This is a genomic window from Bacillus nitratireducens, from assembly GCF_036320425.1.
GTDB classification, from domain to species: domain Bacteria; phylum Bacillota; class Bacilli; order Bacillales; family Bacillaceae_G; genus Bacillus_A; species Bacillus_A nitratireducens.
On the sequence record NZ_JAUMJO010000005.1, the window covers coordinates 343356 to 458698 of the forward strand.

Sequence of the window (115343 nt, forward strand, 5' to 3'; positions counted from 1 at the left end):
TCCTGTTTGTCCTGTTTGTCCTGTTTGTCCTGTTTGTCCTGTTTGTCCTGTTTGTCCTGTTTGTCCTGTTTGTCCTGTTTGTCCTGTTTGTCCTGTTTGTCCTGTTTGTCCTGTTTGTCCTGTTTGTCCTGTTTATCCTGTTTGTCCTGTTTATCTTGTTTGTCCTGTTTGTCCTGTTTGTCCTGTTTATCCTGTTTGTCCTGTTTATCTTGTTTGTCCTGTTTGTCTTGCTTATCTGGTTTACCTGGTTTACCTGGTTTACCTGGTTTATCCTGTTTATCCTGTTTATCCTGTTTGTCCTGTTTGTCCTGTTTATCTTGTTTGTCCTGTTTATCTTGTTTGTCCTGTTTATCTTGTTTGTCCTGTTTATCTTGTTTGTCCTGTTTGTCCTGTTTATCTTGTTTGTCCTGTTTGTCCTGTTTATCTTGTTTGTCCTGTTTATCTTGTTTGTCCTGTTTATCTTGTTTGTCCTGTTTGTCCTGTTTATCTTGTTTGTCTTGTTTGTCTTGTTTGCCTTGTTTGTCTTGTTTGTCGTGCGTATCTTCAGTTTCCTGTTTGTCTAGTTTATACGCGTCTGAATTTAATTCAGAATCCTCTTCACGTTTATACCATTTATTTTGAAACTGTATTCTATAAATCTTCATTCTATTCTTTTTTCTATGCTTTGGCATTGGGATCCCCTTTCAAAATACTTTATTTTATTCTATTCTATGTAATTCAATAGAGTTTGACTGGACAATAGCTAGACGAGTGTCTTGAATAGGTATTTGTTTTTGATTTGAGTCGAAATATTATATTTTTCTCTATTATATTTTCACGTTTTTAAAAATTTTTAGTGTTTTTTTGCTTTAAACACAACTAGACAACTAAACACTAATCTATTTTCATACAGTTATGTGTTAAAAGCGTGTTGTTTTATAACACACTGTGTGTTTTTTGAGTGACACACTGATTGAAAGCGGTAACACACAAATGAATTGCTCGAAAAAACGCTGATTTTAGGCGTTTTAAAAAGTTGGCACGCTAATTGCATTAATAAATAGCGTAAAGAAAAATAAATAAACATAAACTTTTTATACTACACAAGGGGGATTTTCAAATGAATATTTTATTATGTTGCTCAGCAGGGATGTCTACAAGTTTACTAGTTACAAAAATGGAAGCGGCTGCAAAAGCTCGCGGTCTAGAAGGAAAGATTTGGGCTGTATCTGGGGATGCAGTAAAAAACAATATTGACCAAGCAGATGTATTATTACTAGGACCACAAGTTCGTTACATGCTTTCTTCAATGAAAACGCTTGCTGATGAGAAAAATGTTGGGATCGATGTTATTAACCCAATGCACTACGGCATGATGAATGGAGAAGCAGTTTTAGATCACGCATTAACACTTAAAAAATAATTAGGGGGGAAGCGAAATGCAAAAGTTTATTGCATTTATGGAGAAATATATTGTTCCTGTCGCTGGTAAAATCGGATCGCAACGTCACTTAGCTGCGATCCGTGATGGATTTATTGCAGTTATGCCACTTATTTTAGTTGGTGCACTGGCATCACTAATTAATGGTTTTCCATCTGAGGCTTTCCAAGAGTTCATGAAAGGTTTGTTTGGTGAAACGTGGAAACAAGTTGGCGGTGGAATGTGGACTGGTTCTTTTGCAATTTTAGCATTAATCATAGCATTTACAACAAGTTATAACTTAGCAAAATCTTACGGCGTTGATGGTTTGTCAGCAGGTATTATTTCATTTGGTGCGTTAATTATTCTTACGCCAACAACACCGAAAGAAGGCGGATTAAACTTAGCTTGGACAGGTGCACAAGGGTTATTCGTAGCAATTATCGTGGCACTCCTTGTTACTGAAGTATTCCGTTTCTTTGTACAAAGAAACATTACTTTAAAAATGCCTGATGGAGTACCACCAGCAGTTTTAAGATCTTTCGCAGCTATAGTTCCAGCATTTGTTATCTTAACAGTAGTTGCAGGTATTCAATTAGCAGTGAAATTAGCTGGTACAAGTGTTCATGAATTTATCTTTAATACGATTCAATCACCACTGCAAAGTTTAGCAGGGACATTACCAAGTGCAATTGTCATTGTACTCCTTGTCCATCTTCTTTGGTTCTTCGGTTTACATGGTCCAAATATCGTTGGTGGTATTATTGAGCCATTATACTTACCGGCATTAGAGAAAAATATGAAGTTATTCCAAGGTGGTACATCTGCATTTGATGTTCCAAACATTGTTACAAAACCATTCTTTGATACTTTCGTATATCTTGGTGGTTCTGGTGCAACATTAGCATTCTTAGTCGTCGTATTACTTGTAGCGAAAAGTGCACAATTACGCGGTGTATCTCGCTTATCAATTGGACCAGGTGCATTCAATATTAACGAACCGGTAATCTTTGGTACACCAATTATATTAAATCCGATTTTATTCTTACCGTTTATCCTAACACCAATTGTATTAGTAATTACTTCTTATACAGCTATATCTATTGGTTGGGTACCAAAAACAGTTGTGATGATTCCATGGGCAACACCACCAATTATTAGTGGTTATCTTGTAACAGGTGGACATCTTTCAGGTGCAATTCTACAGTTATTCAACTTTGTAATTGCGATGGCAATCTACTATCCATTCGTAGTATTATGCGACCGTTCTGTTGTTCGTACTGAAAAAGCAGCAGCACAAGGAAATAACAACTCTGTACCTATGTAACATAGTAATTGTTCTCACAGACAACATGATTTGTGAGAACAATTACCTTTATATCATGTTCAAAAAGATGAGACCCATCTATAAGGACATCAAACTATCATTCATAAAATAATAATGTAATAGAAATGTTCAAACTGAAGGGGTATTTAAATCGGTTGAACCATAATAGAGAGGGCGGTAATTATGATGACTACAGCAGAACAAATTCCATTCCAATTGATTTTAAATAGTGGTAACGCACGAAGCTTTGCAATGGAGGCACTGCAATTCGCTAAACAGGGGAAAATGGCGGAAGCAGATGAAGCGATGGTAAAGGCGAAAGAAGCGATTAATGAAGCGCATCATTTCCAAACAGAGCTCATACAATCAGAAGCAAGAGGAGAAAAAACAGAGATTAGTGTTCTTTTAATTCACGCACAAGATCATTTAATGAATTCTATTACAGTAAAAGAATTAGCAGCAGAATTTATCGACCTTTATAAAAAGCTTGAAGCGAAAGGGGAATAAAGCATGACTGGAATTAAAATTGCTACAATCGGCGGTGGATCTAGTTATACACCAGAGTTAATTGAAGGGTTTATTAAACGTTATGATGAGCTTCCTGTTCGTGAAATTTGGTTAGTAGATATTGAGGCAGGAAAAGAAAAGTTAGAAATCGTTGGTAACTTAGCGAAACGTATGGTAAAAAAATCAGGTTTACCAATTGATATTCATTTAACACTTGATCGTCGTGAGGCATTAAAAGGTGCTGACTTCGTAACAACACAGCTGCGCGTTGGTTTATTAGAAGCTCGTGCAAAAGATGAAGCAATTCCATTAAAATATGATGTAATCGGTCAGGAAACGAATGGTCCTGGTGGTTTATTTAAAGCACTGAGAACGATTCCTGTAATTTTAGATATTTGTAAGGACATGGAGGAACTTTGTCCAAATGCATGGCTTATTAACTTCGCAAATCCAGCAGGTATGGTAACTGAAGCTGTACTTCGCTATACAAATATTCAAAGAGTAGTTGGTTTATGTAACGTTCCAATCGGAATTCGTATGGGCCTTGCGAGATTACTTGAAGTAGATGCAAGTCGCGTACACGTTGATTTCGCAGGTCTAAACCACATGGTATACGGACTAGACGTATATTTAGATGGCGTAAGTGTAATGGATCGTGTGTTAGAGCTTGTAACAGATCCAGAAAAACAAATCACGATGGAAAATATCGCTGCGCTTAACTGGGAGCCAGACTTTATTCGCGGTCTTCGTGCAATTCCATGTCCATACCATCGTTACTACTACAAAACGCGTGAAATGTTAGAAGAAGAGAAAGAAGCTTCGATTGAAAAAGGTACACGTGCAGAAGTAGTGAAACAATTAGAAGATGATTTATTCGAGTTATATAAAGACCCGAATTTAGATATTAAGCCACCACAATTAGAAAAACGTGGCGGAGCTTATTATAGTGATGCAGCATGTAGCTTAATTACGTCTATTTACAATAATAAAGGTGATATCCAGCCTGTTAATACACGAAACAACGGAACAATTGCAAGCTTGCCACATGATTCAGCTGTTGAAGTGAACTGTATTATTACGAAAGAAGGTCCAAAACCAATTGCGGTTGGAGATCTTCCAGTACCGGTTCGCGGTTTAGTACAGCAAATTAAATCATTTGAGCGCACAACAATTGAAGCTGCTATTACAGGGGATTATCATAAAGCGCTGCTTGCTATGACAATTAATCCACTTGTACCATCTGATAAAGTTGCAAAACAAATTTTAGATGAAATGTTGGAAGCACATAAAGAACATCTTCCACAGTTCTTCAAAAAGGTAGAGAAATAAAAGCGGCGCTATTTAGCCCGCTTTTTTTATTTCGATAGGAGGTATTAGGATGATTAAGTTAATTGTAAATGCAGATGATTTCGGTCTTACAGAAGGTACAAATTATGGCATTATTGATGGACATATAAATGGGCTTGTAAATTCAACGACGATGATGATGAATATGCCAGGGACAGAGCATGCTGTAAGCTTAGCGAAAGAGTATAAAACGTTAGGGATAGGAGTGCATCTCGTATTAACAGCAGGAGGACCGCTGCTTACAGATGTACCATCACTTGTAAGTAGCGACGGAGCATTTCATAAACAAAGCGTCGTATGGGGAGGGAATATAAATCCAGAAGAGGTAGAAAGAGAATGGACGGCTCAAATTGAGAAGTTTTTATCTTACGGATTAATACCAACTCATTTAGATAGTCATCATCACGTTCATGGTTTACCGATTTTACATGATGTTCTTGAGCGATTAGCAAGTAAGTATAATGTTCCGATTCGTCGTTGTGAGGAAGATAGAGCTGTGCGCCCATTTTCAGATGTGTTTTACAGTGATTTTTACGCTGACGGTGTGACGGAAGATTATTTTGTGAAGTTAAAGGAAAGAGTGCGGGACGAGCAAACGGTAGAAATTATGGTGCATCCAGCTTATATTGACCCAGAGCTTGTGAAACGTTCTTCTTACGTGATGGATCGTGTGAAAGAATTGCGTATTTTAACAGAGAGCGAATTGCCTGAAGGAATAGAGCTTGTGAAGTTTTAATAGAAAAACGACGGCTACATAATGCCGTCGTTTTTTTAGGTTTACAAAATGGATAGAACATATCCACCAAAGGCTCCAAGTATAACGATAACCCAAGGTGGCGTTTTCCAAAAAGCGAGTAAGCAAAATAGAAGAGAAGCAAAAACGAAATCTACAGAATTCATAATTGTACTCGTCCAAATTGGATCATAAAAAGCTGCTAGTAAAATACCGACAACGGCTGCATTCACCCCAAGTAGTGCGCCTTGTATGTAGGATACTCTCCTTACACTGTCCCAAAATGGTAAGACGCCAATAACGAGCAGGAAGGCAGGAAGAAAGATCGCGATTGTTGCGAGTAGTGCCCCAAGTGTCCCGTTTAACACTGCTCCTATATAAGAAGCGAATGTAAATAGTGGGCCTGGTACTGCTTGTGTTAATCCGTATCCAGCTAGGAACTGTTCTTTTGTCATCATTCCGTTTTGTACGAACTCACCTTCAAGAAGGGGAAGTACGACGTGGCCGCCTCCAAATACAAGTGCACCAGAGCGATAGAAACTATCAAATAAAGCGATGTAATAAGAGAACGGTCTTAATATTGGTAGCAGTATTAATAGTCCGAAGAATAAGATGAGACAAGAAATTGCTACCATTTTTGAAATAGGGACGTTTATTTTTTGAGCTTGGTTAACGGGTTGGTCGCGATATAAAAACCAACCGATAAAGCCAGATACTATAATGAGAATGACCTGTGTCCAACTACTTGGCCATAATAGGGCGATTGCGGCAGTTACAATCGCGATTGTTGCACGGTTTCGGTCAGGTGTTAACTTTTGAGCCATTCCCCATATTGCATGAGCGACAATTGCAACCGCTACAAGTTTCAGTCCATGAATCCAGCCTGTACTTCCAAGTTCGAACTGATTAAGGAATGAAGCGAAGAAAACTAAAACGAGCACAGACGGTAGAGTGAATCCAATCCATGAAATAATGGATCCTAATAATCCCCCGCGTAATAACCCAATCCCCATCCCGACTTGACTGCTGGCTGGTCCAGGAAGGAATTGACATAGTGCTACTAAGTCTCCATAACTTCGTTCATCCATCCATTTTCGCTTTTGCACGTATTCATGATGGAAATACCCAAGATGGGCGACAGGGCCTCCAAACGAAGTGAGTCCTAATTTAAATGAGACGAGAAAAATCTCCATTAATAATTGTAAAGAGTAGTTGTTATTTTTCAAAATGGCCTCCAAGAATGTTTTTCTAAGTGCATTATACAAGAGGCAATAAGGGGAATGAAATGATTTCTATGTAAAGATTTTGTGAATCTTTTAGTTGTAATTAAAAATTGAAAAAGTCATAAATGATTATGTCTAAACCATAAAGTAGTAGAAGTAGTACTGGGAAATTTATATAAGGAGAATGCCCGTATGACAACACATTTCTTTGCTAGGTTAACAGGGAAGAGGGAAATACCTCCTGTAAATACAGAAGCTTATGGTGTAACAGAGTTTATTTTTAGTGAGGATTTAAAGAAGTTGCAATATCGGGTCATATTGAAAAATGTTGAAAAAGTTACATCATGTCAAATTCATTTAGGGAAAGCAGATCAAATTGGTCCAGTTGTTTTAAGTTTGTTTGGTCCGCTAAAGCAGGGTATTAGTGTAAATGAAGGAGTCGTTACTGGTATAGCAAATGTGGAGGATTTTGAAGGACCCTTACAGGGGAGAGCATTTGACAGCTTGCTTCAAGAAATTATTCAGGCGAATGTATATGTAAATGTTTATACGAGGTCCAATAAGAAGGGAGAAATAAGGGGGAGAATAAGGAAAGTAAAGAAGTAAACGAAAAGGCTGTCCCAAAAAATTGGAACAGCCTTTTTTATTATACTGGTTGCCGTTTTTGTGAAGTATTGTCGGTAAGTCGATATATTTAAAAAATCGCCGATATAAGTTCACTTACTACGCACTAGGTACTACTCGGAAATATCACCTAGATCAATTTTTTACAGGTTGATTTTTGATGAAGAAGTCCATTACATAAAATACTTCGTCATCTGGTATTTGTATTTCAAATGTATTTTCAATAGGTTGCAATGCTTTTTTTACTTTCATATACATCCAGTACTCATCTTGTCTTCGTTTCTCTTTATCAGGATGAGGGAGAAGACTTTCGCCTTTTTGAAGACGGTCAACCATGCAGCTCATATGCAAAATTACACCCATTAAACTGTCAGGAGTTAGCTGTAAAGAAATTAATTCTTGAATTGTATTTAACGCATGACGAATTGTTTTAATAAGTAATGCCCCGTCGTTACGCTGCATTTGTTGTTCAAGAATATCAGCCATTTTTACATATGTTTCTTCATACGTAATTAATTCCTGAATTGGCTGAATCGCTGTGTAGTTCACAATGTCTTGGAAGTGGTATGTTAAGCATGGTACTTGCACATCGAAATTCGTGACGATACAAATGATATTACGCTCTTTTTTTATGTTCTCGATCATTTTTGTTAAATCTTTTTCGTGAACGATGCTAATCGGAATAATTTCAATTAAGTCTTTGTCAAAGCGTAAATAGTTCTCTAACATTTTTTGAATTGCTAAAGCACTTCCTTCGCCAGTTAAGCAAGCTGTTAAAATAACAGATTTCATTGGTGACAGCGGTTTTTTCTTTTCTTCTTGTACATTTAAGTAGAACGGCGTTAAATTCTTCACTGTTTCATATAGTGCATCTAATGAGTAGCCAAGCTGAGCTTTTCGAGCTGCTTCTAGTGCGTGTGGTGTGCTCGTCATGGAAAGAACACGTACAGGAATTTTGAATTCAGTTTCTAATATATCACCAATATAAGCGAGAGATCCCATATCAACAAGTAAGAGAAGCCCGTTTACATTTTGAAGTGTTTTCATATACACCTTAACACGCTCTAAGAAATCTTTCGGTGATTCATGCAAGGGCATATCGATACCAGTTACTTCATCAATACCGAGCAGTTCGTTTGCGACGTTTGCCATTTCTGTTGCGATGCCATTACCATGTGCTAATATTAATACTTTTACTTCTGTTTGTGAGGCAGGAATTGGGTCAACAACGAAGAACATTGTTAAGAAGCCTGCTTCATCAATAGGCATTGTTATTTGTAATTCTTCTTCTAACAGTTGAATACATTGCATAGCTACGGAAAAAGCTTCTTTATATTTCGTACGAATTTGATTTAATTGTGGGTGGTGAATTTGTTTTCCACCCTGTAAGCGTTGTAGAGTTGTCTGTACATGTAAACTTAAAGCAAGAAACACTTTTTCATCAAAAGTTTTAGATAAATGTTTTTCAGCTAGCTCTGCAATTTTTTCACACACGGAAACGATATTACGATCCACAATTTTAAAAACATTTTCATGGCTTGTTTTTTTAGACATTTGGTTAAAATATTGAACGAAAAAGCTTTGAATATCATTTTCTATTAGTAACTCTAATTCTTCCTCTTCAATGCCGCGTGCTTGAAGTTCTTCATATTTATAATCAATATAATCGTAAATAGAAGAACGTTTTTCATCTTCTGTTTTATGCTTGCTCCAGCCTTCATCACCTGTAAATACAAATGTTTCATTTGGTATTTGGTATAGGTGACGGCTCTTTCTTTCGATAAACAGTCCTTCTTTCATATACCAAGGTAAATCTGTACTTGAAACACCGACAGAATCACGTTTTTTTGTTACGAAATCAGAATAAGCTTTCGCGCAGGCAATTTGTACATCTGTTTTCAATTGACCAATGTTATTTGGGCAATTGTAAAAGACGAAGGATCGCATTGCGTTTGGACTAACATGAATCTCTTTTCGTAGTCGAATCGCTTCATTTGTGAAAAATAGTTGCAACAAAGCAAAGCGTTCTTTATGCGTTCGCTCACGAAGAGGTGGAAGCGTAACGGTCATTGGAATACGTCTTGTAAATGTTTTTAATAAAAATGAGTTTGGTTCTTCTGTTGTTGCAGTAATAATTAATACTTGTGCCTTACGTTCATTTTCTGTTTCTCCAAGGCGGCGATATACTCCGCGATCAATGAATGTGAAGAGCATTTCTTGTCCTTCTGGAGGAAGACGATGTACTTCATCTAAGAAAAGGATTCCTTCATGGGCTTTTTCAATTAAACCTTTTTGATCACTGGCACCTGTGTAAGCTCCTTTTTTGATACCGAATAACTGTCCAAGTAGTAGTTGTGGATTGTTTGCATAATCAGCACAGTTAAAAACGATAAAAGGCGCATCTTTTGGAAGTTGTTCCACTTCAATTGCATATTCGTGCATTAAAGAAGCGAACATCGATTTTCCGACACCTGTTTCTCCAAGTAGTAAAGTATGCATACCGTTTGGAGGGTAGAGAATAGAAGCTTTTGCTTTTTCAATGGCAATTTTTAGGCTTGTATTTTCAATTGCAAATGTATCTAATGAAGTGCCCTTTATTGAATGCGTTTCCAAGGAAGTATTCGTTTCTATATAAAAACGGACAGGACGTGTACTCGTTTTTAATAAACGATCGTCTTTCACGAGCTTGTTTAAGTCGCTACTAACATTTGCACGGTCTAACTGTAGAAGTGTAGCGAGTTCAGATGCTGTTACACCTTCTATATAATTCCCTTTTTGTATTGCGTTAAAAATGAGATCTATTCGTTTCATTTCTATTCACCTCGAAACTTCATCACTATTTAAAATTTTACACAAAAATGGGAAGTGTGGGAAGAGAAAAATAAAACAGCTTTAGTATATAGGCACTAAAGCTGTTACAATCTTGTGTCTTTCCAAAAATTCACTTCGAGATGGGAAGATGGATTGTAGGGAAGTAGTTTGTATCCTTGTGATTGCAAATAATCAATTACTTTTGGGAGTATTTGCACTGTGACACTAGAATCATGCATTAAAATAACCTCTACTTGTTCATCGCTTTGATTTCGCACTCTTTCTAGTATTGCGGAAGGATTATCATAGCTTTTCCAGTCATATGTATCAATTGTCCAATCCCACATTTTATACTGGGAAGATACGAGTGCATCGCGGTAATTCTTTTTTAAATAAGGCATGCTACCGTATGGGACACGAACGAGATGTGTATTTAGATGTGTAACTTGCCGGACAATATTTTGAGTTTGTTCCATTTCTTCAATTAAAATTGATGGATCGCCAGTATAAAGACGTTTTACATCATGTGACATGCTATGGAGGCCAATATAATGTCCATCTTTAATCAATCGCTCCATCGTTTTTTTATAATGTGGCACTTTTCCGCCGATAACGAAGAAAGTTGCTTTCCCGTTCTTCTCTTTTAAAATATTTAAAATTTGTGGTGTGTATTTATTCGGCCCGTCATCAAATGTTAAGTACGCAATTTTTTTTGTAGGAGAGGTAGTTTGAGTGCTTTGTTGATCTTCTGCTTGAATGTCTGTAGTTGCTTCTGTATTAGATGATGCGTACATAGTAATAGTTAAAAATAAAATTATACATTGAAGTAATCGCTTGATCATAACATTCACCCTCAGTTTGACAATCAAGATGTAAAAATGAAAATTTGATACTTTTTTCGTTATACGTATATCTTTCTCCAATAGAGGCACTCTCAAACAATCTATATTTTGGAAATGGGGAATGAGGATTAAAAAATAAAAATAGCATCCTCTTATGAAAAAGAGGATGCTATTTGAATATTTCATAAAAGTAAAGGCTATACTACAATTAGTCTTCGCGTTTTTTCACTTTTTTATAGAAGGAAATAATTGGTTTGTAACGTTCGTGTACAAGACCGATTACTTCAGCAATAATTTCTGTAAAGAAGATTAAAACGAAAAGAAGAATAATGGATAACCATAATGTCGCACTACTGAAAATGATTGCATTTACGCTAAAGAAAATACCAAGTGCGTAAATAATTAGTACCGTTTTACGATGAGAGAATCCCATTGCAAGCAAACGGTGATGTAAATGCGACTTATCTGGTGCTGAAATAGGCTTTTTATTTACGATACGGCGGATAATTGCAAACGTCGTATCAAATATAGGTACACCTAAAATAATAATTGGAACGATAAAGCTGAATAACGTTACGCTTTTGTATAATCCAAGTAACGATATAACAGAAATACAGTATCCTAAAAATAGTGCGCCTGTATCTCCCATGAAGATTTTTGCAGGATGGAAGTTGTAGAATAAAAATCCAATTGTACTTGCTAATGTAATCAGTGCTAGAGGTAATATAATAGCTGCTCCAGTACCCCATGGGCTAGTGAAGGCCATATATGCTAGCGTTGCAAGTACGATAGATGAAATCCCTGCGGATAATCCATCTAATCCATCAATTAAGTTGATGGCATTTGTAATACCGACAATCCAAAATACTGTAATTGGATAAGCAAGCCACCCGAGTTCAGTATCTCCAAGAATTGGAATATATAATACTTGCACTAATAATCCACTTTTGACAATCATGATGGCAACTAATAGTTGTCCACCGAATTTTACCTTCGCAGATAGTTCGTACATATCATCTAAAATCCCGATGATAACAATAATGATAGCACCTAAAGTTATCGATAGCATTCTTTGTTCGTACAATCCACCGACAACAAATCCTACAGCTACACCGATAAAAATTGCTAACCCGCCAAGACGAGGCATAATTTTTTGGTGTACTTTACGTGCGTTTGGTTTATCTGTTGCTCCTATTTTGAAAGCTAATTTAATAACTAAAGGAGTAACGACGAGTACAGTGATGAAAGATGCCAAAATGGCATAAATCACTTGTGAGTCCATTAATACCCCACCTTTTATAGTTTAACGTAATTTTTCTAATTGTATTTATCTGAAAATTATGATGTTTATTTACAGGCTCATAACATATGGTATCACAAAAAGATTAGAATTCAATCTTTTTTTCGTTTAGCTGTAAATGGCAGTGCATAGAATATATGACAATTGTATATAGAATGTTGAATCGTTTGAGAAGGTTGTTGATATTGCGACTTGAAATATGACAGTGTATCTGCCTCGTCTATAACAAGTATTTTATTATAAGTGTTGCACGTAAAAATGAGTAAGTTCCGTGTTAAAATGTGGGAATTTACATTTTATATATATTGCATCATTTAACTTTACAAAATCTTAAAAATGAATAAAAAGACAATTCATATAATAAATAAGAAAAAAAGTTTTCTTATTTTGGGTGCGAGAGGGGGAAGCACAGGGGTGATTCTGTGTATTCGTATATTTTCTTATGTATATTCCTGTGCGAAAGGAAAATGAAAATTACGATAATAGGTACCGGATATGTTGGATTGATTACAGGAGTAGGATTGGCGAAATTGGGACATTTAGTCACATGTTTTGATATAAATAGTGAAAAAATTGAACGGATCAAACAAGGCGAGTTACCTATTTATGAATGTGGATTAAATGAATTAATAACTGAAGAGTATGAGAACAATCATTTAACTTTTACAGCAAGCAGACTAACTGCATTTAATGATGTAGAGTTTATATTTATTGCAGTTGGAACGCCATCTTTATTAGATGAAACAGCAGATTTAACGTATATTCGTAGTGCTTGTGATGATATTGGAGCATATGTGAATAACGATATTATTGTTGTTACGAAAAGTACGGTTCCAGTAGGTACAAATGATGTGATGAGGGAATGGATTGAGGAGAAACTACAAGGTAGACACGAATTACATATCGTATCGAATCCAGAATTTTTAAGGGAAGGTTCTGGTATTTATGATTTTTTTCATGGTGATCGCATTGTAATTGGAGCATGTAGTGAGGAAGCAGCGAGGAAAGTAGAGAATTTGTACAGTAAATTAAGCTTACAAACGTATATTACAGATATTCGAAGTGCTGAGATGATTAAATATGCATCTAATGCTTTTTTGGCTACGAAGATTAGTTTTATCAATGAGATTTCCAATATATGTGAGCAAGTGGGTGCAGATATAGTAGATGTATCTACAGGGATGGGGATGGATAAGAGAATTGGTGCATCTTTTTTAAATGCAGGCATTGGATATGGAGGGTCTTGTTTTCCGAAAGATACGAAAGCACTTGTGCAAATTGCAGGGAATGTTTCTCATGATTTTCGCTTGTTGAAAGCAGTCATTGAAGTGAATAATAAACAACAGTTGCTGTTAATAGAAAAAGCGAAGAAGATGATAAATATGAAGAAGAAGCGGATTGCAGTTCTTGGTGCAGCGTTCAAACCGAATACTGACGATATTAGGGAAGCACCCTCTCTTATTATAATACGAGAATTAATTAATATAGGTGCAGATGTGGTTGTATATGACCCGCAGGCTATTCAAAATGTAAAAAGTATGTTTGGAAATGCTATACGATACGCTGAGTGTATAGACGAATCGATTAGAGCGGCAAATGCAGTTTTTATCGTAACAGAATGGGAATCAATTCGAAATTATCCGCTAGAGAAGTATGTACAGCTTATGAGGGAACCTATTCTATTTGATGGGAGAAATTGTTATACTAATGAGGATGCCGAGAAGCAGGGGTTAGATTATTACTCAGTTGGGCGAAAAGGCGTCTGTAATAGTAATGTTTCTCAGGTACGTTAAAAAGTGTATTTTCACATGCATATTTTTATATGCGATAATAGAAGTTGTAACTAGTGAAAGAAAAGAGGCAATGAAATGACTGAACGTTTAAAAGTAATGACAATTTTCGGGACACGACCAGAAGCAATTAAAATGGCACCTCTTGTATTAGAGTTGCAAAAGCACCCAGAAAAAATTGAATCGATTGTGACTGTAACAGCACAACACCGTCAAATGTTAGATCAAGTATTAAATATCTTTGGAATTACGCCAGATTTCGATTTGAATATTATGAAAGATCGTCAAACGTTAATTGATATTACAACACGTGGTTTAGAAGGTTTAGATAAAGTAATGAAAGAAGCGAAGCCTGATATCGTACTTGTGCATGGTGATACAACGACGACATTTATTGCAAGCTTAGCTGCTTTCTATAATCAAATTCCAGTAGGACATGTTGAAGCAGGACTTCGTACATGGGATAAGTATTCTCCATATCCAGAAGAGATGAATCGCCAACTAACAGGTGTAATGGCGGATCTTCATTTCTCACCTACAACAAAATCAGCAACGAACTTACAAAAAGAAAATAAAGATGAGTCACGTATTTTCGTAACAGGAAATACAGCGATCGATGCACTGAAGACGACTGTAAAAGAAACTTATAGCCATCCGGTGTTAGAGAAACTTGGAAATGATCGTCTTGTACTTATGACAGCGCATCGCCGTGAAAACTTAGGAGAACCAATGCGCAATATGTTCCGTGCAATTAAGCGTCTTGTTGATAAGCACGAAGATGTACAAGTTGTATACCCTGTTCATATGAATCCTGTTGTTCGCGAAATAGCAAATGATATTTTAGGCGAGCATAGCCGCATTCATTTAATTGAGCCGCTAGATGTAATCGATTTCCATAACGTTGCAGCTCGTTCATACTTAATGTTAACTGATTCTGGTGGTGTACAAGAGGAAGCGCCGTCACTAGGTGTGCCAGTTCTTGTTCTTCGTGATACGACAGAACGTCCAGAAGGCATTGAAGCAGGTACGTTAAAATTAGCAGGAACAGATGAAGAGACAATCTTTGGTCTTGCTGATGAGTTGTTATCAGATAAAGAAGCTCATGATAAGATGACGAAAGCATCTAATCCTTACGGCGACGGTCGTGCATCAGAGCGTATTGTAGAAGCGATTTTACAACACTTCAACAAATAAAGTGAAACTTTACTAAATGGAAGGTTGCATCCTTCATTTAGTATTAGCCCACAACAATCGCGGGAAATAAAAAGAGCCAAATCGTATACGATTTGGCTTTTTTTTATTCATGATTCCTCATAATCCACTCTGCATGAGCATTTGTAGAAGGAGGAGGTGGTGGTGTTTTGTTCTCACTCGGTTCCTTCTTTTGTTTTGCGATGGAGTTAGAATCAGAATTTGTACTCTCATTTTTTGTAGTTTCTGTTGGGGCTTGTTCTTTTTCCCCTATTTCTTTTAATATCTCGTTACGAGTTGTCTCTACACTGATTGGGTCTGGAAGGAAATAATAAATACCACCAATTTTTTTATCTTCTCCTTCAAGCTTTAATGTTTGGATCGTTTGTGGGTCGAATCCAGAGATTTTATTGTAAAGAGCAAGTCCGTCAGAAATAGGAATATCGGTTTTTATATATTTCCCAACTACCGCGGTTAAATCTTTAATTTTAAATACGGTTGAAGCAGAATTTAGCTGTTGGGCAACAGCCGCCAGTACTTGCCTTTGTCTCGCTGCTCGGCCATAGTCACCGTTAGGATCTTGCTTTCGCATGCGGACGTAAGCGAGTGCCTCTTCACCGTTTAAGTCTTGTTTACCTTGTTTAAAGTGAATTAATTTGTAATAATCTATATCGGAGCGCTCCTCGAAATCAAAAGGAACATCAACTGTAATACCTCCAACAGCATCAACGATACCTTTAAAGCCTTGGAAATCAATTTTAATATAATGATCAACAGGGACTTTTAAAAATCCTTCGACGGTGTCAATTGCCATTTTTTCTCCACCATAAGCATGGGCAGCGTTAATTTTGTCTTCTTTATTTTTACCAACAATCTTAACACGAGAATCGCGAGGGATACTCATAAGTGAAACCTTTTTTGAGTTTGGATTAACTGTCGCGAACATAAGTGAATCTGTTCGGCCGTTTTGACCATCTGTTGCGTAATCCTCAATACCCATAATTAGTATTGTGAAAGGTTTTTTTGTGATTTCCACATCTTCTGCTCGTAATTTAGATTTTTCACGGTTAAATCCACTGTACATCCCCATGAGAGAAGTGTAGGAATTTAATACATAAAGTCCTACGCTACCAAATAAAAATGCGAAAATAAGAAAGAAGAAAAGTTTTCTTCTACGTTTCTTTTTTATTCTGCTATTTTGGAGATGATAATAACGTTCTTCCATATATAATCTCCTTAGTTCATTTGTAGGGAATTAATTCACTACATTAATCTTTAGAGGCGATAAGTTAGCTATTCTTAGATAACGTCTTGTTCTAAGTACAACATATCTCCTTCTTTAATTGTACACTTCCCATTTGTTAATTCAATCATCCAATCTATGAATGGTTGTTTTTTGTCCTCTTCTACATAAGTATCGAATGTGACATTTTCTAGATAGTGTATATCTTTAATGGCATATTCTGAATTACGTAATTCATTTTCTAGCTTGCCAAGCAACGTATAATCAATTTCTGTTTGCATAACGCGCATTAGTTTTCGTTCAACAACACCGACATGGTTAAGACCTTCACTTGTACATTTTCCATATGCACGAATTAATCCACCAGCACCAAGTTTAATGCCGCCAAAATAGCGTGTAACGACGACGACAGTATCTTTTAGACCTCGTTTTTTTAATACTTCTAACATAGGTACACCAGCTGTGCCGCTCGGTTCACCGTCATCATTCGCTTTTTGAATTTGATCTTGTTCACCGATTAAATATGCAGAACAATTATGTGTTGCATTCCAATTTTGTTTTTTTATTTTTTGTATAAATGCTTGAGCTTCCTCTTCTGTTGTGGCGCGATTTACATAGCAAATGAATCTTGATTTTTGAATGACAATTTCGTGCTCGCCGTAGCCTTTGGTTGTTAAATATTGTAATAACAATGGTATACGCCCCTATTCTTCAAAATGACTAGTACTTTACATTTTAAAAGCGGTTGTTTTTATATTCAAACATTTTTTGCAAATATGTTGAAATTTTTGATGAGGATTTGATCTTGTTGTTGTAATTTGTCGAGAGGGTGATTATAATTTCTAATTGGCATTTTTATGTATGGATGCACCTTTTCTCGTTTTCGTGTAAAATTAGGGAATAAAATTTTTTTATAAGGCAGGTACGAAAATGAAAACAGCTATTGTTACTGATAGTACAGCATATATACCGAAGCATATTCGTGATGAACTCAATATATATATGATTCCATTAAACGTTGTGTTTGGAACGGAATCTTATCAAGAAGAGGCTGAAATTTCAGCAAATGATTTTTATGTAAAAGTACGTGAACAAGAAGAACTTCCGAAAACTTCGCAACCAGCAATTGGAAAGTTTTTAGAGTTATATGAAGAGTTATCTAAAGAATATGATGCAGTTATTAGCATTCACCTTTCCAGTGGAATTAGTGGTACATACCAAACGGCAACGACAGCTGGACAGATGGTAGATGGTATCGATGTATATACGTACGACTCTGAAATTAGTTGTGAAGTACAAGGATTTTACGTGCGTGAAGGTGCGAAATTAGCAGGTGAAGGGAAAGCTCCAGAAGAGGTTATCGCTCGCTTTGATGAAATGAAAAAAACGATGGATGCTTATTTTGTAGTAGATGATTTACATCATTTACAGCGCGGTGGAAGATTAAATAGCGCGCAAGCTTTCATCGGCAGTTTGTTACAAGTAAAACCAGTATTATACTTTAGAGATAAAATAATTATTCCATTCGAAAAAATTCGTACGCGTAAAAAAGCATTAAAACGTATCGTTGAAATCTTTGATGAGCAGGCAAGTAAAGGTGTGCCTATGGAGGCTGTTATTATTCATGCGAATCGTGAAGAGGAAGCTAATGAATGGAAACAAGAATTAGAAGAGATATACCCTCACGTTACAATTCGTACGAGTTATTTCGGAGCTGTAATTGGGACGCATTTAGGTGAAGGTGCGCTTGGTTTAGGCTGGTATACGAAGTGATAAAGATGTAAAAGCTCTCTTACTTGAAGAGGGTTTTTTACGGGTATTTTACGAAGAATTGACAAGTTAATATTTGGAAATGGTAAAATGTACGTAAAATTAAATAATGAGGAAAGTTTTATTACTTACTTTTTACAAGAAACTATTTTATAATGGAAGAGAGGTGAAACATATGGAGCATAATTCTTGTTTATGTCCAAAGTTTGAGTCAGCTTTTACATTGCTTAGTAAGAAATGGACTGGCTTAATTATTAAATCTTTGTTGGAAGAGCCGAAACGTTTTAGAGAAATCGCAGATATTATACCGAATATGAGCGATCGTATGTTGTCAGAACGTTTAAAGGAATTAGAAGGTGAAGGTATTGTAGTTCGTAATGTTTACCCAGAAGTACCAGTTAGAATCGAGTATGGTTTAACTGATAAAGGGAAAGCGTTGGAACGTGTTATGGATGAAGTCCAAAATTGGGCTGAGAAATGGATGAAGTAATGTTTCTATCTCATTCATACTTGGAGTATTTTCAAAACGTAAGGGATTCCCTTACGTTTTTTTCAATTCTATAAAAAATATCGGAAGTCACCTAAATTTCTACATATATATACAAATTTAGATATATTTTGCTATAGAGATAAATGTAATATTACATTTATTTTACAAAACCGTAACATTAGCAAAAAAACTCCCGAATTATGGTATAAATTTTAATAGGTTATATACGGAAAATGAAAAAAGAAAGCGGTGTAAAAAATAAAATGAAAAAGCTAAAAATGGCATCTTGCGCATTAGTTGCAGGGTTAATGTTTTCAGGGCTAACACCAAATGTATTTGCAGAGGATAAAATTTCTGACGTGAACTCACAAATTAACACACAAAATGACACTTTACATAAACAACAACAAGAACGTGATGCATTACAAAAACAAATGAACGACTTAAACAAAACAATTCAAGGTTTAGATAAGTCTGTTCAAGAGAACGCTGCAAAACTTGATGAAACAACGAAAAAAGTTTCTGATACTGAGCAATTAATTGAAAAGAAAAATAAAGATATTGCAGAATTACAAACAAAGATTGCAAAACGTGAAGAGTTATTAAGAAAACGTTTAGTTGCACTACAAGAACAACCGAACACGAACGTTGTAACAGAAGTTCTTGTAAACTCTAAAAACATTGCAGATTTAGTGGATCGTTTCAATTCTATGTCTAAAATTCTTGAGTCTGACGAAGATATCATGAAAACTCAACAAGAAGATCAAACGAACGTGAAAAAAGATGTTGAGACAGTAAAAGAAAAACAAAAAGAATTAAAAGAAGCACAAGCTCAAATTGAAACTGCTAAGAAAGAACTTGACGCTGAAAAAGAGAAAAAAGCAACAGTGGTAAACGATTTAAGCGGTAAAATGGATACAGTTGTAACTACGATGACAAGCACGGAAAGTCAATTGAAAGATCTTGAGAAACAAGCACTGCAATTACAACGTATTGCGGAAGAAGAAGCGCAAGCAAAAGCGGCACAAGAAGCTGCTGCTCAAAAACAAGCAGAACAAGCGGCTAAAGAAGCACAAGCTCAACCAGCTGCAGCCCCAGCACAGCAAGCTGCACCAGCGAATAATGGTGGACAAGCTCAAAAAGAAGAACCTAAAAAAGAAGAACCTAAAAAAGAAGAACCTAAAAAAGAAGAGCCTAAAAAAGAAGAGCCTAAAAAAGAGACACCTAAACAAGAAAACAAAAAACCAGAGCCAGCACCAGGTCCAACTCCGGTTCCTGGCGTAATTGGTAAAGCACAACAATACTTAGGTATGCCTTATGTTTGGGCAAGTGCATCTCCATCAAACGGTGGTTTTGACTGTAGTGGATTCATTTCTTACATTTATGGTGTAGGTCGTCAAGATGTTAATGGATATTGGAATTCAGTTTCTAAAGTAAGTAGCCCACAGCCTGGAGATTTAGTGTTCTTCCAAAACACTTATAAAAATGGTCCGTCTCACATCGGTATTTATGTTGGAAATGGACAAATGATTCATGCGAGTGATAAAGGGATTGCGTACGGTGATATTAACAGTTCGTACAACCAAAAACATTTCTTAGGATACGGTAGATTCTAGGATTTATAATTGAATAAAATACGTGTATAAAGTCGATAGCTTACTATTTTATAAGTAGGTTATCGGCTTTTTTGAGTTTTTACGAGATAAAGAGAAGGATTTATAGTAGTGCTGGAGGTGGTTATTGATGATGTTAGCTGGTAGACAGTTATTGTTAAAAGAACTTTCTTCAGATTTGCAGGATAAATTGGATCATTTGAAAAGGAACCGAGAAGTCGTTTGTGTGCAAGGTGTAATTAAGAAATTTTCAAAATATACGTGTCAGCGTTGCGGCAATATAGAGCAACGACTATTTGCATCATTTGTATGTAAACGGTGCAGTAAAGTATGTACGTATTGTTGTAAGTGTATAACGATGGGAAGGGTCAGTGAATGTGCTGTACTGGTGCGCGGGGCTGGAAAAACAGAAATGTTGTTTCGTGGAATTGCAGAGGCACTACAAAGGGGAGAGAGAGTTTGCATTGCAACGCCGAGAACGGACGTTGTACTTGAGTTAGCACCAAGATTATAAGAAGTGTTTCCGAATATAAATGTAGCTGCTTTATACGGAGGGAGTTTATACGGAGAAAAAGATGCGGCGTTAATCGTTGCGACTACACATCAATTGTTACGTTACTATAGAGCGTTCCATGTCATGATTGTAGATGAGATAGATGCTTTTCCATATCATGCGGATAAGATGTTGCATTATGCAGTAAACGAAGCGATGAAAGAGGAGGCAGCACGTATTTATTTAACTGCAACTCCAGATGAAACGTGGAAGCGCAAATTGCGGAATGGTAAGCAAAAAGGGATTGTTATTCCAGGTCGTTATCATCGTCATCCATTGCCAGTCCCGATATTTCGGTGGTGCGGAAATTGGAAAAAGGGTCTTATGTGTAAAAAAATTCCTCGTGCTTTATTACAATGGTTAAATAGGTACTTATCTAAACGACATTCTATTTTTCTATTTGTGCCTCATGTGCGATATGTAGAAGAAATTAGCCAGTTATTAAAATCATTAAACAATCAAATTGACGGTGTGCATGCAGAAGATCCGGCGAGAAAAGAGAAGGTAGCAGCTTTTAGGAAGGGAGAAATCCCTTTATTGGTTACAACGACGATTTTGGAACGGGGGGTAACTGTGAAGAATTTATAAGTAGCAGTTTTAGGAGCAGAGGAAGAAATATTTTTAGAAAGTGCTCTCGTTCAAATCGCAGGGCGCGCTGGCAGAAGCTCTGATGAACCTCATGGAGATGTCATCTATTTTCATTATGGAAAGACAGAGGCGATGGTGCGTGCGAAAAAACATATTCAAAGTATGAATAAGAAGGCTAAAGAACAAGGACTGATAGATTGATGCATTGTCTACTTTGTGATGAATATATTTCGTGCGCGATTAGTTGGTACACTTTTTTTGTTAAGCCCCATAAAAAGTATATATGTGATAGATGTGAGCAGAAACTATCCTATATTATAGGAGATATTTGCAAGGAGTGTGGCCGGCCTTTAGAACTTGTACCAGTGGAATATAAGAACGGTGATATTTGCACGGATTGTATAAGGTGGATGAGCGAGGGGAGATTTCCGTCTCTCATAATGTATGGTGAAGGGATGAAAGAAATATTAGCACAGTTTAAATTTCGAGGAGATACTGAATTAGTGCATATTTTCCATCCGCCTTTTCGAAGTCTTTTTCAAAAATATTTTGCGGATATTTCAGCTGTCATTCCAGTTCCACTTAGTGAAGAGCGAGAATACGAACGTGGTTTTAATCAAGCTGAGTTACTCGCTTCTTGTTTGCCTGTCAAAATGCTTTGTACATCATTAAAAAGAATAGAAACAGAAAAACAAAGTAAGAAGAAGCGTAAAGAAAGGGTGTCGGGGATTAATCCTTTTTATTTTCAAGGGGAAGAGATATTTCATGAGCAACATGTTTTAATCGTGGATGATGTGTATACGACAGGAATTACTGTTAGGCAAATTGGAAGCCTTTTGTATGGTAGAGGAGCGAGAGAAGTTTCCAGTTTGACGCTTTGTAGAAGCTAATATGCGCTGTCGAAATGGGGAATAAAAAGACGACAAGTCTTCTTTGACTTAATATGTTGTCATTCGTTATAGTCAAAATATGGGGCGAATGCCCTGATTTTAAGAGTGAAGGGAATGGAATGAACATGCAAGGACGAGTAAAATGGTTCAATGCAGAAAAGGGATTTGGATTTATTGAGCGTGAAGATGGTGACGATGTTTTTGTCCATTTTTCTGCTATTCAACAAGATGGGTATAAGTCGTTAGAAGAAGGTCAACAAGTGGAGTTTGATATTGTAGATGGAGCGCGTGGACCGCAAGCGGCTAATGTTGTGAAACTGTAAAGGTTAAGTTTTTGGAAAAGATAGAGCTGTATTTTTAGCAGTATTATATAGATGGGATGGTAAAAGCTCTTGTTCGTAATAAGGGCTTTTTTGTTGTGGTAAAGTTGTCAAAAAGTTGTTTCTTTTCTGTAACTAATTGTCCACAGTTACATTCGTTATTCACGATGTTAATAGGATAAAATAAAGATAGAAACGATGCATCTTTTCATTTCAACAAAAAACGATAAAAAAATCGCAATTCCACTAATTTTTTTAAAAAAGTTAGAAGGAGTTTTTAAGCCAATGTCGAAATTATAGTACATAGGCTTGAAAGGAGGAATTCATCTATGAAATTCAACATTCGTGGTGAAAATATTGAAGTAACTCCAGCATTAAAGGAATATGTAGAGAAAAAACTAAGTAAGTTAGAGCGTTATTTTGATACATTCCCAGAGATTAAAGTTAATTTAAAAGTATACTCTGACAAGCAACGTGTCGAGGTAACAATTCCATTTACTGATTTATTACTTCGTGCAGAAGAAACTAATAGCGATATGTACGCTGCTATCGATTTAGTAGTTGATAAACTTGAGCGACAAATTCGTAAACATAAAACAAAGGTAAATCGTAAGTTACGTGAGAAAGGTTCTGTGAAAACAAACTTTATCCTTCCAGAAGCAGTAGCTGTTCTGGATGCGGTAGAAGAGGATGAATTAGAACTTGTACGTACAAAACGATTTGATTTAAAACCGATGGACGTTGAAGAAGCGATCCTACAAATGGATATGCTAGGACATAATTTCTTCGTCTTCACAAATGCTGATACAAATGAAACAAATGTTGTATATGGCCGTAAAGACGGGAAATATGGTTTAATCGAAACAAAATAATCATTCAAAAGCGTAGCCAAAATGGCTACGCTTTTTTTATATGTTTTTTGCTTCCTTATCTTGTAATATTGATATGAATTTTAATGGCTAATTCGTAATGAAATTTAGAAGTCATGCTTTGTCACGGTTAATTGTATTACTATTCCAAAAGGATCTCGCACAATGGCATAATCCGGGCTGAAGGAATTTTTTTCAAAAGGTGTTAAAATATAAACCTCATCATGTTGAATTAGATTGTGATAGAGTGTTTCAATGGTTTGGAAATCTTTAGATTGAATGCATAATGATGAGCTATTACTTAATTGCCAAGGGCGTGTGGAATCCACTGCCTGTTCTGCAATCATAATTTTATTAGTACCAATTTGTAAAACGGAATGGGTAATATAATGTTCTTGGCTTTCTTTATACGTGAAATTCGGATCTATTTCTTTCATTTCTTTATAATTCTTTTTAAATAAAACTTTTGCACCTAAATACTGTTCGTAAAATGCAATTGCTTTAGCACCTTGCCCATTTAATGATAAAAAGTGATTACTTCAAAGTTCATTGTATTGCCTCCTTCATAATATGTGTACACTTATTACTATACAAGTATAAGGTGCCACACATTGGCACCTATAGGGAGAGTTTATGAAAAAAGTTGAACGTTTAAATCAGATGCTACGCTTTATTAATCAAAAACAAACATTCACATTGAAAGATTTAATGGATGAATTTCAAATTTCAAAAAGGACAGCTTTACGTGATATTGCATCTTTAGAGGAAATGGGTGTACCTCTTTTTGCAGAGTATGGTCGATATGGAGGATATCGTTTAATAAAAGCGATGACATTACCACCGATTTCATTTACAAATCATGAAGTTTTTGCACTTTATTTTGCAATGCAAGCACTAAGTAGTTTTGTAAGTATTCCCTTTCAAATCTCGCTTCGTTCCATCAATAAGAAGTTCTTGGATAGTGTTTCATCAAAACAGCGTGAGCAAATTGAAAACTTGCAAAAAAGAGTTTCCTTTTTTCATTCGGAACAAGCACATGAATGTGGTTATCTAGAAGAGATTTTGTTAGCCGCTGTTCAAAATAGGGCTTTAACTATAAACTATGTAACACCGAAACAAACGACAATGCGCCGTATTCAGCCGATTTCGATTTATGCAATGAAAGGTTATTGGTATTGTCAGGCTTACGATTTAGATAAATCTGCTTATCGAGTGTTTCGCTGTGATCGTATTAGGTCGTCAGAAATAGTAGATGCTCAGGATAGTCTGGATTTGGAAAATATAAATATACATAACGCACATATTCTTTGGAAAGCAACTGAACAAGCTATTCAATTTAAATGCTCAATTACTGCGAGGGGGATAGAGATATTTAAGCAACAACAATATCCTTCGATGAAATTATGGGAGGAACATGAAGGGACATATTTAATAGGAACTTATGAGCCTGCTGAAATTGACTTTATCATCTCGTATCTAGCTAGTTTTGGTAAAACTATAAAAATAATTGAGCCATCTTCTTTAAAAGAGAACTTAAAAGAATACTACATAGATTTAATACAAAATTTGTAACGAAGAGAGATTAGTTTGTTGGAACAAATGAAATACAAACTTTTTCTGAATATAGGGCTAGACATTTGGACGATTGTTGTCATAGTTATAAGACAAGTGTTACAATTATCATTAGGTTTATACATTTTAGTTTTTTTAATTAGGAGAAAAATTGGCATAACATATATTTGATTTTTATAACGACTGATTGTAAAGAGAGAAAGAAAAAAGCAATCGGAAGTTTTATTTTAATAAAAAGAGGAGCGTATTCCCTATGATCGGTATTTTAAAAAAGGTGTTCGATGTTAACCAACGCCAAATTAAACGTATGCAGAAGACAGTTGAGCAAATTGATGCATTAGAATCATCTATTAAGCCACTAACTGATGAGCAATTAAAAGGAAAGACGCTTGAATTTAAAGAGCGTTTAACAAAAGGTGAGACAGTAGACGATCTACTTCCTGAAGCTTTTGCGGTTGTTCGTGAAGCAGCAACTCGTGTTCTTGGAATGCGTCCATATGGTGTGCAGTTAATGGGTGGTATTGCCTTACATGAAGGGAATATCTCTGAGATGAAAACGGGTGAAGGTAAAACGTTAACGTCTACTTTACCTGTATATTTAAATGCTTTAACAGGAAAAGGCGTTCACGTTGTTACAGTCAATGAATACTTAGCGCAACGTGATGCGAGCGAAATGGGACAACTTCATGAGTTTCTTGGCTTAACAGTAGGAATTAACTTAAACAGTATGTCACGCGAAGAGAAACAAGAGGCTTATGCTGCTGATATTACGTATAGCACAAATAACGAGCTTGGATTCGATTACTTACGTGACAACATGGTGCTATATAGAGAGCAGTGCGTTCAGCGTCCACTTCATTTTGCTATCATCGATGAAGTCGATTCCATTTTAGTCGATGAGGCACGTACGCCGCTTATTATTTCTGGACAAGCTCAAAAATCAGCAGAGCTATATATGTTTGCAAATGCATTCGTTCGTACATTAGAAAATGAAAAAGAATATTCATTTGATGTGAAAACGAAAAATGTAATGTTAACAGAAGATGGTATTACGAAAGCTGAGAAAGCTTTCCATATCGATAACTTATTCGATTTAAAACATGTAGCACTTCTTCACCATATTAATCAGGCGCTTCGTGCACACGTTGTTATGCACCTTGATACAGATTATGTTGTGCAAGAAGGCGAAATCGTAATTGTAGACCAATTCACTGGTCGTCTTATGAAAGGTCGTCGTTATAGCGAAGGTTTACACCAAGCTATTGAAGCAAAAGAAGGCGTAGAAATTCAAAATGAAAGTATGACACTGGCAACAATTACGTTCCAGAACTATTTCCGTATGTATGAAAAATTATCTGGTATGACTGGTACAGCGAAAACGGAAGAAGAAGAATTCCGTAGTATTTATAATATGAATGTTATCGTAATTCCAACGAACAAAGATATTATTCGTGATGACCGTGCTGATTTAATCTTCAAGTCAATGGAAGGCAAATTCAATGCAGTTGTTGAGGATATTGTAAATCGTCATAAACAAGGACAACCTATTCTTGTTGGTACAGTTGCAATTGAAACGTCAGAGCTTATTTCAAAAATGTTAACACGTAAAGGTGTACGCCATAACATTTTAAACGCGAAAAACCATGCGCGTGAAGCAGATATCATTGCAGAAGCTGGTATGAAAGGTGCTGTAACGATTGCGACGAATATGGCTGGTCGTGGTACGGATATTAAGCTTGGAGACGATATTAAAAACGTTGGTCTAGCAGTTATCGGTACAGAGCGTCATGAAAGCCGTCGTATTGATAATCAGTTACGTGGTCGTGCTGGTCGTCAAGGGGACCCTGGTGTAACGCAGTTCTACTTGTCTATGGAAGATGAACTAATGCGCCGCTTCGGTTCTGATAATATGAAAGCGATGATGGATCGCCTTGGTATGGATGATTCACAGCCGATCGAAAGTAAAATGGTTTCTCGTGCGGTAGAATCTGCACAAAAACGTGTAGAAGGAAATAACTATGATGCACGTAAGCAGTTACTGCAGTACGATGATGTACTTCGTCAGCAACGTGAAGTTATTTACAAACAGCGTCAAGAAGTAATGGATTCTGAGAACTTACGCAGCATTATTGAAGGTATGATGAAATCTACGGTAGAACGTGCTGTTGCGCTTCATACACAAGAGGAAATTGAAGAAGATTGGAACATTAAAGGTCTTGTTGACTACTTAAATACAAACCTTCTGCAAGAAGGAGATGTAAAAGAAGAAGAATTACGTCGTCTTGCTCCAGAGGAAATGAGCGAGCCAATTATCGCGAAGTTATTAGAGCGTTACAACGACAAAGAAAAGCTTCTGCCAGAAGAGCAAATGCGTGAGTTCGAAAAAGTTGTTGTATTCCGTGTTGTAGATACGAAATGGACAGAGCATATTGATGCGATGGATCATCTTCGTGAAGGTATTCATTTACGTGCGTACGGTCAAATTGATCCACTTCGTGAGTATCAAATGGAAGGATTCGCAATGTTCGAGTCAATGATTGCTTCTATCGAAGAGGAAATTTCTCGTTACATTATGAAAGCTGAAATTGAACAAAACTTAGAGCGTCAAGAAGTTGTTCAAGGTGAAGCTGTTCATCCATCTAGCGATGGCGAAGAAGCGAAGAAAAAACCGGTTGTAAAAGGTGACCAAATGGGACGCAATGATTTATGTAAATGCGGTAGTGGCAAAAAATATAAAAACTGTTGTGGCATTGGGCAGTAATACAGAGCGGTAGTTCAGACTGCTGTGCAAACTTTTACATCAAAAATGTGTAATAAAAAGGATTAAACTCTCTCCGTAATAAGCGGAGAGAGTTTCCCTTGTTTTCATATGAAAGTAACAGCAATTACATAGAGGTGAAGGAAATGGAATTAGTAGAAATTAGGCAAGAATTAGAAAAAATGGCTAAGAGATTAGCGGCTTTTAGGGGGTCTCTTTGACCTCCCTACTAAGGAAAAACAAATTGCAGAATTAGAAGAAAAAATGATGAGCGCAGGATTTTGGGATGACCAACAAGGTGCACAAACTGTAATTAATGAAGCGAATGCGCTGAAAGATATGGTTGGAAGTTTCCGTCAGTTAGATGAGACGTTCGAAAACTTAGAAATGACGCATGAACTGTTAAAGGAAGAGTATGATGAGGATTTACATGAGGAATTAGAGTCAGAAGTGAAAACTTTAATTCAAGAGATGAATGAGTATGAGCTTCAGTTACTGCTAAGCGATCCTTATGATAAAAATAACGCGATTTTAGAATTACACCCAGGTGCAGGTGGAACAGAGTCACAAGACTGGGGTTCTATGTTATTACGTATGTATACACGCTGGGCTGAAAAACGTGGATTTAAAGTAGAAACGGTTGACTACTTACCAGGTGATGAAGCTGGTATTAAGAGTGTTACTTTATTAATTAAAGGGCATAACGCTTACGGTTACTTAAAAGCAGAGAAAGGTGTACATCGTCTTGTACGTATTTCACCGTTCGATTCTTCAGGTCGTCGTCATACATCATTCGTATCTTGTGAAGTTGTACCTGAGTTCAATGATGAAGTTGAAATTGAAGTGCGTACAGAAGACTTGAAAATTGATACGTACCGTGCAAGTGGAGCTGGTGGGCAGCACATTAATACGACAGATTCAGCAGTTCGTATTACGCATACACCGACAAATACGGTTGTAACATGTCAGTCAGAGCGCTCTCAAATTAAAAACCGTGAGCATGCAATGAAAATGTTAAAAGCAAAATTATATCAAAAGAAATTAGAAGAACAACAAGCACAATTAGATGAAATCCGCGGTGAACAAAAAGAAATCGGATGGGGTAGCCAAATCCGTTCTTACGTATTCCACCCGTATTCTCTTGTGAAAGACCACCGTACAAATACAGAGGTCGGTAACGTACAAGCAGTTATGGATGGAGAAATTGATCCATTTATTGATGCGTATTTACGTTCTCGTATTTAATAAGAGAAAAAGCCAACAGGATTGTTGGCACATGCTGAGGTAAAAGAGGATATAAAGAGGTTTATCTTATTTATATTGATGAAATAATGAGGAAGAGAAGTTGAAAATGACAACTTCTCTTTTTGATGAGATTATATGTAGAATACAACGCTGCATATTGTTTTGTAAAAAGTAGAGAATAGTAAAACAAAGCGGTAATAGAGTAGGATCTTATATAGAATTTTTTTGATTTACTTTGAAGAAAGAGGTTCTTTATAGAATTTTCTAAGGTGTTCACAGAATTGAAACAATTTGTGAAAGCTTTATTTTATTAGGCTTCTCGATATATTTGTAAAAAATATGAAATACACCTTAGTTTTTCTATATAAAGATAATGCTTATAATGAATATTGAGTGTGTTATGAGGACTATTGCCTAGTTAGGAATGAAAAGAATATCAACAATGGGGAGCGATAGAAGTGAAAAAGAAATTGTTGGCTATTGCGTTAGGAACATCAGTCGTTTTTGCTTTAGGAGCATGTGGAAATAAAGAAGAAAGTAAACCTTCTAAACAATCTGCAAGTACAGATAGTGCAGAACAAATTTTTCAAAAAAGTTGTATAGGCTGTCATGCTAAAGATTTATCAGGAGCAACTGGACCCGATTTACGAAAAGTAGGGCAGAAATACGACGCAGCAGAGATTGAAAAGATTATTGAAAAAGGTCGCGGTTCAATGTCACCAGGAATTATTCAAGGTGAAGATGCGAAAAAAGTAGCTGAGTGGTTAGCTGAACATAAATAAGAAACGTAATTAATAAACGAGCTGATTGTATAACTTGACCGAAAAGCGCTTTAGGTTAAGCAATTACATTAGCTCGTTTACCTTTTTTGGGGATGTAACATAACTGTAACAAAATTGTATCCGAACTGGAAACCGATTGATGTTACAATGAGGTTTGTAGAATTTTGATGAAATATATTACATAAAGTAGCGGTGCTAATAAAAAGCATGTATGAAAGCTACCTTCAACAAGAATGGTCAAGCGAGAGTAAGGTTTTCTTTTATTTTCAAATGTGCAGAAAAGTATTTCGAAAAAAATCATTAAGTATTGGGTGATAAATAATGATAAAAATGACGAATGTTTATAAGGAGTACCCAAATGGTATGAAAGCCATTGCTGGTCTCACAGTTAACATTAAACAAGGTGAATTCGTATACGTAGTTGGACCGAGTGGAGCCGGAAAATCTACATTTATTAAAATGATGTATCGTGAAGAGAAACCATCTACAGGATCAATTAATGTAAATGGACTTGTAATTGAAACATTAGCAGAAAGAGATGTTCCATATTTCCGTCGTCAATTAGGCGTAATTTTCCAAGATTTTAAATTGCTACCTAAATTAACGGTATATGAGAATGTTGCGTTTGCTTTAGAGGTAATTGAAGAAGAACCAGATGCGATTCGTGAGCGCGTTACAGAAGTATTAGGTCTTGTTGGTCTTGAAGAGCGTGCCGATGCACTTCCAAATGAGCTTTCGGGCGGAGAGCAACAACGTGTGGCGATTGCAAGAGCGATTGTAAATAAGCCAAAGGTTGTAATTGCCGATGAGCCAACAGGTAACTTAGATATTGAAACAGCTCTTGATATTATGAAGATTTTTAAACGTATTAATGAGCGTGGTACAACGATTGTTATGGCGACACATAACGCAGATATCGTAAATACAATTCGTCATCGTGTAATTGCAATTGAAGGCGGAAAAATTGTTCGAGACGAGATTGAGGGAGGATACGGATATGAAGGCTAAAACCCTTAGTCGACATTTGCGAGAAGGTGTGAAAAATCTATCCCGTAACGGATGGATGACGTTTGCTTCTGTAAGTGCAGTAACAGTTACATTATTACTTGTAGGTGTCTTTTTAACAGCGATTATGAATATGAACCATTTTGCGACGAAAGTAGAGCAAGATGTAGAAATTCGTGTGCATATTGATCCAGCAGCAAAAGAAGCTGATCAAAAGAAATTAGAAGAAGATATGAGTAAAATTGCGAAAGTAGATTCTATTAAATATTCTTCTAAAGAAGAAGAGTTGAAACGTTTAATTAAAAGCTTAGGCGATAGTGGAAAAACGTTCGAATTATTTGAGCAAGATAACCCACTGAAAGACGTATTTGTTGTAAAGGCGAAAGAGCCGACTGATACAGCAGCGATTGCGAAAAAAGTTGAGAAAATGCAGTTTGTAAGTAATGTTCAATATGGTAAAGGTCAAGTTGAAAAATTATTTGATACTGTAAAAACTGGTCGTAATATCGGGATTGCGTTAATTGCTGGTCTTCTATTCACAGCGATGTTCTTAATCTCTAACACAATTAAAATTACAATTTATGCTCGTAGTACTGAGATTGAAATTATGAAACTTGTTGGTGCAACAAACTGGTTTATTCGTTGGCCGTTCTTGTTAGAGGGATTATTCCTAGGAGTATTAGGATCAATTATTCCAATCGGAGTAATTTTAGTTATATATAATTCATTGCAAGGTGTGTTTAATGAAAAACTTGGCGGAACAATTTTCGAGCTTCTACCATACAACCCGTTCGTATTCCAATTAGCTGGTTTATTAGTGTTAATTGGTGCATTAATTGGTATGTGGGGAAGTGTAATGTCAATTCGTCGCTTCTTAAAAGTATAAAAAGTTGCAAACATAATTCGTACAAGCTTATCATATAGTAGAAATAGGTAAAGGCATCACACATCGTGTGATGCCTTTTGCTACACCACCTGTGTGTTCTGGAAAGGGGAATTCCGCATTGAAACGTAGAGTTGCAATTATTGGAATGGTTGTTGCATTTTTAATTGGTGCTGGCGGGATGTTTGGCGGTATGTACTGGCTTGGGATAAATCCAGCGTATGTAACGCAAACGATGTCGAATGGCAATGCTAGCACAGCGCAAGGGAATTTGGCAAAAATTAATGAGGCGTATGCACTAATCGATTCACGTTATGTGGAAGACGTGAAAGACGACAAGTTAGTCGAAGGTGCAATACAAGGCATGTTGTCTACGCTGAAGGACCCTTATTCCACGTATATGGATAAAGAAACGGCAAAACAGTTTAGTCAGTCACTAGATCCTGAGCTTGAAGGGATTGGAGCTGAAGTGAACAAGACGGACGGTAAGCTTATTATCGTATCGCCGATTAAAGGTTCACCAGCAGAAAAGATAGGAATTAAACCGAACGACCAAATTTTATCTGTAGATGGAAATAGTGTGAAAGATTTATCACGTGAAGAAGCAGTATTGAAAATTCGTGGTAAAAAAGGAACGACTGTTGCAATTGAAATTAAGCGCGCAGGAGTAGCTGATCCGATCGTATTTAAAATTAAGCGTGAAAAGATTCCAATCTTCACTGTATTTAGTTCAGTAAAGAAAGAGAATGGAAAAGATATCGGTTATATGCAAATTACTTCTTTCGCTGAAAATACTGCGAAAGAGTTTAAGGATCAGTTGAAAGAATTAGAGAAGAAAAATATTGCAGGCTTAGTTATTGATGTACGTGGCAATCCTGGTGGCTATTTAAATAGTGTAGAAGACATACTAGGAGAAATCATGACAGATAAAAAGCCAATGTTGCAAGTAGAACAGCGAAATGGTGAGAAGAAGAAATTCTCTACGGAATTGAAAGAGAGAAAATCATATCCAATTTCAGTATTAATTGATAACGGAAGTGCTTCTGCTTCAGAGATTTTAGCTGGTGCGCTAAAAGAAGGAGAAGGATACGATTTAATTGGTGAAAAAACGTTTGGTAAAGGTACTGTTCAGCAGGCTGTTCCATTTAAAGATGGCAGCAACATTAAATTAACGATGTTTAAATGGTTAACACCGGACGGTAATTGGATTCATAAAAAAGGAATCGCGCCAACTGTAGAAGTGAAGCAACCAGATTATTATCACGCGACACCAATTCAAATTGAAAAGACACTTTCATACAATTCGAATGATGTGCAAGTAAAACACGCGCAAGAAATGCTCAAGAGCTTAGGATATGTACCAGGCCGTGAAGATGGATACTTTGGTAAAGAGACAGAATCAGCACTGAAAGCGTTCCAAAATGCAAATGAGATGGAAGCGACAGGACAACTTGATAAAAAGACAGCTGAAGCAATTCAAAATAAAATCATTGAAAAAATCCGTTCTGGAGAAAACGATTTACAATTACAAACGGCATTGAAGTTAATAGCGAAATAAGAAAGAATGCAGGCACTTTGATGCCTGTATTTTTTTATGTGTTAAATATGATAAGATAAAAAGAAAGAATGATATAAATGGTGGTGAATGAATTCGTGGAGGCATGGCTTTTTGAAATACTACGAGCAGTTGGACGTTTTTTCTTACACCCTGCTGTCTATGTATTTTTAATTAGTAGTATCTTCGTTGGATACTTACGTATATTAAGAGAACGAAAAGATTTTTCTTTTAAAGTATATGATATTTGGTTTGAACTGCGAACAACTCTATTTGCAGGTATTGGGTACGGATTAATCGTATCTATTATTACGATTGGGCTCGGGCTTGTCGTTTCAAAAGCGAGTTTATGGGCAATTTTACTTTGGACATTATTATTCGGATTAACTGCTATGTATCGATATCTATCTGTAGCGTATACGTTCGGTATTGCTATTGCATTCGTGTTGTTATCGTCTAAGATGCCAGTTTCCTTCTTACAGCTTGGAGAAGGTGAAGAGGGTACGATTGTATCCCTTGCTATTTTACTAGGCGTTATGCTCGTTGTAGAGGGTTTATTGATCTCTAAAAATGCAGTACGATATTCTACGCCGAAAATTAAAAAAGGTAAGCGTGGGTTACGAATTGGACTACATGAATCAAATCGTCTATGGCTTGTACCAGTATTTATTCTTATACCAGGAGACGCAGTGACAGGATTTATTCCTTGGTGGCCTGTCGTTTCAATAGGTTCAACTACATACTCTTTATTCCTCGTTCCATTTTTAATTGGATTTATGAGAAAGATTAGAAGTTATGAGCCGAAGGAAGCTTTATTATTTACAGGAAGACGTGTATATGGACTAGCAGGACTCGTACTCGTTTTAGGAATCGTAAGTTATTGGTGGCACGTATTCGCGATAATTGCGATGGGAGTTGCAATGCTTGGGCGTTTCACAATTTCAATGCAAGAGAAAATTGCGGATGAGACAAGGCCAGCGTACTTTGCCGCACGTAATGATGGGCTCGTTGTACTAGATACAATTCCGAATACAATTGGGGCAGAGATGCATTTAAAGCCTGGAGAAGTTATTACGAAAGTAAATGGAGTCATTCCAAGAAGTACAGAAGAGTTTTATGATGCCCTTCAAACGAAGACAACAGGAGCATTTTGTAAATTAGAAGTATTAGACACAAATGGGGAGCTTCGTCTTGCTCAAACGGCATTATACGCCGGGGGTCATCACGAATTAGGTGTTGTGTTTATTCAGCAGGAGCATGAGTGGGATTCAGAAGCTATATAATAGAAGTGAGGGTGTCACCGATAGGTGATACCCTTTTGGTTTGGGTGGGGCGGGATTAGTAGTAAATGAAATTTATATCGGCGGTTATTCAAATATATCAGCGATTATTCAAATATATCGACTTTCCGGCAAAAAACGACAACTATCGCAAACCTTATTTTAGTTTCATAGTCGAATCACTTGAACAATTATTTGATAATAGTTATCATTTAGAGAGTCTTTTAATTTGGAAAAGGGAGGAAACATATGCTACGTAAATTTTTTTCTTACTATAAACCGTACAAAGGTTTATTTATACTCGATTTTTCTTGCGCAGTTATTGCAGGGTTACTCGAACTTGGTTTCCCGCTTATCGTAAATCAATTTATTGATAAGTTATTACCAGGGCAAAACTGGACACTTATTTTATGGGCTTGCTTTGGTTTACTTGCAGTTTATATTTTAAATGCAGGTTTGCAATATGTCGTTACATATTGGGGACATATGCTTGGGGTTAACATTGAAACAGATATGAGGCAGAAATTATTTGATCACATTCAAAAGCTATCATTCAGATTTTTTGATAATAATAAAACAGGTCATTTAATTTCACGTCTTACAAACGATTTAATGGAAATTGGAGAAATTGCTCACCATGGGCCAGAAGATTTATTCATTGCTGTTATGACTTTAGTTGGAGCATTTTCATTTATGATGATGATCAACTGGAAATTAGCACTTCTAACATTCTTTGTGATTCCATTCTTATTATGGTTGGCACTTTATTTCAATAAAAAAATGACAGGTACGTTTAGACGTTTATTCTCAGATGTTGCTGATTTTAATGCATGTATTGAGAACAACGTTGGTGGTATCCGCGTTGTACAAGCATTCGGAAATGAAAAGTTTGAGAAAGACCAGTTCGCTGTGAACAACGCTCGTTTCCGTACAACGAAATTAATGGCGTATAAAATTATGGCGTTAAATTCATCGATTAGTTATATGTTGATGCGTCTTGTAACACTCTTTGTATTAATATGTGGTACATGGTTTGTTCTGCAAGGTGAATTAACGTACGGTGGATTTATTGGATTCGTTTTATTAACGAATATTTTCTTCCGCCCAATTGAAAAAATTAATGCGGTTATTGAAAGTTATCCGAAAGGAATCGCTGGTTTTAAAAGATATGTAGAGCTTCTTGAAACAGAGCCGGATATTGTGGATTCTAAAGATGCAATTGAAGTAAAACATGTACACGGTGATATTCAATACAATAACATCACGTTCGGATATGAAAATAAAGAGCCGATTTTAAACGATATTAGTTTGAAAATACATGCAGGTGAAACAGTTGCTTTCGTAGGGCCATCAGGGGCAGGGAAAACAACATTATGTAGTTTATTACCACGTTTTTATGAACAATCATCTGGATCGATTCAAATTGATGGCATTGATACAAAAGAGATGACGTTGTCGTCACTTCGTAAGCAAATTGGAATTGTACAGCAAGATGTTTTCTTATTCTCAGGAACAATTCGTGAAAATATCGCTTACGGAAACTTAAAAGCCTCAGAAGCTGACATTTGGCAGGCGGTAAAACGTGCCCAGTTGGAGGACTTAATTTACTCGCAACCAGATGGCTTAGATACAGTTATCGGTGAGCGTGGTGTGAAACTTTCAGGAGGACAAAAGCAGCGCTTAGCGATTGCTCGCATGTTCTTGAAAAACCCACCGATTTTAATTTTAGATGAAGCAACTTCTGCGCTAGATACAGAGACGGAACTTGCTATCCAAAAATCACTTGCAGAACTATCTGTTGGCCGTACAACATTAGTTATTGCTCACAGGCTTGCAACGATTAAAAATGCAGATCGTATCGTTGTTGTAAATAAAGATGGTATTGCAGAGCAAGGTTCGCATGAGGAACTAATTGGGCAAGGCGGAGGATACAGCCGGTTATATGAAGCTCAATTCAGTTCGTAAATATAATTTCTGCTGAATTAGTGCACCATAAGTAAGTGAAAATCTTATATGGGGGGCTATAAAGCATGATTGTAACAACAACTTCTACAATTCAAGGGAAAGAAACTATTGATTATATCGATATCGTCAATGGAGAAGCAATTATGGGGGCGAATATCGTTCGTGACCTGTTTGCTTCTGTTCGCGACGTTGTTGGTGGTCGCTCAGGCGCTTATGAAAGCAAATTAAAAGAAGCGCGAGACATTGCAATGGAAGAGATGAAAACTCTTGCAAGACAAAAAAATGCAAATGCTATTGTTGGTATCGACGTGGATTACGAAGTAGTTCGTGAAGGGATGCTAATGGTTGCGGTGAGCGGGACTGCTGTCCGTATATAAAGTGAAACTTTAATCAGTGGGGGGGTTCATCTCCCACTGATTATTAGTTGAACCAATCGGGCGTTTACGGGCAGTTGATCTCCCACCTAATTTCTTTGCTCAAGCCGAATTTTGAGGTGGGAGTCTTACTGCCCACAAATAGCGGGATAAAGTGAAAAGCCGTGCTGGTGCACGGCTTTTTGTTGTTATTGTGTCTAACATGATGGGGAGGGTGATATTCTATGTCGAAGCCTCGATATTTCTTGGGAAATGTGGAAGGTCCCGTCGATATATGGGGAAGACATTAGAGCGCTTCTTTACACTGCCGAATTCGAACTAATAATTTTTCGTATTCTTGTTCGAGAAATGTGATGTCATCATGCTGATTTGGGATAGAAATCCGGTTGATGATTTCTGTTAATTTTGTTTGTAATCGTAATAATTCTTGTTCAGTAACGTTTACAGAATCCCCGGTGGTTCTTTTTGTGTATTGCTCGTAATTGCCGTGGAATATTCTTGGTTCGCTCTCATCTACTTGTAGAATATGGTTGGCAACAGAACGAATAAAGGCACGGTCATGGCTAATGAAAAGTATTGTGCCAGGATACTCCTGTAACATGTTTTCTAATTCTTCTTGTGTTGCCAAGTCTAAATAGTTTGTCGGTTCGTCGAGCAGAAGCATATTATAGTTTCCTAAAAATACTTTTGCGAGTGCAACTTTCATGCGTTCTCCACCACTTAAGACGTGCACAGGTTTATGAACATCTTCACGGCGGAATAGGAGCCTTGCAAGTATTGTTCGAACGAACGATTCTGTATAGTTTGTTTCTTCTAGAACGTTTTCTAAAATTGTTTTATCTGTTTTTAAAATAGATAATGTTTGTTCAAAGTATCCAATTTTACAACTTTTCGAAAGCTGAATGCCACGCTCGTTCGCGAGAAGCATTTTGAACAAAGTTGTTTTTCCGCTTCCGTTTGTCCCTAAAATAGCAATCTTTGCCCCAGGGACAATTGTTCCATTCATATTTTTAAATAGTGTGCGACCCCCTATTTTCTTCGTTGTTTTATTAAACTGTACAACCGCTTTACTATGAATTGGTGTGTGGTACTGTACATCAAACTGAGCTTGAGAAAAGTCTTTCGGCTTTTCTTTCTTTTCCAACTTTTCGAGGCGTGTTTCTAGTGCTTTCGCTACTTTGCTAACATTTTCTTGCCCATGAGCCCCGCTGCACTTATAAAGTTTAGATTCAGATGAACTGAACCGTGTTGGGATTTTGGTCATGCTAGAAGCACGTTGCTTTCTTTGTGAAATTGACTGTTCTAACCGATTTTTTTCTTGTATATATTGATCATATTCTGCTTGTTTTTGTGTTCGCTCACGTTCTTTTTGCTTTCGATAGTTTGAATAATTCCCTTTGTACTCTTGAATTATGCCGTCTTCAATTTCGATGATTTTGGTACATATGGTATTTAGGAAGTCACGATCATGTGATATTAAAACAAGTGCACCGTTATAAGATAAAAGTGCCTTTTCTAATTGCTCTGTACCAAACATATCTAAGTGACTTGTTGGCTCATCAGCAAATAGAATGCCTGCATCTTGTTCGAGGGCATGGGCGATCTTTAGGCGCATTCGTTCACCGCCGCTCATTGAATTTGCGACGTTTGAAATATTCCATTTTCCTTTAGCGAGGGAAGAAGCGGTTTCCGGTATTTCTTCGCTAAGCTGAGGAATGATGGCGATAGAGCTATGATGAGTTACTGTACCTTTGTCAGCTTCTATTTCTTTACTTAGTATTTGTAATAACGTAGATTTTCCGGCTCCGTTGACTCCGACAATTCCTATACGATCGTTTGCTTGGATTTCTAGTGATGGTAACGTAAATATGGTGCGATCACCAAAGCTCTTTTCGATATTACGTGCGATTAAAATAGTCATAAAAAACCCTCCCTAGTTTCACTAGAGAGGATAAACGTCGCCCTTCAATGTAAAAAATCGTACATAAATAAACGATTTTTTACATGATTGTATCGAAAGAAAGTATCGACAAATGGACAGACTAATCCTCTGCTAGTTTTCATCATTTTTGTTCACTATTTGTGATGGATGAAATAAATAAGAGAATTAGAACTTCATTGGTCAAAGTACCTTCCTTTCATAATATTATTTTTATTGTATGCGCATACAAATGAATTTGTCAAACTTATTTCTGTTTGTTATTTTTGAATTTGTTATTATACAATTGCGCTTTTGCCAGCGCCTCAGCATCGTTCTTGATTTCATCTAGTCCATTCGCATCCCCAATAATATACCCTTCAAATGATGAGCCAACAAAATCAAAGATATATTGAAACTGGGCGATAAGCGGCAATGCTTTCAGTTTTGGATTGTCTCCGCCAACGATGACAACGTACATTTTTTTGCCTTTCATTTTTTCTTTGAAGTGAAGAGATGTATCACGCAAGCTTTGTGACCAGCGATCAACGAAGTTCTTCATGTGGCCGCTCATTCCGTACCAGTATAGCGGTGTAGCGAAGATAATCGTGTCGTGCTCTAGCATGCGTTTGGTTAACTGCTCGTAGTCATCATTTACAGGTTGAAACCCTTCTGCATCATGGCGCTGATCTATGATTGGGTGGACGATATGATCACGCAAGTAAATTTGTTCTGTTTCAATTCCATCAATCACCATATGTGTTAAAGCTTCTGTATTTCCGTTTGGTCTTGAACTGCCATGTATAACAAACATGTAATCATCTCTTTTCTTTTGCTTGTTTTAGGAGTGAAACGTGTTTTTGTAAATTTGTTTGAATGTTGGAAAGTAATGTAATTTGCTTCGTTACCTCACCAAGTTTGTCTTCGTAAAGTGCAAGGATACTACTACACGGATTTTCGTAAAGATGCGGCTCAATTTCAAGGCAACGTAGCATTCGTTCTGTTTCTTCTAAATTTAAGCCGAGCTGTAAATACATTTGAATCAGCTCTACTTTTTCGATTGCACTTTCATCAAAATCACGGTAGCCATTTGCTAGGCGTTTCGAAGGGAGTAATCCCTTTTCCTCATAATGTCTTAGTGCCCTTTCGCTAACCCCAGTTTCTTTTGATAACTCTCCAATTCGCAATGCGTTTCACTCCTTTTACATGTATTGTAAACCTTCACACTAATGTAAAGGTCAACTCTGTTTTTTCGCAAAAGAATCTACGTGTTTTAAAAAGACTTGAATAGCTTTAGACGAGATGAAATATTTGCCGCGCACGATGGAGAATGGACGGATTAGCTCTTCGTTCGGAACGGGGATGTGGAATATTTCTTGTGCCAACAGTTCTTTTCGAACAGTCCAATCTGAAAGGATAGCGATGCCAAGACCGGCTGCAACGGCTTCCTTCACGCTTTGAATACTGCTAAATGTAAAGAAACGTTTCATTTTTAAATGATGTTGGTGTATAAAACGATCGCTATAGGCACGTGTGCCAGAGCCACTTTCCCTTAATACCCAAACTTGGTCTTGCAATGTATTTTCGTTAATCCCCTTGATATGGAGCAATGGATGGTTTGGCGGGACGACGAGTTTCATTTCATCTTGCATAAAAGTTTCAACGTCTACGTTAGCGTATACGACTTGGCCTTCCACTAAGCCGATATCAATTTGATTAGAGCGAAGGCTTTGCAAAACTTCTTCCGTATTGGAGATAAATGTATGAACTTCGACGTGTGGATTTTCATTCGCATAGTTAGCGAGTATTTTTGGAAGCAAATATTCACCAATTGTAAAGCTAGCGCCGATTCGCAGCGTTCCTGTTACGACATTGTGCAATTCATTAATTTCTTGTTTTGCATCTTCATAAAGTGAAAGCATTTGCTTTGCGTGTATGTATAATATGTTTCCAGCTTCCGTAACTTGGACGTGCTTGGGGGAGCGCTGAATAAGTGTAGTTCCAAATTCATTTTCCAAGTTGCGAATGTGCATGCTTACGCCAGGTTGTGAAAGGTTTAATAATTCCGCAGCACGCGAAAAATGTTTTTGTTCAACGACAGTAACAAAGATTTTCAAAATGTCGACGTTCATTTGTTAGGCCCCTTTATTTTTGCTTTTATTTTATCATAAATATTTCTGATGATAGGGATTCAATATTGATATTAAACTTATTATTAAAACTCTCTTATAATGTAACTAGAAAGAACATGCATGTTCCAATACGATTATTGGGGTGGTACAAAGTGGAACAAACACTTGTTATACAAAAGAAAAAGGGCTTTGGATTTTCGCAAGGTATTGGGATTACGTTATTAATCGCCATCGCAGCGAAATATTTAGCAGAGCTTCCATTTTTAAATATTATGGGACAATTAGTAATCGCTATTCTAATCGGGATGGTTTGGCGCGCGACAATCGGGATTCCTCAAGAAGCGATAGTGGGAACGAACTTTGCGAGTAAGAAGTTGCTTCGCTTCGGGATTATCTTACTTGGAATGCGGTTAAATCTTGTAGATATTGCGAAGGCAGGACCGAAAGTATTGGTCATCGCAGCGGTTGTTATTACATTTACAATTTTCGTTGTATATGGACTAATGAAAGTATTTAAAGTAGAAAAGAAACTTGGAATTTTAACGGCGTGTGGAACGGCGATTTGTGGTGCGGCCGCAGTCGTCGCGATTGCACCGCAAGTGAAAGCGAAAGATGAAGAAACAGCAGTCGGGGCAGCGATTATTGCAATTTTAGGTACAATATTTACACTTATTTATACGCTGTTATATCCAGTTCTTGGATTCTCTCCGTACAGTTACGGCGTTTTCTCAGGAGCGACGCTGCACGAAATTGCTCACGTTATCGCGGCTGCAGCACCAGGCGGTAGCACGGCTGTAGACATCGCAGTTATTGTGAAATTAACACGCGTTGCGATGCTTGTGCCAGTAGCGATTTTAATTGGATTATGGTTTGGTAAGAGCGAGGGAAGTAAAGAAAAAGGATCGTGGCGCGATCTTCCGATTCCTTGGTTCATCTTCGGATTTTTAGCAATGAGTGCAGTGCATTCGCTTGGGATTATCCCAGAAGTTGTTGCTGGATATATTGTAGTCATTGCGTACATGCTTATCGCAATGGCGATGGCAGGACTCGGTTTAAATGTAGAGTTTAAAACGTTCCGCAAATTAGGAAGCAGAGCATTTGTGGCAGGGCTGATTGGCTCGGTTTGCTTATCTGCTCTTGGGTACGTTCTTGTATATGCATTAGGATTTATGTAGTAGCAAAGAGGCATCTTATAGATGTCTCTTTTTTTTACCTTTTTTTGTAAAGGTTTCTTTACTTGCAATTGGAAAATATTTATAATTAAAGTAAAGATATCTTTACTTTCGAAGGTGGAGCCTATGGATGTGAAAAATAAAATTAAGGAATTACGAAAACAACATCATATAACGCAAGTGGAAATGGCGAAGGCGATGCAGGTGACGCGGCAGACGATTGTGGCGATTGAAAACCATCATTATAATCCGAGTCTAGAGCTATCCCTAAAAATCGCCAAATATTTTGGGATGAAGGTGGAGGAAATATTTACGCTGGAGTAAGGGGAGAGAAAATGAACGACACTAAAAAGTTGTATATCACTACTGTCTTAGGATTATGTGGAGGAGACGTTTTAGTTCGTATTATGGACCCATCTATACCAATGTTACCGCTAATAGTTAGTAACATTTTAGCAATTTTACTTTTAACAGTTTATTTGTATTACAAAAAGCGGAAGTACAAAAAAGAAGAACTTCCAGATATAGATGAGCGAGTAAATGAAAATATAAAAAGGCATGTAAATGTCTCGCTTATATTCGCATTTGTCCTTCTTATTGTTTACATTTGTGCGAGCAAAATTGTAGGCAGAGATGTCATACCTACGCCAGAAATATTTATTATATGTAGTTTCTTATTTGCTGGTAGTCTCATCATAGGAGTAATGGCGGGGAAACGAGCATAGCGATAGGAGGAATGAAAATGCAAGATGAGTTTGAGAGATTCCAGTCAGATAAAGCGTTTAAATATGTAGGGTTGTTTTTAACAATGAGTTTAGCGGTATGGAGTTTATACAATTTAATTGTTTATGGAAATGCGGGCATGCCGTTTGTTTTATTTGTATTAGGACAGTTTGTTTATTTCTTTGTGAACTATTGGCCGAAATGGAAATATGGAAATCAAAAAGAGGCTGATCATGTATGAGTAAGCAAGCGGTTATGAGGTTTGTAGGGAGCTTATCTTTAGCAGGGCATCAACGAGTGTATTAGCAACAAGGGAAATCAAATAAATATATAAAGGGGAAACGGGATGGGGTTAGCGGTGTTATGTGTTGCGACGGCTATATTTGCACTTTTGTGGGGGATGCAAAACTTCTCTCGTAATCCAGTGCCAAGTGTATGTATTATGATTGGCGCTGTAGGTTTATCATACTATTTATTAGTTTTAGCGCATTATCATAAAACAGCAACAAGTGTTGTTGTTGGGGCAATTATTTTATCTTGTGGGCGTGCTGTACAAAAGGGGTTATTTCCATAAAAGCTGTTTATACAAAAGGTATAAACAGCTTTTTGTATTTTTTTTACAAAAGTCTTGAAAGTTACGTAACGTCATCTTTTATAATGAAGGGGAAGAGGTGATGGTAGTGATTTCAATACAACAATTGACAAAAGAGACAGGGATAACAGTACGTACATTACGTTATTATGATCAAATAGATTTATTAAAGCCAAGCGGGAAAACGGAGGGTGGACATCGGTTATATAGTGAAACTGATGTCATTCGACTACAGCAAATTTTATTTTTAAAAGAAATGGGTTTTTCATTAAAAGAGATTACGAATGTGTTAGTAACGGATGAGCTCAATTTAAAAGTATCGCTTGAAAAGCAACTTAAGTTTGTACAAGAAGAACAGAAAAAAATTAATCGAATGGAACGTATTTTACAAGCAGTTGTTTATTCAGTAGATGTAGAAGGGGAACTGGATTGGAAAGTTATGTTTGAACTCATTCAGCTTTCGAAACAGTCTCCGCGAATACGTGAGATGTTTCAAAATGAAGTTTTTTCTAAGGGAGAACAAAAGTTGCTTCATAATTTGCCGAACATGAGCGAAGAAGATCCAAATGTTTTAGAGTGGATAGATTTATTAAAAAAATTGCGTAACTTTATGAAAGACGGTAAGGAAGCATCGTGTGATGAGGTACAAGGTGCAACAAAGAAATTAATGCAGAAATGTTTAGAGATGGCCAATGGTGATGAAGCATTTTTAGATAAATTGTGGGAAGTAAGAAAGTCAAAAGAAGATTCACAGAAAATGAGTATGTATCCAATTGAGGAAGAGCTTCTAGTATATATGGATGAGGCTTTTCGTATATATGATGAAAGGGAGAGGGATAAATGAGTATACTCGCAGAATATCGATGGTACTTTTTAATTGGTGCAGAGATTGTATTTTGGCTATCAGCTATCGGATTCTTTTTACTAAGGTATGGATTTCGCTTGAAAAAGGCGAGCTTTATTATGGGGATTGTGCTGCTCATAAATGAAGTGTTTATTTTAACTTTAGGGGTAGTGGACTATTATCAAACAGGGAAGTTCTCTAATTTTCAAATCATTACGGTAATCATTTTATTATATGCAGTTTTTTATGGGAAAAAGGATTTGAAGAAATTAGATATATATGTACAAAAATTAGTTGCGAAGTGGCGGAATGAACCGGCGTCTATTATCGAAGAACCACTTGAAGTAACAGGTATGGCGCATGCGAAGCAGGAAATAAAAAATTGGGTTTTACATCTTATTTTGTTTGTTGCGGTTCATATATTCTTTTTCTTCATGTATGGGCTTATTCCGGTAGAACAGTGGGGAAATTGGTTAGAGTCAGGAATCGTTTTAAATAAAACGGCAAGCCGTGTAAGCCAAGTATGGGCTATTATTCTTTTAGCGGATACTGCGATTTCATTTTCATATGTTATTTTTCCGAAGAAGGAGAAAGGAAACAAGAAGCTACTTTCATAGAGGAAAGTAGCTTTTTCTAGTATACCAATAGTTTGTATAGGAGAGGATAACAATAGGAAAAAGAGCAGGTTTTATATGTCTATTTCTCTTTATTTTAGTAGCTTGTTCACAACCTAACAGTGCAATTGATAAGAAGAATGATGTCGTTGCGAAGGGGGCAGAAATTTCTAATCTAGATAAATTCGAAAAGTTCGTTTTGAATGTGGAACAAGGGGAAGTTGATAAAATAAGAATTGTACATTATACACATGAAGGTGATCCTGTTTTTCAAAGGTTAGAGCATAGTGGGACAAATATACTTCATGTGTTTGATAATAGGCAAGATCAATTTGCTGGTGACCATAAAGGGTTACATAAAGATAGTTGTAAAAGGATTGTTAAAGAGCAACGTGAATCAGAAACGGCATATAGGTTAATAGATTGTACGAATGAAAATGGGCGCAATGGATATGACTTATTATATGTACTTAAAAAATAGAGTTAGTAGAGGAAGGAAGTATTTATTCCTTCCTTTTTTATGTATATATTGTCGAAAGTTTTACCGAATATCTGTTCGATTTTTTAGGTTTTTTATGAGCATTCGTGGTAAAATAATAATACAGATTTTTATGAGGAGGTCGGTTTTTAGTTGGAACATCCATTTGAAATTATCTCAGAGTATTCCCCGCAAGGTGATCAGCCGGGAGCGATAGAGAAGCTTGTAGAGGGAATTAATAGTGGTAAGAAAAAGCAAGTGTTGCTTGGAGCAACAGGAACGGGTAAGACATTTACGATTTCAAATGTCATTAAAGAAGTGCAGAAACCAACACTTGTAATGGCTCATAATAAAACGTTAGCAGGACAGTTATATAGTGAGTTGAAAGATTTCTTTCCTAACAATTCTGTTGAGTATTTTGTTAGTTATTACGATTATTACCAGCCGGAAGCGTACGTACCACATACGGATACATTTATTGAAAAAGATGCACAAATTAATGATGAAATCGATAAATTACGTCACTCGGCAACGTCTTCTTTATTTGAACGAGATGATGTTATTATCGTTGCGAGTGTGTCGTGCATATACGGTTTAGGTTCTCCGGAAGAATACCGCGAGTTAGTTGTTTCACTTCGAGTTGGTATGGAAAAGGACCGTAATCAATTGCTTCGTGAACTTGTTGATGTACAGTATGGACGTAATGATATTGATTTCAAGCGTGGTACATTCCGTGTGCGCGGAGATGTAGTTGAAATCTTCCCGGCATCACTCGACGAACATTGTATTCGAATTGAATTTTTCGGTGATGAAATAGATCGTATTCGAGAAGTAAATGCATTAACGGGTGAAGTATTAGCAGAACGTGATCATGTAGCAATCTTCCCGGCATCTCACTTCGTTACACGTGAAGAAAAGTTGAAGGTCGCTATTGAAAATATTGAAAAAGAATTAGAAGAACGTTTAAAAGAATTAAATGATAACGGTAAATTGTTAGAAGCGCAGCGCATAGAACAACGTACACGCTATGATTTAGAAATGATGCGTGAGATGGGCTTTTGTTCAGGGATTGAAAACTATTCCCGTCATTTAACACTTCGTCCAGCAGGTTCAACACCGTATACGCTTTTAGATTATTTTCCAGAGGATTTCTTAATTGTTATGGATGAGTCGCACGTATCGGTGCCGCAAGTAAGAGCGATGTATAACGGAGACCAAGCGCGTAAGCAAGTGCTTGTGGATCATGGATTCCGTCTGCCGTCAGCTTTAGATAATAGACCGCTTACGTTTGATGAGTTTGAAGAGAAAACGAATCAAGTTATTTACGTTTCGGCAACGCCAGGACCGTACGAGTTAGAGCAGGCACCGGGAGTAATAGAACAAATTATTCGTCCAACAGGGCTGTTAGATCCACCAATTGATATACGACCAATTGAAGGTCAAATTGACGATTTATTGGGAGAGATTCAAGACCGCATTGCAAAAAATGAACGTGTATTAATTACGACTTTAACGAAAAAGATGTCAGAGGATTTAACGGATTACTTAAAAGATGTAGGGATTAAAGTGAACTACCTTCACTCTGAAATTAAAACGTTAGAACGTATTGAAATTATCCGTGACCTTCGCCTTGGTAAGTTTGATGTACTTGTCGGTATTAACTTATTACGAGAAGGATTAGATATTCCGGAAGTATCACTTGTAGCTATTTTAGATGCAGACAAGGAAGGGTTCTTGCGTTCAGAACGTTCGTTAATTCAAACGATTGGTCGTGCGGCGCGTAATGAAAACGGCCGCGTTATTATGTACGCAGATCGTATAACGAGATCAATGGGAATTGCAATTGAAGAAACGCAGCGTCGTCGTACTATACAAGAAGCTTACAATGAAGAGCATGGTATCACGCCGAAAACGATTCAAAAAGGCGTTCGTGATGTAATCTGTGCAACGACAGCGGCTGAAGAACCGGAAACATATGAAGCAACTCCTGCTAAGAAGATGACGAAGAAAGAACGTGAGAAAACAATCGCTAAGATCGAAGCAGAGATGAAAGAAGCGGCAAAAGCGTTAGACTTCGAGCGTGCAGCTGAATTAAGAGATTTACTATTAGAATTAAAAGCGGAAGGGTGAAAAGAGTGAGCATGAGCAAGGATTTTATTGTTGTAAAAGGTGCTAGAGCACATAACTTAAAAAATATTGACGTAACTATTCCGAGAAATCAGCTTGTTGTTGTGACGGGATTGTCTGGTTCAGGAAAATCATCGTTAGCATTCGATACGATTTATGCAGAAGGACAGCGCAGATACGTAGAATCGTTATCTGCGTATGCACGTCAGTTCTTAGGGCAAATGGATAAGCCGGATGTTGATACGATTGAAGGTTTATCTCCAGCGATTTCAATTGATCAAAAAACGACGAGTCGTAATCCACGTTCAACTGTCGGAACAGTAACGGAGATTTATGATTATTTACGTCTATTATTTGCACGAATTGGTACACCGATTTGTCCGAATCATGGGATTGAAATTACATCACAAACAGTGGAACAGATGGTAGACCGTGTTCTTGAATATCCTGAACGTACGAAGTTGCAAGTATTAGCACCTATCGTATCAGGGCGTAAAGGTGCGCACGTGAAAGTGTTAGAAGACATTAAGAAACAAGGTTATGTTCGTGTGCGTGTTGATGGTGAAATGCTAGATGTATCTGAAGAGATTACGTTAGATAAAAATAAGAAGCATTCAATTGAAGTTGTGATTGATCGTATTGTTGTGAAAGAAGGAATTGCAAGCCGTCTAGCTGATTCACTCGAAAGTGCTTTAAAGCTTGGCGGTGGCCGAGTGTTAATCGATGTAATGGGCGACGAAGAGCTTCTATTTAGTGAACATCATGCTTGTCCGCATTGTGGTTTTTCAATCGGGGAATTAGAGCCACGTATGTTCTCCTTCAATAGTCCGTTCGGCGCATGTCCTTCTTGTGATGGACTTGGCTCAAAGTTAGAGGTAGATTTAGAGCTTGTTATTCCGAACTGGGATTTATCATTAAATGAACATGCGATTGCTCCGTGGGAACCGACAAGTTCACAATATTACCCACAACTTTTACAATCTGTATGTAATCACTACGGCGTTGATATGGATATACCGGTGAAAGATATACCGAAAGATTTATTTGATAAAGTGTTGTACGGAAGCGGGGAAGAGAAGGTTTATTTCCGCTATGTGAATGAATTTGGTCAAGTAAAGGAAAATGAGATTTTATTTGAAGGTGTTATTCCGAATATCGAGCGTCGTTATCGTGAGACGAGTTCTGATTATGTTCGTGAGCAAATGGAGAAATATATGGCAGAGCAAGCTTGTCCGAAGTGTAAAGGTGGACGCTTAAAGCCCGAGAGTTTAGCTGTTTTCGTTGGTGATAAAACGATTGCTGATGTTACGAAGTATTCTGTTCAAGAAGTACAGGAATTCTTCTCGAATGTTGAGCTAACTGAGAAACAACAAAAAATTGCTCATTTAATTTTAAGAGAGATCCAAGAACGCGTGGGCTTCTTAGTGAACGTTGGCTTAGATTATTTAACGTTAAGTCGTGCTGCAGGAACTTTATCAGGTGGTGAGGCGCAGCGTATTCGTTTAGCAACACAAATTGGTTCTCGTCTTACGGGTGTACTTTACATTCTTGATGAACCTTCTATCGGTTTGCATCAGCGTGATAATGATCGTCTTATTCGCACATTGCAGGAAATGCGTGATTTAGGAAATACGTTAATTGTCGTTGAGCATGATGAAGATACGATGATGGCTGCTGATTATTTACTTGATATCGGACCAGGTGCAGGTATTCATGGTGGTCAAGTCGTATCAGCGGGTACACCAGCCGAAGTGATGCAAGACGAGAATTCATTAACAGGGAAATATTTAAGCGGTAAAGAGTTCATTCCAGTACCACTTGAAAGACGTAAAGGTGACGGACGTAAAGTGGAGATCGTCGGTGCGAAAGAAAACAACTTGAAAAACGCGAAAATGTCATTCCCTCTAGGTACATTCGTAGCAGTAACAGGTGTATCTGGATCTGGAAAAAGTACGATGATTAATGAAGTATTATATAAAGCGTTAGCTCAAAAGCTATATAAAGCGAAAGCGAAGCCAGGGGCTCATAAAGAAATTAAGGGTCTTGAGCAGTTAGATAAAGTGATTGATATTGATCAATCACCAATCGGGCGTACACCACGTTCCAACCCAGCTACGTATACAGGTGTATTCGATGATATTCGTGATGTGTTTGCGCAAACGAATGAAGCGAAAGTACGCGGATATCAAAAGGGACGTTTTAGCTTTAACGTAAAAGGTGGCCGTTGTGAAGCGTGCCGCGGTGATGGAATTATAAAAATCGAAATGCATTTCTTACCAGACGTGTATGTTCCGTGCGAAGTATGTCATGGTAAGCGTTATAATCGTGAAACATTAGAAGTGAAATATAAAGATAAGAACATTTCTGAAGTATTAGCAATGACGATTGAAGACGGGGTGGAGTTCTTTGCTAATATCCCGAAAATTAAGCGTAAACTTCAAACGCTTGTAGATGTAGGGCTTGGTTATATGAAGTTAGGGCAACCAGCTACGACGTTATCAGGTGGTGAGGCGCAACGTGTGAAATTAGCTTCTGAATTGCACCGTCGTTCTACAGGGCGTACGTTATACATTTTAGATGAGCCAACGACTGGCTTACATGCCCATGATATTGCACGTCTTCTAGAAGTGTTGCAACGTCTTGTTGAGAGTGGCGAGACAGTACTTGTAATTGAGCATAATTTAGATGTTATTAAAACAGCTGATTATATCATTGACCTTGGACCAGAAGGCGGGGACAAAGGTGGACAAATCGTTGCTTCCGGAACGCCAGAGCAAGTAGTGAAAGAAGAACGCTCGTATACAGGTAAGTATTTAAAAGAGATTTTAGATCGTGATAAAGCAAGAATGAAAGCGAAAATAAAAGAAGTAGAGTTATCGCAATAAGTTGTTAATAAAAACCGAGTGGGAATTACACTCGGTTTTTATTTCACTAAGGAAAACTGGTAAGGTTGTTAGTAGGTATACAAGCATAGAGGGTAGAATAAGTTGATATAAGTGTTTGTATGTTACTTGCGTTTATTATCTATTAGCGTATGATGAAATATATATGTTAAAAGGATGTGTAAAGAAATGAGATGGATTGTATCACTTCTTGTAAATAGCGTTGTGTTAATCGCTGTATCCGGACTTTTAAAAGGGGTTGCACCAGACGCATTTTACATAGCAAATATACAAACTGCAATTATTGCGAGTATTATATTGGCGATTTTAAACGTATTTGTAAAGCCGCTTTTAATTTTAATTACGCTACCAATTACTGTTGTAACTTTCGGTTTCTTCTTAATTGTTATTAATGCGATTACGTTAAAAATGGCAGATTCATTATTAGGAGATGCTTTTAATATATCAGGATTTGGTGTAGCGATTGTTGCGGCAATTTGTATTTCGATTTTTAATATGATAATTGAAAAGGCAATTGTTGAACCGTTATATGAAAAAAAGAGAAAATGACAAAAAGAAAAACATTTCATGATTCGTATGAAATGTTTTTTTCTATTTATTAGAAACCGTATTTCTTGTTTCCAGAAAAAAATGGTACAATATCCGGTAGAATGGAATTTTACATCAAATGAGACTGAACCCGCAGCGGAGTGGAGGTTTATACATATGCCAAAAGTAAGGACAAAAGATTTAATTGAACAATTTCAATTGGAGTTAGTAAGTGGTGAAGAAGGAATTCATCGTCCAATTGATACAAGTGATTTATCACGACCTGGAATTGAAATGGCAGGATTTTTTACATATTATCCAGCTGATCGTGTACAGCTTCTTGGAAAAACAGAGCTTACGTTCTTTGATACGTTAACGACAGAGCAAAAGCAAGAGAGAATGAAAGCGCTTTGTACTGAGGAGACGCCATGTATTATTGTAACTCGTAATCAAGATGTGCCGGATGAGTTATTACAAGCATCACGCGAATCAGGTGTGCCTTTATTACGTTCTTCTCAAACGACGACGAGATTATCAAGTCGTTTAACAAACTATTTAGAAGGTAAGTTAGCGCCAACAACAGCTGTTCATGGTGTGTTAGTAGATATTTATGGTGTTGGTGTTTTAATTACAGGTCAAAGTGGTGTCGGGAAAAGTGAGACAGCGCTTGAACTTGTAAAACGTGGCCACCGCCTTGTTGCGGATGATAGCGTAGAAATTCGCCAAGAAGATGAAGACACATTAGTAGGAAGCTCACCTGATTTAATTGAGCACTTATTAGAAATTCGTGGTCTAGGTATCATTAACGTAATGACGTTATTCGGTGCAGGGGCAGTACGAAATTATAAGCGTATTACACTTGTTATTAATCTTGAAATTTGGGATCAAAAGAAAAATTATGATCGCTTAGGTCTTGATGAAGAGAAGATGAAGATTATTGATACAGAACTTACGAAGATTACACTTCCAGTTCGTCCTGGTCGAAACTTGGCTGTTATTATTGAAGTAGCAGCGATGAACTTCAGATTAAAACGTATGGGAGTCAATGCGGCACAGCAGTTCTCTGAACGATTGATGAGTGCGATTGAGTTAGGAAATCAAGAGTAGACTCTGGAGAGGGAGGTCATACATATGCTGCTAGGTTCCGTACCACAGCTTGACCGTGTAGCAATTCAGCTTGGACCGTTCCCTGTTTATTGGTATGGGGTTATTATCGGTACAGGTGTGCTATTAGGTCTTTGGCTAGCGACTCGCGAGGGAGAAAGGCTAGGTATTCACAAAGATACATTTATCGATCTTGTATTAATCGCAGTACCAATTGCTATTCTTTTTGCGAGAATGTATTATGTCATTTTTGAATGGGAATATTATTCGCAAAATCCGAGTCAAATTATTAATATTCGTCAAGGTGGTTTGGCGATTCACGGTGGTTTAATCGGGGCTGTTATTACAGGGATTCTTTTTGCGAAACGCCGCGGGCTTTCATTCTGGAAGTTAGCGGATATTGCTGCGCCAAGTATTTTACTAGGACAAGCAATTGGCCGATGGGGAAACTTTATGAACCAAGAGGCGCATGGTGATGAAGTAACGAGACAGTTTTTAGAAGGTCTTCATTTACCGGACTTCATTATTAATCAAATGTATATTGATGGTGTGTATTATCACCCAACGTTTTTATATGAATCATTATGGAACTTTGCAGGTGTTATTTTACTACTCGCATTACGAAAAGCGAATTTACGCCGCGGGGAACTATTCTTCACATATTTAATTTGGTATTCAGTTGGACGCTTCTTCGTAGAAGGTTTGCGTACAGATAGTTTAATGTTAGGACCACTTCGTATTGCACAAGTAATGTCTATTGGAATTGTTGTTATTTCTATCATTTTCATTATTGTGAGACGAAAGATGGGGCAAGCTGATAAAAGATATTTAGAAAATTAGAGAAAAGTAGCATCTTATATAAGATGCTGCTTCTTTCATATTCAGGTAATGAAAGGATTAAGGACAATGAAAATAAATACAGTGTTATTTGATTTAGATGGAACGTTAATTAATACAAATGAACTTATTATCTCTTCTTTTTTGCATACGTTACATACATATTACCCAAATCAATATAAGCGTGAAGATGTATTGGCATTTATCGGTCCATCTTTGCATGACACTTTTAGTAAAGTGGATACAAGTAAGGTTGAAGAAATGATTGCATGTTATCGCCAATTTAATCATGAGCATCATGATGAATTAGTGGAAGAATATGAGACTGTATATGAAACTGTTCAAGAATTGAAGAAGCAAGGCTATAAAATCGGTATCGTTACAACGAAAGCGAGACAGACGGTTGAAATGGGATTAAAGCTTTCAAAACTTGATCAATTTTTTGATGTTGTCGTGACGATTGATGATGTGGAACATGTGAAACCACATCCAGAACCACTTCAAAAAGCATTGAAATTATTAGATGCAAAACCAGAAGAAACATTGATGGTTGGTGATAATCATCATGATATCGTCGGTGGACAAAATGCAGGTACGAAAACAGTAGCGGTTTCATGGACATTGAAAGGTAGAGCGTATTTAGAAGCGTATAAACCAGATTATGTGCTAGATAAAATGAGTGATTTACTACCGATTTTATCTAGCACATAAAGGTCCAAGTAAGCAAGTAGGGGATATGTTTCTCTACTAACTTCAAGTTTCACTTTTTTAGTAGAGGAGAGAGCTAAGTGCGACGGACAACGCGCTATCCTGTTTCAGGAGAGAATTCATTGTGGAATGTGTATAAAACAGTTTCTTTTTGGAAGGTAATGAAAAACTTTATTATTATCCAAATCGCACGTTACACGCCCGTTTTATCCGTGAAGAATTGGTTGTATCGCACGTTTTTGCGGATGGAGGTAGGAAAGAAAACGTCGTTTGCACTTATGGTAATGCCAGATATTATGTTTCCAGAAAAGATTACTGTGGGAGACAATTCAATTATCGGCTATAATACAACGCTGTTAGCGCATGAATATTTAATTCGTGAGTATCGCCTCGGTGAAATCATCATAGGGAATGAAGTTATGATTGGAGCGAATACGACAATTTTACCAGGTGTGACGATTGGAGATGGTGCTATCGTTTCTGCTGGCACACTTGTCCATAAAGATGTACCAGATGGCGCTTTCGTAGGCGGAAATCCGATGCGTATTATTTATACGAAAGAGGAAATGGCCACTAGAGAAGGTTGATGTTAAAAATGTAACATTTCCCTTCTCTTTTTATGAATAAAAAGGAAATAATTGATTATAATATACTGTTTTGTTTTTTACGGAATCGTTTATACTTATAGATAGAAGAATGTGTGAACGAAGAAAACAAAAAACTGGAGGATATATGGGGAAAAATCAAAGAATATATAAGGAGAACGGACAAGTCATCTCTTTTAATCAATTAGCGGACTTCTTTTATAAAAAAGGGATGAGGGCTTATAAAGGGCAAAAATTGCAAGATGCAATTAAATATTTTCGAAGAGCGGCACAAAGCGAGAAGGAGCCGTTTATTTTATGCCAACTAGCAATAGCATTATCTGAATCTGGTGAGTATCAAGAGTCGAATCAGATATTTCTAAAGCTTGTTAGATCCAATCCGGAACTTGAGCAATGCTATTATTTTATTGCAAATAATTATGCATATATGGGCTTGTTTCAACAGGCGAAAAAGTATGCAGAGCGTTATTTAGAAGTTGCGGAAGAGAAAGAATTCGTAGAAGATACATTAGACTTGCTTGAGATTATGGAAGAAGAAGCGATGGGTGCGGAAGAGATTGAGGATGAAGATGAGCTGATTGTTATGCAGGAAGAAGCGAATCGCTACATTCGTAACGGACAATTAGAAGAGGCGATTGCTACATTAGAAGTTGTTACGAAAGAATATCCAGAATTTTGGTCGGGACATAATAATTTAGCGATTGCACATTTTCAATCAGGTAATGTAGACAGGGCGCTCAAGTTAACAGAAATGATTTTAGAGAAAAATCCTGGTAATATGCATGCGCTTTGTAATACGCTTATTTTTCTATATTCAATTGGAGAGCATAAGCAAGTAGAGTCATTAGCCGGGCAGTTAGTTTCGGTATATCCAATTTCATTTGAGCATCGTTTGAAACTTGGAACAACACTTGCAACAATTGGTCATTTTGAACCTGCATATAAATGGTTCAAAGTATTAAAGCGTCAAGGGTACGAAGGAGATGTTAGTTTTTATTACTGGTTTGCATACTCTGCGTATATGGTGAAGGAACAGCAAGTAGCTGAAAAAATGTGGCAACATGTTGTAGAATTGCATCCGGATAAAAAAGGAAAAGAACCGTGGAATGCACTGAATTTAGCAGATGAAGGACAAAATCTTTTATTTGAAGAGTTACGAAAATCATTTCAGCAAAGTACGACGCTAGAAGAGAAGATGCTAGCTTTATATTTAATGAATGAGTTGTCAACGCCAGAGAAGGTCGGATTCTTCTTTGATGTAACGCAAGCGAAAAATGGTGTTCCAATCGTATCGCAACTTGCAAAGTATTTCTTTTTACTTAATAGTCATAAAAGCATCCCAGCTGATTTACAGCAATTTGAACAGTGCGTACGAATTGCAGATGCATTATACAATTATACGAAAAAAGACGATGAATTAATCGAAGAGTGTTTAAACTTTTGGTTTTGTACGTTCATACGTTTATATACATCTGGAGCGACTTTTACAAATGTGTACGGTTGGTCAGCGGCAATTGAATATATTGTGCGCGGCGAACAAAGAAATAAGATGACACAGGCAGAGCTTGGTGATGTATATAATGTATCTGTAGCGACTGTACGAAAGTATGTGCAGGCTGTTAAGCGCACGCACAAGTAGGTAGGCAAATCATTGGGAAAAAAGTGATGCTAACAGTATAATGAGGGTAACTTAATGTGTATGAATGAATGGGAGTGAATAGTGTGTCAGAAGAAAAAATTTATGATGTCATTATTATTGGGGCAGGACCAGCTGGTATGACAGCTGCGGTATATACATCTCGTGCGAATTTAAGCACATTGATGCTTGAGCGTGGTATTCCAGGTGGACAAATGGCAAATACAGAAGATGTAGAGAACTATCCAGGTTATGAGTCTATTTTAGGACCAGACTTATCAAATAAAATGTTTGAGCATGCGAAGAAATTTGGTGCTGAATATGCATACGGTGATGTAAAAGAAATCATCGATGGTAAAGAGTACAAAACAATTATTGCTGGTAAAAAAGAATATAAAACACGTGCAATTATCGTTGCAAGCGGTGCAGAGTATAAAAAAATTGGTGTGCCAGGTGAAGCAGAACTTGGCGGCCGCGGTGTATCATATTGTGCAGTATGTGATGGTGCATTCTTTAAAGGTAAAGAACTTGTTGTTATTGGTGGCGGAGATTCTGCTGTTGAAGAGGGTGTGTTCTTAACACGCTTCGCATCAAAAGTAACGATTGTTCACCGTCGTGACACTCTTCGTGCACAGAAAATTTTACAAGATCGTGCTTTCCAAAATGAGAAAGTAGATTTCATTTGGAATCACACGATTAAAGAAATTAACGATGCAAATGGTAAAGTAGGAAGTGTAACACTTGTAGATGTAAACAGTGGAGAAGAACAAGAAGTTAAAACTGACGGCGTTTTCGTATACATCGGTATGTTACCATTATCAAAACCGTTTGTTGAGCTAGGTATTACAAATGAAAATGGTTATGTTGAAACGAACGAACGTATGGAAACGAAAGTTCCTGGTATTTTCGCAGCTGGTGATGTTCGTGAAAAAATGCTTCGTCAAATTGTAACTGCAACAGGTGATGGTAGTATTGCCGCGCAGAGTGCACAGCATTATATAGAAGAGTTAGTAGAAGAATTAAAAACTGTAACAGAAAAATAAGGGGTAATATACCTTTTGAGAAGGAAGCTACCGATAGGAGCTTTCTTTTTTTGTGCAAATGTCAAAGTTTTGTCAAAAACAATTAGGATTATAAGGTTTCTTATTGATATACTGGACTTTACGGAAAAATCACTATAAGAAATGAGGAATTTATTCAGTATGGAATGGCGTAATATATATCGTGGATTTTGTATGGGCGTTAGTGATTTAATTCCTGGTGTGAGCGGCGGAACAATCGCTGTTGTGTTAGGAATTTATGAACAATTACTCGCAGCAATTAGCGGATTCTTTAGTCGTGAATGGAAAAAACATTTAGCGTTTTTAATCCCACTTGCAGCTGGTGTAGCGGCAGCTTTTCTAACGTTAAGTCACGTTATTAAATATTTATTAGCAAATCATTATGAACCGACTCAATTTTTCTTCCTCGGTTTAATTATTAGTATATTACCGATGTTAATGAGAGAAGCTGATGCAAAGGCAACGTTTAAAGATAGTCATATTGTCTTGTTAATAATTGCAGCAATTCTTGTTGCAATAACAGCATTCTTTAAACCAGATAAGGCAACGGATCCAATTACGACGTTAACAATTTTAAATGCAATCGGTTTGTTTTTCGCAGGATGGATGGCTAGTATGGCTATGCTTCTTCCTGGAATTAGCGGATCGTTTATTTTATTAATTATTGGTGTGTATCCGACAGCAATTAACGCTTTAACTACACTCAATTTACCGTTAATCGCGGTTATTGGTGCCGGCGTTATGGTTGGATTTGTTGTAAGTAGTAAAGGAATTAGTTTTTTATTAGATCGTTATAAAAGTATGACATTTGCGGCAATTATTGGACTTGTTATCGGTTCAATTGTCATTGTGTTCCCTGGCATTCCGACTGGTGGAATTTCAATTGTAAGTTCAATTATTACTTTTATTTTAGGATTTGCGGTTGTTACTTATTTCGGTAAGAAATAAGGATTTTTCGTCCCCTTAACGGTAAAAACGTTAAGGGGATTTTTATGTGCTATTCATGGGAAGTAAGGTATTTTGATTGCTTGTTATAGAAAAAATTTTTACAATTGCTTAGCGAAAGGGGATTGGCACCTTCGTTGTAGCAAACTGTTTTTGATAGTATAATGAAATGAGTATGCAGTGAGAAATTTTGCTGCAAGTAGCTGAGGTGAAGAAACATGCAAAGAGTGACAAACTGTGTGTTAATTAGAGATAATGAAGTACTCTTACTCCAAAAACCTCGCCGAAATTGGTGGGTTGCGCCAGGCGGAAAGATGGAGCGTGGTGAGACGGTAAGAGATTCCGTTGTTCGCGAGTATCGTGAAGAAACAGGTATTTATTTAAAGAACCCAGCATTAAAAGGGGTCTTCACCTTTGTCATCCAAGAAGGTGATAAGGTTGTTTCTGAATGGATGATGTTCTCCTTTTTAGCAACAGATTTTGCAGGAGAAAACAAATTAGAGAGCGAAGAAGGCATCATTGGTTGGCATACATTTGATAAAATTGATGATTTAGCAATGGCACCAGGAGATTATCACATTATTGATTATTTAATTAAAGGGAATGGTATAATCTACGGTACATTTGTATATACCCCAGATTTTGAGTTGCTTTCATATCGATTAGATCCGAGTTAAATCTGCAAGGAGAGGATACGATGACAGAGAATAATGATATAAAAATGGTAATTATTACAGGGATGTCTGGAGCTGGAAAAACGGTAGCGTTACAAAGTTTTGAAGATTTAGGATATTTTTGTGTAGATAATTTACCACCGATGTTATTGCCGAAGTTTATTGAACTTATGGCGGATTCAAAAGGTAAAATGAATAAAGTGGCACTCGGTATTGATTTACGTGGCCGAGAGTTTTTTGAGTATTTATGGGGAGCACTTGATGATTTATCAGAACGTACATGGATTATCCCTCATATTTTATTTTTAGATGCGAAAGATAGCACGCTTGTAACTCGTTATAAAGAAACGAGACGTTCGCATCCACTTGCGCCAACTGGCTTGCCGTTAAAGGGAATTGAAGCTGAGCGAGGTCTATTAACTGATATGAAGGCGCGAGCGAATATTGTGCTTGATACATCAGATTTGAAACCGAAAGAATTAAGAGAAAAAATTGTTCACATATTCTCAACAGAAACTGAGCAAGCGTTCCGTGTAAATGTTATGTCATTTGGATTTAAGTACGGAATTCCAATTGATGCTGATTTAGTATTTGATGTTCGTTTTTTACCAAATCCATACTATATTCCACATATGAAGCCATTAACAGGACTGGATGAAGAAGTTTCGTCGTATGTGTTGAAATTTAATGAGACACATAAGTTTTTAGAGAAATTGACGGATCTTATTACTTTCATGCTGCCTCATTATAAAAGAGAAGGTAAGAGTCAACTTGTAATTGCGATTGGATGTACAGGGGGACAACATCGTTCTGTTACGCTTACAGAGTACCTTGGGAAACATTTGAAACCAGAGTATAGTGTTCATGTATCTCATCGTGATGTGGAGAAGAGAAAGGGCCATTAAGGGATGAAAAAAGAGAGAAAACCTAAAATTGTCATCATGGGAGGAGGAACTGGACTTTCTGTATTATTAAGAGGATTAAAACAATATCCTGTTGATATTACGGCAGTTGTAACAGTAGCCGACGATGGGGGCAGTTCAGGTAGACTACGTGATGAGCTAGAAATTCCACCTCCAGGTGATATTCGTAACGTACTTGTTGCGTTATCGGATGTAGAACCATTAGTGGAAGCTTTATTCCAGCACCGTTTTACAACTGGAGACGGGCTGAAAGGTCATGCGTTAGGAAATTTATTATTGGCAGGTATGACTTCGATTACAGGAGACTTTTACCACGCGATTACGGAGACAAGTAAAGTATTAAATGTCAGAGGACGTGTATTGCCAGCAGCGAATCAAAGTGCGGTACTTCATGCAGAGTTAGAAGATGGGGAAATTGTAACAGGTGAATCAAAAATCCCTTATTTCGGGAAGAAGATTAATCGTGTCTTTTTAACTCCAGAAGATGTAGAACCGCTATATGAAACGTTGATGGAAATTAAACGAGCTGATTTACTTGTTTTCGGTCCAGGAAGTCTGTACACGAGTATATTACCGAATTTAGTTGTTAATAAAATTGGGGACGCTGTTCTTGCTGCAAAAGCGAAGAAGGTATATGTGTGTAATGTTATGACGCAAGCGGGTGAAACGATGGGGTATACTGCGTTCGATCATGTGCAGGCGTTACATGATCATTTAGGTAAACCATTTATCGACACTGCAATTGTAAATAATCGTGATATTCCTTGTGAATTACGTAAGTTATATGAGGAAGAAATGTCGGGACCAGTTGTAGTGGATACAGATCGTTTTGCTGCAAATAATATCGAAATCATTCAAGATCAATTAGCGAAGTATGATGAGCGTGTTGTAAGACATGATACATTAAAGTTAGCTTCGATTTTATATTCACTGCTATAAATGTGCGTTGCCTCGTTTGAGGTAACGCTCCTCATTCATATAGGACAAGATTTTTGTTCCAAAATAATCGTATAAGGAGGTGTTGACTGTGTCATTTGCATCGGAAACCAAGAAAGAGTTGACCAACCTTGAAATGAAGGAATGCTGTGAGAAAGCTGAATTATCAGCGCTGCTTCGAATGAACGGATCGCTTTCTTTTTCAAACCGTCGCTTATCTATCGATATTCAAACGGAAAATGCAGCAATCGCAAGAAGGATTTATACGCTTTTGAAAAAAGGATATGATGTGACGGTAGAATTACTTGTTCGTAAAAAAATGCGATTGAAGAAAAATAATGTATATATCGTGCGGCTTGTTGAGAAGTCTCGCGAAATATTAGCAGATCTTCGTATTGTTCGAGATGACTTTTCGTTAATTCGAAATATATCGCCGGAATTAATCGAGAAGAAATGTTGTAAACGATCGTATTTACGAGGTGCATTTTTAGCAGGTGGTTCAGTAAATAACCCAGAAACATCATCTTATCATTTAGAGATCTTTTCGTTATATAAGGAACATAATGATGCTATATGTGAACTGATGAACGGATTTGATTTAAATAGTAAGACGTTGGAAAGAAGAAAAGGGTACATTACGTATTTGAAAGAAGCTGAGAAAATTACAGAGTTTTTAAATATTATAGGTGCTCATAATGCACTTTTAAGATTTGAAGATATTCGAATTGTTCGCGATATGCGTAATTCAGTAAATCGTTTAGTTAACTGTGAAACAGCTAATTTAAATAAAACAATTGGTGCAGCGCTAAGGCAGATCGAGAATATCCGCTATATTGACGAGACGGTTGGGCTTGATATTTTGCCAGATAAATTAAGAGAAATTGCACAGTTACGAAGAGATTATCAAGATGTAACATTGAAAGAGTTAGGTGAGATGGTATCCGGGGGGAAAATTAGTAAATCGGGTATTAATCATCGTTTGCGTAAAATCGATGATATTGCAGAGAAATTACGCGCGGGGGAAGCAGTAGCAAAAAAATAAGAGGTTAAAGGGGAAATGGAGCTGTGGTTCAAAAACTGGTTAAAGTTTCATTAAAAAACGGCTTACAAGCACGTCCGGCTGCGTTGTTTGTGCAAGAGGCAAATCGTTTTCATTCTGATATTTTCATCGAGAAAGATGGGAAGACAGTTAATGCAAAGAGCATAATGGGGATTATGAGCTTAGCAATCGGAACGGGTAGCATGATTACAATTACAACAGAAGGTTCAGATGCAGAGGAAGCTTTAGAAGCATTAGCTGCATATGTACAATAAAAAGGCTATCGCGAATGTGCGATAGCTTTTTTGTTTTGCTGTTTGTGGTGGATGTAGACGAAAGTGCATAATAAAAAAGCGCCCTGTGTATAGGGCGCTTCCGCTTTTAATGTATCTAGCTCCGGCGGCTAGAATGGTCGGTGGCTTCGCTTCTTCCGTCGAGGTAAAAAGCACCTCTTTGTCAGAAGCTCCATCCCCCTCTCATTCTGAACGAGCCGCTTCCGCTTTTAGTTATTAACGATTTGTAAAGATCTTATCGATTAAACCGTATTCTAGAGCTCTTTCTGCTGTCATGAAGTTGTCGCGGTCTGTGTCGCGTTGTAGAACTTCAAGTGGTTGACCTGTGCGGTCAGCAAGAATTTGGTTTAGTTTTTCACGTAAGAATAGGATACGTTTAGCAGCGATTTCGATTTCAGTCGCTTGACCTTGTGCTCCACCAAGTGGTTGGTGAATCATTACTTCACTGTTTGGAAGTGCATAACGTTTTCCTTTTTCACCTGCTGCAAGTAAGAATGCACCCATAGATGCAGCCATACCGATACAGATTGTTGATACTTGTGGTTTAATAAATTGCATTGTATCGTAAATTGCCATACCTGCTGTGATAGAACCACCAGGGCTGTTGATGTAGATGTGAATATCTTTTTCTGGATCTTGAGATTCCAAGAATAAAAGCTGGGAAACGATTGAGTTAGCTACGTTGTCATCAATTGCACTACCAAGCATAATGATGCGGTCTTTTAATAGTCGAGAGTAAATATCGTAAGCGCGTTCTCCACGATTTGTTTGTTCAATTACTGTAGGAATTAAATTCATCTGTTATTTCCTCCTTCTAAAGCTTTCTTAGTCTTATAATACAATTATGGTCAATAAAGGTCAAACGAAACCACTTTAAATCAAAAAAATATGTAGTTGTACCATGAAATATTCGCTATGTTTTTGAAATTCCCTGCTTATGTATCTTCAACATCATAACCGAATTACATAAATTTAAACGTTATAAAAACTGTAGAAAAAAAGAAAAGAACGCCTTTTGACTGAAGCGTTCTTTCGATATCTATTCTTTTAAAAGATAGGTTACTTTATTTAAAATCTTTTCGATGTGTTTCGCGTTTTTACTATACATTTCGCTTGCTGATTTCGACTTTGTTTCTAGGGAAAATAGTTCAAGATCAGCATGACATTTTTTTAAAGACGCTAATAATAAAGGCTTGTTTTGGGGAGAGGGCATTTGTAGTTTGTCATTATAAATGTCGATAGTAAGTTGTCCGTATGAATCCACTTGACCGAGAAAGACATTTTCAATAACAACACCAAGCTTTTCTAGTTCAGAATGTAGCCAAGCGCGGTTATGTCCACTAGCGGATAGAGGTTCGTCTAAAATATTGCCATCCATAATAACAGTTTGTGGTTCTTTTTCGTTTGGTACTTTTAAACCGATGTCTTTTGCTGTAAGTGGTTGGCGATCTTTCTTCAATAATACATTTAATTCTCCGCTAGGTTCTAGTACAGCAAATTCAACATCAGCTACGCTGAAAGCATCTTTTCCACGGAGAAGTTCCAGTAATTCGTCACTTGTATATTTTTCTTTCTTTAAGTTGTCTTCGAGTATCTTTCCGTCTTTTACTAATACGGTAGATTTTCCTTCAAAAAAATCTCGAGCTGTTTTGTTCTTTAAAGAGAGGATTCCTGTGAAAAAAGGTACCACAGCGAAAATGAGTATCGCAAAGACACCGTGGAAAAATTTTGAATCGAGCCCTGTAGATACTTGGGCAGCGATGTCACCGATTGTCATTCCGGCTATGTATTCAAAAAAGGAGAGCTGAGAGATTTGTCTTTTCCCTAACCATTTCGTAATAGCGAATAAAATAATTAATATGAATACAGAGCGAAGAATGACAAGTGTCCATTCCGGCAGGTGAGACATAGTCATTTCCTCCAGTCTACTTAAAACCCTTTATATTGAGGTTCTTCACGTTCTAATACTGAAACTCTATCCTTTAGATCAGCGATGACGCTGTCCATTTCTAACATACATTCATGAAAGACGCGTTTTGTTTCTTCGTCTTCTGAATTTAACGAAAGGGAACTTAAGCTTGCTTGAGCGCCCCTTAAACTAGCGAGGCATGTTTTTACACTAGCGATAACAGTCATGAAAACACCTCTTATCCTTTCGGTTTAAATAGCAATGCTCCGATGAATCCGAAAATGATAGCTGCTGATACACCAGCACTCGTTACTTTAAACATACCGGTAATTACGCCGACGATTCCGTGTTTAGCCGCTTCTTCCATCGCACCGTGAACGAGGGCATTGCCGAAGCTTGTAATTGGTACTGTTGCCCCGGCCCCGGCGAAATCAATTAGTGGTTCATACAAATTGAATCCATCTAATATAGCTCCAGCAACAACGAGCGTTGCCATCGTATGTGCAGGTGTAAGTTTGCCGACATCAAACATAAGTTGTCCAATTACGCATATAAGTCCACCAATAACGAAAGCCCAGAAAAAAATCATTGCGTTGCACCTCCAAATTCAATCGAAACAGCGTGAGCGATACACGGAATCGTTTCTTCTTGTTGGAATGTAAGAGGGGATAGTAAAGCACCTGTTGCAACGACAAGTATTTTATTAAATTCTCCTCTTTTCATTCGGTTTAATAAATGCCCGTAAACGACTGTTGCGGAACATCCAGGACCACTTCCACCAGCTATGACAGGTTGTCCTTCTCTATAAATGATGATTCCGCAATCTTGAAATTGCTCGCTCTGTACTTTTGTTCCATGTTTATGTAGCAGGTCGTAAGCAATTTCGCGACCAACATGTCCAAGGTCACCTGTTACGATTAAGTCGTAATAAGAGGCGTCAATTTGTCGTTCCCGTAAATGGGCTTCAATTGTATCGACAGCAGCTGGAGCCATCGCGCCTCCCATATTAAATGGATCTGTTAATCCCATATCAATAACTCGACCAATCGTTGCAGATGTTACTCTTGGACCATCTCCTGTATCACTTAAAATAGCTGCGCCTGCACCCGTCACTGTCCACTGAGCGGTAGGAGGTTTCTGACCACCATATTCAGTTGGGTAACGGAATTGTTTTTCTACGGCAGTGTTATGGCTTGAAGCTCCAGTTAATAAATATTTCGCACCTTTCGCATTTACGATACTTGCGCCGAGTGCTAATCCTTCCATAGAAGTAGAGCAAGCGCCAAATAATCCGAGATAAGGTGTTCCGAGTGTACGACATGCAAAGCTTGTTGGAGTAATTTGATTAATTAAATCTCCTGCGAGTACGAATTGAATATCATCTTTCCGAAGTTTTGCTTTTTCTGTAGCACGGCTACAAGCTTCTTCAAATAAAATTTTGTGAGCTTTTTCGTAAGAGTCTTGTCCAAGCCATAAATCTTCATGGAGGGTATCGAAGTCTTCAGGGATATTACCTTTCGCTTCAAAGGGTCCACCGACTACCCCGGTTGAGATAATGACTGGCTTGTTTTCAAATACCCACGTTCGGTGTCCTTGTAACATTTATAGCCCTCCCCATTGAACGAGAATCGTTTTAATAAGTGCGATGACGAAAGCAGAAAATACACCAAACAAAATAACAGAGCCAGCTAATTTAAACATGTTGCCGCCAACACCTAGGACGAACCCTTCTGTTCGGTGTTCGATACATGCTGCAATAACAGAGTTTCCAAACCCGGTGACAGGGACAGCTGTGCCGGCTCCGGCAAATTGTCCAAAGCGATCATATATACCGAATCCAGTTAGTAACATGGAAATGAAAATTAAAGTTGCTACTGTCGGATTTCCTGCGGAGCGCTCGGTAAAGTCAAAATATGTGATGTAAAAAGTAGAAATCAGTTGTCCGATGAAGCAAATAAAACCACCAACGAAAAAAGCTTTTATACAATTTTTCAAGACAGGACGCTTCGGTTCTCGCTCTTGCTCGAATTTTTTATATTCCTGTTGTACAGGTGTTAAGTTTTTATCTTTACTAGACATTGCAATCCTTCCTTTTCTTTTAGAAAGCGTTAAGTGTTAGATTCCATTTTTGCTCCAATGAGTTTTAACTGCTTTTTGATTTCATCTTTAGATACTTCTTTTTTCTTAATTTTGCTTTCAAGCTTTTCGAGTAACATAAAGATTTTTTTATCTGTACTTACACGAACATCGAAAGTAGGATATTCATCACTTAGTTGTTTTTGAAGTTTGCTGCGCAGCGGTTTTAATCCAAATCTTTCATGATGCTCAGGTTTAACTGCTATGTAGAGGTCTAAATTTGAATTCACTGCTGTACTTTTTATAATTTCATCCATAGCGAGAGCTCTTTTCTTGGCTCCTTGTGATATAGATTGATTAAAGGATTCTGTACTGGTCTTTGTTAATTTTGGACCTTTTTCTTTCTCCGTTCGTTTTGCTTCTTCCTTCACTTTTTTATCTAAAGGACTATTATCACATCCGGTAAAAGAGCTAAATAGAAGTGCAAATAATGCGGTTATGAGACCGAGTTTTCGCATACTTATCATTCCATTTCTATTGCAATATGTAATGTGATAGAAAAAGGATGACTGCATATCATCCTTTTTCTATTTCACAGCATGACTGATTCGTTATTGCTGTGTGTATTGTGGTTCTTCTTGCTGAACTTCTTCAACGCGCGGGTTTAAAGAATCGATAATTGTTTGTGTTTGCTGCGCAGCTGTTTGGAAAAGTTGCTTTGCTTGTTGGTTATCCGTATCAAGAGCGAATCCCTCTAAGCTAGCTTGTGCACTTTTTAATCCAGAAACAGTTTGCTTTAGTTTAGTAATTACAGTCATTGAATGAAGCCCCCTTTGGAATATCAATTCAAAGATTATAATTTGTGAATTGGGGTGAATTTATGATTGGAAAATTTAGGGGAGAGATATGTTTTATATGCTCTTAGCTAAGGTGCATAAAGGATTAAGGGGATATTTTTATTGATTTAGATAGATTTTATTGCTATTATTATGAGAAGAAAATGAAGTGTTTTTTATATCCATGCGCCCATAGCTCAGTCGGATAGAGCGGTGGTTTCCGGTACCACGTCTGCCGGGGGTTCGAATCCCTCTGGGCGCGTCAAAAAGTCCTAACTTACGTTTTGTAGGTTAGGACTTTTTTTATTTCCCTCTTGTTATATCTAGTGATAAGATTTACTATTAGTACTTGGTAATAATATTGTGCTTTATTATTTTCTTTCAATATTATTCATTTTTCGGTTGTAAGTTGTAAATCTCATTAATACATATAAATTAATAATATTTTGGAATGGGTGTCTGTGATAGCATTCTCCTTTTACCAAACTTATTGTACAATAGAAACAAGGGGGAGATTAGTTTGAAGGCAAGTCTTTTACAAGAACAAAGCTTACGTTTGGCAATGACACAAGAGTTAAGGCAAGCGATTACAATGCTCCAGTATAATGTACAAGAATTATCGGAGTTTTTGTATGAGCAATCGTTAGAGAATCCCCTTATTGAGTTAGGTGGTTTTGAGAGGGAGAAGAAAAAGAGCTCTAACACAAGTAAAAGTACCAGCAAACAAGTCGAAAATCAGATGGAAATCTACAGTGTGGATTCAACAACGATTCAGCAACATTTATTAAATCAAATACAGTATTATAAAATAGAAGAAGAAGAGCGAAAAGTAGCTTCCTTCATTATTATGAATATGGATGGAAATGGGTATTTACAAGAAACGAATGAAGAGTTAGCAGATCTCCTTTCCGCACCGCTTCATGTAGTCGACCGCTCTGTTGAGCTTGTCCAATCACTCGAGCCAGCGGGGGTAGGAGCACGTAATATTCAGGAATGTCTAACTTTACAATTGAAGCGCTTACAAAGACGGAATGGATTAGCGGAAGAGGTTATAGAGGATCACTTTGCTTATTTCGTGAAGAAAGATTGGCGAAAGCTCGTTCAAGTGCTGAAGTGTAGTAATGAGGAATTGCAGAGTGCGGTAAATTGTATAACGTCATTACAACCAAAGCCAGGTCTTGCATTTTCTTCTGATAAACCACTTTATATTGTGCCTGATATGGCGGTGAAAAAAGATGGTGATCGTCTCGTTTTACAAATGAATGAGAGAAATATGCCAAGAATTGAAATTCATTCTGAGTATAGTGCGCTTCTTAATAATAGTGAGAGTGAAGTAGCATCTTACGTATCAGAAAAGTATCAGCATGTGCAGTGGATTATGCGCAGTTTGAAACAGAGAAAACAAACGCTCTTACAAGTAATGGGCATCATAATGGAAAAACAGCGTGATTTCTTCTGGGAAGGTCCAGCGTATTTAAAACCGCTTGCTTTAAAAGAAGTAGCAGAAGAATTAAGTGTGCATGAATCTACAATTAGTCGTGCAACGCGAAATAAATATGTGCAAACACCACACGGTTTATTTGAGATGAAATCGTTCTTTAGCAATGCCGTGTCGACTACTGAAGATGAAGCAGTTTCTACAAAGCGTGTAAAACAATTTATTCAAACACTTGTTGAAGCGGAGAATAAGAAAAAGCCACTTTCAGATCAAAAGATTTCAAAATTATTAGAAGAAGAGCATGAAATCGTTATTTCTCGAAGAACAGTTGCGAAATATAGAGAACAGATGCATATTCCAGCTTCGTCTCTAAGAAAAACAATTGGATAGGTGAAGAAGATGAAAGTTGTACTATATACAAAAAAAGATTGTGGTCTTTGTGAAAAAGCGAAACAAGTTTTAAAGGAAGTACAATGTGAATATTCTTTTCAAATCGAGGAAATAGATATATATGAAGATAATGACCTTTTGGAGAAATATCATTTAATGATTCCGGTTGTAGAAATAGGCGGGAAACAGGTAGAATATGGTAACATTCACAAAGGTGTCATAATAAACTATATAAACAATGCAGTTAAGAGTTGAATAAGTTTCTATCTCCTGTTACAATAATACACGTAGCAGGGATTATTTTTTTAACCTATGTGGGACATAAAATGTCACTACGGGACACAAAGTGACCACGAGAGGAAATGAACCAATGTAGTGAGGAGAAAAGATATGCGCTCATGGATTCAGAACACAAAAAAATTATTACCTGATCTGCTACCTGTTATGCAAACGAGAATGCAAGTTCTTCAATACATCAGGCTCATGCAGCCGATTGGAAGAAGGAACTTATCAGCAAGTCTCGGTATGACAGAACGAGTATTGCGAAGTGAAGTTCAAGTTTTGAAAGAACAAAACTTAGTTCACGTCGCTTCTTCTGGAATGACTTTGACAGAAGAAGGAACAGCTTTAGTTCTTGCTTTGGAAGACTTTATGAAAGAAATTTCCGGGTTAAAGGTTTTAGAAAAACAACTTAAGGAAACATTAGACTTGGATGAAGTTTTCGTTGTCCCTGGTGATAGTGATGAATCACCTTGGGTCAAACTGGAGATGGGCCGTGCTTGTGTGACTTGTATAAAAGACCGTCTGACAGTGAATAATATCGTTGCTGTGGCTGGAGGAACTACGCTAGCTGCTGCTGCGGACATGATGCAACTTGATTGCAAAGATTTACATATGCTATTTGTCCCAGCACGTGGTGGAATTGGAGAAGGTGTTGAGTTAGAAGCCAATACCATTTGTGCCAAAATGGCACAAAATACGATGAGTAATTATCGCTTATTGTATGTTCCAGATCACGTTAGTAGCGAAGCATATGCGTCCATTGTAACAGAGCCCTCCGTGAAAGAAGTTCTTGAGTTGATTCGATCTTCCAATATCGTCATTCATGGAATTGGTGATGCGCTAACAATGGCACGTCGCAGAAATACTTCAGAAGCAGATTGGTTAAAGATTCAGGCAAGCGAAGCAGTTGGCGAAGCTTTCGGTTACTACTTTAATGAACAAGGAAATGTTGTTCATAAAGTAAGAACGGTTGGTATGCAACTTGAAGATTTACAAAATGTATCTCACGTTGTTGCAGTCGCTGGAGGTTCTTCAAAGGCAAAGGCAATACAGGCTGTAATAAAGCAAGGGCACACTTCAATTCTAATTACAGATGAAGGTGCAGCAAAACAGTTAACAAAGGGTATTACCCTTTAAATATAATCCCCCAAGGAGGAAATTCAAATGACTAAAATTGGTATTAATGGATTTGGACGTATCGGACGTAACGTATTCCGCGCAGCTCTTAACAACTCTGAGGTAGAAGTAGTAGCAATCAACGACTTAACAGATGCTAAAACATTAGCTCACCTTTTAAAATATGACACAGTTCACGGAACTTTAAATGCAGAAGTATCTGCTAACGAAAACAGCATCGTTGTTAACGGTAAAGAAATTAAAGTTATCGCTGAGCGTGACCCAGCTCAATTACCATGGAGCGACTACGGAGTAGAAGTAGTAGTAGAATCTACTGGCCGCTTCACTAAAAAATCAGACGCTGAGAAACACTTAGGTGGATCAGTTAAGAAAGTTATCATCTCAGCTCCAGCTTCTGACGAAGATATCACTGTAGTTATGGGTGTTAACCACGAACAATACGATGCAGCTAACCACAACGTAGTATCTAACGCTTCTTGTACTACAAACTGTCTAGCTCCATTCGCTAAAGTATTAAACGAAAAATTCGGCGTAAAACGCGGAATGATGACAACAATTCACTCTTACACTAACGACCAACAAATCTTAGACTTACCACACAAAGATTTACGTCGTGCTCGTGCAGCAGCTGAAAACATGATCCCAACATCTACTGGTGCTGCTAAAGCTGTAGCATTAGTATTACCAGAACTTAAAGGTAAATTAAACGGTGGCGCTGTACGTGTTCCAACTGCTAACGTTTCTCTTGTTGACTTAGTTGTTGAACTTGACAAAGAAGTAACAGTTGAAGATGTAAACGCAGCATTCAAAGCAGCAGCTGAAGGCGAATTAAAAGGTATCCTTGGATACAGCGAAGAGCCATTAGTATCTATCGACTATAACGGATGTACAGCTTCTTCTACAATCGATGCATTATCTACAATGGTAATGGAAGGTAACATGGTTAAAGTACTTTCTTGGTACGATAACGAAACTGGTTACTCTAACCGCGTAGTAGACTTAGCAGCATACATGACTTCTAAAGGTCTTTAATTCTTAAGTATATAAGCAATCAATGACAAAACGAGGGAGAGGGTTTGTTCCCTCTCTCTCTTCTTTCGTTTTAGAAGCAAATGTGTTAAGCTTTTGAATGGGTTTTGTCAATCCTAACTAGTAGTCGGAGGGAAATCCAATGAACAAAAAATCAATTCGTGACGTAGATTTAAAAGGTAAGCGTGTATTTTGCCGCGTTGATTTCAACGTACCTATGAAAGAAGGCAAAATTACAGATGAAACTCGTATCCGTGCAGCTCTTCCTACAATTCAATATTTAGTAGAGCAAGGTGCGAAAGTAATTTTAGCAAGTCATTTAGGCCGTCCAAAAGGTCAAGCAGTAGAAGAATTACGTCTTACTCCAGTAGCAGCACGTTTAGGCGAGCTTCTTGGTAAAGATGTTAAAAAAGCGGACGAAGCATTCGGACCAGTTGCACAAGAAATGGTTGCAGCAATGAACGAAGGCGACGTATTAGTTCTTGAAAACGTACGTTTCTATGCGGGCGAAGAAAAGAACGATGCAGAACTTGCGAAAGAATTTGCAGCTCTTGCTGATATCTTCGTAAACGATGCATTCGGTGCAGCTCACCGTGCTCACGCTTCTACAGCAGGAATCGCAGACTACCTACCAGCAGTATCTGGTCTATTAATGGAAAAAGAGTTAGATGTATTAGGTAAAGCACTTTCTAACCCAGAACGTCCATTCACAGCTATCATCGGTGGTGCGAAAGTAAAAGATAAAATCGGTGTAATTCGTCATCTATTAGACAAAGTAGATAACTTAATCATCGGTGGCGGACTTGCTTACACATTTGTTAAAGCTTTAGGTCATGAAATTGGTCTATCTCTATGTGAAGACGACAAGATCGAACTAGCTAAAGAATTTATGCAACTTGCAAAAGAAAAAGGCGTAAACTTCTACATGCCAGTTGATGTTGTAATCACAGAGGAATTCTCTGAAACTGCAACAACTCAAATCGTAGGTATCGACTCTATCCCTTCTACTTGGGAAGGCGTGGACATCGGTCCTAAAACACGTGAAATTTATGCAGATGTAATTAAAAATTCTAAGCTTGTTGTATGGAATGGACCAATGGGTGTATTCGAAATGACTCCATTCGCAGAAGGTACAAAAGCAGTAGGACAAGCATTAGCAGATGCAGAAGATACATACTCTGTTATCGGCGGTGGTGATTCTGCAGCAGCTGTTGAAAAATTCGGTATGGCTGATAAAATGAGCCACATTTCTACTGGCGGCGGTGCGTCATTAGAATTCATGGAAGGCAAAGAACTTCCAGGTGTAGTTTGTCTTAACGACAAATAAGTAGCAGCCAAAGAAAAAGGACGGTGCAAAGCATGCGTAAACCAATTATCGCAGGTAACTGGAAAATGAATAAAACTCTATCTGAAGCAGTTAGCTTCGTAGAGGAAGTTAAAGGTCAAATCCCAGCAGCTTCAGCTGTTGATGCAGTAGTTTGCTCTCCAGCTCTATTCTTAGAGCGTTTAGTAGCGGCAACTGAAGGAACTGATTTACAAGTAGGTGCACAAAACATGCACTTCGAAAAAAATGGTGCATTCACTGGCGAAATTAGCCCAGTAGCACTTAGCGACTTAAAAGTAGGCTACGTAGTACTTGGCCACTCTGAGCGTCGTGAAATGTTTGCTGAAACAGACGAGTCAGTAAACAAAAAGACTCTTGCAGCATTTGAACATGGTTTAACACCAATCGTTTGTTGTGGTGAGACTTTAGAAGAGCGCGAAAGCGGAAAAACATTTGATCTAGTAGCAGGTCAAGTGACAAAAGCACTTGCAGGTTTAACAGAAGAGCAAGTTAAAGCAACTGTTATCGCTTATGAGCCAATCTGGGCTATCGGTACAGGTAAATCTTCTTCTTCTGCAGATGCAAATGAAGTATGTGCGCACATCCGTAAAGTCGTTGCAGAAGCTGTTTCTCCAGAAGCTGCAGAAGCTGTTCGTATTCAATACGGCGGTAGCGTAAAACCAGAAAACATTAAAGAGTATATGGCACAATCTGACATCGACGGCGCTTTAGTTGGCGGTGCTAGCTTAGAGCCTGCTTCGTTCTTAGGTCTTCTGGGGGCGGTAAAATGAGAAAGCCAACAGCTTTAATCATTCTTGATGGTTTCGGACTACGTGAAGACACTTACGGGAATGCTGTAGCACAAGCTAAGAAACCTAATTTTGATGGTTACTGGAACAAATTCCCTCACACAACGCTTACAGCTTGTGGTGAGGAAGTAGGTCTTCCAGAAGGTCAAATGGGTAACTCTGAGGTTGGTCACTTAAATATCGGTGCAGGCCGCATCGTATACCAAAGCTTAACACGCGTAAACGTTGCAATTCGTGAAGGTGAGTTCGATCAGAACGAAACTTTCCAGAATGCAATTAAAAGCGTAAAAGAAAAAGGTACTGCTCTTCATTTATTCGGTTTACTTTCTGACGGTGGTGTGCACAGTCACATGAACCATATGTTTGCTCTTCTTCGCTTAGCAGCAAAAGAAGGCGTGGAGAAAGTTTATATCCATGCATTCTTAGATGGCCGCGATGTTGGACCACAAACAGCAAAAGGTTATATCGATGCAACAAATGAAGTAATTAAAGAAACAGGTGTAGGACAATTCGCGACTATCTCTGGTCGTTATTACTCCATGGACCGTGACAAGCGTTGGGATCGCGTAGAAAAATGTTACCGTGCTATGGTGAATGGTGAAGGACCTACTTATAAATCAGCAGAAGAGTGTGTAGAAGACTCTTATGCAAATGGTATCTACGATGAATTCGTATTGCCGTCTGTAATTGTTAACGAAGATGACACGCCAGTTGCAACAATCAATAATGATGATGCAGTTATCTTCTATAACTTCCGTCCAGACCGTGCAATTCAAATTGCTCGTGTATTTACAAACGAAGACTTCCGTGAGTTCGATCGTGGTGAAAAAGTACCTCACATTCCTGAATTCGTTTGTATGACACATTTCAGTGAAACTGTAGATGGTTACGTGGCATTCAAGCCAATGAACCTTGATAACACATTAGGTGAAGTTGTTGCGCAAGCGGGATTAAAGCAACTTCGCATCGCGGAAACTGAAAAGTATCCGCACGTTACATTCTTCTTTAGCGGTGGTCGTGAGGCTGAATTCCCAGGAGAAGAGCGTATCTTGATTAACTCACCGAAGGTTGCAACGTATGACTTGAAACCTGAAATGAGCATTTACGAAGTAACGGACGCTTTAGTAAATGAAATTGAAAATGATAAACATGATGTTATCATTCTTAACTTTGCAAACTGTGATATGGTTGGCCATTCTGGGATGATGGAACCAACAATTAAAGCAGTAGAAGCAACTGACGAATGTTTAGGAAAAGTTGTAGAAGCGATTCTTGCAAAAGATGGTGTAGCACTTATTACTGCTGACCATGGTAATGCTGATCAGGAGTTAACTGCTGATGGTGGACCAATGACAGCTCATACAACTAACCCGGTTCCTTTCATCGTTACAAAAAATGATGTAGAGCTTCGTGAAGGTGGTATTTTAGGAGATATCGCTCCAACAATGCTTACACTTTTAAATGTGGAACAACCGAAAGAAATGACAGGTAAAACAATTATTAAATAATTTGCTTATATAAAAAGGAGAGAATTTATTATGTCAACAATTATTGATGTTTATGCTCGCGAAGTCCTTGACTCTCGTGGTAACCCAACTGTAGAAGTAGAAGTTTACACAGAAAGCGGCGCTTTCGGACGCGCTATCGTACCAAGTGGTGCATCTACTGGTGAGCACGAAGCAGTAGAATTACGTGACGGTGACAAATCTCGTTACCTTGGTAAAGGTGTTCTAAATGCAGTAAACAACGTTAACGAAGCAATCGCTCCAGAAATCGTTGGTTTCGACGTAACTGACCAAGCTGGTATCGACCGTGCTATGATCGAATTAGATGGCACTCCAAACAAAGGTAAACTAGGCGCTAACGCTATCCTTGGTGTATCTATGGCAGTAGCTCACGCAGCAGCTGACTTCGTAGGTCTTCCATTATACCGTTACCTTGGTGGATTCAATGCAAAACAATTACCAACTCCAATGATGAACATCATCAACGGTGGTTCTCACGCTGATAACAACGTTGACTTCCAAGAGTTCATGATCTTACCAGTTGGTGCTCCAACGTTCAAAGAATCAATCCGTATGGGTGCTGAAGTATTCCATGCACTTAAAGCTGTATTACATGACAAAGGTCTTAACACTGCAGTAGGTGACGAAGGTGGATTCGCTCCAAACCTTGGTTCTAACCGTGAAGCATTAGAAGTAATCATTGAAGCTATCGAAAAAGCTGGTTACAAAGCTGGCGAGAACGTATTCTTAGGAATGGACGTTGCTTCTTCTGAGTTCTACAACAAAGAAACTGGTAAATATGACCTTGCAGGCGAAGGCCGTACTGGCTTAACTTCTGCAGAAATGGTTGATTTCTACGAAGAGCTTTGCAAAGACTTCCCAATCATCTCTATCGAAGATGGTTTAGACGAAAACGACTGGGATGGTCACAAATTATTAACTGAGCGTATCGGTGATAAAGTACAATTAGTTGGTGACGACTTATTCGTAACTAACACTCAAAAACTTGCTGAAGGTATCGAAAAAGGTATCTCTAACTCAATCTTAATTAAAGTTAACCAAATCGGTACTTTAACTGAGACTTTCGAAGCTATCGAAATGGCTAAACGTGCTGGTTACACAGCAGTTGTATCTCACCGTTCTGGTGAAACTGAAGATGCTACAATCGCTGACATCGCAGTTGCAACTAACGCTGGCCAAATCAAAACTGGTTCTATGAGCCGTACTGACCGTATTGCTAAGTACAACCAATTATTACGCATCGAAGACGAACTAGGCGAAATCGCTGTTTACGATGGTGTAAAATCTTTCTATAACATCAAACGATAATTGTAGAAAATAACGACAGACCGTGAGAAATCACGGTCTGTTTTTTTATGCTAAAATTGCTCACTCGTCATAAGGGACATGAAATGTTTAAAGAAGAGATTATAATCAAAATCGATAGCAATTTGTTGCGAGGGCCGATTGATGAATGGGCTTGATCCTACTAAAGAGCGGAAATCACCGATGCTTGCTCCTTGAGCGTAAGATTCGGTCATGACGGTAATTGGTGATTTGTAGTAGGTAAACATAGAATTATCAAGTAAAGCTAATATCGGTATCGTGTCATGAAAAGGGCAGCCTTTTAATTGTGGCAAAATTTTTTCGTAATATCCATAGTAGTAATGATCGAATAGAGGTTTAACGAGAGAAGCCTTTCCTTTCGCCTCAATATATTCAGCCATGTCAGGTGTAACGATGGAATACTGAGTTACATTTAACGGGTATATGTACATGTTGGATGCGGATTGTAATACAATGTTAGCCGCGATTGGATCACCATAAAAATTCGCTTCTGATATGGGAGTTACATTACCTGGGTGCAAAAAGGCACCACCCATTACGTAATAAGACTTGATTTGCTGCATTAAATTTTTACATAAAATAAATAAAACAGCTAGGGAAGTGAGTCGCCCTAAACTTACAATGATTAGTTCGTCTTTATACTGCTCGATAAGAGGGATAACTTCAAAAAAATTCTCCATTTCCCCGTTTTGTAACTTTTCATTTGGGATGATTGGCCCTAACCCTTCTTTACCGTGAATATTGGTAAAAAAAGCGGGTGGATCTCCATTGAGAGGACGGTCTGAACCACCAAATATTTTCATATCTCTATTTCTTGATTTTTGTTTAAGAAAATGAGCATTTTGTACGGACATTTCTTTTGGAACATTGCCGTAATCAGCGACAATCCCAACGATTTCAATTTCATCGATAAAGAATGCGAGGAGGATGGCTATCGTATCATCGATTCCAGGATCACAAAAAATGAGAACTTTTTTAGACATATGTTCACCACCTATTTATATATATATGTGTGCTAGAGAGAAGGAAGAATAAAAATGGAGTGAAGAATTTTGTTTTATTAAAATAATAACCACCAAAATTCAGAAAATATAAACTTTACATAATAGGTCAAGGTTTTTGACGTAAATTACATTCGGAAACGCAGTCATATCAAGGGTGTAAGCGTATAATATAGTGGATTTTCATTGTCGATTTGATAAATTGCAGCATTTTACAATTTATACTATGATAAAGATATTAACAGAAGATCGTATAAACATGAGGGATGATGAAGATGAAATTTACAAAGATTCTTGTCCAAATTGCTGCTCTTTATGTGTTTTATATGGTTGGAACTTGGCTGCAAGAAATGTTAAATATGCCGATTCCAGGAAGTTTAATTGGGATGTTTCTCTTACTTGTTTTACTTAGCTTAAAAGTTCTGCCTGTGAAATGGTTCGATTTAGGAGCAGAAACACTCGTTGCGATTATGCCGTTTTTATTAATTCCGCCAACACTTGGCCTAATGAATTACGGTGCTTTTTTTATGAGTAAAGGAATTTCTCTTTTCATTACAATTGTAGCGAGTACATTTTTAATTATTATCGTCGCAGGACATACAGGACAATATCTTGCGAATAGAAAGGAAAAAGAGACACAATGAGCCAAATATTAATCGGAATCGGTTGGGTTCTTTTTACGGTGCTATTATATCAATTATCTAAAAAAATCTATAAATTATTTCCAACACCATTTACAATTCCAATGCTTGTAGCGACAGGATTAATGGCTTTCTTATTTATCATGCTTGATATACCATATCAAAACTATATGGAAAGCGGTGGTGGCTGGATTGCGAAGCTACTTGGACCAGGTGTTGTAGCATTTGCAATCCCGCTTTATAAACAACGTCACGTTCTGCAAAAATATGTTGTACCAATTGCTGGTGGCGTATTGGTAGGTACAACAGTGGCGATTGCAAGTGATTTCGCTATCGCCACGCTTATGGGAACAGATAAAAGTTTAATTTTATCTTCTTTACCAAAGTCAGTGACAATGCCAGTTGCGATGAGTGTATCTGAACAAGTGGGCGGTGTCCCTTCCTTAACAGCGGCCTTCGTCGTTATCGCAGGTATTACTGGAACGATTACAGGCCCGCTTTTATTAAAATGGAGCCGTGTTACAAACTCTGTTGGTAAAGGTATCGGATTTGGATGTGCGTCTCATATTATGGGTGTTATGAGAGCGATGAAAAATAATGAGCATGAAGGTGTTATTGGATCGGTAACAATGACATTAACAGCAATTTTGACATGTTTGCTCGGACCATTATTTGCAATGATGTTTATGTAATAGAAGAAAAGCGAGAGCGACCCTATAGCTCTCGCTTTTCTATAGGATTTATGCTACAGTTAAAATAACTGAATCTTTGTAGGAGGTACGCCAAGTGCATACGTTATTATCCGTTTTACTTATTATTGTATCGATTTTAATGATTGTTATGGTACTTATGCAGTCTAGTAATAGCTCAGGCCTTTCAGGTGCAATTTCAGGCGGTGCAGAGCAATTATTTGGTAAGCAAAAAGCACGTGGAATTGAAGCAGTATTAAACCGTATTACGATTGTTTTAGCTGTTCTATTCTTCGTATTAACAATTGCTGTTACGTACTTAAATTTATAGAATTGAAAGAAGAAGCGTTAGTAAGTTGTACTAATGGTTCTTCTTTTTTTATTTTGCCATTTGAAAGATGTTTCTAATTAGATTATAGAAATATAAATATGGTACACTAAGATATAGAAAGAATACGACTAGATTACAGAAGAGAAAGAGGAGAAGTACATGATGAAGTTAGCATCTCCGAAACCATTTACATTTGAGGGTGGAGACCGCGCTGTTTTATTACTACATGGTTTCACAGGAAACTCAGCTGATGTACGTATGTTAGGGCGTTTCTTAGAAAAGAAAGGCTACACTTGTCATGCGCCAATTTATAAAGGGCACGGTGTACCACCAGAAGAGCTTGTTCATACGGGTCCTGAAGATTGGTGGCAAGACGTAACGGAGGCATATCAGCTTTTAAAAGATAAAGGCTTTGAGAAAATTGCTGTTGTTGGATTATCACTTGGCGGAGTATTTTCTTTAAAATTAGGTTATACAGTACCGGTTTTAGGTGTGGTACCAATGTGTGCACCGATGTATATTAAGAGTGAAGAAACGATGTACCAAGGTATATTGGCATATGCCCGCGAATATAAAAATCGTGAGCAAAAATCACCAGAGCAAATCGAACAAGAAATGTTGGAATTCCAAAAGACACCGATGAATACATTAAAAGCATTACAACAATTAATTGCTGACGTACGTAACAATGTGGATATGATTTATGCACCAACATTTGTTGTACAAGCGCGTCATGATGAAATGATTAATACAGATAGTGCTAACATTATTTATAACGGTGTAGAATCTACGTTAAAAGATATTAAATGGTATGAAGACTCTACGCATGTCATTACACTTGATAAACAGCGTGAAGAGCTACATGAGGATGTATATAACTTCTTGGAGCAACTAGATTGGTAAGATCTAGTTGCCTCTTTTTTTCATAAGGAATTTTTTGTGAAAACTGTAAAAATCATTAGGGGAGTATTAAAGTTTCGCTTTATACATCCCGAGTCTTTCGGATACACTAAATAATATAAGGGTTTAAAGGAGGTATTTCTGCTTGGAAGAAATCATACAAGAAAATATTGATAAGTTGTTATTATTTATGAGAGAAGAAGCGTATAAACCGTTAACAATACAAGAGTTAGAAGCGGCATTTGGAATTGAAGGTTCTGAAGGCTTTAAAGATTTTGTAAAGGCACTTGTAATGATGGAAGAGAAGGGACTTGTTATCCGCACACGTAGTAATCGCTACGGTCTTCCTGAAAAGATGAATTTAGTACGTGGTAAGTTAATTGGACATGCACGTGGCTTTGCATTCGTAGTACCAGATGAGAAGAAAACGGGAGACGATGATCTTTTCATCCCGCCTACAGAGTTAAACGGTGCACTTCATGGTGATACAGTATTAGCACGTGTTAGCGCACAATCAAGTGGATCACGCCAAGAAGGTTCAATTGTACGTATTTTAGAGCGTGGAACGAAAGAACTAGTTGGTACATACACAGAATCGAAAAACTTTGGGTTTGTTATACCTGACAATAAGCGCTGGACGAGTGATATCTTTATCTTGAAAAGTGCATCAATGGGTGCTGTAGAAGGTCATAAAGTAGTTGTGAAAATTACGAGCTATCCAGAGAATCGTTTAAGTGCAGAAGGTGAAGTTATTCAAATTCTAGGTCATAAAAATGATCCAGGGGTAGATATTTTATCTGTCATCCATAAACACCATTTACCTTTAGCATTTCCTGAAGAAGTGATGGAGCATGCAAACAGTGTACCAGAAACGATTTCAGAAGAGGATTTAAAAGATCGCCGTGATTTACGTGACCAAATGATTGTTACAATTGACGGTGCAGATGCAAAAGACTTAGATGACGCTGTTACAGTAACGAAGCTTGAGAACGGTAACTACAAGCTTGGTGTTCATATTGCGGATGTAAGTCATTACGTTCAAGAAGGTTCTCCAATTGATGTTGAAGCAGCAGAGAGAGCGACGAGTGTATATCTTGTAGACCGTGTAATTCCGATGATTCCGCATCGTTTATCAAACGGTATTTGTTCGTTAAATCCGAAAGTAGACCGTCTGACACTATCTTGTGAAATGGAAATCAACAATCTAGGTGATGTTGTAAAGCACGAGATTTTCCAAAGTGTGATTAAAACGACAGAGCGTATGACGTATGCTGACGTAAGGAGCATTTTAGAAGATGAGGACGAAGAGTTAGTCAAACGCTATGAGCCGCTAGTACCGATGTTTAAAGAGATGGGTCAATTGGCACAAATTTTACGTGAGAAGCGTATGCGCCGTGGTGCAATTGACTTTGACTTTAAAGAAGCGAAAGTATTAGTAGACGAAGAAGGAAAACCGACTGATGTTGTAATGCGTGATCGTTCTGTATCAGAGAAGTTAATTGAAGAGTTTATGCTTGTTGCGAACGAAACAGTAGCAGAGCACTTCCACTGGATGAACGTACCGTTTATGTATCGTGTCCATGAAGATCCGAAAGAAGATAAGCTTGAGCGTTTCTTCGAATTTGTAACGAACTTCGGATATGCAGTAAAAGGACGTGCGAATGAAGTGCATCCTCGTGCACTGCAACAAATTCTTGAAATGGTTCAAGGGCAGCCGGAAGAAATAGTAATTTCAACAGTTATGCTTCGTTCTATGAAGCAAGCTCGTTACGATTCGGAGAGCTTAGGACATTTCGGTTTATCAACTGAGTTCTACACGCATTTCACATCACCAATTCGTCGTTACCCAGATACGATCGTTCATAGATTAATTCGTGAATACATCATTAACGGTAAAGTCGACAAGGAAACACAAGCAAAATGGCGTGAAAACTTACCGGAGATTGCAGAGCACTCTTCTAATATGGAACGCCGTGCTGTTGAAGCTGAGCGTGAAACAGACGAAATGAAAAAAGCAGAGTATATGGTCGATAAGATCGGTGAAGAGTATGACGGTATGATTAGCTCTGTAACAAACTTCGGTTTATTCGTAGAGCTTCCGAATACAATTGAAGGTCTTGTACATGTTAGCTACTTAACGGATGATTACTACCGTTATGACGAGAAGCATTTCGCAATGATCGGAGAACGTACAGGTAACGTATTCCGCATCGGTGACGAAATTACAATTCGTGTTATTAACGTAAATAAAGACGAGCGCGCAATTGACTTCGAAATCGTTGGCATGAAAGGAACGCCTCGTCGTAAGTTCAAAGATCGTCCAGTCGTTATCGAGCAGCCAAGAACAGGCAGAAAGAAACGCGGTGGACGTAGTGAGCGTAGTAATGAGCGCGGTGGCGAACGCGGCACAGGAAGAAAGTTTGATCGTGGTGGCCAAGGAAAAGGAAAAGCATCAGCATCCACATCCGCTAGTCAGCCGGGTAAAAAAGATAGTAATAGTAATGGCAAGAAGAAAAAAGGATTCTTTGAAAATGTACCAGGATTCAAGAAGAAAAAGAAAAAGCGTAAGTAAGAGAAGAGTGGCTTCGCTTCGATGAAAAGCGGGGCTTTTTCTTTTTAATGGAATCCAGCTACAGTGGCTAGAATGTTCGGCGGCTGCGCTTCTTCCCAGGAGGCAAAAAGCGCCTCAAGGTCAGAAGCTCCATCCACCTTACATTCTGAGCGAGCCACTTTCGCTTTTGGTTTACATTTGTTACAATAGTAAAAATAGAGGAGGGACGTTATATGCCAAAAGGTTCAGGTAAGGTTATTGCACAAAATAAAAAAGCATTTCATGATTATTTCATCGAAGAAACATACGAAGCAGGGCTTGTCCTTCAAGGAACGGAAATTAAGTCGATTCGAGCTGGACGCGTGAACTTGAAAGATGCGTTTGCACGTGTACATAATGGTGAAGTATGGGTTCATAATATGCATATTAATACGTACGAGCAAGGGAATCGTTTTAACCATGATCCACTTCGTACGAGAAAATTACTTCTTCATAAAAAAGAAATTGATAAGCTAGCGGGAGCTGCAAAAGAAACGGGTTACTCATTAGTTCCACTTAGAATTTATTTGAAAAATGGATTTGCAAAAATGGCACTTGGTTTAGCAAAAGGTAAGAAACAATATGATAAACGTCATGATTTAAAAGAGAAAGAAGCTAAACGTGAAATTGCACGCGTGTTCCGTGATCGCCAAAAGATGTAATACAGATATTTACATTTGTAAAACGGCGCGCGTATGATATAATAACTTATGTAAGATTGTTGCACATTGAAAAACAGCTCTTAGTAGCTATCACGATATTTCTTCGTATGCTCCATTTTTATCATGGGGACGTTACGGATTCGACAGGGATAGTTCGAGCTTAGGTTGCGAGTCGAGGGGATCGGCCTCGTTAAAACGTCAAAGCCTATAATTGGCAAACAAAACAATCTTTCTTTAGCTGCTTAATTGCACTAAAGGTTCCTCCCTCCATCGTCCATGTGGTAGGGTAAGGGACTCAAACTAAGTGGACTACGCCGGAGTTCGCCGTCTGAGGGCGAAGGAAGAGAATAATCAGACTAGCAACTTGGAAGCCTGTCGATAGGCCGAAGAGTTCGCGAAATGCTAATATATCGACTACACTCGTAGAAGCTTAAGTGCCGATATTTTTGGACGTGGGTTCGACTCCCACCGTCTCCACCAATACATATTTGGTGGTTTTTTTATTTTGTATATGATATGAACCATAACTTTGCCAGATTGGCGAGGTTATGGTTCTTTTTGTTTTGTAGTTTTATAAAATGCTTAAGTTGATGGGGTAGGGCGGTACCCCTGAAACAGAAAATGAAGAAATAGTTATTGATGATAAGCAGGTAGATACTATAGATGCCCTTAATGATTAAATAATATGTATTTAAATCTTCATATCCTTTGTGTTTCTATTCATATCTATTGTAAGATTATATAGAGTTCGCCTAATAAGCTGTTATAATGGCTTTTTTTAGGGGTTTTATATTTATAAATCTTAAAATATTTTTTTGAGATGATTTTTTATCTAACTAAGTTATATTGAAATAGAGGTGAACCATCGGTGAAGCAGGTGTTAGTAATTAAGAATGAACGGTCTTTAGCGAAGAAAATCGTAAGCGGTTTAAAGAAAGAAGGCCATTTCATTTTAAAACTTCACAATGAAAACCAAGGTTTAAATATAGTATATGAACAAGATTGGGATATTATCATATTGGATTGGGACTCATTAAGTATATCCGGACCAGAAATTTGTAGACAAATACGATTTGTTAAAACGACACCAATCATTATTGTGACCGACAATATTTCTAGCAAGGACTGCATAGCAGGGTTACAAGCAGGAGCAGATGATTATATTAGAAAACCATTTGTGAAAGAAGAATTAGTAGCAAGAGTTCAAGCTATTTTAAGAAGAAGTGACTATAACCAGCAAAATGAGACAAACTTTTTTCAGTTTAAAGATCTCTTTGTTGATGCATCTAGCAATATTGTAAAAAAAGGTGGTAAAAATCTCTCGCTTACGAAGCGTGAGTACGATTTACTTGTATTTTTAATCAAGAATAAAAATACAATATTGAGCCGTGAAATGCTTTTGAATCAGGTTTGGGGATATAACGTAGTAGTAAATCCGAATGTAGTAGACTTATATATTGGGTATGTAAGAAAGAAGTTAAAGTGTGAGAAGAAAGACAGATATATTCAAACGATACATGGCAGAGGCTATTCAATGGTTGATTGATAAAAATAAGATAATAAAGTAGTTTCTGTGAAATATTAAAAGAAGATTGCTATAAGGAAATGTGCATTTTTTTTGTAGTAGAAATCATGGTTTATAAGGTACTAATCTATCGGTTAGTACGTGTGGGGGATGGATCTGGTGTGCATTAGTTGAGACCGTATCTAATTTATTTTTAATTTAATTAACTCACACCATTCACAAGATTTTCACAGAATTAATGACTATACTTATTTACAGGATATTCAAATGAAAATGATTATCAATAGCAATTTAGATACATGAAAGTTACTATCTAATTCAATCTATGGACGTCATCATTTTCGAACTAAATTACATAATAAGGAGTATACGTATGAAAAAAACTATGCTTTTAAAATTAGTAAGTATTCTAGCAATTTTCACTTTAATGTTAGTAGCTTGCTCAGATTCAGGTAAGGAAACTTCGAAAGCTAATAAAGGTGATAGTAGTGGTAAGTCAAAAACGGTTGAAATCACTGATGCTCATGGAACTGTTAAAGTCCCTGTAAATCCAAAGAATGTAGTTGCTTTAGATAATAGAACGTTTGAAACTTTAGCTGATTGGGGAATTAAATTAGCGGCTGCTCCAAAGGATATAATGCCTGCGGATTCAGCATATAAAAAGGATGATTCAGTTAAAAATATCGGGAATCACCGCGAACCAAATCTTGAAATTATTGCAGCGGCAAACCCTGAACTTGTAATCGTTGGTCAAAGATTTGCTGATCATTACGAAGAAATCAAAAAATTAGTGCCAAATGCAGCTGTTATTGATCTTAATTTTGATGTTTCTGAGAAGGCTACTAAGCCTGGAGAAAACTTAGTAAAAGGACTTAAAGATTCTACAACTACTTTAGGAAAAATCTTTGCTAAAGATAAAGAAGCTAAACAATTAGTAGCTGATTTCGATAAATCTATTGAAAAAGAAAAATCTGCTTATAACGGAAAAGATAAAGTTATGAGTGTTATCGTTACTGGTGGAAATATTGGCTTTGCTGCTCCACATTCTGGTCGTGTTTGGGGGCCTATGTATGAAATTTTCGGTTGGACTCCAGCATTAGAAGTTTCGAATTCTACTGCAGGTCATAAAGGTGATGACGTTTCTGTTGAAGCTATCGCACAAACAAATCCTGATTGGCTTTTCGTATTAGATCGTGATGCTGCAACATCTGATGCAGCTAAGTCAGCTCCTGCTCAGGATGTTATTTCTAAATCACCAGCTCTTCAAAATACAACTGCTGTTTCTAAAAAACAAGTTATTTATGCACCAGCAGATACTTACACAAATGAATCAATTCAGACTTATATAGAGTTATTTGAAAATCTTGCAAAAACTTTAGCTAAGTAGTGTAAAGGGGTACGAAACAGTGTCAAAAAATATGATTTCTAGGGTTGAGAATATTTCTCAACCCCAGTTTTATAATCACAATAAAATATGGACAAAACCTTTTATAATAGCGGTTATAGTTGTTATAATTTTAGGGGTTATATCACTGTTTACTGGAGTTTATGATATTCGTGGACAAGAGGACGGAATGGAGATGTTTTTCATCACTCGTGTTCCGAGAACAGTTGCATTAATGCTTACTGGAGCTGCAATGGCGATGGCAGGACTCGTAATGCAACTCATTACACAAAATCGCTTTGTTGAACCTACTACAACGGGGACGATTGAATGGTCAGGCTTAGGCCTACTTTTTGTATATTTATTATTTCCTGCCCCGACTTTAGTTCAAAGAATGACTGGTGCAATCATTTTTTCTTTTATAGGAACTATGATTTTCTTTTTATTTTTAAGAAGAGTTAAACTTCGTTCTTCTTTAATTGTCCCAATTATTGGATTGATGCTTGGAGCAGTTATTTCTGCAGTGTCTACGTTTATGGGACTTCTTTTTCAAATGACGCAAAGTATTGAAACTTGGTTCGTAGGTTCATTTGCTACTGTTCAGGTAGGAAGATATGAATATTTATGGCTGATTGTTATCGTTACTTTGTTTATTTTTATGTATGCTAATAGATTGACTTTAGCTGGACTAGGGGAAGATGTCGCAACAAGCCTTGGAGTTAATTACAATAGAATTGTTCTTTTTGGGACTGGTCTTATCTCTGTTGCTGTTGGAATTGTTGCAGCTGTTATTGGAAACTTACCTTTCTTGGGATTAATTGTTCCAAACATTGTTTCCATGTTTAGAGGCGATGATCTTAGGAGTAATTTACCTTGGGTATGTGTGATCGGAATGGGGACAATAACTGCCTGTGACATCATTTCTCGAACAATTATAAAGCCGTTTGAATTACCTGTCTCTTTAATACTTGCAACAGTGGGAGCGGTCGTGTTTATTACTATTCTATTGAGACGAAGAAAACCAAGGAGGCTGCGATGATCACATTAGATTATAGAAATAAAGAAAATGTCGAAGTCGATTCTAGCCTTCATAATGAAAGTAGATCAGCTAGTGCTTTTCGTTCTAAGAAGGAAGCAAGACGTTATTGGATTGTACTGACAACATTGATTGCTTTAGGTCTCCTTTCTTCATATGGACTTTTAGTTTATAACAATCCAGTTCCGATAGATTCACCTTCTTTTATCCCAGTTGTTAAGAGAAGGATAGTAGCTATTGTTGCGATGATTATTGCGGCAGTTTGCCATAGCTTGTCGACAGTTGCTTTCCAATCCATTACGAACAATAAGATTATTACTCCTTCGCTTTTAGGTTTCGAATCACTTTATTCAGCAATTCAAACGAGTACAATATTCTTCTTTGGTGCTAGTGCATTAATAAACTTTAATGGAATTGGATCATTTTTATTTCAAGTTGTTGTGATGGTCTTCATGAGCTTGATACTTTATGGATGGTTACTTTCCGGTAAATACGGGAATTTACAACTTATGCTTTTAGTTGGAATTATTATTGGTACCGGGCTAAATTCTGTGTCAACTTTTATGAGAAAACTACTTGCGCCTTCAGAATTTGATATTTTACAAGCGAGATTATTTGGTTCTGTTAATCATGCAGACCCTGCATATTTTCCTGTTGTAATTCCTATGATCATAATTGTAGCGTTATTAATTTTTGCTCATTCTAAGAAGTTGAATGTTTTGTCACTAGGGAAGGATGTTGCTACTTCTTTTGGGGTTAAATATCAACCTAGTGTAATTTATACGCTTGTGTTAGTAGCTATTTTAATGTCTATCTCAACCGCTCTAATTGGGCCACTTACGTTCTACGGCTTTTTAGTAGCAACTTTGAGTTATCAGGCGGCGTCAACTTATGATCATAGATATATTTTCCCAATGGCGTTTGCTATAGGATTTTTAATAATGACGAGTGCATACTTTTTAATGTATCATGTATTCCATGCTCAAGGTGTAGTTTCAGTTATTATTGAATTATTTGGTGGAATCATATTCTTAACTATAGTTTTAAGGAAGAGGGCTTTATGATAAAAATCGATAATGTTAAAAAGTTCTATACTGATAAGGTGAAAATAGGACCTTTGGATATTGAAATACCAAAAGCAGGCTTTACTTCTTTAATTGGACCAAATGGCGCTGGAAAGTCTACGACACTTTTGATGATTGGAAGACTTTTAGATATGGATGAAGGTCAAATTCAAGTAGCGAATATGGATGTTTCTGAATCCAAATCAAAAGACTTAGCAAAAATTTTGACTATATTGCGACAAGAAAATCATTTTGTAACGAGGCTTACTGTTAGACAATTAGTTGGATTTGGGCGCTTTCCTTATTCAAAGGGAAGATTAACTAAAGAAGATGAGGTTATCATTTCTAAATATATCGATTTCTTAGATTTAACTAGTTTAGAGAATAGATATTTAGATGAGCTTTCTGGTGGTCAAAGACAAAGGGCATATGTAGCGATGGTATTGTGCCAAGAGACTGAATATGTGCTATTGGACGAGCCTCTGAATAATCTTGATGTTGCGCGTTCTGTTCAAATGATGGAGCATTTGAGACGTGCGGCTAATGAGTTTGGAAGAACAATTTTGACTGTTATGCATGACATAAATTTTGCAGCTAAATACTCTGATAAAATTTGTGCTATGAAAGATGGACAAATTGCTGCTTTTGGAACAGTAGAAGAGGTTATGGACCCAACACTTTTGACAGATATTTTTGAAACAAAAATTGAAATTATCCAAGGTCCTTATGGGCCGATTGCTGTTTATTAGTTACAACATGTTCCATTAACAAATGAAATAAAAGTTTCAAGTGTTAATGGAACAACATTATACCCAACTGCTAGTATTAGTCATTAGGTATAAAAAAGCGCCCTTTAAGTAGGGCGCTTTTTTACTTAATCACAAATTTTACTCTTTCCAAAACTGTTCTAACAAAATAACAATCATAGTACCTACGAGTAGTCCATTACTTAAAACATATTGTAAAGAAGAAGGAATGCCGCTAAATGCGCTTTCTGGAAGAAACATTATTCCTAAACTGATTAACAATGTAATTCCCAATATAGTTAATCGGTGTTGATTTAATTCTTCACGTAAAATCGAGTGAAATGAAATGCCTATTACTTGGACAAATGTTGCTAAAAGTGCAGCATTAGCAATCGGGCCTGGAAGCAAGGATATAAAGCTTACAATTGAGGGAATAAAAGAAATTCCTGCTAATATAAGACTTGCTATAAGGAATGACTTCACTTTTCTTTGTCCTGTTAGTTGAATAAATCCTGCTGATGCAGGTAATGGTACAATTCCAATTGTAGAGAACAACGACGAGATAATATGTGATATACCTCCGATCCATACACCACGGTTCAGTGTTTGTCTTTCATTTTCTTTAGATAACGGAGCCACTTGTTTTACAGCTGAAACAGCAGCAATCGTATTTGCAACTAAAAGAAATGTAAATAAAGTTGCAGTTAGAGTCATTCCAATATCGAATCTAGGTGTGCCCCAAGCAAATATCTCTGGTAACTTAACTAGCGTTGTGTACGAAGGCATATGAGATGATTTTCCTAATACTACATACAAAAGCCAACCAAATGAAATGCCAAGTAATACAGCGTAACTTTTCATCCAGCCTTTCCCTTTAATTGATAAGAAAGTAATAAGGGCAAAAACAATGAGCGCAATAGTAGCTGTTGTATAGTCAGGATGAGTTGCAGATCCTTGTAATCCCATCATTCCATTTAGTAACACACCACTAAGCTGAAGTGCTAAGATTAAAAGAAAAGTTCCTGTAACTAACGGGGTAAATAAACGTAAGATTCGATGAACAAGCCCTGTTATACCAAGAACGAAGAGTAATATACCTGCAATAATTAATCCACCTTCTAAAAGTTGCAACACGTCTTTTGCACTTTGTCCCTGATGCATAGCGACTTGTCCCAATATGACAAATATACTTACCCATGAACCGGCTGGCCCATCCGCAATGGGATAACGATGTCCAAACCACGCTTGTATAAATGAACTTACTCCGACAACTAAAAAAGTTCGCTGCATTAATGTTGAAATATCTTCTATTGATAAATGAAATATGCCACCAATAATTATAGGTAATGCAATTGCATTTGCTAATAAAAAAACAAACCACTGTAGAATACTAAAGCTCGTATTAGAGTATTTTTTATTCATGTTATTCTCCTTTATCGAAAAAGAATCTCATAGTAAAGATCCATCCTTTCTATACCGTTAGATTAAAAAGGATGGATTTTGTAACTCTATAAAATCATTTTAATTATATAGATGAATTTTTGGTTAATTACCATGTACGGAACGGTAAGAATTTCCCGTTAAGTGTAATAACGATACGAGGATCGCCACCTTTTGGATCTTCTTGTGTATCCACACCTAGATTGAAGTTAATTGCACTCATTACACCTTCGCCAGCTTTTTCTAAGATTAGTTCTCTAAGAGTTGGTGCGTATTGTAACATCATTTCGTATAATCGATATAGGATTGGATCAGTAGGAGGCATTTGCATTACTTGCCCTCTAAGTGGAACTACTGTTAATGCTTGAACTACTTCTGCATCTAATTCTAATAGTTTACCGATTTTTTCTGCTTCCGGATGTGTCATTGTAGCCTGTCCTAATAATGCTGTTACAACCCAAGTCTCAGAGTTTTCACTTACTTTTGAGATTTCTTCCCATGTTAAACCTCTTGCGATTTTTGCTTCCATAATTTTTTGCGTAGCTTCTTGTCTATTCATATTTAATAACTTCCCTTCATTTAAGTAATGATTAATGTTTCATACCATTTAATTTTTTATATCCATCGACTACTAAATCTAATTTACCTGTGTGAGGATCAATAACTAAACCATGTACAGGAACATCTTTTGGAATAAGTGGATGATTTCTTACTAAATCAACATTAGCTTGAGTCGAATCGCAGATATCATCGAATCCAAATAGCCATTTTTCAAGGTCAACACCAGCATATTCAATTGCTGATAAAATTTCTGGTGAAGCTACTCCGCGATCTAATATTTTTTGAAGTGTTCCTTTTGGATCCGTTTGGCTCGCACCACATCTATGGTGTCCGATAAGAAAGATTTCATCTGCATTTAAATCATATACTGATGCTACAACACTTTGCATAACACTATCGAAAGGAGAAGCAATCTTACCACCTGCATTTCTGATAACTTTTGCATCACCATCGTGTATATCTAAAGCTTTTGGAAGTAGCTCAATTAAACGAGCATCCATGCAAGAAACAACAACCATACGTTTTTTAGGCATTTTTGTCGCTTCACGAGGAGCGTACTCCTTATTTTCTACAAATTGTTCATTGAACGATAGAATTTCTTGTAATAACATATTTGTAACCTCCTTTAAATCTAGATGTATTTTTTTGTTGCGTCCTCTGTGTTATAAGTAAATATAACTGATAAACAATGTGATGTAAGAGGATAAACTAAGTATAGTGAATTGTATCGACAAGCAGAATAAGTTGGCGAAACACTTTCTGGCTTTCTACTTTCACGATGAAAGGATTGGTTTATATCATTGATCAAACAGATTTTGAGATACTGAAATTATTAGGAGAAAACTCAAGAATACAATGGAAAGAACTTGGTCAAAAAATACATATGACGGGGCAGGCTGTAGGAAATCGAATTCGAAGATTAGAGGATTTAGGGATTATTGAACAATATACAATCGCAATAAACCGAACCAAATTAGGACAAGTAGTGACTGCATTTGTTACTTTGTTCGTAACAACAGCTAATCATCAAGAGTTTATGAATTTCTTTCAAGGAGAAGAAGGGATCTCTGAGGTACACCGTGTAAGTGGTGAGGGGTGTTATTTATTAAAAACACATTTTGCTTCCAATGAAGACTTAGATAACTTTCTAGGACGACTATTAAAATACGGGAATTATCGTGTTAACTTATCAATAGGAAAGTTGAAATAAGGTTTCTTTTCCTTGGAGGGGATGGTAACATTATTTGCTAAACCTTATTTGTATAGAGATAATGAAATCGTTTAATGTTTATCTTAAATAGCCAGAGCCTTACTACAATTTATGTGTAGTAAGGCTTTTTTTAGGAAGTTATAAATAATTTTGCCTTAAAAAAAATCCTGTAGCTCAGTACAGGATTTGTAATAAAATGTTTTTAAAAGCTAAATTGTGGTTTCATATCACCTTTATAAGGTTCATGTTCAACGAATATAGTTATGTCTTTACCAGCTTGATCTTTACCAGTTCTTTTATACGTAAATTTATTATTATTCAGTTCAGTAAGTTCAAGAGCGGCACCATATTTGTTATTTCCAATTGAAACATGGGCTCTTATTTTATTTTCATGTACAACATCGAAGTAGCCATAATCACCGCGGCTTTGACCTGTTTCGCCATTGAAGAACTCGTATTTATTAGACTTGTCATCAAATTTTGCTAGACTTATAAAATTCGAATTAAACTGCGTTACATCATTACCGGCTTCATCTAATACCTTTGTTCCATGCCAAAGGGTTCCGCCTAAAATTTTATCTCCATCAACGTTTTTAACGATATCACCTGTAGTAGAGTTTAGCTGCTTATCCGGATCCGTGAAAGAAAGCTCTTTTTCTTTATATGGAACATGTTCAACGAAGACTTCTACATCTTTACCGTTAGCATCTTTCCCCATTCGTTTATAAGTAAATACATTTTTATTTAGCTTTGTCATGTCAACAACAGCTTGATACTTCATTGATTCTGAAATTAATACTCTCTTCTTCCCATCATTTGTGACAAAGAAAGTTCCTTTATCGCCACGACTTGCACCTGTTTTAGCATCAAAGAATTCATATCTTCCTGATTTAGCATCATATTTTGCAAGACCAATGAAGTTTGCATTCTCTTTTGTTAAGTCATTTTTATCTTTGTCATATACTTTTGTACCTTGCCAATTCGTATCGCTAAGAATATTAGCCATTTTTTGCCCTTTCGTTAACTTATGTTCCTTTTTTGTTTCTTTAGCAGCTTGCTCTTGTTTTTGTTTACCATGATTTTCTTCAGCTTTAGTACCAGCACAACCTGTTAATGCTAATGTGAATCCGAGCAGTATGGATGATAGTGCTTTTGTTTTTTTGTTCATGTTTATTGTCTCCTCATTTTATGATTTTAAGTAGCACGGTTTGCGATTATAGTAATAGTTAGTCATTCTGAACGCAGTTATTACGTTTATTATGTTAATCCTCGAGTATAAACTGCCTCTAAATAAAACATTAAAAAAAGATAAACTAATTACTAAAAAATTTTCATATTTATAAAAAAATCGCTAGCTTGCTGTATGGCTCTTTCGAACACTTACCAATTTTTTTGATACCTACGAGTAATCCAAAAATACATAGTAAGGAAGAAGGAAAGCCGTTAACAGTAATGTAATTCTAAATAGAGTTAATCAATTGTATTGTAAAAATTTTCAAGATGAATTGTAGGGGGAAATGAAATCTTATAGAAGGTGATTCCTATAGGAAGGGGACGGCTATGTTTGATTCAACAGATCTTAAGATTATACAATTACTACAAGAAAACGCTAGGATGAATTGGAAGGAAATTGGAGAGCTAGTACATTTGACGGGCCAGGCTGTTGGGAAACGAATTAATAAATTAGAAAAGGCAGGTGTCATTCAAAAATATACGATAGATATCGACAGGGCTAAGCTGGAAGGGTCTATCATGACCTTTGTTACGCTATTTTTGCATGCACCACATTATCATAATCAAATTCAAACCTTTTTCGAAAAAACGGACGTAATTACTGAAATGTATCGTATAAGTGGCGATGGGTGTTATATCATGATTCTTCATACATCTTCGCACCAGCAATTAGAAGAGACTCTTGCAGATGTTTTACATTATGGTGACTATCGTATAAATACTGTCATTAAAACAATTGAAAAAAAGAAAGAATAAGATATTTATTCTTTCTTTTTTTATATGGAACTGTAATTCTTTATTTGATTTTGTTTATAAAACTGCTTGCGGATATGACTTTTGCGTAAATATCACCAAACTCTAATGCACTCATGAACGATTGATGAGCGTGTACCGCGGGGAGTAAATTTCCTTGAAACTCTAAATCTTTTGTTGTACAAGCATCTTCAATTACAACACATTGAAATCCTAAATCACTGGCAGCGCGTACGGTTGCATCAATACATACGTGAGTCATCATACCGCAAATGACTAGTTGATCTATTTTTTCTGCCTTTAATGTTTCTAATAAATTTGTTCTTAAAAAACTGTTAGGGTGATGTTTTTGTATGACTTTTTCGTTAGCAATCGGTTGTACATCATCATGAATTTGAACACCTACTGTTTCAGATAAGAAGAAAGTAGCTCCTTCATTGTTAGCAATATGTTGTACGTGAATAACTGCTTTATGTTTTTCACGAAATACTTTCAAGACTTCTTTCGCTTTTTGTGCTGCTTTTTCAGGTTGATGTAATTCCATATTGCCGCCTTCAAAGTAATCATTTTGTATGTCGACTAATAGTAACGCTTCGTTCATCATTAATCCCCCCGCAATTAGTTATACAGCACGTTATTTGTACTGTACTGTTATTATATAAATTACAAGTGTGTGGAAGTAATAACGTCATGAAACGATTTTGACGTATATAGTTTCATTGTGAAAAAGCTAAAAGATAAAAAATGAAGCTTGGGGAAGTGACTATATTAAGCGTAAATATCAGAATGGTGAAGTGATAGTGAAAGAGGACGGTCATATATGATTTAACACTTCTGTAAGTATAATTTTGCTATAATGAATAAGTACTTACACGAAGGGGAGCTAAAAGAGAAAATGAAGTCATTTGATATCGATCATTTTATAGCTAGTGTTTTACAGTGGATATTAAATATAGCGTTAATCATATTGTCCATTGTTTTATCGGTTTTTTTAATTAACGAAACAATTACTTTTATTCAATACATATTCTCAGCGAAGAAGTATACATCGTATAAATTAGTTGAGAGTATCATCGTCTATTTCCTATACTTCGAGTTCATCGCATTAATTATTAAGTATTTTAAATCGAACTATCATTTCCCGTTACGTTATTTTATTTATATCGGAATTACGGCGTTAATTCGTTTAATTATCGTGTCTCATGAGGAACCAATGGAGACGTTATTATACGCAGGAGCAATTCTTATTTTAGTTATTGCTTTATACATATCAAATATGAGGGATTTGAAGAAAGGGTAGTAGTGCAGACTTTTGTTTGTGCTACTTTTTTTACCTTGACCTTCAAGTTACTTGAAAGTTTACAATGTAAATAGGGCGTTTGAAATCGAAAAAAAATGAGAAATTAAGTGAAGAGGTTTCTTTTACTTGGAGGTTATAGAAATGAGTCAAGAATTGAAGTTACGTCCTTTAGAACGAGAAGATTTAAAGTTTGTACACGAACTTAATAATAACGCGCATATTATGTCATATTGGTTTGAAGAGCCATATGAGGCGTTTGTGGAGCTGCAGGATTTATACGATAAACATATACATGATCAAAGTGAACGCCGATTTATCGTTGAGAAAGATAATGAGATGGTTGGATTGGTCGAGTTAGTGGAAATCGATTATATTCACCGTAGAACAGAATTCCAAATTATTATTGATCCAAATTATCAAGGATATGGTTATGCAGCAGAGGCGACGCGTTTAGCGATGGATTACGCTTTTTCTGTATTAAATATGCATAAAATATATTTAGTTGTCGATAAAGAGAATGAAAAAGCTGTACACGTTTATAAAAAGGTTGGATTTATGGTAGAAGGAGAACTTCTCGACGAGTTTTTCGTCGATGGCAACTACCATAATGCGATAAGAATGTGCATGTTCCAGAAGGAATATTTTAGAACGAAATAATGGATTGAAAAGGCTATAGACAGTGATTGTCTATAGCCTTTTTTTGTGTGTTAAACAACAATAATTTATCGTAAAACAATAAATTATTGTTGACTTATAATGTAGTCAAGCTTATTATGATGGTAGTAAGAATAGTAAAAAGGAATGCAGATAAATGAATTGTGAAATCAAAGGAGAATATATTATGAAAAAATATTTATTAGCAATTGTATTGATATCATTAGGGGCTACTTGTTTAATCATACATGGGACGACAAGTAAAATGGATGGAAGTGGTTTGCTTATAGAGCCTTACTTTTTCCTAGTACCAATAAGTTATTTACTGTTCTTTAGTGGTATTGGTGTGTCAGTATTTGAATTTATTACTTCGAATAAGGAGAAAAAATATTTATTAGCTTCTAGTCCAATGTTTTTAGGAGTGTTATGCATAATTATGTTTAATATAATTGGTTCTGAAGTAAAACCAGACGGAACTTTAGTGGAGCCATTTTACTTGATTCCGTTAGCATATTTATTTACTTTCACTGGAATTGTTGCAATTTTGTGTGTGGCTCTTTTCTCAGTGATTCGAAAAAAGACAGCACGATAAAACACTTGCCATGAAATAGAAACATAAGATAGGGAAGAAAAATACTAAGTGAGCTGAATCATGATGAATCATTATTTTTATAGTAGTAGACAAGTGGGAGCAGCTATTACACTGGCAGGAGCACAGGGGACAATTCATGCTGTGAATCAAGCGATTCAAATGCAGCAACAAGCATATTTTGCACAAATGATGCAAGGGCAGTATATGTCGTACTCACAGTCTCCAATGCAAGTTGTACATTATGATGTGCAACCAGTGGATTTATTTTCTATTCCTTATGGCGGGACATACTTCTTATGAAAGAAAGCGACTGATCAGAGTCGCTTTCTTTATATTCCGCCTAGCTTCATTCCAAGGAATGCGAAGAGGATACCGATTATGTAAGTAGTGCTTACGTATAAAAGGAGCATGCTAAATTTTTTAAGATTGAGAAGCTGAATAGATTCTAATTTAAACGTCGAAAATGTCGTGAAGGCACCCATAAATCCAGTCCCTAATAATAATTGCCAACTTGTAGTGACGCCGTTGCCAATTATATATCCAAGTAAAAACGCTCCTGTTATATTGATGAGAAATGTAGCAATTGGAAAGGAAGTTTTATTTCTTTTTTTAAACCAATTGCTAATTGCAAATCGTGTAATAGCACCGAAAAAACCGCCTATTGCTACTAATAAAGCTTCTATCATAAGTGATCACCTTCCGTAAGGCGTTTCTTGATTAAGAAATCACCTAGTGTATAGCCAAGAGCAGACATAATGAGACCACCAAGTATACTGCATGATACGTATAAGAAAGCGGTACTCCATTCAGAGTGATTGATTAATTGCACGTTTTCTACACTGAATGTCGAAAACGTCGTAAAGGAACCGATGAATCCAGTTCCAATGCCTGTAATAATCTCTGAGGGTAAGATATTTCTCCGAGCGACATACGTAGTTAGCCACGCTAATAAGAAGCAGCCGGCTAAGTTAATAAGTAACGTAGCTAATGGAAATGAATGATGCCATGAAGTGTGAATAGTAAGACCTAAATAATAACGAGAGAGGGCTCCTAATATACCGGCTATGCCAACGATAATATAAATCAATTTCTTCACCTCTTTAAATAGCTTGCTCAAAAAAATAGACTCCTACCAGTAGTTATACTGGTAGGAGTCATTAGCTTAGCAGCAGTTATGGCGAACTCCATCGCCTATGATTATTACATATAGTGTACTAAAAATTGCATTGAATTTCCAGTGAAGAAGTGAAGCTGTTTTGGATGTGTGTGATGGTTTGAGATGAGGAATTTATTCTCATAAACTAAATATAGTGATACAAGGTTTTTGATATGATAAAATGTTTCGTATGTCTGTCATTTATTTTTAGTTAACTGAAAATAAAGAAAAGTAAGATTGGTAGTTTTAGAAAAGGGGCGTTTATTTGAAGAAATTATTAAAGATATTACTTATATGTATTTTGATAGGAGCTTGTATTTTAGGTGGTTTTTTAGTGTATATGACAATTACAAAAGAACAGCCAGCGAATGTTTTAGATGTAAAGGTTGAAAACAACAAAGAGCGCGTACTGCAGCCAGGAAATGAATTTAAAGTTACAACATTTAATATTGGGTACGCTGGATTAGATAAGGACCAAGACTTCTTTATGGACGGGGGAAAGGGTTCTGGTTCGAGTAGTAAAGAACAGACTGAAGTAAACTTAAAGAAGATGCTTTCATTTTTACAAAATGAGAATAGTGATTTTACGTTATTGCAAGAAGTTGATATAAAATCAATGCGATCTTTTGATGTAAATGGGCATGAGTTTTTGAAAAAGGGATTACCTGATTATGCATCGTCATTCGGGAAGAACTATGATACAAAATGGGTCCCTGTCCCAATTACAAGTCCAATGGGATATGCGGAGGCTGGATTAAGTACGTTTTCTAAATATAAAGTTCAAACAGCGGAGAGGTTCCAGCTTCCTGGAATGGAGCCTTGGCCGAAGCGTTTGTTTGATTTAGATCGAGCGATTGTTGAGCACAAAATACCTGTTAATAATGGGAAGTTTGTTAGACTTGTCAATTTACATTTGTCTGCTTATGATGAAGGCGGGAAAATTAGAAAGCAGCAAGCAGAGTATTTAAAAGAATATATGAACAAGTGTTATCAAAACGGTGATTACGTAATATTAGGTGGAGATTGGAACCAGTTACTTTCTAATGTCCAATTAAGTGATCCTAAGTTTGTGAAAGAGCGTCCTGAATGGCTAGTAGAGTTACCGAAGGACTTCGCCGATGGAGGATTCCAATGGGCTGTAGATCCATCTGTTATGACGGTAAGGGATGATGTGAAGAAATATGTGGAAGGTGAAAACTTTGTCACTATTATTGATGGCTTTATCGTTTCGCCGAATGTTGAAATTGTAAATGTACAGGGGAAAGACTTAAAGTTTGAAAACAGTGATCATAACCCAGTTAGTGCGGTATTTAAATTGAAGTAATTGATACGTGGGGCTTCATAGAATATCTTCTAACGGGTGAGGGTGTCGTTATAAGATATTCTAGAAAAATAATATCACATAAAAAGGGCACAAATAATGTGCTCTTTTTATACTTGGTAGGAATTTAATTGCTTTTCTCTTCGTTTTCTGCCAAGCTTAAGGAGAAAAATACTTCGAAGAAAGAAATATATAGGTGACGCATATGATTGAAGTTAAGACTTCTGAACTTAGTGATGGAGAATTTAATAGAGGTGTATTTGCAACTCGTGATATTAAAAAGGGTGAGTTGATACACTCAGCACCAGTTATCTCTTATCCGAATGAACAGCATGAACACATTGAGAAAACGTTACTTGCTGACTACGCATTTGAGTATGGGGTAAATCATACAGCATTCCTTTTAGGATACGGCATGTTATTTAATCATTCATATAAGCCGAATGCAACGTATGATATTGTCTTTGAGAATCATATGTTTAACTTCTTTGCTTACAAAGATATAAAAGCGGGAGAAGAGATTCTAATCAATTATAATGGTGAAGTTGATGATGATGAGCTGTTATGGTTTGATAAGGAAAAAGAAGAGAACGAAAAATAAAGTAAAGATTATAAAAAGAGCACATTCTATTGAATGTGCTCTTTTGTATTGATGAAAATAAAGTAAAGATTACAAAAAAATACCACTTTCTTTTCGTGTGATATAGTAAGATATTGAAGGATATTACTTTATAAAACCTATATATTTTACAAATTGTTGTCTATATGGTTACATGTCGAGTTTAGTAGCTCATTTGGGTTGCTTTATTATGCGATATATATTTTAATATGAGTGGCACCTCTTATAATTTAAGAGGTTTATAGGTGTCTCGAATTGATTTTAGGTACACTGTATCCACCACTTTAGCTTTTGATTTGTATTGCATTTTTTATGTGGGGATATTATGGGCCCGTTGTTAGCGGGATAAAAAGATTATAGAAATAGAGGAATCGTAAAATGAATATGCAAGAGGTTTATAAATATTTAAGTACGGTATTGCCTGAAGGTCATGTAAAGAAAGATGAAATGCTAAAAGATCATACGCACATTAAAGTGGGTGGGAAAGCAGATGTATTTGTTGCGCCTACTAATTATGATGAGATTCAAGAAGTGATAAAGTATGCTAACCAATATAATATTCCAGTTACGTTTTTAGGAAACGGATCGAATGTTATTATTAAAGACGGTGGTCTTCGCGGGATCACAGTAAGTTTAATTCATATTACAAGTGTTACTGTAACAGGAACGACGATTGTAGCACAGTGTGGTGCAGCAATTATTGATGTATCACGTATTGCATTAGATCATAATTTAACGGGTCTTGAGTTTGCTTGTGGTATTCCAGGTTCAGTTGGCGGAGCGCTATATATGAATGCTGGTGCTTACGGCGGTGAAGTCTCGTTTGTATTAACAGAAGCTGTCGTAATGACAGGTGATGGAGAGCTACGTACTTTAACGAAAGAAGCATTTGAATTTGGATATCGTAAGAGTGTATTTGCGAACAACCATTACATTATTCTTGAAGCGAGATTTGAACTTGAAGAAGGTGTGCGTGAAGAAATTAAAGAAAAAATGGATGATTTAACGTTTAAGCGTGAATCAAAACAACCGTTAGAATATCCTTCATGTGGTAGTGTATTTAAGCGTCCACCAAATAATTTTGCAGGTAAGCTTATTCAAGACTCGGGACTGCAAGGTAAGCGAATTGGCGGAGTGGAAGTTTCTTTAAAACACGCTGGATTTATGGTGAATGTTGATAACGGAACGGCACAAGATTATATCGATTTAATTCATTTCGTACAAAAAACTGTTGAAGAGAAATTCGGTGTGAAATTAGAGCGAGAAGTAAGGATTATTGGAGAAGATCTACAATAGTCTTTGAATAAAAAGCGTATAAAGTATGAATTATTTCGAAATAATATTTGGGTATTGTTGACATTTTGTTTTCAATTCAATATAATGGCTAATAATTTAACAAATAATATACGTTGAAAGAGCCCAGTAGCAGTTTGTCACTGTTATTAAAGAGAGCTAGGGGTTGCTGGAACCTAGCACAAACAAACTTGTGAATTACACTCTGGAGTATCTTAGGTAATGCTAAGCGGATTGGCAATCGATATTCTTGCTAAGAGTGGTATGAGTAGCTATGCTATTTATGCAAACTGGGTGGTAACACGGTGAATAATCGTCCCTATGTCATAGACATAGGGACTTTTTGTTTTTCAAAAAATAAAGGGGATGACAAAAGATGAATATCATTGATGAATTAGAATGGCGCGGCGCCATTAATCAACAAACGGACGAAGAAGGCTTACGTAAGCTGGTAGAAGAGAAAAAGATTTCACTATACTGCGGAGTGGATCCGACTGGTGATAGTATGCATATCGGACATTTGATTCCATTTATGATGATGAAGAGATTCCAATTAGCTGGTCATCATCCTGTTATTTTAATTGGCGGGGCAACAGGAACAATTGGTGACCCGAGTGGACGTCAATCAGAGCGTCAACTGCAAACGTTAGAAGTAGTCCAGCATAATGTGGATGCGTTAACAGCACAAATGAAAAAGCTATTTGATTTTGGCGGCAATAGCGAAGTGAAGATGGTAAATAACTATGACTGGACACATGAGATAAACATCATCGAATTTTTACGTGATTACGGCAAAAACTTTAGCATAAATAGCATGTTAGCAAAAGATATTGTAGCAAGTCGTTTGGACACTGGAATTTCTTTCACAGAGTTCACGTACCAAATCTTGCAAGCGATGGATTTCCATCATTTATACACAAAAGAAGATGTTCAACTGCAAATTGGTGGTAGTGACCAGTGGGGAAATATTACAAGTGGTTTAGATTTAATTCGTAAGTTAGAAGGTCATGAAGCGAAAGTATTTGGATTAACGATTCCATTATTATTAAAATCAGATGGTACGAAGTTTGGTAAATCAGCAGGTGGTGCGGTTTGGCTTGATCCGGAAAAAACAACACCGTTTGAATTTTACCAGTTCTGGGTGAATACAGATGACCGTGATGTAATTAAATACTTGAAATACTTTACGTTCTTACAGAAAGAGCGAATTGATGAATTGGCAGCGAAGGTAGAAACTGAGCCGCATAAACGTGAAGCGCAAAAAGTATTAGCGGAAGAAATGACGAAATTCGTTCACGGAGAAGAGGCATTTTTGCAAGCTGTGAAAATTACAGCAGCGTTATTTAGTGGAGATATTAAATCGTTAACAGCTGATGAAATTGAGCAAGGCTTTAAAGAGATGCCGACATTTGAGTCTTCAAAAGAGAAGAAAAATATCGTAGAGTGGCTAGTTGATTTAGGGATTGAGCCATCTAGAAGACAAGCACGTGAAGACATTAATAATGGAGCTATATCTATGAATGGTGAAAAAGTAACGGATGTAGCTACGGATGTTACTGTAGAAAATTCATTTGATGGACGATTTATTATTATTCGTAAAGGGAAGAAAAACTACAGCTTAGTGAAATTGGGAGAATAGTTTTTGTGAAAGAGTGGAAGTAGGGAAGATATCTACTCCCGCTTTTTTCATATACACAATTTTGACATAAAAGAGTCAGTATATTTTGATAATTAAAGAGGGTTATATGATTCTGCTGCCGAATAAATAAAGTAGAGAAAATTACGGATAAAAATAGCCCGAACCATGCAGGGCATGATTCGGGCTTATATTCAGATTAGTAAGCTAAGCTGAATAGACCTTTAATGTGTGATAAGTAACGAACGTTACTTGCTTCTTTCATTAATGATGCTGGTAGACCTTTAAGCGGAGTATTGCTTGCTCCGATTGTAGCAACAGCATCTTTACGTCCTAGACTAGCAAGTGTTCCAGAGTTTACAGGTGCGAACTCTTCGAATGCTTTGCCTTCTAGTGCTGCGTATAAGTTGTATCCAATTAACTCACCCATTTGCCAAGCGATCTGTGCAGTTGGTGGGTATGGACGACCGTCTTCAGCAAAGACAACAGCGCTGTCTCCAGCAACGAATACGTCTTTGTGAGAAGTAGATTGTAGGTGTGCATCAACTGTTGCACGGCCACGGTTTACTTCAAGACCTGATTCACCGATTAATGGGTTACCTTGTACGCCGCCTGTCCAAACGAATGTGTTAGCAACAAGTTTTTGACCGTCTTTTAAGTCGATTTCATTGCCAGCAACGTTTGTTACAGGAAGACCTGTTAAGAATGTAACACCGCGTGCTTCTAGGCTAGTAGTTGCACGTTCGATTAAGTGGTCTGGTAATACTGGAAGGATTTTTGGACCTGCTTCAACAAGAAGAAGTTTAACTTCTTTTGGATTTACGCCGTGGCTTTTTGCAAGTTTAGGCATAATGTCAGCAAGCTCACCAACTAGCTCAACGCCAGTTAATCCGCCACCACCGATTACGATTGTAGCGTCAGCTTCGTTTTTCGTTTTAGCGTATTCACGAATACGGTCTTCAACGTGTTTGTAGATTTTGTTTGCATCAGCAGCAGATTTTAATACCATGCTGTTTTCTTCTAGTCCTGGAATACCGAAGTAAGCAGTTTTACTTCCTAAAGCAACTACAAGTGCATCGTAAGATAAAGTAGTGCCACCAGCTAGTTTAATTTCTTTGCTATCAACTGAGAATGACTCAACTGTTGCGATTTTAAGATCGATATCTTTACCTTTGAAAAGCTTTGTAAGTGGCATTGCAATTGCTTGCTCAGCAACGTTACCAGCTGCAAGGCGGTGTAGTTCAGTGATGATTTGGTGTGTTGGGTATTGGTTAATCACTGTAACTTGTGCTTCTGATTTGCTGTAATATTTACGTACGTTTAAAGCGGCAAGAAGACCGCCATAACCAGCGCCTAAGATGACAATTTGTTTTGACATAGTATGATATCCCCCGTCTTTACTAATTGTTGTTATAAGTTAACTTATTTATTGTTACGTTCTGCACTAATTTGAAGATATGCGTTCACAAAGCGGAACATTTTTTGCGCTTGTGGGTCTTTTAATAATTTTAATAGACCGAACAGGCCGATAACTTCGTTGCTTTCGTCAGCACGATCTTTCGCTTCGATTGCAGTAGCAGCCATGCTTTTCACTGTATCTTTTACAGGTTCTACAAGCTCTGTGATTGCACCAACAGTGTCGCTTTTTAATACTTCATCAGTAGCAACAGTTTGAGCGAAGTCATAAGACTTAGTTAAAATATTAACAAGCTCAGTTAATTTTGGAAGCTGTTCTACTAGTGTAGTTAATGATTCTTGTACCTCAGGTTTTAACAACTGATCAAGTACATCAAGTTGTCCTTGGCTAGCAGAAATTTGTACAGTTTCTTGTTCTGGCTTTGTTTGAGTCATAGTTTCTGGCATCTCCAATTCTCCTTTACGATAGCAATACTCTTATTTTTGATAGGTAAGATAGTAAACGTTTGCGAAACTTTATACAAAGTTTCACAAAGCACAATAAAATGCCTTTAAATTTATGCCAGCAAGTAAGCTGAAATCATAAATCCAAAACCATATTGTCCTACCTATTATTTATGAACTGTCCGATACATGGCTTGTCCGCATAATGGAAAGTTCCTTTATCGGAAAGTGTATATAATATATATCCTATATTATATACTATATACACCTATGTTAACATAAAAATGATTCCTAATTATTTGATATTAAGCGTATAACGTAGTACTGACAAGGCGTGAAAGCGCATAAATTATTTTGTTAAGGTTAGAAATGTACGTATATATAAATAAAAAAAGGAAAAAATGGACAAATTTATGTTCATTTTTTTCTTTTTTTATTGTTCACCTTCTGTAATTAGCATCGATGTGTTACCGCTTTTTTCAAGGTGGCATTCGCCCCAAGTACAAAGAGAGTCAAGAATGGATTCTAAAGACCAACCGTAGTCTGTAAGAGAATATTCTACTTTCGGTGGTACTTGATTGTATACCTTTCTTTGAATAACTCCGTCTTCTTCTAATTCGCGTAATTGCTGTGTTAACATCTTTTGTGTAATACCAGGCATGAGACGTTTTAATTCACTCGTTCTCTTTGTACCTTTCGTTAAGTGGCAAAGAATAACGACTTTCCATTTTCCGCCGATAACCTCTAAAGTCGCTTCAACGGGAATATTATATTTCTTCATATAAAAATCTCCTTTGATGAATGTAGATTTCAGTTCTCCAACAAAAGAAGCCAAATAATTTAAATGTTACTAAAAAGTACCTATAGCACTTTAAAGTACGTACTTTTTATCATGTTGAATATGTTCCATAATAGCATACGTAAGAGGGAAATGAGTAGTACGGTACCAAAAAGTGCCTATGTTACTTTTTGGTACCTATCGTACTTTAAAGTGCGTTCTTCAAAAAAAGAGTGAAGCCATTCATAATAGCATATATCAGCAGTAAAGTTATGTTTGTAGAAGATAAAAAGGCCTTTTTATCACACTATTATGATTGGATTTCTCGCATTAAGGAGGAGTTCAATTGAATTCATATACAGTATCATCTTCGGAAGTTCAGACGAATCGAAGAAGTATGTTTGCGTTATTAGCACTAGCAATTAGTGCATTTGGAATTGGTACAACCGAGTTTATTAGCGTCGGATTATTACCATCTATTTCAGAAGATTTACATGTTTCCGTTACAACAGCGGGTTTAACGGTTTCTTTATATGCATTAGGGGTAGCATTCGGTGCTCCTGTCTTAACTTCGCTAACAGCTAGTATGTCGCGAAAGACATTATTAATGTGGATTATGATTATTTTCATTATTGGTAATGGGATTGCAGCAGTAGCAACAAGTTTTACTGTGTTACTTATCGCTAGGGTTGTATCTGCTTTCGCACATGGCGTTTTTATGTCAATCGGATCTACAATTGCGGCCGCACTTGTACCAGAGAATAAACGAGCTAGTGCAATTGCCTTTATGTTTACTGGTTTAACGGTTGCGACGATTACAGGTGTACCGATTGGAACGTTCATTGGTCAACAGTTTGGCTGGAGAGCTTCCTTTATGGTAATTGTTGCGATTGGAATTGTTGCTTTCATCGCCAATAGTATGCTGATTCCGTCTAACTTGAAAAAAGGTACATCCGTATCATTTCGTGATCAATTTAAACTGATTACGAACGGAAGGTTATTACTTGTTTTCATTATTACTGCATTAGGATACGGGGGAACATTCGTAACATTTACGTATTTATCTCCGTTATTACAAGAAGTAACAGGATTTAAAGCAAGTACCGTTACAATTATTTTGTTAGTGTACGGAATCGCAATTGCGATTGGGAATATGGTCGGCGGAAAATTATCAAATCATAATCCGATTCGAGCGTTATTTTACATGTTCTTTATTCAAGCGATTGTATTATTCGTTTTAACATTTACAGCACCTTTTAAAGTTGCTGGGTTAATCACAATTATTTTGATGGGACTATTCGCATTTATGAATGTTCCAGGGCTACAAGTGTATGTCGTTATATTAGCTGAGCGCTTCGTTCCTAGCGCTGTCGATGTTGCATCAGCAATGAATATTGCAGCATTTAACGCAGGAATTGCTCTTGGTGCTTACTTAGGCGGTATTGTAACGAACTCGTTAGGATTAATTCATACAGCTTGGGTAGGCGGCATTATGGTAGCGGGGGCTGTTATTTTAACAGCGTGGAGTATGACATTAGAAAAAAGAGATCAAGTGAAATAAGGGAGAGAAAATATAATGAAAAATTTACAAAGTAAAACAACATTGCATAACGGTGTAGAAATGCCTTGGTTCGGTTTAGGTGTATTTAAAGTAGAAGATGGACCAGAACTTGTAGAAGCTGTGAAATCGGCAATTAAAGCAGGATACCGCAGTATCGATACAGCTGCGATTTATGGAAATGAAAAAGCAGTAGGAGAAGGCATTCGCGCTGGTATAAAAGAAGCGGGGATTTCTCGAGAAGATTTATTTATTACTTCAAAAGTGTGGAATTCGGATCAAGGATACGAAACAACGCTTGCTGCATATGAAGAAAGTTTAAAGAAGTTAGAACTAGACTATTTAGATTTATATCTTGTTCATTGGCCTGTAGAAGGGAAATACAAAGATACGTGGAGAGCGTTAGAAACACTTTATAAAGAAGACCGCGTACGTGCAATTGGCGTGAGTAACTTCCAAATCCATCATATGAAGGATGTACTAGAAGGCGCAGAGATTAAACCGATGATTAATCAAGTAGAATATCACCCACGTTTAACACAAAAAGAATTACAAGCTTTCTGTAAAGAGCAAGGAATCCAAATGGGAGCATGGTCGCCACTTATGCAAGGTCAGTTATTAGATAATGAAACATTACAAGAAGTTGCTGATAAGTACGGTAAAACAACAGCGCAAATCATTTTACGTTGGGATCTTCAAAATGAAGTTGTAACAATTCCAAAGTCAACGAAAGAACATCGTATTATTGCTAATGCAAGTATATTTGATTTTGAACTAACAAAAGAAGACATGGAAAAGATTGATTCTTTAAATCAAAACCACCGCGTTGGTCCAGATCCTGATAACTTTGATTTCTAAACCTATAGTGGAAGAAAGGGTGCAAATAGTTTGCACTCTTTTTTGTTTTGCTTATGCATAAAAAAAGTTTCTAACTAAATAATAAACAGTATTAAATTTGTTATTTTATAAGGGGTTGTAAAAATGAATATAAAACGATCGTTCAAGCTAATGGCCGCTTTTTTGAGTGTTTTATTTGTATTTGCGAACTTATTATTTCCACTTCAAAAAGCATTCGCGGAAGTTATGGATCATACAAAGTATGAAATGGATTGGAGTTATAGTAGGTCAAAGAAGAAACCAATTCGAACAGAGCTTATTAAAACGGCAGATGGTAAAATTGCCTTTTGCTTAAATGTAGATTTGAAATCTCCAAGCGGTCAAGATTTACCGGAAATGGGGAAAGTGGATATTAATGTGTATCGTGTACTATTAAATGGATATCCACAAAAGAGCCCACAAGAATTAGGTGTTTCTGATTGGAGAGAAGCGCATTATGCAACGCAGCTTGCGGTGTGGAATGCTTTAAAACAAATTGATATTAACGATTTAGATTTCCGTAATAAAAATGTAGAAAAAGTAACGAAAGATATCGTTGCAAAAGCAAGCGCTAGTGAGGAACTACAAGAAATTACGATGAGTGTAGTACCATCAGAAGAACAACAAGCAGTATTGAAAAATGATTTCTTTGAAACAGGATTATATACAGTAGAAACAAACGCGAAAAGTGGAACGTATAAAGTGCAAGCAACAGGTGCACCAGAAGGCGCGAAGTTCGTAAATGAAAAAGGCGAAGCAAAAACTGAATTTAATGTAGGAGAAAAATTCCGCATTTTAATTCCGAAACAAACACCAGCGGGTGGATTTAGCTTTAAAGTATCAGGAAATTTAACGAAATTACAAGGAATTGCTCATAAAGGAACACCAACGATTCAAAATGCGGTTGTGTTACTTGAGCGTAGTGAAGAAAAAACAAGTCCAGAGTTGGCGGTAAGTTGGAAAAAAGCAAATGGTCATGATAATAAACCAAATAAACCCTATACACCAAATGAACCACATAAACCGAATCAATATAACAGATGATAAAAAAAGCTCGTAAACATTATGTTTACGAGCTTTTTCTATTACTCAGCTTCAGAAACAACTGTGAAGCGTTCATTTACGTGTTTTGGATTTTCAATTTCATCAAGTGCTGCTACCGCGAAGTCTTCGTAACTTACGTAGCTATCACCTTTTGAGTTAACAAGAAGATTGTCTTTGCCACCTGTATAAGAGCCAGTGCGTTTTCCTAATGCGAATAGTGCAGAAGGGCTGATAAATGTCCAAGTGATATCGTTTGTTTGTTGCAAGATTTCTAAGTTTTTACCTTGGTTTTGAGCAGTTGCAAGGTATTCATTTGGGAAACCTGGTGTATCAAATACACGTGTTGTTTTTTCTGCGTCTACAAATAAGCTACCAGCGCCGCCAACAACAAGTAATTTTGTATTAGGTGCACCTTTCATAGCTTCAATTAGTACGTTTCCTGCATCTACGTGAAGGTGTTCTTGTCCTGCTGGAGCACCGAATGCATTTACAACTACGTCAAATGCTTGTAGGTCATTAGATGTAAGAGAGAATACATCTTTCTCTAAAACCTTTACGTTTTCTTCTGTAATTTTTGCAGCGTTTCTTACGATTGCAGTTACGTCATGTCCGCGATCTAATGCTTCTTTTAAAATACGACTTCCTGCTTTACCAGTTGCTCCGATGATTCCGATTTTCATAATAAATCCCTCCAAAGTGTTTTGTTAAAGTGTATATCTGAAAGTAAATGAATACATTGTAATTAGGTTTGTTACAACCTGGTGTAATCATTATAGTTACAGGTTGATGTTTTTGTCAATGGGGTTGTTTGTAGATATATTTTTTGTTTTAGTATGCACAGTTAGAGGAGGGAGAGTCATAAAAAGATTATTACTTTGTAAACCTCTAACATTTGGAAATCGTGAATTGTCGAAAAATGTTGATTTTTAAATGTTTTTTAAATATAATTCGTTTTATGGAGAAAAGGAGGGGGTTAATTGTATGAATATTTTAGAGCAATTTGTTTCATCAACGAATACAATTCTTTGGTCATATATTCTTATTGCAATGTTAATTGGTTTAGGTCTTTATTTTTCTATTAAATTGAAATTCGTACAAATTACTCATTTAGGGGAAATGGTTCGACTAATGAGTGATGGATTAACTGGAAAGACGCGTAAAAAAGGTAGTGTATCTTCTTTCCAAGCGTTTTGTATGAGTTCAGCAGCTCGTATTGGAATCGGGAACTTAGCGGGCGTAGCGTTAGCTATTTCTATGGGAGGACCTGGAGCTGTATTTTGGATGTGGGTTATTGCGATTGTCGGAGCGTCTTCAAGTTTCGTAGAAAGTACGCTTGCGCAAATTTATAAAATAAAAGATGGCAGTGGCTTCCGTGGTGGTCCTGCTTATTATATGGAAAAAGGTTTAAATAAACGCTGGATGGGGATTTGGTTCTCTATTCTAATTACAATTAGTTACGGTTTAATTTTTAACTCTGTACAAGCGAATACAGTTACTTTAGCATTTAAAAATGCATTTGGTATTGAGCGTTACATTGTTGGGATTGTATTAGCTGCATTAGTGGCAGTTATTATTTTTGGCGGTGTGAAAAGTATTGCGCGTATGTCGGAAATGATCGTTCCACCAATGGCACTTATTTATATTGCAGTAGCTATTTTCGTTGTTATTAAAAATTATTATTTAATACCGGACATGTTTACAGAGATCTTTAAAGGTGCATTTGGTTTAGATTCAGCTGTAGGTGGCGGTATTGGTGCTGCGATGAAATATGGTATTCAGCGTGGATTATTTGCGAACGAAGCAGGTATGGGTAGTGCGCCAAACGCGGCAGCAACAGCGGATGTAACGCATCCAGCTAAACAAGGATTTATTCAAACAATTGGTGTTTTAGTAGATACATTTTTAGTATGTACATCAACAGCGTTTATCGTACTATGTTCTGGTGCATATAAAGCAACAAATTTAGAAGGTATTGAATTAACGCAAGTGGCGTTAAGTTCACAAATCGGTTCGTGGGCAAGTAGCTTCTTAGCGATTATTATTTTCTTATTTGCGTTTAGTTCGCTTCTAGGAAATTACTATTATGGTGAGACGAATATTGAATTCATTAAACAAAGTAAAACTTGGTTAACAATTTACCGTATTGCGGTAGTTGCAATGGTATTATTCGGTTCTGTTGCGACACTTCAAGTTGTATGGAATATGGCAGATTTATTTATGGGACTAATGGTAATCACAAACTTAATTGCGATTACGCTTCTTGGCCGATTTGCATATGCTGCTTTGGCAGACTATGTAAGGCAAAAGAAACAAGGAAAAGATCCAGTCTTCAGTGCAGATTCTATTCCGGGTTTAACGAATACAGAGTGTTGGGATAAGCCAGTGGTAACGGACAAAGAAAAAGCAGTGTAATGAAAAGGCGAGCATCGAGATAAATTCGATGCTCGCCTTTTTTGTTGTAGTAAATGATAAAGAGGGTGGGAGGTAATTATTAATATAATTTTTTGTTCATTCATTCCTCTCGTTATTTGTAGGAACGTACTGTCTTAAAAGTATGACTGGTCGAATAGGATGAGTGATTGAGTATTGGGGAAATGCACGTACTGGTTATATTTTCACGCAAAAAAACGCATATGTTAATAAGTCTAACGTGTCCGTGTCATAAAACCTAACATAAAGTTCTTGATTACTAAAAGTTTTTAGAATATAATTTTCTTATTGTGAAGAAGAGGGGGCAATGCAATTATGGATTTTTTAACTAATGTAATTGGGGATATAAATAATGTTCTTTGGTCATATATAATCATTGCGATGTTAATTGGATTAGGACTTTACTTTTCGTTCCGTGTGAAATTTGTCCAAATTCGTTACTTCGGTGAAATGATTCGATTGCTTGGGGATGGGGCAAGTTCGAAAACGAGGAAAGAACAAAAAGAGAAGAGCGGTGTATCATCGTTCCAGGCTTTTTGTATGAGTACAGCTTCTCGTGTAGGTACTGGTAACTTAGCTGGTGTAGCTATCGCAATCTCAGCAGGTGGACCAGGAGCTGTATTTTGGATGTGGTTAATTGCGGTAATTGGGGGTGCTTCTGCATTTGTAGAGAGTACATTAGCGCAAATTTATAAAGTAAAAGATGGGAATGCATTCCGCGGTGGTCCAGCGTATTATATGGAAAAGGGTTTAAAGAAACGCTGGCTAGGGGTTGTTTTCTCTGTTCTAATAACAGTTAGTTTCGGATTAATTTTCAACGCCGTGCAGTCAAACACAGTAGCGGCGGCTTTTGATGGAGCATTTAACACAGATGGTAAGTTTGTAGGTCTGTTTATGGCTGGTTTACTTGCAATCATTATCTTTGGCGGAGTAAAACGTATTGCTCGTGCGGTTGAAATGATTGTTCCAGTAATGGCAATTATATATGTAGCGGTGGCATTATTCGTCGTTGTAACAAACATTACGGCAATTCCATATGTATTTAAAGAAATTTTCTTACATGCTTTCGGAATTAAAGAAGTAGTAGGTGGGGGATTAGGAGCTGCGATTTTACTAGGGGTAAAACGTGGATTATTCTCAAATGAAGCTGGTATGGGTAGTGCGCCGAATGCAGCTGCGACTGCAAACGTAACGCACCCAGTTAAACAAGGTTTCATTCAAACTTTAGGGGTATTTACAGATACATTATTAATTTGTAGTTGTACAGCATTTATTATTCTTTTATCAGATGTGCCTGGAGCGGCTGATTTAAACGGAATTCAATTAACGCAACAAGCATTAAGTCAACATATCGGACCGTGGGCTTCTATATTTGTAGCAGTTGCAATCTTCTTGTTTGCATTTAGTTCATTAGTAGGTAACTACTACTATGGTGAAACAAATATTGAATTCTTAAATGGAAGTAAAGTGTTACTCAATGTTTATCGAATTGCGGTACTTGGTATGGTTATGTTAGGATCTGTAGCAACAATTCAAATCGTTTGGGATTTAGCAGATTTATTCATGGGGATTATGGCTATTATTAACTTAGTTGCGATCGTATTCCTTTCTAAGTATGCTTTCGCGGCATTATCAGATTACGTAAAGCAAAAGAAACAAGGAAAAGATCCAGTATTCTATGCGGAGTCTATTCCAGGTTTGAACAATACAGAGTGTTGGGATAAGCCAGCGGTAGCTGATAAAGAAAAAGCAGTATAATGAGGTGAGCATCAAGTGAAACTTGATGCTCATTTTTTTGTTTTATCCGGCTGCTTGTGAGTAGTAAAGCTCCTAATTGGTGCGGGCTGATAATCAGTGGAAATGACACTGATTAAAGTTTTACTATATAGTGTAAAAGACGAACATTCATGAATGTTTTATAATAAAATATAATTTTTTTGAGGAAATTGCAGATGTGAGTTGTAATTTATGTTAGAATGGAAAATGGCTTTGAAACAAGAGATTTTATGGTTTTTCATATCGAATTGAAGGTTTTGGAGGAGAAATGGAAAGTTCGGATTATTTCTTGTTTTTAGTAGTCAGACGTTCAACGTTAATGAAGAGTTAAATGGAGGATTTTATTAATGAAGTTTGTTATGTTTCTTGTAGGATTACTCGTTGTATTCGTACTAGGTTTTCTTATAAGTTCCGATCGTAAGAAGATTAAGTATAAACCAATCGCGATTATGCTTGTTATTCAGCTAGCGTTAACGTATTTCTTATTAAATACGCCAATTGGTTATATTTTAGTAAAAGGAATTTCAGATGGATTTGGAGCACTTCTTGGATATGCGGAATCTGGAATCGTTTTCGTATTTGGTGGTCTTGTTAATAAAGGGGAGGTTTCATTCTTCTTAACAGCTTTATTACCAATCGTATTCTTTGCCGTGTTAATCGGAATTCTGCAACACTTTAAAATTTTACCGATATTTATTCGTGCTATTGGTACTTTGTTAAGTAAAGTAAATGGTTTAGGAAAATTAGAATCATATAATGCAGTAGCGGCTGCAATTGTTGGGCAAGCAGAAGTATTTATTACAGTAAAAGATCAATTAAGTAAAATCCCAAAACATCGTTTATATACACTATGTGCATCTTCCATGTCGACAGTATCGATGTCGATCGTTGGTTCTTATATGAAAATGATTGAGCCAAAATATGTAGTAACAGCACTTGTATTAAATTTATTTAGCGGTTTCATTATTATTCATATTATTAATCCGTACGATATTACGGAAGAAGAAGATACACTGAAGTTAGAAAATAAGAAAAAACAGTCATTCTTTGAAATGTTAAGCGAATATATTATGCTTGGTTTCACGATTGCGATTACGGTAGCAGCAATGTTACTTGGTTTCGTAGCATTAATTACAGCAATCAATAGCTTGTTTGATTCAATGTTCGGTATTACATTCCAAGCTATTTTAGGTTATATTTTCTCACCATTAGCATTCGTAATGGGCATCCCGCAATCAGAAATGGTAACGGCGGGACAAATTATGGCAACGAAATTAGTATCCAACGAATTTGTTGCGATGCTTGATCTAGGAAAAGTAGCTGGTGATTTATCAGCTCGTACAGTTGGTATTCTTTCTGTATTCCTTGTATCATTTGCGAACTTCTCATCTATCGGAATTATTGCAGGTGCAACGAAAGGGATCGATGAAAACCAATCAAACGTTGTTTCATCATTCGGATTACGACTTGTATACGGTGCAACATTAGTAAGTCTTTTATCGGCGATTATCGTTGGTGTTATGTTATAAAGTGAAACTTTAATCAGTGGGGGGGTCATCCCCCACTGATTATTAGTTGAACCAATCGGGCATTTACGGGCAGTTGATCCCTCACCTAACTTCTTTGCTTTCGCTGCATTTTGAGGTGGGGATCTTACTGCCCGTTAATGCGGGATAAAAAAGGGTGGTCCTAGCTCATTGCTAGGGCTATTTTTTATGGTAAATTTGCATGAAAAATCCAATTGCTTAGGAATATATTAACATATAAAAATCTTTTAAAATTTATATTGCATTTCGGTTAGATAACGCTTACAATTTGATTTGTAGGTGGTATCAATTTCAGACTTTCAAGTATGGTAGGAGAGAAGAAGCTACCTTTTATAAATTGCAATTTATGTAAACGCTTACTGATTTTAGAAAACAGTTGAATAGTATTTAGGGGTTTTAAATTTTTTTAACATCAATGGTCGGACGTCATTCGTTATACGTTATACGACCAATAACTCGTGGGAGAAGTGGAGGATTCACATATGAAAATAGTAATGTTTCTAGTCGGTTTACTTGTAGTATTTGTACTAGGTTTCCTTATCAGTTCAGATCGTAAGAAAATTAAATATAAACCAATTGCGCTTATGCTTGTCATTCAATTGGTACTTGCGTATTTCTTACTAAATACAAAGGTCGGATTTGTATTAGTAAAAGGGATTGCAGATGGATTTGGCGCTATTTTAAAATTTGCGGAAGCTGGGGTTAATTTCGTATTTGGTGGTTTAGCGAACGATGGACAAGCACCATTCTTCTTAACAGTATTATTACCGATTATTTTCTTAGCAGTATTAATCGGGATCCTGCAACATATTAAAGTGTTACCGATTATCATTCGTGCAGTCGGTTTCGTATTAAGTAAAATTAATGGTTTAGGAAAACTTGAATCATATAATGCGGTAGCAGCTGCAATTGTTGGTCAAGGTGAAGTATTCATTACAGTAAAAGATCAATTAAGCAAATTACCAAAAAATCGTTTATACACACTTTGTGCATCTTCAATGTCAACAGTATCGATGTCAATCGTTGGTTCTTATATGAAAATGATTGATCCAAAATATGTAGTAACAGCACTTGTACTAAATTTATTTAGCGGATTCATTATCGTTCATATTATTAATCCATATGACGTGAAAGAAGAAGACGACATTTTAGAATTACAAGAAGATAAAAAACAAACATTCTTTGAAATGTTAGGCGAATATATTATGCTTGGTTTCTCTATCGCTGTAACAGTAGCAGCGATGTTAATCGGTTTCGTAGCATTAATTACAGCAATTAACGGTGTATTCGATTCAATTTTCGGAATCACATTCCAAAGTATTTTAGGATATATCTTCTCACCATTAGCATTCGTAATGGGTATTCCAACATCAGAGATGCTAGCAGCGGGACAAATTATGGCAACAAAATTAGT

113 protein-coding genes, 1 tRNA gene, 1 other RNA gene, 4 pseudogenes, 1 riboswitch and 1 other annotated feature (1 of these 121 only partly in view) are annotated in these 115343 nt (G+C 36.9%); of the genes and pseudogenes, 87 read left to right on the forward strand and 32 right to left on the reverse strand.

Features of this window, described 5'->3' with window-relative positions:
* Positions 1 to 671 (reverse strand): annotated as a pseudogene (locus tag Q3V31_RS20525) (polyamine aminopropyltransferase); the annotation flags it as partial.
* A gap of 428 nt (positions 672 to 1099) precedes the next feature.
* Here Q3V31_RS20525 and Q3V31_RS20530 point away from each other — a divergent pair.
* The 5 genes from Q3V31_RS20530 (at position 1100) to chbG (ending at position 5316) form a co-directional block, all read left to right on the forward strand.
* A complete protein-coding gene (locus tag Q3V31_RS20530; protein WP_001023563.1) occupies positions 1100 to 1402 on the forward strand; it encodes a PTS sugar transporter subunit IIB in 303 nt (100 codons plus the stop codon).
* 16 nt (positions 1403 to 1418) lie between these two features.
* Positions 1419 to 2726: a PTS cellobiose transporter subunit IIC gene (gene celB, locus Q3V31_RS20535; RefSeq protein WP_001168834.1), complete on the forward strand. Its 1308-nt coding sequence runs from the start codon at positions 1419 to 1421 to the stop codon at positions 2724 to 2726.
* Positions 2727 to 2909: 183 nt separating this feature from the next.
* Positions 2910 to 3233 carry a PTS lactose/cellobiose transporter subunit IIA gene (locus Q3V31_RS20540; protein ID WP_000989054.1) on the forward strand — a complete coding sequence of 108 codons (324 nt, stop codon included), beginning with the start codon at positions 2910 to 2912 and terminating at the stop codon, positions 3231 to 3233.
* A 3-nt stretch (positions 3234 to 3236) separates the two neighbouring features.
* The gene (gene celF, locus Q3V31_RS20545; protein ID WP_000145740.1) at positions 3237 to 4562 is read left to right on the forward strand and encodes a 6-phospho-beta-glucosidase; all 1326 of its coding nucleotides are present in this window, start codon (positions 3237 to 3239) and stop codon (positions 4560 to 4562) included.
* 49 nt (positions 4563 to 4611) lie between these two features.
* Complete coding sequence (gene chbG / locus Q3V31_RS20550; protein WP_090813801.1) at positions 4612 to 5316, forward strand: chitin disaccharide deacetylase; 705 nt, start codon at positions 4612 to 4614, stop codon at positions 5314 to 5316.
* 41 nt (positions 5317 to 5357) lie between these two features.
* On the opposite strand, the gene Q3V31_RS20555 is transcribed toward chbG, so the two are convergent.
* Positions 5358 to 6539 carry a chromate transporter gene (locus tag Q3V31_RS20555; protein WP_016130868.1) on the reverse strand — a complete coding sequence of 394 codons (1182 nt, stop codon included), beginning with the start codon at positions 6537 to 6539 and terminating at the stop codon, positions 5358 to 5360.
* A gap of 189 nt (positions 6540 to 6728) precedes the next feature.
* Between Q3V31_RS20555 and exsM the strand changes: the two genes are divergently transcribed.
* Positions 6729 to 7142, forward strand: coding sequence for an exosporium regulatory protein ExsM (exsM, locus tag Q3V31_RS20560; protein WP_090813803.1), 414 nt, complete (start codon positions 6729 to 6731; stop codon positions 7140 to 7142).
* Positions 7143 to 7295: 153 nt separating this feature from the next.
* Here the strand turns inward: exsM and Q3V31_RS20565 are convergent, their stop codons facing one another.
* The 3 genes from Q3V31_RS20565 to Q3V31_RS20575 form a co-directional block, all read right to left on the reverse strand.
* Positions 7296 to 9971 (reverse strand): sigma-54-dependent transcriptional regulator, encoded by a 2676-nt coding sequence (locus Q3V31_RS20565; RefSeq protein WP_090813804.1) that lies wholly within the window; start codon positions 9969 to 9971, stop codon positions 7296 to 7298.
* Positions 9972 to 10075: 104 nt separating this feature from the next.
* Positions 10076 to 10813 (reverse strand): polysaccharide deacetylase family protein, encoded by a 738-nt coding sequence (locus Q3V31_RS20570; RefSeq protein WP_000595944.1) that lies wholly within the window; start codon positions 10811 to 10813, stop codon positions 10076 to 10078.
* A 208-nt stretch (positions 10814 to 11021) separates the two neighbouring features.
* On the reverse strand, positions 11022 to 12095 hold the full coding sequence (locus Q3V31_RS20575) for a glycosyltransferase family 4 protein (protein ID WP_000378308.1): 1074 nt from the start codon (positions 12093 to 12095) through the stop codon (positions 11022 to 11024).
* Positions 12096 to 12535: 440 nt separating this feature from the next.
* Between Q3V31_RS20575 and Q3V31_RS20580 the strand changes: the two genes are divergently transcribed.
* Entirely contained in the window at positions 12536 to 13906 is a 1371-nt protein-coding gene (locus Q3V31_RS20580; protein ID WP_139265946.1) for a UDP-glucose dehydrogenase family protein, read from the forward strand.
* Positions 13907 to 13981: 75 nt separating this feature from the next.
* The gene (gene wecB / locus Q3V31_RS20585; RefSeq protein WP_000140120.1) at positions 13982 to 15097 is read left to right on the forward strand and encodes a non-hydrolyzing UDP-N-acetylglucosamine 2-epimerase; all 1116 of its coding nucleotides are present in this window, start codon (positions 13982 to 13984) and stop codon (positions 15095 to 15097) included.
* Between the two features lie 103 nt (positions 15098 to 15200).
* On the opposite strand, the gene Q3V31_RS20590 is transcribed toward wecB, so the two are convergent.
* The gene (locus Q3V31_RS20590; protein ID WP_000392810.1) at positions 15201 to 16319 is read right to left on the reverse strand and encodes an LCP family protein; all 1119 of its coding nucleotides are present in this window, start codon (positions 16317 to 16319) and stop codon (positions 15201 to 15203) included.
* 74 nt (positions 16320 to 16393) lie between these two features.
* The gene (locus Q3V31_RS20595) at positions 16394 to 17029 is read right to left on the reverse strand and encodes a YigZ family protein (RefSeq protein ID WP_090813805.1); all 636 of its coding nucleotides are present in this window, start codon (positions 17027 to 17029) and stop codon (positions 16394 to 16396) included.
* A gap of 238 nt (positions 17030 to 17267) precedes the next feature.
* Between Q3V31_RS20595 and Q3V31_RS20600 the strand changes: the two genes are divergently transcribed.
* From Q3V31_RS20600 to hpf, 7 genes and pseudogenes are all read left to right on the forward strand, one after another.
* Positions 17268 to 18110, forward strand: a complete 843-nt coding sequence (locus Q3V31_RS20600; protein WP_000844771.1) for a DegV family protein — start codon at positions 17268 to 17270, stop codon at positions 18108 to 18110.
* A 172-nt stretch (positions 18111 to 18282) separates the two neighbouring features.
* Complete coding sequence (locus Q3V31_RS20605) at positions 18283 to 18597, forward strand: winged helix-turn-helix transcriptional regulator (protein ID WP_000400851.1); 315 nt, start codon at positions 18283 to 18285, stop codon at positions 18595 to 18597.
* Positions 18598 to 18830: 233 nt separating this feature from the next.
* Entirely contained in the window at positions 18831 to 20213 is a 1383-nt protein-coding gene (locus Q3V31_RS20610; RefSeq protein ID WP_329766621.1) for a C40 family peptidase, read from the forward strand.
* Positions 20214 to 20343: 130 nt separating this feature from the next.
* Positions 20344 to 21552, forward strand: a pseudogene (locus Q3V31_RS20615) (ATP-dependent helicase ComFA).
* A complete protein-coding gene (locus Q3V31_RS20620) occupies positions 21552 to 22241 on the forward strand; it encodes a ComFC family protein (protein WP_097872538.1) in 690 nt (229 codons plus the stop codon). Before Q3V31_RS20615 ends, Q3V31_RS20620 begins: the two are co-directional and overlap by 1 nt.
* A 125-nt stretch (positions 22242 to 22366) precedes the next feature.
* On the forward strand, positions 22367 to 22564 hold the full coding sequence (gene cspC / locus Q3V31_RS20625) for a cold shock protein CspC (protein WP_001990088.1): 198 nt from the start codon (positions 22367 to 22369) through the stop codon (positions 22562 to 22564).
* A 326-nt stretch (positions 22565 to 22890) separates the two neighbouring features.
* Positions 22891 to 23433 (forward strand): ribosome hibernation-promoting factor, HPF/YfiA family, encoded by a 543-nt coding sequence (gene hpf / locus Q3V31_RS20630; RefSeq protein ID WP_000671193.1) that lies wholly within the window; start codon positions 22891 to 22893, stop codon positions 23431 to 23433.
* A gap of 104 nt (positions 23434 to 23537) precedes the next feature.
* On the opposite strand, the pseudogene Q3V31_RS20635 reads toward hpf, so the two are convergent.
* Positions 23538 to 23980: pseudogene (locus Q3V31_RS20635) on the reverse strand (VOC family protein).
* Between the two features lie 83 nt (positions 23981 to 24063).
* Here Q3V31_RS20635 and Q3V31_RS20640 point away from each other — a divergent pair.
* The 10 genes from Q3V31_RS20640 to Q3V31_RS20685 all read left to right on the forward strand — a co-directional run bounded on the left by Q3V31_RS20640 (position 24064) and on the right by Q3V31_RS20685 (position 36852).
* Entirely contained in the window at positions 24064 to 25002 is a 939-nt protein-coding gene (locus Q3V31_RS20640; RefSeq protein WP_000755076.1) for a helix-turn-helix transcriptional regulator, read from the forward strand.
* Positions 25003 to 25255: 253 nt separating this feature from the next.
* Positions 25256 to 27763 (forward strand): preprotein translocase subunit SecA, encoded by a 2508-nt coding sequence (gene secA, locus Q3V31_RS20645; protein WP_000579391.1) that lies wholly within the window; start codon positions 25256 to 25258, stop codon positions 27761 to 27763.
* A gap of 143 nt (positions 27764 to 27906) precedes the next feature.
* A protein-coding gene (gene prfB / locus Q3V31_RS20650) for a peptide chain release factor 2 (RefSeq protein WP_097809445.1) occupies positions 27907 to 29005 on the forward strand; the annotation gives its coding sequence in 2 pieces (ribosomal slippage) (positions 27907 to 27978 and positions 27980 to 29005; 1098 coding nt in all).
* 458 nt (positions 29006 to 29463) lie between these two features.
* Positions 29464 to 29787 carry a cytochrome c551 gene (gene cccB, locus Q3V31_RS20655; RefSeq protein ID WP_000727963.1) on the forward strand — a complete coding sequence of 108 codons (324 nt, stop codon included), beginning with the start codon at positions 29464 to 29466 and terminating at the stop codon, positions 29785 to 29787.
* Between the two features lie 321 nt (positions 29788 to 30108).
* A complete protein-coding gene (ftsE, locus tag Q3V31_RS20660) occupies positions 30109 to 30795 on the forward strand; it encodes a cell division ATP-binding protein FtsE (protein ID WP_000594330.1) in 687 nt (228 codons plus the stop codon).
* Entirely contained in the window at positions 30785 to 31678 is an 894-nt protein-coding gene (gene ftsX / locus Q3V31_RS20665; RefSeq protein WP_000645024.1) for a permease-like cell division protein FtsX, read from the forward strand. The genes ftsE and ftsX overlap by 11 nt, the downstream gene beginning before the upstream one ends.
* 118 nt (positions 31679 to 31796) lie before the next feature.
* Positions 31797 to 33233, forward strand: a complete 1437-nt coding sequence (locus Q3V31_RS20670) for a S41 family peptidase (protein WP_000830321.1) — start codon at positions 31797 to 31799, stop codon at positions 33231 to 33233.
* 95 nt (positions 33234 to 33328) lie between these two features.
* Positions 33329 to 34513: a PDZ domain-containing protein gene (locus Q3V31_RS20675; protein WP_170959308.1), complete on the forward strand. Its 1185-nt coding sequence runs from the start codon at positions 33329 to 33331 to the stop codon at positions 34511 to 34513.
* Positions 34514 to 34759: 246 nt separating this feature from the next.
* Entirely contained in the window at positions 34760 to 36475 is a 1716-nt protein-coding gene (locus Q3V31_RS20680) for an ABC transporter ATP-binding protein (protein WP_000944598.1), read from the forward strand.
* A gap of 65 nt (positions 36476 to 36540) precedes the next feature.
* Entirely contained in the window at positions 36541 to 36852 is a 312-nt protein-coding gene (locus Q3V31_RS20685) for a YbjQ family protein (protein ID WP_329766634.1), read from the forward strand.
* A gap of 283 nt (positions 36853 to 37135) precedes the next feature.
* Here Q3V31_RS20685 and abc-f read toward each other — a convergent pair whose 3' ends face one another.
* The 4 genes from abc-f to Q3V31_RS20705 form a co-directional block, all read right to left on the reverse strand.
* The gene (abc-f, locus tag Q3V31_RS20690; protein ID WP_329766636.1) at positions 37136 to 38770 is read right to left on the reverse strand and encodes a ribosomal protection-like ABC-F family protein; all 1635 of its coding nucleotides are present in this window, start codon (positions 38768 to 38770) and stop codon (positions 37136 to 37138) included.
* Between the two features lie 265 nt (positions 38771 to 39035).
* Complete coding sequence (locus tag Q3V31_RS20695) at positions 39036 to 39581, reverse strand: flavodoxin family protein (protein ID WP_329766638.1); 546 nt, start codon at positions 39579 to 39581, stop codon at positions 39036 to 39038.
* A 4-nt stretch (positions 39582 to 39585) separates the two neighbouring features.
* Positions 39586 to 39954 (reverse strand): MerR family transcriptional regulator, encoded by a 369-nt coding sequence (locus Q3V31_RS20700; protein WP_001219183.1) that lies wholly within the window; start codon positions 39952 to 39954, stop codon positions 39586 to 39588.
* A gap of 51 nt (positions 39955 to 40005) precedes the next feature.
* On the reverse strand, positions 40006 to 40899 hold the full coding sequence (locus tag Q3V31_RS20705) for a LysR family transcriptional regulator (RefSeq protein WP_329766640.1): 894 nt from the start codon (positions 40897 to 40899) through the stop codon (positions 40006 to 40008).
* A gap of 152 nt (positions 40900 to 41051) precedes the next feature.
* Between Q3V31_RS20705 and Q3V31_RS20710 the strand changes: the two genes are divergently transcribed.
* The 23 genes from Q3V31_RS20710 to Q3V31_RS20820 all read left to right on the forward strand — a co-directional run bounded on the left by Q3V31_RS20710 (position 41052) and on the right by Q3V31_RS20820 (position 61623).
* Entirely contained in the window at positions 41052 to 42074 is a 1023-nt protein-coding gene (locus Q3V31_RS20710; protein WP_329766642.1) for a YeiH family protein, read from the forward strand.
* Positions 42075 to 42197: 123 nt separating this feature from the next.
* Entirely contained in the window at positions 42198 to 42395 is a 198-nt protein-coding gene (locus Q3V31_RS20715) for a helix-turn-helix transcriptional regulator (protein ID WP_329766643.1), read from the forward strand.
* An 11-nt stretch (positions 42396 to 42406) separates the two neighbouring features.
* Positions 42407 to 42796, forward strand: a complete 390-nt coding sequence (locus Q3V31_RS20720) for a hypothetical protein (protein WP_329766645.1) — start codon at positions 42407 to 42409, stop codon at positions 42794 to 42796.
* 17 nt (positions 42797 to 42813) lie between these two features.
* Positions 42814 to 43035, forward strand: coding sequence for a hypothetical protein (locus Q3V31_RS20725; RefSeq protein ID WP_090813813.1), 222 nt, complete (start codon positions 42814 to 42816; stop codon positions 43033 to 43035).
* Positions 43036 to 43140: 105 nt separating this feature from the next.
* Entirely contained in the window at positions 43141 to 43368 is a 228-nt protein-coding gene (locus Q3V31_RS20730) for a hypothetical protein (protein WP_000521907.1), read from the forward strand.
* A 100-nt stretch (positions 43369 to 43468) separates the two neighbouring features.
* Complete coding sequence (locus tag Q3V31_RS20735; protein ID WP_329766649.1) at positions 43469 to 44230, forward strand: MerR family transcriptional regulator; 762 nt, start codon at positions 43469 to 43471, stop codon at positions 44228 to 44230.
* Positions 44227 to 44847, forward strand: coding sequence for a hypothetical protein (locus tag Q3V31_RS20740; RefSeq protein ID WP_329766651.1), 621 nt, complete (start codon positions 44227 to 44229; stop codon positions 44845 to 44847). The genes Q3V31_RS20735 and Q3V31_RS20740 overlap by 4 nt, the downstream gene beginning before the upstream one ends.
* Positions 44848 to 44893: 46 nt before the next feature.
* Complete coding sequence (locus Q3V31_RS20745; RefSeq protein ID WP_329767188.1) at positions 44894 to 45325, forward strand: DUF4362 domain-containing protein; 432 nt, start codon at positions 44894 to 44896, stop codon at positions 45323 to 45325.
* A gap of 150 nt (positions 45326 to 45475) precedes the next feature.
* Positions 45476 to 47452, forward strand: coding sequence for an excinuclease ABC subunit B (uvrB, locus tag Q3V31_RS20750; RefSeq protein ID WP_329766653.1), 1977 nt, complete (start codon positions 45476 to 45478; stop codon positions 47450 to 47452).
* Between the two features lie 11 nt (positions 47453 to 47463).
* The gene (gene uvrA, locus Q3V31_RS20755) at positions 47464 to 50334 is read left to right on the forward strand and encodes an excinuclease ABC subunit UvrA (RefSeq protein ID WP_141527541.1); all 2871 of its coding nucleotides are present in this window, start codon (positions 47464 to 47466) and stop codon (positions 50332 to 50334) included.
* A gap of 186 nt (positions 50335 to 50520) precedes the next feature.
* A complete protein-coding gene (locus tag Q3V31_RS20760) occupies positions 50521 to 50901 on the forward strand; it encodes a phage holin family protein (RefSeq protein ID WP_001267314.1) in 381 nt (126 codons plus the stop codon).
* A 156-nt stretch (positions 50902 to 51057) separates the two neighbouring features.
* The gene (gene hprK, locus Q3V31_RS20765; RefSeq protein ID WP_001127254.1) at positions 51058 to 51987 is read left to right on the forward strand and encodes an HPr(Ser) kinase/phosphatase; all 930 of its coding nucleotides are present in this window, start codon (positions 51058 to 51060) and stop codon (positions 51985 to 51987) included.
* Positions 51988 to 52011: 24 nt separating this feature from the next.
* Positions 52012 to 52824 (forward strand): prolipoprotein diacylglyceryl transferase, encoded by an 813-nt coding sequence (gene lgt / locus Q3V31_RS20770; RefSeq protein WP_000924237.1) that lies wholly within the window; start codon positions 52012 to 52014, stop codon positions 52822 to 52824.
* A 66-nt stretch (positions 52825 to 52890) separates the two neighbouring features.
* A complete protein-coding gene (gene ppaX, locus Q3V31_RS20775; protein WP_329766657.1) occupies positions 52891 to 53532 on the forward strand; it encodes a pyrophosphatase PpaX in 642 nt (213 codons plus the stop codon).
* Between the two features lie 77 nt (positions 53533 to 53609).
* Positions 53610 to 54116, forward strand: coding sequence for an acyltransferase (locus Q3V31_RS20780; protein WP_097872535.1), 507 nt, complete (start codon positions 53610 to 53612; stop codon positions 54114 to 54116).
* A 145-nt stretch (positions 54117 to 54261) separates the two neighbouring features.
* On the forward strand, positions 54262 to 55773 hold the full coding sequence (locus Q3V31_RS20785) for a tetratricopeptide repeat protein (RefSeq protein ID WP_097872534.1): 1512 nt from the start codon (positions 54262 to 54264) through the stop codon (positions 55771 to 55773).
* Positions 55774 to 55856: 83 nt separating this feature from the next.
* Positions 55857 to 56813, forward strand: a complete 957-nt coding sequence (gene trxB / locus Q3V31_RS20790) for a thioredoxin-disulfide reductase (RefSeq protein ID WP_001288070.1) — start codon at positions 55857 to 55859, stop codon at positions 56811 to 56813.
* Positions 56814 to 56972: 159 nt separating this feature from the next.
* Complete coding sequence (locus tag Q3V31_RS20795; RefSeq protein WP_329766660.1) at positions 56973 to 57779, forward strand: DUF368 domain-containing protein; 807 nt, start codon at positions 56973 to 56975, stop codon at positions 57777 to 57779.
* Positions 57780 to 57994: 215 nt separating this feature from the next.
* Positions 57995 to 58453: an NUDIX hydrolase gene (locus Q3V31_RS20800; RefSeq protein ID WP_001190080.1), complete on the forward strand. Its 459-nt coding sequence runs from the start codon at positions 57995 to 57997 to the stop codon at positions 58451 to 58453.
* Positions 58454 to 58473: 20 nt separating this feature from the next.
* Positions 58474 to 59355 (forward strand): RNase adapter RapZ, encoded by an 882-nt coding sequence (rapZ, locus tag Q3V31_RS20805; protein WP_000138460.1) that lies wholly within the window; start codon positions 58474 to 58476, stop codon positions 59353 to 59355.
* A 3-nt stretch (positions 59356 to 59358) separates the two neighbouring features.
* Positions 59359 to 60312: a gluconeogenesis factor YvcK family protein gene (locus Q3V31_RS20810; RefSeq protein WP_000712191.1), complete on the forward strand. Its 954-nt coding sequence runs from the start codon at positions 59359 to 59361 to the stop codon at positions 60310 to 60312.
* An 88-nt stretch (positions 60313 to 60400) separates the two neighbouring features.
* Entirely contained in the window at positions 60401 to 61351 is a 951-nt protein-coding gene (gene whiA / locus Q3V31_RS20815; protein ID WP_000006565.1) for a DNA-binding protein WhiA, read from the forward strand.
* Between the two features lie 23 nt (positions 61352 to 61374).
* Positions 61375 to 61623, forward strand: a complete 249-nt coding sequence (locus Q3V31_RS20820; protein ID WP_000250255.1) for an HPr family phosphocarrier protein — start codon at positions 61375 to 61377, stop codon at positions 61621 to 61623.
* Positions 61624 to 61857: 234 nt separating this feature from the next.
* On the opposite strand, the gene clpP is transcribed toward Q3V31_RS20820, so the two are convergent.
* The 8 genes from clpP to Q3V31_RS20860 form a co-directional block, all read right to left on the reverse strand.
* Positions 61858 to 62439, reverse strand: coding sequence for an ATP-dependent Clp endopeptidase proteolytic subunit ClpP (gene clpP / locus Q3V31_RS20825; RefSeq protein WP_001049163.1), 582 nt, complete (start codon positions 62437 to 62439; stop codon positions 61858 to 61860).
* A 241-nt stretch (positions 62440 to 62680) separates the two neighbouring features.
* Positions 62681 to 63550 (reverse strand): DUF421 domain-containing protein, encoded by an 870-nt coding sequence (locus Q3V31_RS20830; RefSeq protein WP_329766835.1) that lies wholly within the window; start codon positions 63548 to 63550, stop codon positions 62681 to 62683.
* 20 nt (positions 63551 to 63570) lie between these two features.
* Positions 63571 to 63777 (reverse strand): DUF1657 domain-containing protein, encoded by a 207-nt coding sequence (locus Q3V31_RS20835; RefSeq protein WP_000215893.1) that lies wholly within the window; start codon positions 63775 to 63777, stop codon positions 63571 to 63573.
* Positions 63778 to 63788: 11 nt separating this feature from the next.
* On the reverse strand, positions 63789 to 64139 hold the full coding sequence (gene spoVAE, locus Q3V31_RS20840) for a stage V sporulation protein AE (protein ID WP_000575919.1): 351 nt from the start codon (positions 64137 to 64139) through the stop codon (positions 63789 to 63791).
* Positions 64136 to 65152 (reverse strand): stage V sporulation protein AD, encoded by a 1017-nt coding sequence (gene spoVAD, locus Q3V31_RS20845; RefSeq protein WP_097872531.1) that lies wholly within the window; start codon positions 65150 to 65152, stop codon positions 64136 to 64138. The genes spoVAE and spoVAD overlap by 4 nt, the downstream gene beginning before the upstream one ends.
* Positions 65153 to 65629, reverse strand: a complete 477-nt coding sequence (gene spoVAC, locus Q3V31_RS20850; protein ID WP_000095399.1) for a stage V sporulation protein AC — start codon at positions 65627 to 65629, stop codon at positions 65153 to 65155.
* A 29-nt stretch (positions 65630 to 65658) separates the two neighbouring features.
* Positions 65659 to 66144 (reverse strand): YhcN/YlaJ family sporulation lipoprotein, encoded by a 486-nt coding sequence (locus Q3V31_RS20855; protein ID WP_097872530.1) that lies wholly within the window; start codon positions 66142 to 66144, stop codon positions 65659 to 65661.
* 93 nt (positions 66145 to 66237) lie between these two features.
* Positions 66238 to 66444: a DUF1657 domain-containing protein gene (locus Q3V31_RS20860; RefSeq protein WP_000216167.1), complete on the reverse strand. Its 207-nt coding sequence runs from the start codon at positions 66442 to 66444 to the stop codon at positions 66238 to 66240.
* Between the two features lie 204 nt (positions 66445 to 66648).
* Between Q3V31_RS20860 and Q3V31_RS20865 the strand changes: the two genes are divergently transcribed.
* The 9 genes from Q3V31_RS20865 (at position 66649) to eno (ending at position 75705) form a co-directional block, all read left to right on the forward strand.
* Positions 66649 to 66724: transfer RNA gene (locus tag Q3V31_RS20865), tRNA-Arg, on the forward strand.
* A gap of 258 nt (positions 66725 to 66982) precedes the next feature.
* Positions 66983 to 68290 (forward strand): RNA polymerase factor sigma-54, encoded by a 1308-nt coding sequence (rpoN, locus tag Q3V31_RS20870; RefSeq protein ID WP_000647980.1) that lies wholly within the window; start codon positions 66983 to 66985, stop codon positions 68288 to 68290.
* 9 nt (positions 68291 to 68299) lie between these two features.
* A complete protein-coding gene (locus tag Q3V31_RS20875; protein ID WP_000869725.1) occupies positions 68300 to 68545 on the forward strand; it encodes a glutaredoxin family protein in 246 nt (81 codons plus the stop codon).
* 135 nt (positions 68546 to 68680) lie between these two features.
* Positions 68681 to 69709 (forward strand): gapA transcriptional regulator CggR, encoded by a 1029-nt coding sequence (cggR, locus tag Q3V31_RS20880; RefSeq protein WP_001258192.1) that lies wholly within the window; start codon positions 68681 to 68683, stop codon positions 69707 to 69709.
* 27 nt (positions 69710 to 69736) lie between these two features.
* Entirely contained in the window at positions 69737 to 70741 is a 1005-nt protein-coding gene (gene gap / locus Q3V31_RS20885) for a type I glyceraldehyde-3-phosphate dehydrogenase (RefSeq protein ID WP_000161234.1), read from the forward strand.
* A 139-nt stretch (positions 70742 to 70880) separates the two neighbouring features.
* Positions 70881 to 72065: a phosphoglycerate kinase gene (locus tag Q3V31_RS20890; protein WP_001036333.1), complete on the forward strand. Its 1185-nt coding sequence runs from the start codon at positions 70881 to 70883 to the stop codon at positions 72063 to 72065.
* 32 nt (positions 72066 to 72097) lie between these two features.
* Entirely contained in the window at positions 72098 to 72853 is a 756-nt protein-coding gene (gene tpiA, locus Q3V31_RS20895; RefSeq protein ID WP_001231042.1) for a triose-phosphate isomerase, read from the forward strand.
* Positions 72850 to 74379 (forward strand): 2,3-bisphosphoglycerate-independent phosphoglycerate mutase, encoded by a 1530-nt coding sequence (gpmI, locus tag Q3V31_RS20900; RefSeq protein WP_329766904.1) that lies wholly within the window; start codon positions 72850 to 72852, stop codon positions 74377 to 74379. Before tpiA ends, gpmI begins: the two co-directional genes overlap by 4 nt.
* A gap of 30 nt (positions 74380 to 74409) precedes the next feature.
* Entirely contained in the window at positions 74410 to 75705 is a 1296-nt protein-coding gene (eno, locus tag Q3V31_RS20905) for a phosphopyruvate hydratase (protein ID WP_048563464.1), read from the forward strand.
* A 50-nt stretch (positions 75706 to 75755) separates the two neighbouring features.
* Here the strand turns inward: eno and Q3V31_RS20910 are convergent, their stop codons facing one another.
* Positions 75756 to 76706, reverse strand: coding sequence for a nucleoside hydrolase (locus Q3V31_RS20910; RefSeq protein ID WP_097872528.1), 951 nt, complete (start codon positions 76704 to 76706; stop codon positions 75756 to 75758).
* Positions 76707 to 76999: 293 nt separating this feature from the next.
* On the opposite strand from Q3V31_RS20910, the gene Q3V31_RS20915 reads away from it, so the two are divergent.
* The 12 genes from Q3V31_RS20915 to Q3V31_RS20970 all read left to right on the forward strand — a co-directional run bounded on the left by Q3V31_RS20915 (position 77000) and on the right by Q3V31_RS20970 (position 88295).
* Entirely contained in the window at positions 77000 to 77368 is a 369-nt protein-coding gene (locus tag Q3V31_RS20915; RefSeq protein WP_000673215.1) for a CidA/LrgA family holin-like protein, read from the forward strand.
* Positions 77365 to 78057, forward strand: coding sequence for an LrgB family protein (locus Q3V31_RS20920; protein ID WP_000078301.1), 693 nt, complete (start codon positions 77365 to 77367; stop codon positions 78055 to 78057). The genes Q3V31_RS20915 and Q3V31_RS20920 overlap by 4 nt, the downstream gene beginning before the upstream one ends.
* Before the next feature lie 94 nt (positions 78058 to 78151).
* On the forward strand, positions 78152 to 78385 hold the full coding sequence (gene secG / locus Q3V31_RS20925) for a preprotein translocase subunit SecG (protein WP_000557263.1): 234 nt from the start codon (positions 78152 to 78154) through the stop codon (positions 78383 to 78385).
* A gap of 162 nt (positions 78386 to 78547) precedes the next feature.
* Positions 78548 to 79288 (forward strand): carboxylesterase, encoded by a 741-nt coding sequence (estA, locus tag Q3V31_RS20930; RefSeq protein ID WP_000761978.1) that lies wholly within the window; start codon positions 78548 to 78550, stop codon positions 79286 to 79288.
* Between the two features lie 142 nt (positions 79289 to 79430).
* On the forward strand, positions 79431 to 81857 hold the full coding sequence (rnr, locus tag Q3V31_RS20935) for a ribonuclease R (RefSeq protein ID WP_329766911.1): 2427 nt from the start codon (positions 79431 to 79433) through the stop codon (positions 81855 to 81857).
* Positions 81858 to 82069: 212 nt separating this feature from the next.
* Positions 82070 to 82537 carry an SsrA-binding protein gene (gene smpB, locus Q3V31_RS20940; protein WP_001123900.1) on the forward strand — a complete coding sequence of 156 codons (468 nt, stop codon included), beginning with the start codon at positions 82070 to 82072 and terminating at the stop codon, positions 82535 to 82537.
* 125 nt (positions 82538 to 82662) lie between these two features.
* Positions 82663 to 83017: a transfer-messenger RNA gene (gene ssrA / locus Q3V31_RS20945) on the forward strand.
* 388 nt (positions 83018 to 83405) lie between these two features.
* Positions 83406 to 84083, forward strand: coding sequence for a response regulator transcription factor (locus Q3V31_RS20950; protein ID WP_097871415.1), 678 nt, complete (start codon positions 83406 to 83408; stop codon positions 84081 to 84083).
* Positions 84084 to 84435: 352 nt separating this feature from the next.
* Positions 84436 to 85449, forward strand: a complete 1014-nt coding sequence (locus Q3V31_RS20955; RefSeq protein WP_329766914.1) for a siderophore ABC transporter substrate-binding protein — start codon at positions 84436 to 84438, stop codon at positions 85447 to 85449.
* Between the two features lie 19 nt (positions 85450 to 85468).
* On the forward strand, positions 85469 to 86485 hold the full coding sequence (locus Q3V31_RS20960) for an ABC transporter permease (RefSeq protein ID WP_097809432.1): 1017 nt from the start codon (positions 85469 to 85471) through the stop codon (positions 86483 to 86485).
* Positions 86482 to 87546 (forward strand): iron chelate uptake ABC transporter family permease subunit, encoded by a 1065-nt coding sequence (locus Q3V31_RS20965; RefSeq protein WP_000631136.1) that lies wholly within the window; start codon positions 86482 to 86484, stop codon positions 87544 to 87546. Before Q3V31_RS20960 ends, Q3V31_RS20965 begins: the two co-directional genes overlap by 4 nt.
* Positions 87543 to 88295 carry an iron ABC transporter ATP-binding protein gene (locus Q3V31_RS20970; RefSeq protein WP_000590057.1) on the forward strand — a complete coding sequence of 251 codons (753 nt, stop codon included), beginning with the start codon at positions 87543 to 87545 and terminating at the stop codon, positions 88293 to 88295. The genes Q3V31_RS20965 and Q3V31_RS20970 overlap by 4 nt, the downstream gene beginning before the upstream one ends.
* Positions 88296 to 88433: 138 nt before the next feature.
* On the opposite strand, the gene Q3V31_RS20975 is transcribed toward Q3V31_RS20970, so the two are convergent.
* The 3 genes from Q3V31_RS20975 to Q3V31_RS20985 form a co-directional block, all read right to left on the reverse strand.
* Positions 88434 to 89714, reverse strand: a complete 1281-nt coding sequence (locus Q3V31_RS20975) for a purine/pyrimidine permease (RefSeq protein WP_097809430.1) — start codon at positions 89712 to 89714, stop codon at positions 88434 to 88436.
* A 127-nt stretch (positions 89715 to 89841) separates the two neighbouring features.
* Positions 89842 to 90291, reverse strand: a complete 450-nt coding sequence (cynS, locus tag Q3V31_RS20980; RefSeq protein ID WP_329766917.1) for a cyanase — start codon at positions 90289 to 90291, stop codon at positions 89842 to 89844.
* A gap of 31 nt (positions 90292 to 90322) precedes the next feature.
* Entirely contained in the window at positions 90323 to 90904 is a 582-nt protein-coding gene (locus Q3V31_RS20985) for a beta-class carbonic anhydrase (RefSeq protein WP_097809428.1), read from the reverse strand.
* 167 nt (positions 90905 to 91071) lie between these two features.
* On the opposite strand from Q3V31_RS20985, the gene Q3V31_RS20990 reads away from it, so the two are divergent.
* The gene (locus tag Q3V31_RS20990; RefSeq protein ID WP_097809427.1) at positions 91072 to 91503 is read left to right on the forward strand and encodes an Lrp/AsnC family transcriptional regulator; all 432 of its coding nucleotides are present in this window, start codon (positions 91072 to 91074) and stop codon (positions 91501 to 91503) included.
* Positions 91504 to 91705: 202 nt separating this feature from the next.
* Here Q3V31_RS20990 and Q3V31_RS20995 read toward each other — a convergent pair whose 3' ends face one another.
* Positions 91706 to 92671 carry a DUF4822 domain-containing protein gene (locus Q3V31_RS20995; RefSeq protein ID WP_097809426.1) on the reverse strand — a complete coding sequence of 322 codons (966 nt, stop codon included), beginning with the start codon at positions 92669 to 92671 and terminating at the stop codon, positions 91706 to 91708.
* Positions 92672 to 93063: 392 nt separating this feature from the next.
* Here Q3V31_RS20995 and Q3V31_RS21000 point away from each other — a divergent pair, with 392 nt between their 5' ends.
* Positions 93064 to 93492 carry an Lrp/AsnC family transcriptional regulator gene (locus tag Q3V31_RS21000; protein WP_141435177.1) on the forward strand — a complete coding sequence of 143 codons (429 nt, stop codon included), beginning with the start codon at positions 93064 to 93066 and terminating at the stop codon, positions 93490 to 93492.
* A gap of 40 nt (positions 93493 to 93532) precedes the next feature.
* Here the strand turns inward: Q3V31_RS21000 and Q3V31_RS21005 are convergent, their stop codons facing one another.
* Complete coding sequence (locus tag Q3V31_RS21005) at positions 93533 to 94090, reverse strand: cysteine hydrolase family protein (protein WP_097809424.1); 558 nt, start codon at positions 94088 to 94090, stop codon at positions 93533 to 93535.
* Between the two features lie 294 nt (positions 94091 to 94384).
* Here Q3V31_RS21005 and psiE point away from each other — a divergent pair, with 294 nt between their 5' ends.
* From psiE to Q3V31_RS21030, 5 genes and pseudogenes are all read left to right on the forward strand, one after another.
* The gene (gene psiE / locus Q3V31_RS21010) at positions 94385 to 94789 is read left to right on the forward strand and encodes a phosphate-starvation-inducible protein PsiE (RefSeq protein ID WP_000834468.1); all 405 of its coding nucleotides are present in this window, start codon (positions 94385 to 94387) and stop codon (positions 94787 to 94789) included.
* A 141-nt stretch (positions 94790 to 94930) separates the two neighbouring features.
* The gene (speG, locus tag Q3V31_RS21015) at positions 94931 to 95446 is read left to right on the forward strand and encodes a spermidine N1-acetyltransferase (RefSeq protein WP_071723872.1); all 516 of its coding nucleotides are present in this window, start codon (positions 94931 to 94933) and stop codon (positions 95444 to 95446) included.
* 181 nt (positions 95447 to 95627) lie between these two features.
* Positions 95628 to 95834: pseudogene (locus Q3V31_RS21020) on the forward strand (DUF3955 domain-containing protein); the annotation flags it as partial.
* Entirely contained in the window at positions 95808 to 96035 is a 228-nt protein-coding gene (locus tag Q3V31_RS21025; protein WP_255257098.1) for a DUF3955 domain-containing protein, read from the forward strand. The pseudogene Q3V31_RS21020 and the gene Q3V31_RS21025, both read left to right, overlap by 27 nt.
* A 60-nt stretch (positions 96036 to 96095) precedes the next feature.
* A complete protein-coding gene (locus Q3V31_RS21030) occupies positions 96096 to 96335 on the forward strand; it encodes a DUF3947 family protein (protein WP_097809423.1) in 240 nt (79 codons plus the stop codon).
* Between the two features lie 29 nt (positions 96336 to 96364).
* Here Q3V31_RS21030 and crcB (Q3V31_RS21035) read toward each other — a convergent pair whose 3' ends face one another.
* Both crcB (Q3V31_RS21035) and crcB (Q3V31_RS21040) read right to left on the reverse strand, forming a co-directional pair.
* Positions 96365 to 96721: a fluoride efflux transporter CrcB gene (gene crcB, locus Q3V31_RS21035; protein WP_097809422.1), complete on the reverse strand. Its 357-nt coding sequence runs from the start codon at positions 96719 to 96721 to the stop codon at positions 96365 to 96367.
* Positions 96718 to 97122 (reverse strand): fluoride efflux transporter CrcB, encoded by a 405-nt coding sequence (crcB, locus tag Q3V31_RS21040; RefSeq protein WP_329767189.1) that lies wholly within the window; start codon positions 97120 to 97122, stop codon positions 96718 to 96720. Before crcB (Q3V31_RS21040) ends, crcB (Q3V31_RS21035) begins: the two co-directional genes overlap by 4 nt.
* A gap of 54 nt (positions 97123 to 97176) precedes the next feature.
* Positions 97177 to 97236: riboswitch (Fluoride riboswitch) on the reverse strand.
* Between the two features lie 220 nt (positions 97237 to 97456).
* On the opposite strand from crcB (Q3V31_RS21040), the gene Q3V31_RS21045 reads away from it, so the two are divergent.
* From Q3V31_RS21045 to tyrS, 4 genes are all read left to right on the forward strand, one after another.
* Positions 97457 to 98515, forward strand: coding sequence for an endonuclease/exonuclease/phosphatase family protein (locus tag Q3V31_RS21045; RefSeq protein WP_329766923.1), 1059 nt, complete (start codon positions 97457 to 97459; stop codon positions 98513 to 98515).
* A gap of 202 nt (positions 98516 to 98717) precedes the next feature.
* Complete coding sequence (locus tag Q3V31_RS21050; RefSeq protein ID WP_000573655.1) at positions 98718 to 99113, forward strand: SET domain-containing protein; 396 nt, start codon at positions 98718 to 98720, stop codon at positions 99111 to 99113.
* 396 nt (positions 99114 to 99509) lie between these two features.
* Positions 99510 to 100427 carry a UDP-N-acetylmuramate dehydrogenase gene (murB, locus tag Q3V31_RS21055; RefSeq protein WP_329766925.1) on the forward strand — a complete coding sequence of 306 codons (918 nt, stop codon included), beginning with the start codon at positions 99510 to 99512 and terminating at the stop codon, positions 100425 to 100427.
* A 104-nt stretch (positions 100428 to 100531) separates the two neighbouring features.
* Positions 100532 to 100748 (forward strand) — a binding site (T-box leader).
* 52 nt (positions 100749 to 100800) lie between these two features.
* Positions 100801 to 102063, forward strand: a complete 1263-nt coding sequence (tyrS, locus tag Q3V31_RS21060) for a tyrosine--tRNA ligase (protein ID WP_001021074.1) — start codon at positions 100801 to 100803, stop codon at positions 102061 to 102063.
* Between the two features lie 196 nt (positions 102064 to 102259).
* On the opposite strand, the gene Q3V31_RS21065 is transcribed toward tyrS, so the two are convergent.
* The 3 genes from Q3V31_RS21065 to Q3V31_RS21075 form a co-directional block, all read right to left on the reverse strand.
* Complete coding sequence (locus tag Q3V31_RS21065; RefSeq protein WP_000043193.1) at positions 102260 to 103438, reverse strand: NAD(P)/FAD-dependent oxidoreductase; 1179 nt, start codon at positions 103436 to 103438, stop codon at positions 102260 to 102262.
* A gap of 44 nt (positions 103439 to 103482) precedes the next feature.
* Positions 103483 to 103923 (reverse strand): DUF1641 domain-containing protein, encoded by a 441-nt coding sequence (locus Q3V31_RS21070; protein WP_001115309.1) that lies wholly within the window; start codon positions 103921 to 103923, stop codon positions 103483 to 103485.
* A gap of 430 nt (positions 103924 to 104353) precedes the next feature.
* Positions 104354 to 104701: a winged helix-turn-helix transcriptional regulator gene (locus Q3V31_RS21075; RefSeq protein ID WP_000760478.1), complete on the reverse strand. Its 348-nt coding sequence runs from the start codon at positions 104699 to 104701 to the stop codon at positions 104354 to 104356.
* A 394-nt stretch (positions 104702 to 105095) separates the two neighbouring features.
* Here Q3V31_RS21075 and Q3V31_RS21080 point away from each other — a divergent pair, with 394 nt between their 5' ends.
* The 3 genes from Q3V31_RS21080 (at position 105096) to Q3V31_RS21090 (ending at position 108176) form a co-directional block, all read left to right on the forward strand.
* Positions 105096 to 106259: an MFS transporter gene (locus Q3V31_RS21080; RefSeq protein ID WP_170959276.1), complete on the forward strand. Its 1164-nt coding sequence runs from the start codon at positions 105096 to 105098 to the stop codon at positions 106257 to 106259.
* A gap of 15 nt (positions 106260 to 106274) precedes the next feature.
* Positions 106275 to 107114, forward strand: coding sequence for an aldo/keto reductase (locus Q3V31_RS21085; protein ID WP_425332958.1), 840 nt, complete (start codon positions 106275 to 106277; stop codon positions 107112 to 107114).
* 123 nt (positions 107115 to 107237) lie between these two features.
* Positions 107238 to 108176: a thioester domain-containing protein gene (locus Q3V31_RS21090; RefSeq protein WP_097809417.1), complete on the forward strand. Its 939-nt coding sequence runs from the start codon at positions 107238 to 107240 to the stop codon at positions 108174 to 108176.
* A gap of 41 nt (positions 108177 to 108217) precedes the next feature.
* On the opposite strand, the gene Q3V31_RS21095 is transcribed toward Q3V31_RS21090, so the two are convergent.
* On the reverse strand, positions 108218 to 108856 hold the full coding sequence (locus Q3V31_RS21095) for an NAD(P)-dependent oxidoreductase (RefSeq protein WP_097871455.1): 639 nt from the start codon (positions 108854 to 108856) through the stop codon (positions 108218 to 108220).
* A gap of 301 nt (positions 108857 to 109157) precedes the next feature.
* On the opposite strand from Q3V31_RS21095, the gene Q3V31_RS21100 reads away from it, so the two are divergent.
* From Q3V31_RS21100 to Q3V31_RS21115, 4 genes are all read left to right on the forward strand, one after another.
* The gene (locus Q3V31_RS21100; protein ID WP_098766205.1) at positions 109158 to 110588 is read left to right on the forward strand and encodes an alanine/glycine:cation symporter family protein; all 1431 of its coding nucleotides are present in this window, start codon (positions 109158 to 109160) and stop codon (positions 110586 to 110588) included.
* A 333-nt stretch (positions 110589 to 110921) separates the two neighbouring features.
* Positions 110922 to 112364 (forward strand): alanine/glycine:cation symporter family protein, encoded by a 1443-nt coding sequence (locus tag Q3V31_RS21105; protein WP_098500608.1) that lies wholly within the window; start codon positions 110922 to 110924, stop codon positions 112362 to 112364.
* A gap of 365 nt (positions 112365 to 112729) precedes the next feature.
* Positions 112730 to 113911, forward strand: coding sequence for a NupC/NupG family nucleoside CNT transporter (locus Q3V31_RS21110; RefSeq protein WP_000673865.1), 1182 nt, complete (start codon positions 112730 to 112732; stop codon positions 113909 to 113911).
* 500 nt (positions 113912 to 114411) lie between these two features.
* On the forward strand, positions 114412 to 115343 hold the 5' portion of the coding sequence (locus tag Q3V31_RS21115; RefSeq protein ID WP_000706849.1) for a NupC/NupG family nucleoside CNT transporter. It continues 250 nt past the right edge of the window; the window shows 932 of its 1182 coding nt (coding positions 1-932); its start codon is at positions 114412 to 114414; its stop codon lies beyond the right edge, outside the window.

Excerpts from the sequence above, each read along its gene's own strand:
- Q3V31_RS20530 (WP_001023563.1), top strand. The coding sequence starts at position 1,100 with ATGAATATTTTATTATGTTGCTCAGCAGGGATGTCTACAAGTTTACTA.
- celB (WP_001168834.1), top strand. The coding sequence starts at position 1,419 with ATGCAAAAGTTTATTGCATTTATGGAGAAATATATTGTTCCTGTCGCT.
- Q3V31_RS20540 (WP_000989054.1), top strand. The coding sequence starts at position 2,910 with ATGATGACTACAGCAGAACAAATTCCATTCCAATTGATTTTAAATAGT.
- celF (WP_000145740.1), top strand. The coding sequence starts at position 3,237 with ATGACTGGAATTAAAATTGCTACAATCGGCGGTGGATCTAGTTATACA.
- chbG (WP_090813801.1), top strand. The coding sequence starts at position 4,612 with ATGATTAAGTTAATTGTAAATGCAGATGATTTCGGTCTTACAGAAGGT.
- exsM (WP_090813803.1), top strand. The coding sequence starts at position 6,729 with ATGACAACACATTTCTTTGCTAGGTTAACAGGGAAGAGGGAAATACCT.
- Q3V31_RS20565 (WP_090813804.1), bottom strand. The coding sequence starts at position 9,971 with ATGAAACGAATAGATCTCATTTTTAACGCAATACAAAAAGGGAATTAT.
- Q3V31_RS20570 (WP_000595944.1), bottom strand. The coding sequence starts at position 10,813 with ATGATCAAGCGATTACTTCAATGTATAATTTTATTTTTAACTATTACT.
- Q3V31_RS20575 (WP_000378308.1), bottom strand. The coding sequence starts at position 12,095 with ATGGACTCACAAGTGATTTATGCCATTTTGGCATCTTTCATCACTGTA.
- wecB (WP_000140120.1), top strand. The coding sequence starts at position 13,982 with ATGACTGAACGTTTAAAAGTAATGACAATTTTCGGGACACGACCAGAA.
- Q3V31_RS20590 (WP_000392810.1), bottom strand. The coding sequence starts at position 16,319 with ATGGAAGAACGTTATTATCATCTCCAAAATAGCAGAATAAAAAAGAAA.
- Q3V31_RS20600 (WP_000844771.1), top strand. The coding sequence starts at position 17,268 with ATGAAAACAGCTATTGTTACTGATAGTACAGCATATATACCGAAGCAT.
- Q3V31_RS20605 (WP_000400851.1), top strand. The coding sequence starts at position 18,283 with ATGGAGCATAATTCTTGTTTATGTCCAAAGTTTGAGTCAGCTTTTACA.
- Q3V31_RS20610 (WP_329766621.1), top strand. The coding sequence starts at position 18,831 with ATGAAAAAAGAAAGCGGTGTAAAAAATAAAATGAAAAAGCTAAAAATG.
- Q3V31_RS20620 (WP_097872538.1), top strand. The coding sequence starts at position 21,552 with ATGCATTGTCTACTTTGTGATGAATATATTTCGTGCGCGATTAGTTGG.
- cspC (WP_001990088.1), top strand. The coding sequence starts at position 22,367 with ATGCAAGGACGAGTAAAATGGTTCAATGCAGAAAAGGGATTTGGATTT.
- hpf (WP_000671193.1), top strand. The coding sequence starts at position 22,891 with ATGAAATTCAACATTCGTGGTGAAAATATTGAAGTAACTCCAGCATTA.
- Q3V31_RS20640 (WP_000755076.1), top strand. The coding sequence starts at position 24,064 with ATGAAAAAAGTTGAACGTTTAAATCAGATGCTACGCTTTATTAATCAA.
- secA (WP_000579391.1), top strand. The coding sequence starts at position 25,256 with ATGATCGGTATTTTAAAAAAGGTGTTCGATGTTAACCAACGCCAAATT.
- ftsE (WP_000594330.1), top strand. The coding sequence starts at position 30,109 with ATGATAAAAATGACGAATGTTTATAAGGAGTACCCAAATGGTATGAAA.
- ftsX (WP_000645024.1), top strand. The coding sequence starts at position 30,785 with ATGAAGGCTAAAACCCTTAGTCGACATTTGCGAGAAGGTGTGAAAAAT.
- Q3V31_RS20680 (WP_000944598.1), top strand. The coding sequence starts at position 34,760 with ATGCTACGTAAATTTTTTTCTTACTATAAACCGTACAAAGGTTTATTT.
- Q3V31_RS20685 (WP_329766634.1), top strand. The coding sequence starts at position 36,541 with ATGATTGTAACAACAACTTCTACAATTCAAGGGAAAGAAACTATTGAT.
- abc-f (WP_329766636.1), bottom strand. The coding sequence starts at position 38,770 with ATGACTATTTTAATCGCACGTAATATCGAAAAGAGCTTTGGTGATCGC.
- Q3V31_RS20695 (WP_329766638.1), bottom strand. The coding sequence starts at position 39,581 with ATGTTTGTTATACATGGCAGTTCAAGACCAAACGGAAATACAGAAGCT.
- Q3V31_RS20705 (WP_329766640.1), bottom strand. The coding sequence starts at position 40,899 with ATGAACGTCGACATTTTGAAAATCTTTGTTACTGTCGTTGAACAAAAA.
- Q3V31_RS20715 (WP_329766643.1), top strand. The coding sequence starts at position 42,198 with ATGGATGTGAAAAATAAAATTAAGGAATTACGAAAACAACATCATATA.
- Q3V31_RS20720 (WP_329766645.1), top strand. The coding sequence starts at position 42,407 with ATGAACGACACTAAAAAGTTGTATATCACTACTGTCTTAGGATTATGT.
- Q3V31_RS20725 (WP_090813813.1), top strand. The coding sequence starts at position 42,814 with ATGCAAGATGAGTTTGAGAGATTCCAGTCAGATAAAGCGTTTAAATAT.
- Q3V31_RS20730 (WP_000521907.1), top strand. The coding sequence starts at position 43,141 with ATGGGGTTAGCGGTGTTATGTGTTGCGACGGCTATATTTGCACTTTTG.
- Q3V31_RS20735 (WP_329766649.1), top strand. The coding sequence starts at position 43,469 with ATGGTAGTGATTTCAATACAACAATTGACAAAAGAGACAGGGATAACA.
- Q3V31_RS20740 (WP_329766651.1), top strand. The coding sequence starts at position 44,227 with ATGAGTATACTCGCAGAATATCGATGGTACTTTTTAATTGGTGCAGAG.
- uvrA (WP_141527541.1), top strand. The coding sequence starts at position 47,464 with ATGAGCAAGGATTTTATTGTTGTAAAAGGTGCTAGAGCACATAACTTA.
- Q3V31_RS20760 (WP_001267314.1), top strand. The coding sequence starts at position 50,521 with ATGAGATGGATTGTATCACTTCTTGTAAATAGCGTTGTGTTAATCGCT.
- hprK (WP_001127254.1), top strand. The coding sequence starts at position 51,058 with ATGCCAAAAGTAAGGACAAAAGATTTAATTGAACAATTTCAATTGGAG.
- lgt (WP_000924237.1), top strand. The coding sequence starts at position 52,012 with ATGCTGCTAGGTTCCGTACCACAGCTTGACCGTGTAGCAATTCAGCTT.
- ppaX (WP_329766657.1), top strand. The coding sequence starts at position 52,891 with ATGAAAATAAATACAGTGTTATTTGATTTAGATGGAACGTTAATTAAT.
- Q3V31_RS20785 (WP_097872534.1), top strand. The coding sequence starts at position 54,262 with ATGGGGAAAAATCAAAGAATATATAAGGAGAACGGACAAGTCATCTCT.
- Q3V31_RS20795 (WP_329766660.1), top strand. The coding sequence starts at position 56,973 with ATGGAATGGCGTAATATATATCGTGGATTTTGTATGGGCGTTAGTGAT.
- Q3V31_RS20800 (WP_001190080.1), top strand. The coding sequence starts at position 57,995 with ATGCAAAGAGTGACAAACTGTGTGTTAATTAGAGATAATGAAGTACTC.
- rapZ (WP_000138460.1), top strand. The coding sequence starts at position 58,474 with ATGACAGAGAATAATGATATAAAAATGGTAATTATTACAGGGATGTCT.
- Q3V31_RS20810 (WP_000712191.1), top strand. The coding sequence starts at position 59,359 with ATGAAAAAAGAGAGAAAACCTAAAATTGTCATCATGGGAGGAGGAACT.
- clpP (WP_001049163.1), bottom strand. The coding sequence starts at position 62,439 with ATGAATTTAATTCCTACAGTAATTGAACAAACAAATCGTGGAGAACGC.
- Q3V31_RS20830 (WP_329766835.1), bottom strand. The coding sequence starts at position 63,550 with ATGTCTCACCTGCCGGAATGGACACTTGTCATTCTTCGCTCTGTATTC.
- Q3V31_RS20835 (WP_000215893.1), bottom strand. The coding sequence starts at position 63,777 with ATGACTGTTATCGCTAGTGTAAAAACATGCCTCGCTAGTTTAAGGGGC.
- spoVAE (WP_000575919.1), bottom strand. The coding sequence starts at position 64,139 with ATGATTTTTTTCTGGGCTTTCGTTATTGGTGGACTTATATGCGTAATT.
- spoVAD (WP_097872531.1), bottom strand. The coding sequence starts at position 65,152 with ATGTTACAAGGACACCGAACGTGGGTATTTGAAAACAAGCCAGTCATT.
- spoVAC (WP_000095399.1), bottom strand. The coding sequence starts at position 65,629 with ATGTCTAGTAAAGATAAAAACTTAACACCTGTACAACAGGAATATAAA.
- Q3V31_RS20855 (WP_097872530.1), bottom strand. The coding sequence starts at position 66,144 with ATGCGAAAACTCGGTCTCATAACCGCATTATTTGCACTTCTATTTAGC.
- Q3V31_RS20860 (WP_000216167.1), bottom strand. The coding sequence starts at position 66,444 with ATGACTGTAATTACTAAACTAAAGCAAACTGTTTCTGGATTAAAAAGT.
- Q3V31_RS20875 (WP_000869725.1), top strand. The coding sequence starts at position 68,300 with ATGAAAGTTGTACTATATACAAAAAAAGATTGTGGTCTTTGTGAAAAA.
- cggR (WP_001258192.1), top strand. The coding sequence starts at position 68,681 with ATGCGCTCATGGATTCAGAACACAAAAAAATTATTACCTGATCTGCTA.
- gap (WP_000161234.1), top strand. The coding sequence starts at position 69,737 with ATGACTAAAATTGGTATTAATGGATTTGGACGTATCGGACGTAACGTA.
- Q3V31_RS20890 (WP_001036333.1), top strand. The coding sequence starts at position 70,881 with ATGAACAAAAAATCAATTCGTGACGTAGATTTAAAAGGTAAGCGTGTA.
- tpiA (WP_001231042.1), top strand. The coding sequence starts at position 72,098 with ATGCGTAAACCAATTATCGCAGGTAACTGGAAAATGAATAAAACTCTA.
- gpmI (WP_329766904.1), top strand. The coding sequence starts at position 72,850 with ATGAGAAAGCCAACAGCTTTAATCATTCTTGATGGTTTCGGACTACGT.
- eno (WP_048563464.1), top strand. The coding sequence starts at position 74,410 with ATGTCAACAATTATTGATGTTTATGCTCGCGAAGTCCTTGACTCTCGT.
- Q3V31_RS20910 (WP_097872528.1), bottom strand. The coding sequence starts at position 76,706 with ATGTCTAAAAAAGTTCTCATTTTTTGTGATCCTGGAATCGATGATACG.
- Q3V31_RS20915 (WP_000673215.1), top strand. The coding sequence starts at position 77,000 with ATGAAATTTACAAAGATTCTTGTCCAAATTGCTGCTCTTTATGTGTTT.
- Q3V31_RS20920 (WP_000078301.1), top strand. The coding sequence starts at position 77,365 with ATGAGCCAAATATTAATCGGAATCGGTTGGGTTCTTTTTACGGTGCTA.
- estA (WP_000761978.1), top strand. The coding sequence starts at position 78,548 with ATGAAGTTAGCATCTCCGAAACCATTTACATTTGAGGGTGGAGACCGC.
- smpB (WP_001123900.1), top strand. The coding sequence starts at position 82,070 with ATGCCAAAAGGTTCAGGTAAGGTTATTGCACAAAATAAAAAAGCATTT.
- Q3V31_RS20955 (WP_329766914.1), top strand. The coding sequence starts at position 84,436 with ATGAAAAAAACTATGCTTTTAAAATTAGTAAGTATTCTAGCAATTTTC.
- Q3V31_RS20965 (WP_000631136.1), top strand. The coding sequence starts at position 86,482 with ATGATCACATTAGATTATAGAAATAAAGAAAATGTCGAAGTCGATTCT.
- Q3V31_RS20970 (WP_000590057.1), top strand. The coding sequence starts at position 87,543 with ATGATAAAAATCGATAATGTTAAAAAGTTCTATACTGATAAGGTGAAA.
- Q3V31_RS20975 (WP_097809430.1), bottom strand. The coding sequence starts at position 89,714 with ATGAATAAAAAATACTCTAATACGAGCTTTAGTATTCTACAGTGGTTT.
- cynS (WP_329766917.1), bottom strand. The coding sequence starts at position 90,291 with ATGAATAGACAAGAAGCTACGCAAAAAATTATGGAAGCAAAAATCGCA.
- Q3V31_RS20985 (WP_097809428.1), bottom strand. The coding sequence starts at position 90,904 with ATGTTATTACAAGAAATTCTATCGTTCAATGAACAATTTGTAGAAAAT.
- Q3V31_RS20990 (WP_097809427.1), top strand. The coding sequence starts at position 91,072 with ATGAAAGGATTGGTTTATATCATTGATCAAACAGATTTTGAGATACTG.
- Q3V31_RS20995 (WP_097809426.1), bottom strand. The coding sequence starts at position 92,671 with ATGAACAAAAAAACAAAAGCACTATCATCCATACTGCTCGGATTCACA.
- Q3V31_RS21000 (WP_141435177.1), top strand. The coding sequence starts at position 93,064 with ATGTTTGATTCAACAGATCTTAAGATTATACAATTACTACAAGAAAAC.
- Q3V31_RS21005 (WP_097809424.1), bottom strand. The coding sequence starts at position 94,090 with ATGAACGAAGCGTTACTATTAGTCGACATACAAAATGATTACTTTGAA.
- psiE (WP_000834468.1), top strand. The coding sequence starts at position 94,385 with ATGAAGTCATTTGATATCGATCATTTTATAGCTAGTGTTTTACAGTGG.
- speG (WP_071723872.1), top strand. The coding sequence starts at position 94,931 with ATGAGTCAAGAATTGAAGTTACGTCCTTTAGAACGAGAAGATTTAAAG.
- Q3V31_RS21030 (WP_097809423.1), top strand. The coding sequence starts at position 96,096 with ATGATGAATCATTATTTTTATAGTAGTAGACAAGTGGGAGCAGCTATT.
- crcB (WP_097809422.1), bottom strand. The coding sequence starts at position 96,721 with ATGATAGAAGCTTTATTAGTAGCAATAGGCGGTTTTTTCGGTGCTATT.
- Q3V31_RS21050 (WP_000573655.1), top strand. The coding sequence starts at position 98,718 with ATGATTGAAGTTAAGACTTCTGAACTTAGTGATGGAGAATTTAATAGA.
- murB (WP_329766925.1), top strand. The coding sequence starts at position 99,510 with ATGAATATGCAAGAGGTTTATAAATATTTAAGTACGGTATTGCCTGAA.
- tyrS (WP_001021074.1), top strand. The coding sequence starts at position 100,801 with ATGAATATCATTGATGAATTAGAATGGCGCGGCGCCATTAATCAACAA.
- Q3V31_RS21065 (WP_000043193.1), bottom strand. The coding sequence starts at position 103,438 with ATGTCAAAACAAATTGTCATCTTAGGCGCTGGTTATGGCGGTCTTCTT.
- Q3V31_RS21070 (WP_001115309.1), bottom strand. The coding sequence starts at position 103,923 with ATGCCAGAAACTATGACTCAAACAAAGCCAGAACAAGAAACTGTACAA.
- Q3V31_RS21075 (WP_000760478.1), bottom strand. The coding sequence starts at position 104,701 with ATGAAGAAATATAATATTCCCGTTGAAGCGACTTTAGAGGTTATCGGC.
- Q3V31_RS21080 (WP_170959276.1), top strand. The coding sequence starts at position 105,096 with ATGTTTGCGTTATTAGCACTAGCAATTAGTGCATTTGGAATTGGTACA.
- Q3V31_RS21085 (WP_425332958.1), top strand. The coding sequence starts at position 106,275 with ATGAAAAATTTACAAAGTAAAACAACATTGCATAACGGTGTAGAAATG.
- Q3V31_RS21090 (WP_097809417.1), top strand. The coding sequence starts at position 107,238 with ATGAATATAAAACGATCGTTCAAGCTAATGGCCGCTTTTTTGAGTGTT.
- Q3V31_RS21095 (WP_097871455.1), bottom strand. The coding sequence starts at position 108,856 with ATGAAAATCGGAATCATCGGAGCAACTGGTAAAGCAGGAAGTCGTATT.
- Q3V31_RS21100 (WP_098766205.1), top strand. The coding sequence starts at position 109,158 with ATGAATATTTTAGAGCAATTTGTTTCATCAACGAATACAATTCTTTGG.
- Q3V31_RS21105 (WP_098500608.1), top strand. The coding sequence starts at position 110,922 with ATGGATTTTTTAACTAATGTAATTGGGGATATAAATAATGTTCTTTGG.
- Q3V31_RS21110 (WP_000673865.1), top strand. The coding sequence starts at position 112,730 with ATGAAGTTTGTTATGTTTCTTGTAGGATTACTCGTTGTATTCGTACTA.